Here is a 111,997-nt window from a genome sequence, read left to right on the forward strand (position 1 = left end):
GGGCTTCACAGCCTCGCGGGTCCAGACGCCAGTGAAGGTCAGGCCGCCCTGGACCATCTCGATCTGGGTGTTGGGGGCAACATCGACGCCGTTTAGCTGCCAGGTCTGGAACTTCCAGATGTAATCGCCAACCGTGACGTCCTCAGGCTTTGCCGCCGTCGTGACCTTCTGGCCGACGGAGTAGGTGTAGCTGTTGGTGGGCAGGGTGGCCATGACCTCGGCGGGAACGCTGTTGTCATAGCTGTAGGTGACGCCGTACTCGCACTCCACGTCGATGGCGGGCAAGGAGGTTGCCAACGGGGCATCCCAACGGGTGCCGTTCCAAGTCATATTAAAGGAGATCGAATCATCAACGGCGGAGTGCTTCTCGCCGACTTTCTCAGAATATGCATCCGCATATTTCGAGGTGGACACAGTGATGGGGCAGACATAGCTGTCGCCGCTCTGGGACACCGTGCCGATGGAAGCGGTATCCGCGATCTGATAGACGGACACCGCAGTATGTCCGGCGCCCTCGGTGACGCACTGAACGGTATAGGCGGTGGGGAGATCGGTTGCGGCAGGCGCGTCGGGAGCCGTTTCACCGGGCTGGTCACCACCTCTGATAGCGCCCGCAAATGCTGCGGTGGGGAAAAGTCCCAGCAACATCACGCAGCACAGCAGCGTACTCATCAGTTTAGTTATTCTCTTCTTCATTTTTTTCCTCCTCATCGTTAAAATAGCGGGTATTTCATATGCGCTCTCTGGCGACGCCGCAGTTTTGGGAGAGCCCTCTATAATTTGCGAGAAAGCCTCCTGGCGGGCGGTTTTTGTTTCGACGCTCCTTAAGCGGCGTTGCCGCATTCACATTCATATATGCCCATCACCACCTTTCCCGCGAGGCTGCCGTTTTCCAGCAGATGTTTCCATGGGTTCAAGTGGCAAAATGTGTACCTTTTGACACTTGCTCTTTTGGGGCGTAATTAGGAAAAGGTTGCAGACTCTGTCAAGAAAAATGACGGAAATGCTTGCTCTTGAGCTGGGGTTGTGCTATGATTTCTTATGTATAAGTGGCTATCAAAAGGTACACCTTGCGGTAGCTACTGTTATTTCCCCGGCATGTTTGCCAGCCGGTACTCCCGCAGCCTGCGGTAAAAGGTCGCTTGCGCCAGCCCGCTTTGGCTGAGCGCTTCGGAAAAGGGAATGCGCCCGCGCTCCCACGACGCGACGATTTTCCCAAAATCCTCCGGCGCGGCCACGGGCGGCCTGCCGAAGCGGACGCCCTTCGCTTTTGCCGCCGCGATGCCCTCCGCCTGCCGTTTGCGGATGTTCTCGCGCTCCGACTGCGCCACAAAGGACAGGATCTGCAGCACAAGGTCGGCAATAAAGGTCCCCATGAGGTCCTTGCCCTGCCGGGTGTCCAGCAGCGGCATATCCAGCACCGCGATGTCGATGCCTTTTTCCTTGGTGAGGATGCGCCATTGGTTTTGAATCTCCTCATAGTTGCGTCCCAGCCGGTCGATGCTCAAAATGTAGAGCAGGTCGCCCGGCCTCATTTTTTTGACGAGCCTTTTGTACTGCGGGCGGTCAAAATCTTTGCCAGACTGCTTGTCCATATAGACATTCTTTTCCGGCACCTGCGCCGCCCGCATGGCCACTAGCTGCCGCTCCTCGTTCTGGTCGGTGCTGGAAACGCGGATATAGCCGTAGGTTTTATTCTCGGTCATGATTGTCCCCTCTTTTGCCATGCAAGATCGCAGTCCAGTGCGTCGGCCAGTTCTGCGGCCTCGCCAGAGCGGAGCGAACCGCGCTTGAGCCTGCCGGAGAGGTTGGGGACGCTGCGGCTCCAGCCGTATTCGTCGGAGAGGGAGTCCACCACCTCCGTCATGGTCCTTCCGGCGCGGACGATATCGGACTTGATTTCGTTTCGGTAGGTTTCTGACTTTTTCAGCTTCATATTTACAATTTCCTCCTGTTTTCCTGTGCGCTCTGTGGTAAAATGGTTTCGCCGGACGGCGATATTAGTTTGCCGCAGAGCGTTGATTTTTCATGTACGGCTTCCCGCTGGAAAGGAGCCATTCGTCACCCTGATTGACATTCTCAAGCGGGTCCAAACACATGAAAAGTCCCATCAGCCAGCAAGGGTAAGAAAAAGAGGAAATAGATAAAAAGGCACCATATCCAGCAAAAGCTGAATATGGTGCCTTTTTCATTAGCCAATCCCCGTCTGACAGATGCTCATTTCGTAATTTCGGCCTAAACCTGTTTTACAAACACCTGCTTAAAGCCCGGGGGCGGTTATTAATAGGAGCAATCAGAGGGTGTAGCAGACCTTTCCGGGGTTGAGGATCATCTTGGGATCGAAGACCTTCTTGATCTCCTCCATGAGGCGCATATTGACGGGCCCCACGGACTCGGCCAGGTACTCCACCTTGCCCATGCCGATGCCGTGCTCGCCGGAGATCTGGCCGCCCAGCTCGGTGGTCTTGGCGTAGAGCTTGCGCATGAACTGGTCCACCTGCTTGACGAAGGCGTCCATCTCCATGTCCACGGAGCAGGTGTAAACGTGCAGGTTGCCGTCGCCGGCGTGGCCGAACATCTTGACCTCAAAGTCGAACTCCTTGTCGATCTCCTTGATGTAGAGCACGAAGTCGGCGATCTTGGAGACGGGGACGACCACGTCGCACTCGTCCAGCAGCTTGGTCTGCTCCTCGATGCCCTCCAGGAAGGAGGAGCGGGCGGCCCAGGCGTCCTTCATCTTGGCGGGGGTGTCGGCCACCAGGACGTCCATGGCGCCGGCCTCGACCACCAGCTCGGCGGCCTGCTCCACCAGGGCGTCGATGGCGTCCTGGGTGTTGGCGTCGAAGGTCACCAGCAGATAGGCGCCCACGTCCTGCCCGCCGATGTTGCGGGGGAACACGGCCTTGCCCAGATACTCCTCGGAGGAGATGAGGATCTCTCGCTCAAAGAACTCCAGAGCCTGGGGGTCCATGTGGGCCTTCTTGAACAGGGGCACGGTGGAGATGCAGGTGGCCAGGTCCTCGAAGGGGCAGATGAGGCTGACGGTCTGCTTGGGGGCGGGGATGAGCTTGAGGGTCAGCTCGGTGATGATGCCGAGGGTGCCCTCGGAGCCGATGATGAGGTTGAGCAGGGAGTAGCCGGAGGAGGTCTTGGAGACGGTGGCGCCCATCTTGACGATCTCGCCGGTGGGCAGGACCACGGTCATGGCCCGGACATAGTCGCGGGTGGCGCCGTACTTGACGGCCCGCATGCCGCCGGCGTTGGTGGAGACGTTGCCGCCCAGCGTGGCAAACTTCTCGCCGGGATCGGGGGGATACAGCAGGCCCTGCTTCAGGGCGTCCTCAGCCAGGTCGTTGAGCAGCACGCCGGGCTGGACCCGGACGACAAAGTTGTCGGTATCATATTCCAGGATCTGCTTCATGCGCATGGTGCACAGCACCACACCGCCGGCGATGGGGGTACAGGCACCCACCAGGCCGGTGCCGGCGCCGCGGCAGGTCACGGGGATGTTGTTGTCATAGCAGACCTTCATGATGGCGGAGACCTCTTCGGTGCTCAGCACATCAATGGAGACGTCGGGCATCTTGGTGCCGTAGATGGGCATCTCGTCGCGGGAGTAGTCGGGGTTGACGTCCGCGCCCACGACGACGCGGTCGCCGGAGATCTTCTTCAGCTCTTCGATGATTTCAGGGGTGACTGGATTGTAGGTTGCCATATGGATTCCTCCTAACGTATTTTTCAACGGTCGGCGTCTTTACTCCTCCACGATGACGGAGATGCCGTTGGGGATGACCACGGTGTGGGCGTCCTTGCCCTTGAGGGCGTAGGCCCGGTCCAGAGCAGTCTCCAGGTCGGGGGCGTACTCCAGCTTCATGTCCTCCACAAACTGCCTGGCGGAGGGGTCGGAGACGAAGATGATATGGTGCTTGCACATCATGCGCACCAGGATCTGGTACTCCCACTGGTCGGGGTTGGTCTGCTCCATGGGGATCTTGAGGGTCTCCTCCTGGAGCTTCTCCGGGGATTCACAGTCCTTCAGAGCCCGGTAGAAGCCCTCGCCGCCGGTGCCGTCGTTGCAGCGGGAGCAGATGATGAGCACGGCGCCGGGAGCGGCGGCGGACTCGGCGGCGGTCAGGCCCTTGACGCTCTGGTACATGTTCTGATCCAGGGGCGCGCCGCCGTTGGAGGTGATGACCACGTCGCCCCGCTTCTGGGGCTTCACCCGGCAGTAGCCCTTCAGGAACGCACAGCCAGTCTCATGGGCCTTGACGTAGTTGCCGGCAAAGGCGGCGACTACCTTCTTGTCCTCGTCGATGATGACGTTGACGATGTAGGCCAGCTTGGCCTGCCGGGCGGCGTCCACCATGTCGATGTGCAGGGGGTTGCCCTTCAGCACGCCGGTGCGGGCGCAGTCGGAGGCGATGAACTTGGCGCAGTGGTTGCCCAGCACCGTCACCTGATCGCACACGCCGGGCAGCACGCTCTTGCGGCCGCCGGAGAAGCCGGCGAAGAAGTGGGGCTCGATAAAGCCCTCGCTGACCAGCAGCTCGGTCTCGGCCGCCACCTTGTCGATGACCAGCCGGGCCCCGGAGGGCAGCACGCCGATCTCCACGTTGCTGGCCGGGTCCTGGCTGTCATGGATGACGATCTTCTCCTCCGCCACGATCTTTTCGCCCAGCTTTTGGATGAGCTCGTCCTTGCTGGTGGGGCGGTGGAAGCCGGTGGCCACCAGCAGGGTGATGTCGATATCGGGGCTGCCCTGCCGCAGCTCGGCGAGCATGAAGGGGATGATGTGCTTGCTGGGCACCGGACGGGTATGGTCGCTGATGATGATGGTGCAGGTCTTTTTGCCCTTGGCCAGCTCGGACAGCTTGGGAGAGTCGATGGGCTTGGCCATGGCCTCCAGCACCAGCTCGTCCTCGCTCTTCGTCGCCTTCAGCTCGCCGATCCCGGACTCCAGAACCTCCACGCCCTCCAGGCTCCGCACCCAGGGTATCCCGCTGGTTCCGTACGCGATTTGCATGGTATTCCTCCTTTAATAAGCAGTTGCATGGCTCCGTCTGCTGGCCAGGCTGGATGGCGTGGCCGAACAGAGTGAGATCGGGTCAGCCGATGCTGAACCAATAGACGCCGGCGTAAGAGAAGACGCACAGGAAGACCAGGAAGATGGCGCAGTAGACGATGGCCTTCCGAATGATGATGCCGTCGGAGCCCACGCAGCCGGTGGCCGCAGCGGCCATGGCGATGGACTGGGGCGAGATGACCTTGCCTACTGTAGCACCGGCGGCGTTGGCGGCCACCAGCCACTCCTGGCTCAGCCCCAGTGTGGAGGCGGTCTGTGCCTGCAGGGCGCTGAACAGGGTGCAGGAGGAGGTGACGCTGCCGGTGATAAAGGTACCGATGCCGCCGATGATGGGGGCGAACAGGGGATACAGAGAGCCGGTGAGGGCCACCATGCCGGTGGCGATATCGGCCACCATGCCGGCATAGCCCATGACCTTGGCGATGGCGATAATGGAGACGATGGTGATGATGGACTTAAACATCTGCTTCAGGGAGGCGCCCAACACGCCTGCCATATCGGAAATCGAGGCGCCCTGGATGAGGCCGCCGATGACGCCGGACAGGAAAATCAGCACGCCGGGGGTGTTGATCCAGGAGAAAGTATACATGGCCGTCCGCTCACCGGCGGCGTTAATGTAGATGGGCACGGCGCTCTTGATGGCGGACAGGGGGGCGTTGATGGCGGGGAACAGCTTGGAGGTGAGCAGCATGGAGACGAACATGAGGAGGAAGGGGCTCCACGCCTTGACCATATCGGCGGTGGAGAGCTGCTTCATTTTTTCACGGGCGGCGTCGGCGCCGTCCATGTAGTATTCCTTATCCGTGGTCTTGTTGACGGTTTTAGCCATGGCGAAGGTGGCCACCAGAGAGCCGATGGCGCCCACCAGGGTGCTCAGCTCGGGGCCGACAAAGGCGCCGATAAGATAGGCCGGAACGGCAAAGGCCAGGCCGGAAACCAGGGTGGTGGCCCACACGCCCTTGAGCTTGCCCGCCAAGCGCACCATAAAGATGGGGCAGACCACGATCAGCACGAAGAGCTGCAGAACAGCAAAGCCGCTGACGGTGGTGGCGTTGAGATTGGTCAGGCTGGCGCCGGTGATGACGGGGATGCCGATGGCGCCCAGCTCCGCTACGGGGACGTTGGACAGCAGACAGATGATGCAGGACTGGATGGGATTAAAGCCCAGGCCCACCAGGATGGCGGCGGGGATGGCCACGGAGGTGCCAAAGCCGGAGGCGCCCTCCAAGAAACCGCCAAAGCCCCATGCGATGATGAGGACCTGGATACGGCGGTCGGCGGAGATGGCGGTCAGGGTAGTCTTGATGGTATCCATGCCGCCAGTTTTGACTGACAGGTTATAGACGAAAATAGCGGCGATGACGATGATGCCGATGGGCCAGACGGCCATGGCCACGCCCTCCAGGGCGGCGGTCAGAGCGCTGACCACGGGCATATGCCAGTTGAACAGGGCCAGCACGATGGTGATGGCCAAACCGATGGGACAGCAGATGTGGCCCGGCAGCTTCAAAACGACAAAGCCTATGATCAGCCAGGCGATGGTAATCAGTGCGATCAAATAATCAAAGCTCATGTTCCATCCTTCTTTCCAATGATTGTGGCAGGCCCGCACTGTGTTCAGCGCCACCCTTCACAGATACAGCCGGGGGATGCGGGGCGGGATAGCGGGGTGGCGGACAGACGGCTCCCCAAGCCCCCTGGACCCCGCTGTCCTTTGTCTAAAACGATCATACCTCCTTGCCTTTTCCTCAACGCGAGTATATACTATGAACATAAATAATGAAAGCCAATTTTCCTAATGTAAAAATAAGCGTAACTTATGAAATGGGGGACCGGATTGGAACGGTATTTTGCCCTGCTGAAAATTTTGGAGATCGGCAGCTTTACCAAGGCGGCCGAAGCCATGGGGTATTCCCAGTCGGCGGTGAGCCAGATGGTGCAGTCGCTGGAGTCAGAGCTGTCGCTGAAGCTGCTCTACCGCTCCCGCAACGGCATCAAGCTGACCCCGGAGGGAGAGGCCCTCCTTCCATACATCCAGAGGACGGTCAACCACTACAACGCCATGCTGGAAAAGACCCGGGAGCTGAAGGGCCTGAACGGCGGCCTGATCCGGATCGGCACCCTGTCCAGCGTCTCCAGCCAGTGGCTGCCCGGGCTCATCAAGGACTTTCAGACCCTGTACCCCAAGGTCCACTTTCTGCTGCACCAGGGGGACTACACCACCATCCCGGCCTGGGTCCGGGCGGGGGAGATCGACTTCGGCTTCGTCAACCCGGACGCGGAGAGTGTCCGCGGCCTGCACACCATTTTTGTCACCAGCGGAGGGCACAAGGCTATTCTCCACCCCGACCACCCTCTGGCCGCCCAGCCGTGGGTCACCCTGGAGCAGTTGGCCAAGGAGACCTTCCTGCTGCTGGAGGAGGGGTGCCTCAGCGAGCCTCTGGAGGCCTTCCGCACCCTGGGACTGGAGCCACGGGTGGAGCTGCGGATGCACGACAACTTTTCCATCTGCTCCATGGTGGAGGCCAATGTGGGAGTCAGCATCCTGCCCGAGCTGGCCCTCAGAAAGATGAACTTCCGCATCGTGCAGCTCCCCACCGTGCCGCCCGTCATCCGCCGGGTGTCGCTGGTGATGAAGGACCCCGATATCCTGCCCATCGCCAGCCGGTACTTCATCGAGTTCTTCCTCAAGCGGGCGGACACCCTGCCGTAGGCCGGTGGGAGATGCGGCTTGTGCCCGGCGGTATTCCGTGGTACAATAACGCACAGACCCCATGGCAGAAAGGAGCGGGTGACACTTGACCATCAACGAGTCGGTCGAGGACTATCTGGAGGCCATTCTGGTGCTGAAGGAGAAGAACGGCATGGTCCGGTCCATCGACGTGGTACACCACATGAACTACAGCAAGCCCAGCATCAGCCGGGCCATGAGCCGCCTGCGGGAAAACGGCTACATCACCATGGACCCGGAGGGCTGGCTGGGGCTGACCGACGCCGGGCGGGAGATCGCCGAGCGCATCTACGAGCGCCACCGCCTGCTCACCGAGTGGCTGACCGCTCTGGGCGTGGACCCCGAGGTGGCCCGGGAGGACGCCTGCCGCATGGAGCACGACATCAGCGCCGAGACCTTCGACTGCATCCGGGCCCATATTCTCCGGAACGGCCAGAAGCGGAACTGAAAAAAGGCCGGGCGGGAGAAAAAAGATTTGACAACCGAGGGCAGATGTGGTATCTTATCCATACCGGTTAGCAAAAGCTAACCAGGAAAAGGGCGGGCGCCTTTTTCTTTTGCATCAGAGTTAGCAGAAACTAACCAAGGGAGGGTGAGCATGGGATCTGCGCGCTTTGAGGAGACGGTGGTCTATCACTGCTCCCCGGCGCTGGTGGGACTGAAGTCCGCCTGCCTCATTTCTCTGGCGGCGGAGCAGTATCCGGGGCTGGCGTCCATGGTGGAGGGCTATCGCGCCGCTCTGGAGGGGCGGGGCATCCGGTTCGAGCTGCTGTGCCGCTGCGACCGCCGGTTCCTGCTGTTGGTCTACCGACCCGCCCTGCTGGAGCGGCATCTGGCCCGGCCGGAGGTGGACCGCCTGCTGGTCCAGGCGGGCTACCCGGCGGAGGGGCCCCTGTCCGGGCGGCTGGCGTACCTGCGGCGGCGGCTGACGGCGGCGGGCGGCTTTCCCCATGAGATCGGCCTGTTTCTGGGCTACCCCGCCGAGGATGTGCGGGCGTTTCAGGCACGGGGCGGCGCGGGGTGCAAGCTGTGCGGGTACTGGAAGGTCTACCACGACGTGGAGGAGGCCCGGCGGCAGTTTCGGCGCTTCGACCGCTGCCGGGACAGTCTCCTGGCCCGGCTGAGAGCCGGCATGACGCTTTCACAACTGTTCGGCGTCTCCGGGACGCTGGCGGCGTGAGATCAGAGCAACCCTTACATTCTATCAACAGGAGGTTTCCATTATGAGTAAGCTGGCAGTGATTTATTGGACCGGAACGGGCAATACCGGCGCCATGGCCCAGGCCGTGGCGGACGGGGCCAAGGGCGCCGGGGCGGAGGCGGAGCTGCTGACCGTCTCTGAGATCAGCGCCGACGCGGCGGCGGCCTATGACAAGCTGGCCTTGGGCTGCCCCGCTATGGGGGCCGAGGTGCTGGAGGAGGGGGAGTTCGAGCCCTTCTTCACCGCTCTGGAGGGCAAGCTGTCCGGGAAGAAGGTGGCCCTGTTCGGCTCTTACGGCTGGGGCGACGGACAGTGGATGCGGGAGTGGCAGGAGCGGACCGAGAAGGCCGGCGCCGTCCTCTGCGGCGAGGGGCTGATCGTCAACGAGGCCCCCGACGAGGCGGGGCTGGAGTCCTGCCGGGCGCTGGGCGCACGCCTGGCCTCCGCCTGAGCGGGCCCGAGGCCGGGGAGGAACGGGCACATGGGAATTTCGCAGGCCGCGATCCGCTATCTGCTGACCATCTATGAGCTCAGCGACGATGGCACCGCGGTGCGCTCGGTGGACATTTCCCGCCGCCTGGAGGTGACGCCGGCCAGCGTGGTCCACATGCTGGGCGTGCTGTCTGCCGAGGGGCTGGCAGAGAAGCGATACTACGGCAAGGTCCGGCTGACGGAGCGGGGCATCCGGGAGGCCAACCGCCTCTATACCGCCTGCGCCCTGCTGAAGGCCTATTTTACCGAATACCTGGAGGTGGACAGCGAGACGGCCCGGGCCGACGCCGTCAACTGCCTGTGCTGCCTGTCGGAGCGCAGTCTGGCCCAAATCGAGGGGAAGGTCCTGGAGGAGCGGGGCTGCACCGCCTGAATACCCACAGCGAGCGCCCGCCGGAGCGAGACCGGCGGGCGCTCGTTCTATGCGCCTGGCGTTGGACGCATTTTGTTTATGAATTAAAAATTTGAATAGTGTCTACGGAAGGAACCGCCAAGCGGTTTATTCGTGCGGCCACTGCGTATTTCTGCTGGAGCGCCGTATTGTTCCGGCGGAAGGTGCAAGGTTTTCTGGCTCATTTACCAAGAAACCCTGCACCGGAACAAAGCCAATGGGCCTTGAAAGCCTTGGGGTTTAAGACTTTTGGCTTTATTCAGTACGCATTACTTTGGTGGATGGCTTAAGCAATCCATTGGCTTTCATGCTCAGTTCCGGCAACGACCATGATTCCGTTCATGCCGTTTCTTTGCTCAGCCAGTTCAACATTGAGAGAAACAATATCCTTGGAGATAAGGCGTGCGGAGCAAAGGCGATCCGAGAGTTCCACGCCTACTACAGCAGAGCCGAAAATATAAATGCATTCAATTGAGACTTTCGACTTGCGAAGGTAGAAGAAGCTGTCTATAATAATCTATAATAATAAAAAAAGGAGGAGGGCCGAATATGGGAGATAAAAGAGAGGAACTGCTGCGGCAGCTATGGACGGCCCAGGACGAAGCGTATGATCTGATGTGCGAGTATGATTCTCTGCCCCACCACTATGGAGAGAACATCCTCTATCAGGCGGAGGGGCATATCATCGACCTCATTGCCGCCTATCCCGGCATCACCATTACCGACCTGGGCAACATTTTGAAAAAGACCCCCAGCGCCTGTTCCCAGATCGTGCGCAAGCTGAAGGAGAAGGGCTGGGTGGAGCAGACCCGGAACCGGGACAACAATCGACAGTTCAACCTGAAGCTCACGGAGAGCGGGCAAAAGGTTTATGAGGACCACCTGGAGTTCAACCGCTACTGCCAGGCCGAGACCTTCGGGCTGCTTGCGGGATTTTCCAGCGAGGAGCTGGAGCATCACGTGATGGTCCAGCGGAAGATCAACGAGGCCTATCAGGGCGACGTGCGCCGCAGCCGGGAGCGGTTTTTAAAGTCGGAGGCCAGCCGGAACGAGTGATTCGATCAAAGGGAGCAGGGCCGGACAGCAGAAGCTGTCCGGCCCTGTTTTTCTGTAAATGGATGATGTGCAAATCCGACAAAAAGAAAAAACCTATTTTGTGCGATGCGCATGAATTGTAGAAAAAGCACAAAAAACTCCTTGACGTATCCCAATAAAATGTTATGATGAATATACTTCATAATTAAGTATATTAAAGATTGAGGTGATTAATTGGACGATGGAAAGGCTAGCCTTTCCATCGTGTTCCGCATGCGGAACACGATACTCCTTCCAAACCGTCGGGAAGTAGAAGCGGGCCCGCTTTTATGAATAAGAGTAAAAATCGGGAAACCTTTGAGGAGGAAACAAAATGCAAGCTGAGAAAAAGAAACTAGGGCTGTTCAATATCTTCAGCCTGGGTGTGGGCGGCGCCATCGGATCGGGCATTTTCGTGATGATGGGCTTCGGCATCGCCTATACCGGCCGCTCCATCGTTTTGGCGGTCTCCGTGGGCTGTCTGTACATGCTGCTGGCTTACCTGTTCCACCCCATCATGAGCTCCATGTTCGTCCTCCCCGGCGGCGATTATGATATGAAGGCCATGCTGATGGGGCCCACCATGACGGGCTTTTCCGCTCTGGCCACCATTGTCAACGGCCTTGGAATGGCTTCCTACGGCCTGGCCTTTGCCAGTTACTTCGTCTCAGTCTTCACAGGCTTGGCGGAATATCAGCTTTGGATCGCGGCCCTGCTGATAGTGATTTTCTTTGCCATATCCATTAAGGGCACTAAGGCAATGGCTACCATTACCACGATTATCACCGCCTCACTGCTGATTTCCATTGTCGTATTCTTGGCCGCGGGCCTTCCCCAAGTGCAGCCCGGGTATTTCTCTAACGCTGACGGCCAGTTTTTTTCCGGCGGCTTTGGCGGCCTGATCGGCGCCATCGCCATGATGTCCTTTGCCTGCCAGGGCACCACCATGGCCCCTGTCTCGGTCATGCCTGCCACCAAAAAGCCCCGCAAGACGATTCCCATCGGAATTCTGCTCATCTGCCTGACCGTCGCCGTGGTGTATGCGCTGATGTCCATTGTTGCCGCCGGCGTGCTCCCCGTGGAGCAGGTCGCGGGGGAAAACTTGTCCCTGGTGGCCCAGACCATCTTTAGCCCCACGATGTTTAACATCTTTATTCTGGGCGCCGCCTGCTGCGCCATCATGTCCTCCCTGGCCTCCGGCATGACCATGCTGCGCTACCCCCTGCTGGCCGTGGCCGAGGATGGCTGGCTGCCCAAGATCTTCGCGAAGACCACGAGTAGCGGCTACCCCTACATGATGATGGGCTTTTTCCTGGTGTTCTCTATTGTGCCGCTGTTCACCGGCCTGTCCGTGGACGCGCTGATCTCCCTGCTCATGATCATCTCCATGGTTATGAACGCCTATATGAATATCTCCATGATCAAGCTGGTCAAGCGGTATCCCGAGCAGTGGAAAAAGGCCACCCTGCATATGCCTACCCCCATCTTCAACTGCCTGTGCATCATCGGCACGGTGTGTGCGTTGGCTGTATCCTACTACCTGTTTAAGGATCTGAGCGTGGGCTCCATGGTCTTCTGTGTGGTGCTGCTGGTGGTCATGATGGGCCTGGCGCAGTTGCGGCTCAGAACCGGCGCTGTGAAGAAGGAAGATCTGCTAGCCAAACGCGAGCGGATCGCGGCCGCCGCCCTGGCCGCCACCGCGGCCGAGGAGGCCGAGGAGTTGCGGGAGGCCAAGGCCGCCAAGGCTGTCTGAGTCTCTTCGTTTTCCCTCGGATAAGGGAAGTCGGTTCCTTTGGACCGGCTTCCCTTATCCGTGGAAATATAGTATAGTAAATAAAGGATGTAAAATCAGAAAGGACCGATTACAATTACAATGAAGTACGATTTCACCTCTATCATGGACCGCCATGGCAAGGACGCCATCGCCGTCGACGTGGTCCCCCAGCCGGATGCCGCGGGCAACTTCGTTATGAAGCCCTTGGCGGACGTACAGATCAAGGATGGCCTGGACACCATCCCTATGTGGGTGGCCGACATGAACTTCCCTACCTGCCCTACCATCCCCCAGGCCATCATCGAGCGGGCCCAGCATCCGGCCTTCGGCTACTTCCAGCCCACCGAGGAGTACTTCGACTCCATTATCCAGTGGCACGAGACCCGCAACGGGGTCACCGGCCTGAAGCGGGAGCACATCGGCTATGAAAACGGCGTCCTGGGCGGCGTGATCAGCGCCCTGAACGTGTTCTGCTCCAAGGGTGACAACGTGCTGCTGCACACCCCCACCTACATCGGCTTCACCAGTGCCCTCACCAACAACGGCTATAACATGGTCCTCTCTCCCCTGGTCAAGGACGCCGAGGGCGTCTGGCGCATGGACTTTGAGGACATGGAGAAGCGCATCGTGGAGAACAAGATCCACGCCACCGTCTTCTGTTCCCCCCACAACCCCTGTGGCCGCGTGTGGGAGAAGTGGGAAGTGGAGAAGGCCATGGAGCTGTTCAAGAAGCACGACGTGTTCGTGGTCTCCGACGAGATCTGGTCCGATATTATCCTCACCGGCCACAAGCACGTGCCCACCCAGTCCGTCAGCGAGGACGCCCGGATGCGCACCGCTGCCATCTACGCTCCCTCCAAGACCTTCAATCTGGCTGGCCTGGTTGGCTCCTACCATATCGTCTACAACCAGTGGATCCGGGAGCGGATGGACAAGGAGTCCTCTCTGCCCCACTACAACGACATGAACGTCTTGTCCCTCCACGCACTCATCGGGGCCTACAAGCCCGAGGGCTACGAGTGGTGCGACGAGCTGTGCGAGACCGTCACCGGCAACATCGACTACGCCTGTGACTACATCGCCAAGCACTTCGAGGGCGTGGAGGTCTCCAAGCCCCAGGGCACTTACATGCTGTTCCTGGACTGCTCCAAGTGGTGTGAGGTTCACGGCAAGACCATCGACGACGTGGAGAAGGCCGGCCTGGAGTGCGGCGTCATCTGGCAGGACGGCCGGATGTTCCACGGCCCCTGCCATATCCGTCTGAACCTGGCTCTGCCCCTCTCCCGTGTGAAGGAGGCCTTCGAGCGACTGGACAAGTACGTCTTCAACGCCTGAGTTCCCAGCTTCAAACCGCCTGTCCCCAACAAGGCTCTTTTTTACCGGGGATTGGGCCCATCCGCCTGAATCACGAAAGGAGTTTTTGCCATGCCCAAGCTCACTGTGGGTACCCAGATGCCCGACTTCACCTTCGACACCCCCTTTGAAAGCGGCCGCACCCTGGCCGAGACCGCCGGGAAGACGGCAGGGAAGACCGCCCTGGTGTTCCTGCGCTACTATGGCTGCACCCTGTGCCAGTACGACATCCATCAGTTTACCGCCCAATATGACAAAATCGCCGCCACCGGCGGGCAGATGCTGGTGGTGCTTCAGTCCGACCCCGCCAAGCTGGCAGGCCAGATGAAGCCCGGCGACCTGCCCTTCGACATCGTCTGCGACCCGGAGCAGAAGCTGTACAAGAAATTTGAGATCGCCCCCGCCGAGTCCAAGGCCAAGATGGCCGATCTGAAGACCATGGGAAAGATCGCCAAAGCCACCGCCGGCGGCTTCAAGCACGGCGATTACGAGGGGGACGAGCTCCAACTCCCCGCTTGTTTCGTCATGGGGCCGGATCGGGTCCTGAGCTACGCCCACTACGGCGTCTCCGCCGGGGACGTGCCCACGCCGCAGGAACTGGTGGAATTGCTGAAATAAACTTGCGCGTTTGGAAAGGGCGGCCTTCGGGCCGCCCTTTTTCTGCGGTTTTATGCCCTAAATGCTCCTCCGTGTGAGGCAGTGCTCTTTGGCAACTACTGATTTTACATGGAGGATTTTATTATGTACAAACAATATTAAATATTTACTAACATGAGATAGGCGAGCAGGCGCAAAAGGGCGCGCTGAATCTTGCGGAGATTCAGCACCAGCACGGACATGGCAATCACATGGGCAGCGGTTTCCCGCAGCTTTGCGGTGACCAGCCCCAGGCCGCATTTGCGTTTCGCCAGGCTGAACCTGCGCTCCACTTCTACTCGTTCGCATTCGTCCCGGTAGTCCTGAGCCTTGTCTCTGGTCTCCCCCTTCTTGGGCTGTCCCAAAGCCGGGATATCCAGTTTTGCGCCAAACTCCGCTGGCCTGCCTGCCTTTCCCCGCACAATGGGACGGACAAAGGGCTGGCTCACACTGACGATTCGGTCAGCCGCACAGTGGGTGTGGTGATCATGAGGGTTTTTACATAAGCTGTCAATTTTTGCCTCTAAAATAACATAATCTGTCGAGACAAGCAGCGGCATGAGTGAGCGTTTCAAGAAGCTCAAAAGCAAACAGCTCCGGGCTTTTTGAAAAAGTTCTTAATTTTTTGTCCTTTTCTTGGCATAATGGGATGAGCTGGACCGCATCGTGCTGGAAAACGCGGACCGGTGCTGCCGGCTGTGCCACAGTACCGGCCCCAACCTGATCCGGAATGGCGAGGATTGGTTCTGCTCCGCCTGCGCGGCCCGCATCAAGGCCCTTTGAGCCCTTCTTTTCGTTGACTTTCTCCGCCGCCGCGGTTAGACTGGAGGCAGGACCGGGACAAGGGGGGAGAGGCCATGCAGTTATCCCGGCTGTTCGAGCTGGTTTACCTACTGCTGGACCGCAAGGGCATGACGGCGGACGAGCTGGCCGAGCACTTCGAAGTCTCGCGCCGCACCATCTACCGGGACGTGGACACCCTGGCCCAGGCGGGTATCCCCATCTACGCCGAGCGGGGCAAGGGAGGCGGCATCCGGCTCACCGAGCAGTTCGTCCTCAACAAGTCGGTGCTCTCCGCCGAGGAGCGCCGCAGCCTTCTGGCCGCCCTGCGGGGCATGGAGGCCGTGGGGCCCGGCGGCGCGGGGCCGGTGCTGGACAAGCTCTCCGCCCTCTTCGGCGGGGAGGAGGAGGACTGGCTCCAGGTGGACTTCTCCGCCTGGAGCCCCGACAGCCCGCTGACCGACCGCTTCCGGCGGCTCAGGGAGGCCATTTTCCGCCGGGAGGTCCTCACCTTCCGCTACAGCGGCGCGGCGGGCGGCACCGAGGTCCGTACCGCGGAGCCCATGAAGCTGGTCTTTCGGGGCAATGACTGGTACTTGCTGGCCTGGTGCCGCCGGCGGGAGGATTTCCGCTATTTCAAGCTCACCCGCATGGACGGTGTGGAGGCCCCCGGGGAGCGGTTCCGGCGCCGGGCCCTGCCGCCCCCGGCCACAGAGGACCGGGCGGACGGCTACGGCGGCAGCGCCGTGGACCTGGAGGCCCGCATCGCTCCGACCATGGCCTTCCGGGTGCGGGACGAGTTTCCCCCGGAGCGGCGGGAGGAGCTGCCGGACGGCGGCTTTCGGGTACGGCTGCGGCTGCCGGACAACGAGTGGATGTACGAATACCTGATGACCTACGGCGGGGCCCTGCGGGTCCTGTCTCCGGAGCGGGTCCGGCAGGAGCTGGCCCGCCGGCACTGGGCGGCCTGGGAAACCAACAAGGAGGAAGATGGATGATGGAACTCAAACCAATTGCCAGCTTTCAGGTGGACCACACCAAGCTCACCGAGGGGATGTATATCTCCCGGGTGGACGGGGACGTGGTGACCTATGATATCCGCATGGTGCGGCCCAACTGCGGGACCTATCTGGGCTATGGCGCGATCCACAGCTTTGAACACCTGTTCGCCACCTATGTACGCAGCGGCCCCCTGTCCGGGCAGGTCATCTACGCCGGCCCCATGGGCTGCCGGACCGGATTCTACTTTCTGGTGCGGGACATGGCTCCAGAGACGGCCATCCGCCTGGTGCGGGAGACCATGGCCTTTATCGCGGACTACCAGGGCCCCATCCCCGGGGCCACCGAGGCGGAGTGCGGCAACTACCGGGAGCAGGACCTGGAGGGAGCCCGGGCCGCCGCCCGGAAGATGCTCCCCATCCTGAAGGACTGGACGGTGGAAAAGCTGGCCTATTAAAAGAAATATGACATACAGATGTCCACTGCCGTCCTGTAAACTGTCCATCAAAGAGGAGGGACTTAAAATGGAGACCTGGAGTCAATTGGACCCGTCGGCCGCGCCCGACCTAGAGACCTGTGAGGCCTATGTGGATAATCCCTTTTGGGGAGAACTGCGGACCTATCTGGAGCGCGCCTATGATACCGCACCTGTATGGGAGTACAGCCGGTGTGTGCCCACGGGATGGAATATAAAATACCGCAAGGGCGGGCGGGGTTTGTGTACCCTGTATCCCATGCGGGGGTATTTTACTGCCCTGGTGGTGATCGGACGGCGGGAGCGGCCTGGGGCGGACCTGCTGCTGCCCATGCTGAGCGAGGGCACCCGGCGGCTTTGGCAGGACACCAGGGAGGGAATGGGCCAAAAGTGGCTGATGATCGACGTGGCAGACCGGGAGAGTCTGGAGGATGTAAAGCGCCTGATCGCCCTCCGGCGAGCCCCGGTGAGATATTGGAACAAAATATGACATACAGGTGTCCACTTTTACCCTGTAAGATGGTGTCATCAACCACAGGAGGGACAGACGGTATGGATATGAGCTATCAGATCGTGGAGCTGGAGGAAAAGACGGTGGTGGGCCTAACCGCCCGGATGCGCAACGACGACCCGGAGTGCGGCGCGGCCATCGGGGCGCTGTGGCGGCGGCTGTTTGAGGAGGGCATTTTCTTTGCCGTCCCGCACCCCGCCGACGACCACTCCATCGGGCTCTACGACGCCTACGAGACCGATATGACCGGCCCCTACGACGTGACCATCGGACGGGCGGTGACCGAGGCAGCGGAACGCCCGGCGGGCACGGCGGTCAAGACCATCCCCGCAGGACGGTACGCTGAGTTTGTGGTCCGGGGGGACGTCCAGAGGGCCGCGGGGGAGTTCTGGACGGAGGTCTGGAAGCTGCCGCTGGACCGGGCCTACACGGCGGATTTTGAGGAGTATTGGCCGGAGGCGGAGGGCGAGGAGCAGGAGATCCACGTCTTTCTGGCACTGAAGCAGGAGGGAGAACATGGCGGACAAGCGGGATTATAAAAAGGAGTACCGGGATCTCTACCAGCCGGGAAAGCGGCCCAGCCTGGTGGACGTGCCGCCCATCCCCATGTTTCTGGTGGATGGGGCGGGGGACCCCAGCGGGGCGGCGTACCAGGCGGCTATGAGCGCCCTCTACACCGTCACCTTCACCCTGAAAATGAGCAGGCTGGGCCCCTGGCAGCCGGAGGGATATTTCGACTACGTGCTGCCCCCGCTGGAGGGCTTTTGGTGGACGGAGGAGGGGGGGCACGATCTCCTCTCCGTGCCCAGATCCACCTGGCGGTGGACCTCGGCCCTGCGGGCCCCGGAATACGCCACGCCCCAGGTGCTTCACTGGGCGCTGGAGGAGTGCGCACGAAAAAAGCCCGGTGTGGACCTGTCCGGAGTACGGCTGGAGACGGTGACGGAGGGGCTGTGCGTCCAGTGCCTGCACGTGGGGCCCTATGACGCAGAGACCGCCGCCATGGAGCGGATGATGGCCTTTGCCGGGGAGCAGGGCCTGCGGCCCTCGGACGACCCGGCCCGCAGGCACCACGAGATCTACCTGGGGGACCCCAGAAGGGTCCCGCCGGAGAAGTGGCGGACCATACTGCGCCTGCCGGTAGAGAGGGGGTAACGCCATGCTGGAGCTGCCGGAGGCCCTGGTCCTTGCGGGGCAGATCAACGAAAGGGCCCGGGGCAGGCGGGTGGTCCGGGCGGAGGCGGGCGGCACACCCCACCGCTTCGCCTTCTTCCAGGGGGAGCCGGCCTGGTATCCCCGGCTTCTGGAGGGCCGCAGGCTGGAGGAGGCCCAGGCCTATGGCGGGCGGGTGGAGCTGAGGCTGGAGGACAGCCGTCTGGACCTCAGCGACGGGGTGAACCTGCGATGGCTGGCGCCGGGGGCCAGGCACCCGGACCGGCGCCAGCTCCTGCTGGAGCTGGACGATGGCGCCGCCCTGGTGGCCAGCGTCCAGATGTATGGGGCCCTGCTGGCCTTCCCGGCAGGGGCCATCGACGATAACTTCTATTACCGGGTGGCTCGGGAGAAGCCCTCTCCGCTGTCGGGGGACTTTGACGAGAGCTACTTCGGCGGGCTGTGGGCACAGGCCAGGCCCGGTCTGTCCGCCAAGGCGTTTTTGGCCGCCGAGCAGCGTATCCCCGGCCTGGGGAACGGCTGCCTCCAGGATATTTTGTTCCGGGCGGGCGTCCACCCTAAGCGCAGACTGGAGACCCTGAGGGAGACCGAGCGGACCAGGCTGTTCCACTCAGTGAAGGACACCCTCCGGGAGATGGCGGACCAGGGGGGAAGGGACACCGAAAAGGACCTGATGGGCCAGAGCGGTGGCTATCAGACCTACCTGTCCGCCAAGACCTGGAGGGGGGCTTGCCCCTTCTGTGGAGGAGCGATTATCCGCCAGGCCTATCTGGGGGGCAACGTCTACTTCTGTATCCGCTGCCAGCCGCTCGAGGGGTAAGGATGGTCAAAGAGGCCCACCGCAATGCGGCGGGCCTCAGCGTGTCGAAAAAGCCTCGGCTAAAAGCAAAGACAGCTTTTGCAGCACGTTCATCTCATCCTTTCCAGGTCATAATGTCATTATACCGCCCGTTCCTGAAACCAGTCTGAAAGACTGAGCGGGCAAATCGGAATAGTCTGTGCTTCTGTGGCCAGACGAATCCTATCTCCCGGCAAATAATCCAAAAGGAAACGGAAGGTGTTCCGCTTCAGACGGTTTCCGCTACATGATAGAAGACGAAAGGAGAATGACAGATGCTGTTGGTATGGTATCCCAAATGCTCCACCTGCCAGAAGGCGAAGGCCTGGCTGGACGGGCGGGGCGTCGGCTGTGGCACCCGTGACATCAAGCTGGAGCATCCCGGCGAGGACGAGCTGCGGAAGTGGCACGCGAAAAGCGGCCTGCCCCTCAAGCGGTTTTTCAACACCAGCGGACTGAAATACAAGGAGCTCTCCCTGAAGGACCGGCTCCCCGACCTGACGGAGGATGAGCAGTATGCCCTGCTGGCCGCCGACGGGATGCTGGTCAAGCGGCCCATCCTGGTGGGGGAGGACTTTGTGCTGGTGGGCTTCCGGGAGAAAGAGTGGGCACAGCAGCTGGGCTTCAGCGACTAGGATGCACGCCAGGAGTGCGCCGACGGCCTGGAGGCGGAGGTGGCCGCCGGGTCCGATGAGGCGTACTTCCCGTTGGGCCGCTGCTGCGCCGGGCCGGTCCTGGACCGGGTGCGGGCCAATCTGCGCATGTGGGCTATGAGCCCGCCGTCACCGTGACCATGACCCCGCCAAAAGACGACGGGGGCTGTTAGGATTTCAGCCAGAACGACTTCGACCGCCCGGACGCCAAGATGATGCCCTGCGTCTCCAACGGACCGGAGTTGAGCAAAAAGCCCCGCAGGCCGTATGGCCTGCGGGGCTGCTGCGTTCAGGGCAGATGCTCCTCCAGCCAGGCCAGCACGTCGGCGTACACCTCGTCCCGGTTGATCTCATTGAGCATCTCATGCCGTCCGCCGGGGTAGAGCTTCATGCGCAGATCCCTGGTCCCGGCCTTTTGGAAAAAGCCGTACACCTTTTGGACACCCCTGCCGTTGGAGCCCACCGGGTCCCGGTCTCCTGAGAAGAGATAGACCGGAGTGGAGGGGTCCATCTTCCGCAGGTTTTCCGGGCGGGCAATGTATTGCAGGGCCTCCATCATGTCGTGAAACATGCCCACCGTGGGGACGAAGCGGCACATGGGGTCGGCGGCATAGGCGTCCACCACCGCAGTGTCCCGGCTGATCCAGTCCACCGTGGTGCGGTTGGGCCGGAAGTGGAGGTTGTAGCCCCCCAGGGAGAGGGCGGTGAGGAGCCTGCTGACGTACCGGGGGCCCTTGTGCCGGGCGTAGAAGGTGGACAGCAGCCGGCCCACCTCCACCAGGAGCGCCGGTTCCTGTCCGGTGCCGGAAAGGAGGCAGCCGTCCACGGTGCCGGGAAAGTCGATGAGGTAGAGCCGGACGGCAAAGGAGCCCATGGAGTGACCCAACAGGAAATAGGGCAGGCCGGGAAAACGCTCTCCGGCCGCCGTGCGGAGGGAGCGGATGTCGTTGCGGATGTGCCGCCAGCCGTCCTGGTCGGCGAAATAGCCGTATTCCTCCCGGCCCGAGGCGGTCTTGCCGTGTCCCAGGTGGTCGTGCCCCACCACGGCGAAGCCGTGGTCCGTCAGAAACCGAGCAAAGGAGGAATAGCGCCCGATGTATTCCGAGATGCCGTGGACCAGTTGGACCACTCCGCGGGGCGAGCCGCTTTCGGGAAGCCACTCCATGGCGTGGACCCGGTGGACCCCGTCGCTGGAGGGAAAGGTAAATTCTCGGCAAGAGGCCATAGCATTGCAGCTCCTTTTGTGATAAAATAACCATATTGCAGTTGGCTTGCCCGGCTTCCGGCGGCGGCGCGAGGATCACGCAAGACGCTGCATGCACGGCAAATGAAGGTATGTTCCCAGTTTATCTTTCCCGCCGAAGGCCGTCAATAGACATTTGCGGCACGTTGGGAAAAAACGGTGACTCCACAGAAAGGAACGGAACGTATGACAGTTGTGGAACGTTTTTTGAAGTATGTGAGCTTTGACACCCAGTCGGACGAGGACTCCATGACCGTGCCCAGCAGCGCCAAGCAGAAGGTGCTGGGGGCGGAATTGGCCGCCGAGCTGTCCCAGATGGGCCTCCACGGGGCCAGGATGGACGAGTACGGCTATGTTTACGGATGGCTTCCCGCCACCGCCGGGTGCGAGGGAGTGCCCTGCCTGGGCCTGATCGCCCACATGGATACCTCGCCCGACGCGCCGGGCGCCCACGTGCAGGCCCGCATTGTCCGCTATGAGGGGGGTGTGCTGGTTCAGAACGCCGAGCAGGGCATCTCCATGAGCCCCGAGGAGTACGAGAGCCTGCGCAGCTATGCGGGGCAGGATCTGATCGTCACCGACGGCACCACCCTGCTGGGGGCGGACGACAAGGCCGGGGTGGCCGAGATTTTCACCGCCCTGGAGTACCTGACCGCCCACCCGGAGCTGCCCCATGGCCGCATCGCCGTATGCATCACCCCTGATGAGGAGGTGGGCCGGGGGTCCGACCACTTCGACGTGGAGGGCTTTGGGGCCGCCGCGGCCTACACCGTGGACGGCGGTGAGCTGGGCGAGCTGGAGTACGAGAACTTCAACGCCGCCTCCGCCACGGTTACGGTCCACGGTCTCAACATCCACCCCGGCTCGGCCAAGAACAAGATGAAGAACGCCGCCCTGATGGCCGTGGAGCTGGTGAACATGCTGCCGCCGGCGGAGACTCCCGCCCACACCGAGGGGTACGAGGGCTTCTATCACCTCAACCACATGGAGGGCAACGAGACCCAGGCCCGGCTCTCCTTCATCATCCGGGACCACGACCGGGCTGGCTTTGAGCGGCGGAAGGAGCGCATGGGGCTTATCTGCTCCTACCTCAACGGCAAGTATGGCCCCAACACCTTCCAGTTGGAGGTGAAGGACTCTTATTATAATATGCGGCAGGCCGTGGAGCCCCATATGTACCTGATCCACCGGGCCCGGGCCGCCTTTGAGAAGGCGGGAGTGGCGGCCCGGGAGGTGCCCATCCGGGGCGGCACCGACGGAGCCCGTCTGAGCTACATGGGCCTGCCCTGTCCCAACCTGTCCACCGGCGGGGTCAACTTCCACGGGGTCCACGAGTACATCCCGGTTCGGTCCCTGGAAAAGATGGTGGAGGTGCTGGTCAACCTGGTGACCCAGTCGTAGCGAAGGAACACGCAGGCGCAGGGGGCGCTCCGAAAGGAGCGCCCCCTGCCGTTTTCCGCCGGAAGGAGCGCCTGAATTCCAAAACGGTATGAGGCCATGCAAAAATCGTATCTCAAAGCGCCGTATTTTATGCTATGCTATAAGAGCAGAGAAAACAGCAGGAGGAGATGGCCATGAGCTTTACGCTGCCCGCCTATCGTGCCCCGGATTTTACCGCGCTGGGGCTGGAGGACGCCCCTGAGGTCCAACTGGTCCCCGTGGAGCGGGACGGCGTGGCCCCGGCGGGGTACCACGCCACCACCCTGTTTCCCGAGTATTTCCGCCTGAACGGCCGCTGGGTGCTGGCCGAGGAGAGCCGCATGGACTGCGTGGCCGTGTGCCGGGCGGGTGCGGTGTCCATCGTGGAGTTTCGCGGCCTGAAGCGGGGCGACATGGTGGCGGTGGGCCGTACCGAGGACGGCGGGGAGGGCATCTACGTCCACACCGCTGGCTTTGAAGAGAAGGGTGACGGGGACGGCGAGTCCTTCTCCTTCCGGCAGGGCCGGTCCCGGGAGACCGCCTATTCCATGGACTACGACTCCATCTACGAGCTTCTGCGGCACGAGCGGGACCATGGGAATATCGTCTGGGTGCTGGGCCCGGCCTGCTCCTTCGACGCCGACGCCCGCTCCGCCTTTGCCGCCCTGGTGCGGGAGGGCTTTGTGGACGGGCTTCTGGCGGGCAACGCCCTGGCCACCCACGATCTGGAGGCGGGCTATCTGGGCACTGCCCTGGGGCAGGACATCTACACCCAGCGCAGCGTGCCCAACGGTCACTACCACCACATCGACACCATCAACGCCGTCCGGTCCCTGGGATCCATCCCTGCCTTCGTGGAGTCCGGCGCGGTGAAGGATGGTATCCTCTGTGAGTGCGTCCGGCGCCGGGTCCCCTTTGTGCTGGTGGGCTCGGTACGGGACGACGGGCCTCTGCCCGAGGTCTACGGCAACGTCTACGAGGGACAGGACGCCATGCGCGCCCTGGTGCGGAAGGCCACCACCATCATCTGCATGGCTTCCACCCTCCACACCGTGGCCACCGGCAACATGACCCCCTGCTACCGGGTGGTGGACGGAGCGGTGCGCCCCCTATACTTCTATTCGGTGGATATCTCCGAGTTCGCCGTCAATAAGCTCAGGGACCGGGGCAGTCTCAGCGTGCGGACCATCGTCACCAACGTGCAGGACTTTATCGTCAACGTCCGCAAAGGGGTCTGCGGACCGGCGTGACACACAGGCAGGGCGCGGAGCGGTGAAGCTCCGCGCCCTGCTCGTTTGCTATTTTTTGCGAAATCGCCGTTTCAGCCGATTCCAGAAGGTGTCCAGCTCGTAGCCCTTGGAGGCCCGGAAAGCCCGCTCGGCCTCCTCGGCCTGCTTGAGGGCGGCCTTCTCGTCCCGGCCAAGTCCACCGCCGGCAGACTCTGATAGACTGGCAGTGTTTCGGCTCCCGGGGCCGAAGGTACGGGAACTGCTCCACCAATTGCTTGCCATAACGCACCGTCCTATCTCCAGAATTTTTTCTCGAGCCGGTACTACAAGGTGTCTGGCTCGTAGCCCCTGGAGGCCCGGAAAGCCCCCTCGGCCCGCTTGAGGGCGGCCTTCTCGTCCCGGCCCAGGGGCACAGCTTCCGCCTCTTTTGCCGCCAACGTAACATTGAGGTCCAAGCGACTGCCAGACATGAGAATCCCTCCTTCTGCCATACAAACGATCCAGCGGCGGAAAAGCTTACAGGACCATCTGAAAAAAGCGCAGGATCAGCCGGGCCCCATAGACCAGGATGACCAGGCCGCAGACCACGTTGATGCCCCGGAGGACCTTGTCGCTGAACCGGGCGGAGAAGCAGGAGATAAGGATGGTCACGCCGAAGAACCACAGGAAGGAGGCGGAGGAGGAGCCCAGAATGAGCTGGGCGCTCACCCCGCCGGAATTGCCCGCCCGGAAGCCGCCGAAGAGCATGGTGCCGTCGATGAGGGCCTGGGGATTGCACCAGGTGACCACACAGGCTCTGGCCGCCACCTTGGGCAGGGTCAGGGCGGCCTCTCCTCCGGCGTGGAGGACGGGCTTTTCCCGCAGCAGCCCCACGCCAATCCACATCACCACGGCTCCGCCGGCCAGCAGCACGATGCGCTGGAGCCAGGCGAAGTGCTCCATCAGGGCCCCCACGCCGAAGAAACAGGCCAGAGCCAGCGTGACGTCAAAAAAGACGACGATCAGGGCGGTCAGCAGGGCCCGCCGCCGGGGCTGGGTCAGGGCGGCGTTGATGACAAACAGATTCTGCATTCCAATGGGGGCCACGTAGGCCAGACCGATGGTCAGGCCCTGCAAAAAGGGGGGCATGGCGATTCCTCCTGAAAAAGACTTTCCTTTTGAATTGCTACCTGGTATGATAATAGCACTACTGGGGGAAAAAACAAGAACGCAGAATTTCCGTACCAGGTAAGGAGGAACTGACCATGGAGCGGCCCGGACATGAGAATTGTCCCTGCATGGAGACCTGTCCCCTGAACCGGGCCCTAGGCCTCATCGGCGGAAAGTGGAAAATGCAGATCCTGTGCGCGCTGTCCAACAACGGCCCAACCCGCTACAATCGGCTGAAAAAGACGTTGGACAGGGTGTCCAACACGGTGCTGGCCAACGCACTGCGGGAGCTGGAGGAGGACGGCCTGGTGCTCCGGCGGGAGTATCTGGAGGTGCCGGTGCGGGTGGAGTACGAGATCACCGCGCCCGGCCGCGCCCTTGTCCCCATCCTGGACCGGCTGGGGGACTGGAGCATGGGCCTGTGATTTACAGGGCCTTCAGATCGGCGGCGGTCGCTTTGCGTATCGTGGCTTACTCGTCCTTTCCCGTTCCGTATAGAGGAACCACCCAAAGATAGCAAGGAGTATCGATATGGCAAAAACGCTGGTATTGGCGGAAAAACCCTCGGTGGGCAAGGAGATCGCCCGGGTACTGGGCTGCCGGCGCGCCCTGGACGGCGGCCTGGAGGGGGAGCGGTATGTGGTCACCTGGGCCCTGGGTCACCTGGTGGAGCTGGCGCCTCCGGAGGACTACGACAAGACCTGGACCAAGTGGGACCTGCTGACCCTGCCCATGCTGCCGGAGCAGATGAAAACTGTGGTCATCAGGGAGTCCAGCCGCCAGTTTCGGGCGGTCCAGGCCCTGATGCGCCGGGGAGACGTGTCCGAGCTGGTCATCGCCACCGACTCCGGCCGGGAGGGGGAGCTGGTGGCCCGATGGATCATGGAGAAGGCGGGCTGGAAAAAGCCCGCCAAACGGCTGTGGATCTCCTCCCAGACCGACAAGGCCATCCGCGAGGGCTTCCAGAACCTGCGCCCCGCTCAGGCATACGACGACCTGTACCACTCTGCCCGGGCCCGCAGCGAGGCCGACTGGCTGGTGGGCCTCAACGTCACCCGGGCCCTCACCTGCAAGTACGGGGCTCAGCTCTCCGCCGGACGGGTCCAGACCCCGACCCTGGCCCTCATTGTGGACCGGGAGGAGGAAATCCGCCGGTTCGTGCCTAAGGAGTTTTACACCCTCCAGGTCAAGTGCCAGGGCTTTTCCGCAATCTGGCGGGACAAAAACGGCCAGGCCCGTACCTTCGACCGGGCCCAGGCGGAGCGGCTGGCCGCCGCCCTTGGAGGCAAGACCGGGGTGCTCACCGAGGTCAGACGCACCTACCGACAGACCCCGCCGCCCGCAGCCTACGACCTCACCGAGCTCCAGCGGGATGCCAACAAGAAATACGCTTACTCCGCCAAGGAGACCCTCTCCCTGATGCAGTCCCTCTACGAGCGGCACAAGCTGCTGACCTATCCCCGCACCGACTCCCGGTATATTTCCGACGACGTGACAGCCACCCTGCCCGAGCGGCTCAAGAGCGTCATGGTGGACGAGTACCGGGACCTGGCCCGGGCCATCCTCATGAAGCGGCCCCTCCAGACCCGGTTTTTGGTCAACAACGCCAAGGTCACCGACCACCACGCCATCATTCCCACCGAGGAGCAGCCCGACCTGTACCGGCTTACCGGGCCGGAGCGGAACATCTATGATCTGGTGGTGCGGCGGTTTCTGGCGGTGCTGCTGCCCCCCTGCGAGTACGAGGAGACCAAGCTCACCCTTACCGTGGACGGCCAGACCTTCACCGCCCGGGGCAAGATCAGGAAGGAGCCGGGCTGGCGGCAGGCGTACAGCCGCTTTACGCTGGAGGAGGACGAGGAGACCGACGAGGACGAGCGGGAGCAGAGCCTGCCCGCCATCCGGCAGGGAGACCGGGTGCAGATTCTCAGCGCCCGGGTCAATACCGGCAGGACCTCGCCCCCCAAACGGTATACCGAGGCCACCCTTCTCACCGCCATGGAGCATCCCCAGGTCCAGGTACAGGACCGGGAGCAGTCTAAAATCTTGGAGGAGACCGGCGGTCTGGGTACCCCCGCCACCCGGGCGGATATCATCGAGAAGCTCTTCTCCGCCTTCTACGTGGAGCGGCGGGGCAAGGAGCTGGTCCCCACCTCCAAAGGGCGGCAGGTGGTGGAGTTGGCCCCGTCCGACCTGCGCTCGGCGGCGCTGACCGCCCAATGGGAGGCGCGGCTGGGGGATATCGCCCGGGGCCGGGAGCAGGAGCAGCGGTTCGTGGGGGAGATGCGGCGGTACGCCGCCCGGCTGGTGAGCGAGGTGAAGGCCAGCGACGCCGTCTACCGGCACGACAACGTGACCCGGGAGAAGTGCCCGGACTGCGGCAAGTTTTTGCTGGCCGTCCAGGGCAAGCGGGGCAAGCTGCTGGTCTGCCCCGACCGGGAATGCGGCTACCGCCGGAGCGTCACCCAGACCACCAACGCCCGCTGCCCCAACTGCCACAAGAAGATGGAGCTGCGGGGCGAGGGGGAGAGCCAGTTCTTTGCCTGCGTGTGCGGCTACCGGGAGAAGCTCTCCGACTTCAAGAAGCGGCGGGAGACCGGCGCGGCGGGCAAACGGGACGTGCAGCGGTATCTGGCCGGCCAGCAGGAGGAAAAGGGCACTTCCGCCATGGCCGAGCAGCTCAAAAAGTGGCTGGAACAAAACCAGAAATAAAAGAAGGAGGCCGGTTTTCCGGTCTCCTTCCTGCTTATCTTTCCGCTCGGTCCGCGGCCAGCGCCGCCGCCAGCGCCTGCTTGGCGGAGGCGAGGTCCGGGGGCAGCGGAGCCTCTCCCAGAAGGTAGCATATGGCGTCGGCATACTGCTCCAGGGGAAACCGTCCGTCCGGGATGTCCAGGACGGCCCGCGCCTGCTGCGCGGGGAAAGAGCGGTAATGCAGGTCAGACAGGTAGGCGCAGCCCAGCAGCTCCACCAGATAGTCCAGCAGCTCCATGGACTTTGATCCCTCCATCCAGCGTTAACATGTCTCCATTGAGCAAAGGCAGTATACCATGGGCGAGGAGGAAAAACAATACTAATTGATTTAATTCAAGTTGACGGTATCTGTAATACGGTGGGTATCCCCGATAGAATAATACTTGGGTGATGGGAATGAAAGTGGACTACGCCGCAATCGGACACCGGGTCAAGGACAGACGGCGCGCCCTGCACAGGACGCAGGAATGGCTGGCGGAACAGATTCATGTGTCTGTGGGCTACATCAGTCAGATCGAACGGGGCGTGACCCGGGTGAATCTGGATACTCTGGCCGAAATCGCGGACTGCCTGGACTGTGGCCTGGAGGAACTGGTGACGGGGGTGTCGTCCGGAAGCGAAAACTATCTCAAAGGCGAGCTGTCCAGGACGCTGGAACGGATGAATGCCAAGCAGCGGAGCATGCTGCTGGAAATGGCGGAGCTGATCCTGAATTTTTAAGCGGCAGAAATCCAAAGGGGACCGGGTGCACACTGCGCCCGGTCCCCTTTCCCTGGGGCTGCGTCAGCCACGCTTTTCCAGCAGCTTCTGCTTGATGTCCCAGAGCTTCTGGCTCAGGTCCACGTAATAGTTGTGGGGGTTCTCGAACCGCTTTACCTCGTCCCACAGCAGGTCCACCTGTCCGGCGCACCAGGAGCGCATCTCCTCAATGGTGGGCTGCTGGTAAACCAGCTTGCCCTGCCGGAAGATGGGCACCAGCAGCTCACGGGCGGTGAAATCGCTGAAGGTCTTGCGTTTCCAGGTGGCCTCCGGGTCAAAGAGCTCCAGGGGCTTGGTGCAGTCGATGACCTCGTCGTGAACGCAGATCAGGTCGGCAAAGGCTTTGCCCGTCTCGTTTTCAAAAAGGCGGTAGACCTTCTTGAAGTGGGGATTGGTGATCTTGGCGGGATTTTCGCTGATCTTGATCTTGGGGATGATGGCTCCGTCCGTATCCTCAATGGCGGAGAGCTTATACACCCCTCCGAACACCGGCTCGGACTTGGAGGTGATGAGCCGCTCACCCACGCCGAAGGAGTCGATCTGGGCTCCCTGGAGCAGCAGGTCCCGGATGATATACTCGTCCAGCGAGTTGGAGGCCACGATTTTGCACTGGGGGAGCCCGGCGGCGTCCAGCATCTTGCGTGCCTTCCGGGACAGATAGGTCAGGTCGCCGGAATCCAGCCGGATGGCGCAGTTGGTGATGCCCTGGGGCAGCAGCACTTCCTGAAACGCCCGAATGGCGTTGGGCACCCCGGACTTGAGCACGTTGTAGGTGTCCACCAGCAGGGTGGCGGAGTGGGGGTAGAGCTGGCAGTAGGTCTTGAAGGCGGTGTATTCGTCGGGGAACATCTGCACCCAGGAGTGGGCCATGGTGCCGCCGGCGGGGGAGCCGTACACCCGGTCGGCCAGGGTACAGGCGGTGCCGGCGCAGCCGGCGATGTAGGAGGCGCGGGCCCCCAGCACGGCGGCGTCCGCCCCCTGCGCCCGGCGGGAGCCAAACTCGGATACGGGACGGCCCTGGGCCGCCCGGACGATGCGGTTGGATTTGGTGGCGATGAGGGACTGATGGTTCAGGATGAGCAGCACATAGGTCTCGATGAACTGGGCCTGGACGGCCGGGGCGCGGACGGTCATGAAGGGCTCGCCGGGGAAGATGGGCGTGCCCTCAGGCACCGCCCAGATGTCGCCGGTGAACCGGAAGTGGCGCAGATAGTCCAGGAACCCCTCGTCAAAGCCGCCCTTGCTGCGCAGGTAGTCCAGGTCGTCCTCGCTGAAGTGGAGCTTTTGGATGTAGTCGATGACCTGCTCCAGACCGGCGGCGATGGCAAAGCCGCCCCCATCGGGCACGTCCCGGAAAAAGACGTCAAAATAGCAGATGCGCTTGTCCAGGCCGGTCTGGAAATAGCCGTTGCCCATGGTGAGCTCGTAGAAGTCGCAGAGCATGGTGTAATTTTCGGTGTGATTCATGTCGGTTACCTCTCTCTTCCCGTGACCGTGACCTGAAGGGTTTCCAGCAGGTCCAGGGCTTTTTTATGGAGCGCCGGATCGGGCCCTCCGGTGCAGCGGGCGTCCACCGAGACCTCCGCCTCCGGCAGGGCGGCCTTCACCACCACGGCGTTGGACAGCACGCAGATGTAGGACACCAGCCCGCACAGCTCCACAGCGCCGTAGTCCCGGCCGGACAGCCACTCCCCCAGATCCAGGGAGGGAAAGGCCGGCTTTTCAAACACCGGGTCGCCGCTTTGGAGGAGCCCGGCCGTCCGGCCGTAGAGCCTCCAGCCGGGCTCGCCCTTAATGCAGTGGGGCACCGGGAGCTTTTTCCCTTCCTGGGTCCCGGCGTAGCCGGGGCCGTGGGTGTCCAGGGTAAAGGCCACGTCGTCCCCCGCCGCCCGGTAGGCGGCGATCTTTTCCGCGATGGGCTCGTCCAGCGCCTCCGCGCCGGGGAAGCCCAGCGCCCCGTCCACAAAGTCCTTTTGGTAGTCCACCACGATAAGCAGCCGCTTCATAGTGTCACCTCTCGGTCAAAATTGAATACATTATATGCGGTTTAGGAAAAAAATGCAAGGCCAAAGTGTCAAGACAGGTGTCACAGCAGTTTTTCGAAGGCGGGAAAGGGCAGGCTCCGGCCGGGGAGATGGATCTCACCCCGCTGGACAAAGCCCCGCTTGCGGAAGAGCGCCTGCATTTTGCGGTTTTTACAGTAGGTGTCGGCGTGAAAGACCGGGATACCCCGGGCCCGGGCCCAGTCCTCGGCGTATGTCAGCAGGGCGGAGGCCACGCCGCCGCGCTCGAGCGCCGGGTCCACCGCCACCCGGTGGACGACCAGGGCAGGGCCCTCCACGGCCCAGGGCACCCCGGCATAGGCGGTCTCCGGCTCGTCGGTGATGCAGGCGCAGCCCAGCACCTGCCCTTGAGCGGAGACGGCCGCTGCCAGCCGGCCCCGCCGGAGGTCCTCTTCGTAGTCGGCCCGGGTGGGGTAATCCTCCCCCCACTGCTCGCTGCCCTCTTCCCGCATTTTTTGCACCGCCCGCCGGACCAGCGCCCAGACGGCGTCCAGGTCCCCGGGCGCGGCGGGGCGCACGATGATCTCTTCCATGGATTCACCTCAAACGGAGATACTGTCAGAGAGAAGTATACGCTAAAACCGGGAAAAAGGAAAGAGCGAATACAAAAAGGGCGCTTGCAGCCGCAAGCGCCCTTTTTGTGTGGCATAGTGGGAGAAACGAATGGGGGAAGGATGGGAAAAAGAGCTGGGAAATGGCGTGTGATGCTCAGCGCACGCAGGAGGCGGCCGCCACCGCCTCTACGGCGTTGTAGCCTGCGTCAAAGGCCTTGGCGTTGGCCTCGTTGAACTTGGACTTGCCCTTTTTGGCAAACATGTGGTTCATAGCGGTCACGGCGGCGTCGTGGGTGAAGTCGCCCATCAGCTTGACGATGGCGCCGGTCATGACGATGTTGGCCCCCTTGGGGTTGCCCAGGCCGGTGGCGATCTCGGTGCAGTTGACCTTGACGTAGGTCACGTCCTGACGGGCTCCCTCGGGCAGCTCCACGGTGTCCCCGATCAGCACGGTGCCGCCGGGGGCCACGATGGGCAGAAACTTGAGCAGGGACGGCTCGTTCATGGCCAGCAGCAGATCGGGCGCCTCCTGAGAGGGGTTGTAAATGTAATTTTCCGCGCAGTATTTCACGGTGCAGTTGGCCGTGCCGCCCCGCATGGCGGAGCCGTAGGAGGGGACCCAGGTGACGTTGATGCCCTCGCTGGCGGCGATGTCGGAAATGATCAGGCCCGAGGTCAGTACGCCTTGGCCGCCGGAACCGGCAAATACGATCTCCTTCATCTTACTGGTTCTCCCCTCTCTTCTTGAATTCGCCGATGGGATAATAGGGAATGAGCTCCTTCTCGATGCGCTCCATGGCCTTCACCGGGCTGAGGCCCCAGTTGATGGGGCAGGGGGACAGGACCTCCACAATGGAGTAGCCCTCGTGGTTCATCTGGGCCTGGAGGGCATTTTTGATGTAGCCCTTGAGCTTGTTGATGTTGGCAGGGGTGGTGACGGTGCCCCGGGCGGCGTAGGCCGCGTTGGGAAACTCCCGGGCCACCATCTCGGGGAACCGGATGGGGTAGCCGGTGACCGCGCAGTCGCGGCCGTGGACCGAGGTGGCGGTCTTCTGGCCTTCCATAGTGGTCAGACTCATCTGGCCGCCCGTCATGCCGAAGTTGGTGTTGTTGACCACGATGACGGTGATGTTCTCACCGCGGTAGGCGGCGTTGAAGGTTTCGGCGATGCCGATGTTGTAGGCGTCGCCGTCGCCCTGATAGGAGACCACCAGCACGTCGGGGTTGACCCGCTTCATGCCGGTGGCTACGGCGCCGGCGCGGCCGTGGCAGCAGTGCAGACGGTCGCACTCCAGGCCGGCTCCCAGGTTGGAGGAGCAGCCCACGCCGATGGGGAAGATGATGTTATCCATCTGGTCCAGCTCCTCCAGCGCCTCCATGATGAGGCGGCTGATGATGCCGTGGCCGCAGCCGGGGCAGAAGTCCATCGGCTTGTCGACCAGGGCGGGGACCTTCTTTTCGCGGGTAGCAGCCATATCAGTAGACCTCCTTTACTTCGCCGTTCTTGACCTTGAAATAGTCCTCCTTGATCCGGCGGATGGGAGGGGTGTTGTAGACGTAGGTCAGGGCGTAGGCCGGGATGTTCCGGTCCTTGTGGGTCTTTTTAATGGCCAGGGCGGCGTCGTCGATCATCTGGCCCGTGGCGTTCTCCTCCACGGTGATGATGCCCTTCACGTTGGGATTGATGCGGGCGAAGGCCTTCTCGGGATAGGGCCAGGCGGTGATGGGACGAATGAGGCCCACCTTCTCGCCGGCGGCGCGCAGCTCCCGCACCGCGCCCAGGGTGGCCCGGCCGGGCACGCCATAGGCCACGAACACGTAGTCGGCATCCTCAATGGACTCCTCCTGCCAGCGCTGCTCATTCTCCTGGATGGCGGCGTACTTCTCCCGCAGCTCCACGGCCTCTTTCATCGAGTCGCGCTCGAAAATGCCGATCTTCTTGTAAGTATAGTGGCCGTTCAGAGCCCAGGGTGTGCGCTTGGTCTCCACGAAGTCGGGCAGGGTCACCGGCTCCATCATCTGGCCCAGGGTGCCCTCGCCCATCATCACGACCACGATGCGGTATTTCTCCGCAAGCTCATAGGCGGGCAGCATCAGGTCCACATACTCCTGGATGGAGGAGGGGCACAGCACGATGCAGCGGTAGTCGCCCTGACCGCCGCCGCGGGTCTCGCGGTTGTAGTCGCACTGGGAGGTAAACAGGGTGCCCAAGCCGTTGCCGTAGCGCACCTGGGTGATGACCACGGCGGACAGGCCCTCGTCGCACAGGGTGGAGATGCCCTCCTGCTTCAGAGAGATGCCCGGGCCGGACGAGGCGGTCAGCGCCCGCACGCCGCAGGCGGCCGCGCCGATGACCATATTGATGCCGGCCAGCTCGCTCTCCGCCTGGACAAAGGCGCCGCCCACTTCCTCCATGCGCCAGGACAGATACTCCATGATCTCGCTGGAGGGGGTGATGGGATAACCGGCGTAGAAACGTGCGCCGGCGCGTACCGCGGCTTCCGCGATGGCCTCATTGCCTTTCATCATTTCTGCCATAATGAATCGTCACGCTCCTTTCCGTTAACCTAGTACATGAAATACGCCGTCGGGGCAGGTGGTATAGCAGATCCCGCAGGCGATGCATTTCTCATCGTCGATCTGTACGGGATAATAGCCGTTGGCGTTGAGATGGTCCGACTTGCGGATGGCGTCCTTGGGGCAGTGGTGGATGCACAGTCCGCACTCCTTGCACCGCTCCCGATTGACTTCGACCTTCATTCAGTTCCCTCCGATCCATGATGTTCTGTTGAGTAGAACGTTGTTCCGATGAAAAAAGCATACACCCAGGTCGAGCGGAATGTCAAGTCCCCCCAAGAAAAAAATTTTTGTTTCATCTGGCGGAACATCTTGACAGGGGTCTTTCCCAGTGAGTAAAATGAACGAGAGAGAACGCTGTTTCTAACGAAAGAAACCAAAATTATGAACGACGGCTGGCGCCGCCCCACGCCGGAGGGCGTGGGGGAGCCGGACGCTTGGAAAGGGGGAACCATCATGGCATCGGATGTGATCCAGTCGGTGGACCGGGCACTTGAGGTCCTGATCTATCTCTACTACGAGGGCAAGGAGACCAGTATCACGAAAATTGCCAACGACATGGGCGTGTATAAGAGCACGGTATTCCGCACGCTGGCCACCCTGGAGGCCCGGGGCTTTGTCAAAAAGAACCCGGAAACCGAAAAGTACTGGCTGGGGAGCCGTCTGTTTACTTTGGGCAAGGCGGTGGAGAACAAGATGGGGCTGCAGGAGATCATTCGGCCCTATGCCCGCAAGCTCTACGAGGCCTATCATGAGGTGGTCAATGTCTCCATCCTGGAGCGCAACCCCGGCGACGTGTACCGCAGCGTCATCATTCTGAAGGAGGAGAGCCCCAGCCAGGTGCTCACGGTCAACCCGCCCGTGGGCTCCAGCAGCGAGTGCCACTGCTCCTCCGTGGGCAAGTGCCTGCTGGCCTTCGGGTCAAAGATTGACCTGAGCGTCTATGAGAATGTGAGTCTGACCGCCCATACCGCCCACACCATTACCTCTGCCGACGCGCTGCGGGCTGAGCTGGCCAAAATCCGCTCCGACGGATATGCTGTGGACCGGGAGGAGCTGGAGATGGGGCTGACGTGCATCGGTGCGCCCATCCTGGATCGGAGCGGCGTGGCTCTGGCGGCCATCTCCCTGTCCGGCCCCACCAGCCGCATGCTGGCCGGCGACCTGGACGAGCGGGTGGAGGCCGTGCGGCGGATTGCGCGGGAGATTTCCAATAACTTCTAGTTTGGCGGAAAAAACCTTTGACACCCGCTTTTTGTTCCGCCACATGGAATAGAAGGATTATTGTACGGAACAGCGGTCGGTATTTTGTACAAAAAGCGAAGTTGACATTTGGACGGCGAGTGTGCTATGCTCCAACCGTACCAAAAAGATGGGGAGGAATTATCTGCAGTTCCTCCCCGATTCGCGGGACACATAGCAGAACGAGGTTCCGAACAATAGAACAATATACCCCCAAGCAGCGAGAAAGCGAGGCGTATCGCACATGAAAATCTTGGTCATCAACCCGGGGGGGACCTCCACCAAGATTGCAGTATTTGAAGACGAAAAGGAACTGTTCAAGGAGAATATCACCCACACCGGGGAGGATCTGAAGGGATTTCCCCATGTATTTGATCAGTTTGGCTACCGGAAGGACATCATCCTGGAGACGCTGAAGAAGGCGGGCTTTGAGATCCGTACCTTTGCCGCGGTGGCGGGGCGGGGCGGCCTGATGAACCCCATCCCCGGCGGCACCTATACGGTAAACAGCCGGATGGTGGAGGACCTGCGCGGCGCGATCCATGGCGAACACCCCTCCAATCTGGGAGCGGTGCTAGCCAAGGAGATCGGCGACGAGATCGGCGCCTCTTCCTTTGTGGTGGACCCGGTATCGGTGGATGAACTGATGCCCAAGGCCCGCATCTCCGGCATCTCCGATCTGGAGCGGCCCAGTTGGTTCCACGCCCTGAACCACAAGGCGGTGGCCCGGTGGGCGGCGGAGCGCATCGGCAAGAAATATGAGGACTGTAACCTCATCATCGCCCATCTGGGGTCGGGCAACTCCATCGTGGCCCACAGAAAGGGTCGGATGGTGGACGGCAGCGGCGGCCGGACCAACGGTCCATTCTCCCCCGAGCGCAGCGGCGGACTGCCCACCTATCCGCTGGTGGAGCTTTGCTACTCCGGCAAGTACACCCATGAACAGATGGTCGCCAAGCTGAGCAGCGTGGGCGGCATGTACGATTACCTGGGCACCAAGGACGCCCAGGAGGTGGAGCGCCGGATGGAAGCCGGCGACGAAAAGGCCCGGCTGGTCTATGAGGCGTTCGTCTACTCCGTGGCCAAGGAGATCTGCTCCTACGCCGCCGCCTTTGACGGGCCGGTGGACCGTATCGTCCTTACCGGCGGCATCGCCCACGCCAAGTACGTGGTGGACGAGGTCTCCCGCATGACGGCCTTCCTGGCCCCCATGGAAGTGGTGGCCGGTGAGTTCGAGATGGAGGCCTTGGCTCTGGGCGCCCTCCGGGTCCTCCGGGGCGAGGAAGAGCCCCAAATTTACGCGTGACCGAGCTACGGCGCTTTCCCCGGCATATTCGTCGCACGCATTCGGAAAAATGTGTGTGGGTAAGGAAGGGTAACACCGAGAAAGAAGGCGACTTTTTTGTCAGAAGCCGTGAACGAGAAGCGGGAGCCCAGTACTGGCATGTCTTTTGCCGTGTTCGGCATCTCGATTGCGATCATCCTCCTAGGCGTCGTAGTCCTGGGATTTGACATCCACATCATCCTGCTCGTCGCGCTGGCCTTTGCCTGCCTGGTATCCGCCACGCTGGGCTACCAGTTTGACGATCTGGTGGAGTGCATGAAGAAGCCCCTGGGACAGGCGATGTCGGCCATGATCATCTTCATTTTCATCGGCATCATCATCGCGTCCTGGATTTTCTCCGGTACGGTGCCCGCGCTGATCTACTACGGGCTCCACTATATTACACCGAAGTTCTTCCTGCCGGTGGGCCTGCTGCTGTGCAGCCTGACGTCCATGTCCATCGGTACTTCCTGGGGGACCATGGGTACCATGGGCCTGGCCATGATGGGCATTGGCGCCGGCATGGGCATCCCGCCCGCCGTCACGGCCGGCATGGTCATCTCGGGCTCCTTCTTCGGGGACAAGATGTCTCCCATCTCCGATACCACCAACCTGGCCCCCGCCTCAGCAGGCACAACCCTCTACAAGCATATCGGGGCCATGTGGAAGACCACGCTGCCCGCCTATCTCATTACCTTTGGCTGCTTTACCGTACTGGGCTTCTTCTACCAGGGCGGCCAGGTGGACCACGCTACCATTGATCTGTTTATTGACACCATCGGCGCCAATTTCCGCATTACCCCGCTGCTTCTTCTGCCCATGGTGGTACTGCTGGTGCTGAACATGCGGAAATTCCCTGCCATCCCCGGTATGGCCATCGGCAGCCTGCTGGCGGTTATCCTGGCGGTAGCGGTCCAGGGATTTCCGGTGGGCCAGGTGGTGGCCGGCCTCAATTATGGCTATGTCACTCCCACCGGCGTGGACCTGGTGGATCAGCTCCTGCTGCGGGGCGGTATCCAGAACATGATGTATACCTTCTCCCTCTCCTGCATCGCCATCTCCTTCGGCGGCGTCATGGAGCACGTTGGGTATCTGAAAAAAATCGTAGCCGTGGTCATCAGCCGTGTGAAGTACGACTTCCTGATGGTTCCGGTGGTCATCCTCAGTACGACTCTGGGTACCCTCACGATGGGCGAGGTCTACCTCTCCATCGTGGTCAACGGGAGCCTTTACCGCCAGGCTTTCCAGGAGCGGAAGCTGCGCCCGGAGATGCTCTCCCGGCTTTTGGAGGAGGGCGGCACCCTGACCCAGGTGTTCATTCCCTGGTCCACCAGCGGCGTGTTCATCGCCGCCACTTTGGGCGTGAGCACGGCGGAATACTGGAAATTTGCGTTCCTGAACTACATCAATCCGCTGCTGTCCATCGTTTTGTGCCTGTTCGGCTACGGCGTCCTGCGGGTCGGCCAGGCCGGTTGGCGGGAGAAGAGGGGCGGCATTCACCACACTTCCACGGAGGAATCAGAAAAATGCTGAAAGATTTTGACGAGGTCATTGAAAAAGTACGCTCCATCGAGCCTTTTACCGTCAGCGTGGCCGCCGCCGCGGACAAGGAGCTGCTCCAGGCGGTGAAAGCCGCCGCAGACCTGGGCTTTGTTCGTCCGGTGCTGGTGGGCGACGCAAAGGCCGTGGGCGATATCTGCGCCGACATTGGCCTTCGGCCCCTGGACATCCTGCCCGCTCAGGGGGAGGATGAGGCCGTGGACGTGGCGGTCCGGGCCGTGAAGGACGGCGGAGCCCAGGTGTTAATGAAGGGGCTGGTGAACACCAGCATCTACATGCGGGGCATCCTCAATAAGGAACACGGCCTGCGCACCGGACGGCTGCTGTCCATGATGGCGGTTTACGAGGCGCCGGGCTACCACAAGCTGGTCTACTGCTCCGACAGCGGCATCAACGTGGCCCCCACCTTTGAGCAGAAAAAGGATATTCTGAAAAACATCCTGATCGCCACCCGCGCCATCGGACTGGAGAACCCCAAGGTGGCGGCCCTTACCGCCAACGAGATGGTAGATCCCAAGATCCAGTCCACCGTGGATGCCGCCGGACTGGTGGAATACGCCAGGAGCGGTGAGCTGGGACTGCCCTGCGTCATCGAAGGCCCCATCGCCTTCGACGTGGCGTTCGATCCCCACGCCGCCGCCCACAAGAAGATCGACAGCAAGATCACCGGAGAGACCGATATCGTCATCTTCCCCAACATGGAAGCGGGCAATATCATGGGCAAGTCCTGGATTCACCTGTGCAAGTGCCGCTGGGCGGGTATCGTCCTGGGCGCGACCAACCCGGTGATTTTGGGCTCCCGGGCCGACACTCCGGAGATCAAACTCAACTCCATCGCTCTGGCCTGCCTGGCCGCGCGGAGCTGAGCAGACGTTTGTGCTCTATGACCCGGCACCTGAGAGAGGGGCGTCGGGCCGGAATATCACCAACGCAAAGTAAAGAAAGGGAGGAATACCCGTGAGTGAACAAGCCAAACGCAAAACGACCCTGTCCATCAAGCAGCTCCTCATCATCTTTTTCCTCGGTTTGGGCTACACCGTCGTCTACGCGACCCCCTTCATCCAGTATGTCTTTTATGACTCCCTGGTAGAGGCCCTCCAGTGTACCAATCAGCAACTGGGCTACCTCATCACCATTTTTGGCATCGGCAACCTGCTGGCTCCCATCGGCGGCGCCCTCAGCGACAAGTTCAATACCAAGAGAATTTACATCATCTCCATGCTGGCCATCTGTGTGCTCAACGTGCTGTTTGCGCTGAACATGAACTACAGCTTCTCCCTGGTGATCTGGGGCGGCTTCGCCATTGCCGGACTGTTCCTCTACTTCCCCGCCCACACCAAGCTGACCCGCCTGGTGGGCAACGAGGAGCAGCAGGGCACCATCTTCGGCTTTACCGAGTCCTTCTGCGGCATCACCAACGTCATCGTCAACTTCATCGCCCTGGGCCTGTTTGCCTACTTCTCCAACAAGTACTTCGGCGTGGCCGGACTGAAGGCCGCCATCATCGGCTATGCCGTGCTGGGCGTCATCGCCGTCATCTTCCTGGCCATCTTGGTGCCCGACCCCGGCAAGAGCACTTCCACCGGCGAGGAGAACGCCATCAACGCCAAGATGGGCGTGAAGGACTGGATCAGCATCGTCACCAATCCCCGCACTTGGCTGTCCGGCATCGCCGTGTTCGCTACCTACACCATGTACTGCACCCTGTCCTATTACACCCCCTACTTCAGCAACGTGCTGGGCGTGTCCGTGGTCTTTACCGGCGGCCTGTCCATCTTCCGCCAGTATGGCACCCGTTTCATCGGCGCTCCCGTGGGCGGCTGGCTGGGCGACAAGATCAAGTCGGTCTCCACGGTGGTGGGCGTCTCTCTGGCCGTGGCCGTGATTATGGTCATCGCCTTCATGCTCATGCCTGCCGGTTCCAACGCCAACATCCTCATCGTCCTCACTCTGGCCGCCGGTATCCTGACCTATATGGCCCGCGGCTCTATGTTCGCCATCCCCTCTGAGCTGAAGATCCCCAGAAAGTATGCGGGCACCACCTCCGGCGTGGTCTGCGCCATCGGCTACTGCCCCGACCTGTTCATCTTCGTGCTCTACGGCTACTGGCTGGACAACTTTGGCAACGACGGCTACCGCAACATCTTCATTTATGCCGCCGTGGTCATGGCCATCGGCGTCGTCAACGCTATTGTTACTCAGATTTACAAGAAAAAGGTCCTCGCCAAAGAGGCGGCGGCCGAGCATGCGGAGTAAGAGTGTCCGCAGCGTGATTTGTGAAAGGGGTATTTATCATGAAACAGGAACTCATTGACGCCCTGATCGGCATCTCCGGCAAGGATTACGTATTTTTTGCCCACGAGGATATTGAGGGCTACCTCTATGACGAGACCGAGGAGTTTGTCCGGCCCGAGGCCTGCCAGGACTGTGTGGTGATCCGACCCGGCACCTACGAGGAGGTCTCCGCCATCCTGAAGCTGTGCAACGAGACCAAGACCCCCGTCATCCCCCGGGGCGGCGGCACCGGCGCCTGCGGCGCGGCCATTCCGACGGTGCCCTCCATCATCATGTCCATGGAGCGCTTCCGGGAGATCCTGGAGGTGGATGAGACCAATATGATGGTCACCTGCCAGACCGGTGTCACCCTGGCCAAGCTGAACGAGTATCTGGACGAGCACGTCCACGCCTTGTATTTCCCCTGCCATCCCGGCGACGAGGGCGCCCAGATGGGCGGCATGGCCATCGAGAACGCCGGCGGCGTCCGGGCCGTCAAGCACGGCATCATGCGCAACTATATCAAGGGCATGAAGGTGGCACTGCCCTCCGGCCAGGTTGTCCAGTTGGGGGGCAAGCTGGTAAAGAACAACATGGGCTATGACCTCATGCATCTGCTCATCGGCTCCGAAGGCACTCTGGCGGTGGTCCTGGAGGTCACCCTGAAGCTCTACCCCCGCCTGGATTACACCGGCGCGTTGGTGTGCTCCTTCAAGAACACCGAGGACGCCATCGAGTCCGTGGCCGCCGTTCAGCACCAGGGCATCATTCCCCTGGCGGTGGAGTACATGGACCGCATGATCGCCGTGGAGACCGCCGAGAAAATCAGCAAGACCTGGCCCATGAGCGACGAGGGCAAGGTGGATCTCATCTACATGGTGGAAGAGGCCACGGAGGACGCCCTCTATGAGACCGCCGGCACCATCGCTGAGACCTGCGAGGCCCATGGGGCTCTGAACTCCGTCATCGCGGAGAACGACAAGGACCAGCGCAACATCCTGGAGGTCCGCTCCAACATCTACGAGATTTTCAAGCCCTATTTTGTGGACTCTCTGGATACCGCAGTGCCCATGGCCCATATCGGAGACCTGATGCGGGACATCGACGCCATTGCCGAGAAGCACCACACCACCTCCCCCCGTGTGGGCCACGTGGCCGACGGCAACTTCCATAACTTCATCATGCTGGAGGACGGCAAGGTGCCCGCCTGGGCTGACGACATGCGCAAGGATATCTATGAAGCGGCCCTGAAGTACGGCGGGACCGTCACCGCCGAGCACGGTACCGGCAAGACCCGCAAGAAGTACATGGATCTCCAGTTCAGCCCCGAAGTCATCGAGATCATGAAGGGCATCAAGCGGACCTTCGACCCCAACGGTATCCTCAATCCCGGCGTGATCGTGGATCTGTAAGAAAACGCTTGATCCCCCATCGGACCGTGTGGAAAGGCGACCGCGCGGCCCCAAAGGAAAACCGGCTCCCGGATTTATTCCGGGAGCCGGTTTTTTGATGGTATCACGTCGGCTGATAGGCCTTGAGCAGTCGGACGGCAAACCTGCGGGTGGCGGCGGTCAGGTTGTATGCCCCGCCCTTGGTGCACCAGTTGTAAACCAGGCCGCGGACGGAGATCATCAGGTATTCGGCGATCTCGTCGGCGCTGTCACCACCGGCCAGTTCGCCCTGTTCCAGCCCCTCCCGAAGCAGCTCGATCAGCACGCCCACCATGCCCTGATGGGGGTCCCGGTTAAAAAAGGGGTTGTCGGTGTTGTAGAGCAGCCGAGTCATCTTCATGTCCGTCAGGTCGCTGTTGTAGTGGGCGTAGTAGTCGAAGAAGGCGAGGATGCGTTCGTATACCGTGCCCTGCGTCAGGGCCGGGGCCACCACCTCGCTAAAGTAGTGGTCCGCCACCCGGTAAGTCTCGTAAAAGACCTCCATTTTGGTGGAGTAGTAGTTGTAGAAGGTCCCGATGGACACGTGGGCCTTGGCCACGATGTCCCGGATCGTGATCTGTTCAAAGTCCTTCTCCGCCAGCAGAGAGACTGCCGCCTCGAAAAGCTTGTCTTTGGTCTGCTCCGCCTGAAGCTGGCGCCGGGTTTTGACCTGGGACGGGAAATCTTCCATGTGCGTTCACCGCTTCCGTTTCTTTTTCCGATTAGTAGGATTATACAGGAAAAACGTCGGACCTGCAAGGCCTGACCTGTGGCATCCCCGCACAATACTGAGTAAGGAAATGCGCCATGTTGCACAAAAATGAACAAGTTCATCTATTTTGGTTGACGGATCACACAAGGTGTGCTACAGTTTTTTCGAACAAGTTCAGTGAACAAAATCATTGGGTGCTTGGAGGAAAAAACATGGCAAAATTCATTACCGCGCAAGAGGCGGCCAAACAGATCCCCGACGGGGCGACGGTGGGCATTGCGGGTATGGGACTGTCGGGCTGGCCGGAGGAGGTCGCCTGCGCCATACGGGACCGCTTTCGGGAGACGGGCCATCCCTGCTCGCTGGAGCTGCACCAGGGCAGCGCCATGGGAGACTGGGGCTACGGCAACCAGTTCCTGGGCTGGGACCGGACCCGGCGCCCGGACGGCCCGGATACGGCCCACGGCAACCGGGGTGTGACTCGCCTGGGGGAGGCCGGAGAGGGGCTGGTTACCAAGTGGAGCGGGGCTCATGTGGGCAGCGCCTTCACGCTGCGGGACCTGGCGGCACAGGACAAGCTGGAGTGCCACTGCCTGCCTCAGGGGGTGGCTGTGAACCTGTGGCGTGAGATTGCCGCCGGCCGGCCCGGTCTGTTCACTAAGGTAGGCTTGGGCACCTTCGTGGACCCCCGGGTGGAGGGCGGCCGGATGAACCGGTGCACCAGGGACAACGTGGCCGAGCTGGTGGAGGTCAACGGCGAGGAGTATCTGTTCTTCAAGAGCTTTCCGCTGCATGTGGCCCTGCTGCGGGGCACGGTGGCGGACGAGAAGGGCAACATCTCCTTCATGCACGAGAGTGTCATCAACGAGGGCCTGGCGGTGGCGCAGGCGGCGCACAACTCCGGCGGTATCGTCATTGTCCAGGTGGAGTACGTTACCAAGGCCGAGACCCTGAACCCCAAGGATGTGAAGATTCCGGGCATTCTGGTGGACTACGTGGTCCAGGCCACCGACCCCATGGCCTGCTGGCAGGCGGAGGGCGTATACTGGGAGCCCTCCTTCTCCGGGCAGATCCGCCGGCCCACCAAGGCCATCCCCCCGCTGCCGCTGACCGAGCGGAAGGTCATCGCCCGCCGGTGTGCCATGGAGGTGCCCGCAGGGGCGGTGCTGAACCTGGGGGTGGGTATGTCCGCCGACGTAGGCAGCATTGTGGCCGAGGAGGGATGCCTGGACCGGGTGACCATGGCCGCCGAGAGCGGTATGATCGGCGGCGTGATGTGTGCCCTGCCCAACTTTGGCAGCAGCTACAACCCCGAGTGCACGCTGGAGCACAACGCCACCTTCGATCTGATCGACGGCGGTGGTCTGGATATGACCTGTCTGGGTCTGGGGGAGTGCGATGCGGAAGGTAATGTCAATGTGAGCAAATTTGGCCCCCGCCTCACTGGCCCCGGCGGCTTCATCGACATCACCAACGCCACGCCCAAGGTCGTGTTCTGCGGCACCTTTATGGGGAAGGCCAAGTACGCCGTGGGAGACGGAAAGCTGACCATCCTCCAGGAGGGGACCATTCAGAAATTTGTCAAGAACGTGGAGCAGATTACCTTTGCCGGGCAGTACGCAAAGCCCAGCCAGGAGGTCCTGTACGTCACCGAGCGGTGTGTGTTCCAGCTCATGGATGGGAAGATGACCCTCATTGAGATCGCCCCTGGCATCGACCTGGAGAAGGACGTGCTGGCCCATATGGGCTTTACCCCCGCAGTCTCCCCGAACCTTAAAACGATGGACCTGGCCCTCTTCCAGGAGACCTGGGGTGGGCTGGCGCAGACCCTTTAAACTCTGCCGAAGATTTTTTCATCAATCAAACATGTCGTCTAGGAGGAACACACATGAGCAGTCTGTATTTCAACGAGGATCACGAAGGCATCCGTGAGATGGCGAAGGATTTCGCCGAAAAGACCCTGGCCCCCATCGCGGGGGAGATCGACAAAACCGAGGCATTCCCCATGGACGTGGTGAAGACCATGGCGGACATGGGCTTTCTGGGACTGAAGATCCCCGAGGAGTACGGCGGTCTGGGCCTGGATATGCGCAGCTATGTCTGCGTCATGGAGGAGATCGCCAAGAAGTGCGCTACTGCTACGATCTTCATCTCTTCGGCCAACTCCCTGTCCACTGCCCCCATCGTCATCTCCGGCACCCCGGAGCAGAAGGAGAAGTACCTGCCCGGCGTGGCCGCCGGCGAGAGCTTGATCGCCTTTGGCCTCACCGAGCCCAACGCCGGCTCGGATGCCGCGTCCATGACCACCCGCGCGGTGGAGGACGGAGACAGCTACATCCTCAACGGCCGCAAGTGCTTCATCACCATGGCTCCCATCGCCGATCAGTGCATCGTCTACGCCAAGACCGACCCGGAGAAGGGGGCCAAGGGCATCACCTGCTTTATGGTGGATATGAACCTGCCCGGCGTGTCCTGCGGCCGCCACGAGGAGAAGATGGGCCAGCGGGGCGTGCCGGTGAGCGATGTGGTGCTGGAGGACGTGCGGGTACCCAAGGACTGCGTCATCGGCGAGGTGGGCATGGGCTTCATCAACGCCATGAAGACGCTGTCCGTGGGCCGCGTGGGGGTGTCGTCCATGTGCCTGGGCATGGCCCAGGAGGCCATCGACCTTGCGGTGAACCACACCAAGAACCGGGTGCAGTTCGGCAAGCCCCTGGCCAAAATGCAGGCCCTGCAGTTTATGATGGCGGATATGGAGACCAAGCTCAACGCCGCCCGGCTGCTGACCTACAACGCCGCTTACCTGCTGGACACCAGGCAGCCGGCGGACAAGGCCGCCTCCATGGCCAAGTATTACTCCGCGGAGGCCGCCATTGAGATCGTCAACAAGTCCCTCCAGCTCCACGGCGGCTACGGCTATTCCCGCGAGTACGAGATCGAGCGCATCTACCGCGACGTCCGGGTCTGCTCCATCTACGAGGGCTCCTCCCAGGTCCAGCAGATGGTCATCTCCGGCCAGCTTTTGAAGTAAGGCCCGGAGGAAGACGAAAAGGCGGGAGCGCTTACAGGGCGCTCCCGCCTTTGGTACCATGCACGGCGGTCGAGAGAAAGATTAACTATTAGAAGTCAACCCCCAAAATGAATGGCGGTGGTACAAAAACAGATGGTTCAAAAAAAGTATATCAAAGTAGAGGTCCGTTAGGACCCCGGATGCCAGCAAGAGTAAGTTAGGCTACCAGACGGTACGGTTGTCTGGACTTCTCCAGAGCGAAGATGAGCCGTACCAGTTTCTTGGCCGCGTGGGAGATTGCAACATTGTAATGCTTGCCTTCCGCTCGTTTCTTGGCAAGGTAAGACGCAAAGGCCGGGTCCCATAAGCAGACATACTTGGTGGCGTTGTAAATGGCGTAGCGAAGGTATCTGGAGCCGCGTTTTTCCATGTGCGGATAGCAGTTCTTGAGCTGTCCGGATTGGTAGGTCGATGGTGAAAGCCCTGCATAGGCAAGCAGCTTGTCGGGAGATTCAAAGCGGGAGAAGTCCCCAACCTCGGCAAGGATCATAGCCCCCATGCGACAGCCAATGCCCGGAATGGTCGTGATCGGAGAGTGCAGTTCATCCATCATAGCTTGGATTTCTGTTTCGATTTCCTCAATTTCAGCGTCCAGTTCCCGGATAAGCCGGATGGTATGCTGCAATTCGAGGGACTTGGCAGGCATTCTGGAGCCTATGGAATTCCTGGCAGCATCCCGGATGTCCAGGGCCATGTCCCGCCCGTAACGGCCTCTGGAGGCGTCAGTCAAAAGGGATTTCAGTCGTGTCAGGTGCGCCCCGGCGATCTGAACGGCGCCAGGGAACTCTTCCAGCAAGGCATAGACAGAAGCCCCATGGAGGGACGGTACCAGATTTTCCAACTCTGGGAACAGGATGCAGACCAGCCTGGAAACAGAGCATTTCAGTTTGGCTCGTTCTTTCACCTTGTCGAAACGGTATCTTGTGAGTGACTTTAGCTCCTCATTGTGGTATGCTGTGTCTGTGTAGGGCTTGAGGCCTACATCGGACAGAAGCATAGCTGCAATCGTTCGTGCATCCACACGGTCAGTCTTTGTCTTTCTTAAGCTGAGACTTTTCCTGTAGAGATTGGTGCGCAAAGGGTTCAAGACATAGGTGGCCAGACCGTTGTCAAGAAGAAACCCAAGGATGTTGTAGCTGTAATGTCCGGTCGCCTCAAGCCCTACTCTTATTTTGTCCTGGGATGTGGTGCAGTCCCGGATTTTCTGAAGCAGGCAGGTAAAACCATCCATGTTGTTGGGAATGGTGAACACATCTGCCAGGACTTCACCTTCCGAGTTGAGAATGAAGCAGTCGTGCTTGTCCTTTGAGACATCAATGCCAACAGAAACTACCATGATAAAACCTCCAACGGTAAGATTGTGATGCTGCTCCACAGAACACTTTGCTCTTGTAGCCTTGTTCCACATAAACCGTCTGGCGGTATTTAACTGATTAACAAAACTGCAAAGGGCTGTGGTTGGAACCTTTCTTAAACCATCTTCTGGTAGGAGGACAACACCAATCCACAGCATCCCTTACAGTGTAGCACATAGCCCTTGGAGAGGGGCTCTAATAACTACTACTTTATAATACAAGGAAGAGAAGGAATGAGAAAGAGCACACCGGCACAATGGGGCCTGCGGGTCCTGGTCTATATTTTGGGACTGTTCTGCCTGGCGGTTGGCGTGGCCCTCTCCGTCAACGCCAACCTGGGCATATCCCCGGTGAATTCCCTGCCCTATGTGGTCAGTAAGATTCTGGGGACGGCCATGAGCACCTGCGTCATCGGAATCTTCAGCTTTTATATTCTGCTCCAGATCGTGATTCTGCGGAAGGAGTTCAAGCCCATCCACCTGACCCAGCTCATCTTCTCCACCATTTTCGGCTATTTTGTGGACTTTGCCAAGTGGCTACTGGGGGATTTTTGCCTGCCGGGCTACGGCGGACGGCTGGGGATGCTGTGTATGAGCATCGTGGTGGTAGCCGTCGGCGTGGTGCTGTATATTGACACCGAGCTGGTCCCCATGCCTATGGAAGGTCTGGCTCTGGCTCTGGCAAAAAAGAGCGGAAAGCCTTTTCACAACGTAAAGATCGTGGTAGACTGCACGGTAGTGGTCACCGGCCTGGCGCTGTCTCTGGTATGCCTGCGCCGTCTGGACGGTATCCGGGAGGGCACCGTGATCGCCGCCATCGTCACGGGAAAGGTGATTGCGTGGGTGAAAAAGCCCCTGTCCCCCGTGCTCCAGCGGGTCTGCTTCGGCGCCGCCGGCGAGGAGGGCCAGACGGTCCGGGAACTGGAGGAGCTGGAGGGTGCGGGACAGGAATAAGAAGATCTGAGGTGGCTGGGATGGATTATTTCGAACAGGTGGACCTGGCTTATCAGACGCTGAAGGGCCCGGCGCTGGAGCGCCGGCTGCGGGAACTGACGGACCGCTGCCGGGCAGAGTACGGCGAGCGGGGCGCCCTCTACGGCTCCATGCTCAATGAGCTGGGGAGCTACTACCGGGGGCAGGGCCGGTACGAGGCATCGGAGCGGGCCTTCCGGGAAGCGCTGGAGCTGCTGGCGCAAAGCCGCGGTACCGACAGCCCGGACTATGCCACTGCCCTGAACAACCTGGCCGGGACTCACCGGCTGATGGGCCGGCTGAAGGAGGCAGAGCGGGAGTTTGCCGCCTGCCTGACGCTCTACCGCGAGACACTGGGCGAGGGGCACATCCTGTATGCCGCCGGGCTGAACAATCTGAGTCTGGTCTGTCTGGACCGGGGGGAGCTGGAGCGGGCGGCGGAGCTCCAGGGCCGGGCCGCCCGGGTGCTGGAGACGATGCCCGACCGCAGAGACGAGCTGGCCGCCGCCCTGTGCAACCTGGGGGAGCTGCGCCGCAGACAGGGGCGGCCGGAGGAGGCGGAGCGGTGCCTGCTCCGGGCGCTGGAGCTCTTTCAGCGGGAACTGGGTGTGGACACGCCCCACTACCATGCTGCGCTCAATGGCCTGGGCGGCCTCTGCTGCGAGGTAGGCCGCTATGAGGAGGCCTGCCGCTGGTTCCTGGCCGCGGCGGCCGCGGCGGAGAAGCTCTACGGCAGTGAGCACCGGGAGCACCGGGCCGCCCTGGAGCACCTGCGCATGGCCCGCCGGGCGGCGGAGGCTGGGGTATGAAGGGGCTGGAACTGTCCCGACGCTACTGGCGGGAGGTGGGGCGGCCCGCTCTGGAGCGGGACTGCCCCCAGGTGTTGGAGTCGGCCGCGGCGGGTCTGGCGGGCGAGGGCTCGGAGTGCTTCGGCTATGACGACGTCATCTCCCGTGACCACGACTGGGGCCCCGGCTTTTGTCTCTGGCTGGACCGGGAGACGATGGCCCGGTGGGGGCGGGAGGCTGCGGCGGTATACGCCAGGCTTCCCCCGGCGTTTCTGGGCTTTCGCCGCCTGCGGCCTGACCCGATGAGCGCCGGGCGGGTGGGAGTGCTGGAGACCGGCGCCTTCTACCGGCGGTTTTTCGGCTTGGACCGGCCGCCTGAAACGCTGGCGGAGTGGCGGAGCTTGCCGGAGACGGGGCTGGCCGCAGCCACCAACGGCGCGGTATTCGAGGACCAGAGCGGGACGTTCACCGCCTTTCGCCGGGCCCTGCTGGCCTACTACCCGGAGGATCTGCGCCGCAAGAAGCTGGCTGCCCGCTGTGCCCTGGCGGCCCAGTCGGGGCAGTACAATTATGCCCGCTGTCGGAGGCGGGGAGACCGGGTGGCGGCCCTGCTGGCCCTGGCCCAGTTCATTGACCATGCCCAAGCTGCGGTGTTCCTGCTGAACCGCCGTTACCGACCCTATTACAAGTGGGCCCAGCGCGCCCTGGAGGATCTGCCCCTCCTGGGCCGGACGGTGGGCCCGCTCCTGCGCGGGCTGGCAGGGGAACAGGAGGACAAGACCGGGGACATCGAGGCGGTCAGCGCCCTGCTGATCGGGGAACTGGCGCGGCAGGGTCTCTCGGGTGGGAGAGCGGACTTCCTGCTGCCCCATGCCCGGGAGATCCAGGCCGGTATCCGCGACCCGGACCTGCGGGACCTGCACCTGATGGCGGAATAGGAGGGAACGGATATGGACCGGGAGCTGATCCAGCGCCTGGTGGCGCTGGAGTGGGAGTTCTTTCAGGCCACCCGAAACGAGGGCGGCCGCGCCCCGTGCCAGGACGACCGCGAGACCTTTTGGGTCGTGCGCACGGGCCAGGCCATGGGCTGGTCGGAGGAGATGGCGGCCGCCTGGCTGTCCGACCTGGAGGCGGCCCGGACGGCGGGGCGCAATCCGGTGATGGAGAAGTACGCCCGGATGATGGCCTTTACAGCGCCGGAGGCCTATGCCAAGCTGGCCCATTTTCTGCCGCCGGTGGAGCCGGAGATGGAAAAGCTGGCCCGGGCTCTGGCCGACCAGACGGTGGCCTGGGCGGAAGCGGCGGCGCAGCGGTACCCCTATCTCTGCGCCAGCGGACGGCCCATTCGGTCGTCGGCGGACAGCGCTGCGGTCACCTCGCTGGAGACCTACTGCTACGGCGAACTGTTGACCTGCCGTCCGGAGACCCTGCGCCTGTTCCAGCGCTATTACGCGGAAAAGGCACGGCGGGGAGAGAACCTGTACGTGGAGATCCAGGCGCATACCGCCCGCCTGCTGGGGTATGGCTCCCTGGAGGAGGCGGAGCGGACGCTGTTCGCCTCCGCCCGCTCCTGCTGCCACAGCGATCCGATGCAGAGCGGCTGAGACAAACGCAAAGCGAGGACCGGGCCATGCCCGGTCCTCGCTTTGCGTTTGTCATTTCCATGCCATGGAAAAAACAGGCTTGACAAACAGCCCCTTGTAGCGTAAAATACAACTCAAATAATTTACTTAAAAAAATTTAGATAAATTATTTGATTAATCAAGAGGGAGTGCGTGACAATGACTTTTGAAAAAGTACGGGATAGGATCGTGGAGACCCTGAGCTGCGATGCCGACAAGGTGACCATGGAGGCCCGCCTGGCCGAGGATCTGGAGGCCGACTCTCTGGCCGCGGTGGAGTTGTCCATGGCGCTAGAGGAGGCCTTCGGCGTGACCATCGAGGACGGAGTGCTGCCCACCCTCAAGACGGTGGGCGACCTGGTGAACTACGTGGACGCCCACCGGAACTGAGAGGCCGCCCATGACGAACCAGGAGCTCTTTGAGCTGATGGACCGCTTTTCGGCCAGCGGACTGACGGGGCTGCGACTGACGCAAAAGGACGTATCCCTGGAGCTGACCCGGAACGGGGGGGCTGCGCCGGCCGCCCCAGCCGCGGCCTGCGCTCCGGCGGGGCCGGAACCGGCGGGGAAGGTCCTGTCCGCACCGCTGGTGGGGACCTATTACGCCGCCTCTGCGCCGGACGCCGCCCCCTTCGTAACGGCGGGTGCGCAGGTGTCCGAGGGACAGACGGTCTGTCTCATCGAGGCCATGAAGATGATGAACGAGGTCAAGGCCCCCTGCGACTGCATGGTGGAGGAGCTGTACGGCCGGGACGGCGAGCTGGTAGAATTCGGCGCCCCACTTCTCCGCTACCGCCCCCTGTAAGCCATGTTTAAGCGCGTGTTGATTGCCAACCGGGGGGAGATCGCCCTCCGGGTGCTCCGAGCCTGCCGGGAGCTGGACATCGAGACGGTGGCGGTGTACTCCACCGCCGACCGGGAGGCCCTGCCCGTGCAGCTCGCTACCCGGTCGGTGTGCATCGGCCCGCCCCGGGCCGCGGACAGCTATCTGAACCAGGACGCCATCCTCACCGCCGCCCGGGCCGCCGGGTGCGACGCCGTCCACCCCGGCTACGGCCTGCTGTCGGAGAACGCCGGGTTTGCCGATGCCTGTGCAGAGAACGGAATCACCTTTATCGGCCCCTCCGGGGATGTGATCCGGGCCATGGGCAACAAGGCCGCTGCCCGGGCGCTGATGCGGAAGGCGGGGGTGCCGGTGGTGCCCGGCTCCGACGGTCCGGTACCCGACGGAAAAGCCGCCGGGGCGGTGGCGGAGGCCATCGGCTACCCCGTGCTGGTAAAGGCCAGTGCCGGCGGCGGCGGCCGGGGGATGCGCCGGGTGGATCACCCGGCGGATCTGGAGCGGCTGTTCCACGAAGCCCGGGCCGAGTCGGTGGCCTGCTTTGGCAGCGGGGAGCTGTATTTGGAAAAGCTGATCCTGGACCCGCGGCACATTGAATTTCAAATCATGGCCGACCGGCAGGGTCATGTGGTCCACCTGGGGGAGCGGGACTGCTCCCTCCAGCGGCGGAACCAGAAGCTGGTGGAGGAGTCCCCCTCCCGGGCCCTGACGCCGGAGCTGCGAAAGGCGATGGGGGAGGCCGCCGTGGCGGCGGCCCGGGCTGCGGGCTACGAAAACGCGGGCACCATCGAGTTTGTGCTGGACCCGGCGGGCCGGTTCTATTTCATTGAAATGAACACCCGTATTCAGGTGGAGCATCCGGTCACCGAGCTGGTGACCGGCACCGACCTGGTGCGGGAGCAGCTCCGGGTGGCGGCGGGTCTGCCCCTGTCCTGGGGGCAGGAGGACATCGCCCTGCGGGGCCACGCCATCGAGTGCCGCATCAACGCCGAGGACCCGGCCCAGGGCTTCCGGCCCTGTCCCGGACGGGTGGAGTTCCTCCATTTCCCCGGCGGCTGCGGGGTGCGGGTGGATTCCGCCCTGTACACCGGCTACGAGCTGCCCCCCTATTATGATTCCCTGTGTGCCAAGCTGGTGGTCCACGCCCCCACCCGGCTGGAGGCCATCCGCCGGATGCGCCGGGTCCTGGAGGAGTTCGTGCTGGAGGGCTTTCCCACCAACGCCATGCTGGCCCACCAGATTCTGTACCACCCGGATTTTGTCCGGGGCAGCGTCACTACCGCATTTTTGGAGGAGCACCTGGAGGAGCTTCTGGCCTGGACCAAGGAGGCTGAGACATGACCGATTTGTTTGCCAAGCGCCGGGCCCGCCTGCTGGCCCTGAAGGCCCTGCGGGACGGCCAGAGCCACCCGGCCCTGGACAACACCCTGGCCGCCCCCTGCCCGGCCTGCGGCGCCGTGGCGTCCAAGCGGGAGCTGGCCAAAAGCCTCTATGTCTGTCCCCGATGCGGCCATCACAACCCGGTGGGCGCCTATTACCGGCTGCGGCTGGTGCTGGACCCCGGTACCTTCCGGGAGCTGGGGGAGAGGATCGGGGCCCGGGATCCTCTGAATTTCCCGGGTTATGGGGAGAAGCTGGACGACGCCCAGCGCCGCACCGGCCTTACCGAGGCGGCGGTCACCGCCACGGGACGGCTGGACGGCCGCAAGGTGGCGGTGGGGGTGCTGGACGGCCGCTTCCTCATGGGCAGCATATCCGCCGCCGTGGGGGAGAAGGTGGCCCAGCTTGTGGAGTACGCGGCCCAATATAAGCTTCCCCTCATCCTGTTCTCCGCCAGCGGCGGGGCCCGGATGCAGGAGGGCATTTTATCCCTGATGCAGATGGCCAAGACCGCCGCCGCCCTGGAGCGGTTCTCTCAAAAGGGGGGAGTGTACCTCTCCGTGCTCACCGACCCCACCACCGGGGGAGTGACGGCCAGCTTTGCCAGCCTGGGGGACGTGATCCTGGCGGAGCCTGGCGCTCTCATCGGATTTGCCGGGCCCCGGGTCATCCGGCAGACCATCCACCAGACCCTGCCCCAGGGCTTCCAGCGGGCGGAATTTTTACAGGAGCACGGCTTTGTGGACGAAGTGGTCCCCCGGGCCGAGCTGCGGGAGACCCTGGCCCGTCTGCTGAGGCTCCACGGAAAGGGGGGAGGGCGATGAACGGGAACCGCACCGCCTGGGAGCGGGTGACCCTTGCCCGGCACCCGGACCGACCGGGAACGGCGGACTACATCGCCGCCCTGTTCACCGATTTTTTTGAGCAGCGGGGGGACCGCCTGTGCGGAGAGGACGGCAGCATCCTGGGGGGCGTGGCCCTGTACCACGGCCGCCCGGTTACCGTTCTGGGCCATCGGAAGGGAAAGACCCTGGAGGAGCACCTTCGGTTCCGCTTCGGGATGCCCAACCCGGAGGGCTACCGCAAGGCCCGGCGGCTGATGGACCAGGCGGAAAAATTCCACCGCCCGATCCTTACCTTTATCGACACTCCCGGCGCTTATCCCGGCCTGGAGGCCGAGGAACGGGGCCAGGGGGAGGCCATCGCCCGCACCCTGGCCCGGATGAGCGCCCTCACCGTGCCGGTGGTGTCGGTGATCACCGGGGAGGGAGGCAGCGGCGGGGCCCTGGCCCTAGGGGTGGGCAACGTGGTGCTCATGCAGGAGAACGCCGTCTACTCCGTCCTGTCGCCGGAGGGCTTTGCCGCCATTCTGTGGAAAGACGCGGGACGGGCGGAGGAGGCCAGCGGGGTGATGAAGCTCACCGCGCCGGACCTGCGGCGGCTGGGGGTCATCGACGGCATCATCGCCGAGCCCCCCGGCGGGGCCCATACCGACCCGGCCGCCGCCTTCGCCGCCATGGATCGGGCCCTGACCCGGGCCCTGGGCTCCCTGCGGAAGCAGAGCGGCGAGGCCCTGGCAGCCCAGCGGTATCAAAAATTCCGGGCCATGGGAGACCCGGCAGGAAAGAAGGAACGCGCGTGAGCGGAATCAGGCTCAAGGGCACGGGCAGCGCCCTGCCCCGGCAGGTGGTCACCAACCGGGATCTGCAGCGGATCGTGGAGACCGACGACGCCTGGATCGTCAGCCGCACCGGCATCCGGGAGCGGCGGAAATGCAGGGACGAGACCCAGAGCAGCCTGGCCGAGGCCGCCGCCCGGGCGGCCATGGAGATGGCCGGAATCGGTCCGGAGACCGTAGGGGTCTGCCTGGTCCCCACCATCACCGCCGACTACATCACCCCCTCCACTGCCTGCGTGCTGCAAAACCGGCTGGGTCTGCCGGAGGACACGGTGTGCTTCGATCTGAATGCCGCCTGCTCCGGCTTCGTCTACGGCCTGCACACCGCCCAGGCCCTGCTGGCGGCCAGCCCCCGGAAATACGGCCTGGTGGTCTGCTCCGAGGTGCTCACCCGCATCACCAACTACACCGACCGGGGCACCTGCATCCTCTTCGGGGACGGGGCGGCCGCCGCGGTGGTGGAGTATGGGGAGACCTATCCCCCTATGCCCACGGTGCTGGGGGCCCGGGGGACCTGGGACATTCTCAACGGGCCGGGGATCAACCGGGGGGCCGAGCCGGTGCTGTATATGGAGGGAACGGCGGTGTTCCGGTTTGCCGTGGAGACCGTACCCCGGTGCATGGATCAGGTGCTGGACCGGGCTGGGCTGGCGTTGGAGGACGTGGATGAATTTGTCTTCCACCAGGCCAACCGCCGCATCCTGGAGCACATCCGGAAAAAATGCGGCATCCCGCCGGAGAAGGTATGGATGAACATGGACCGATACGGCAACGTCTCTTCGGCCAGCACCGCCCTGGCGCTGGACGAGGTGGTCCGGGCCGGGCGGCTGGGGCCGGGGAAACGGGCCCTCTGCGTGGCCTTCGGCGGCGGGCTGACCTGGGGCGGCGCCCTTGTGGAAATGGGGGAGAGAACATGAAGCTCAATGAACTTCTGGGGACGGAGTTCCCCTTTATCCAGGGCGGCATGGCCAACATCGCCACCGGCGCGTTTGCCGCCGCCGTCTCTAACGCCGGGGCCCTGGGCCTGATCGGAGGGGGCGGCATGGACGCCGAGACCCTGCGGATGCATATCCGCCAGTGCAGGGCGCTCACCGACAAGCCCTTCGGGGTGAATATCATGCTGATGAACCCCGCCGCCCCGGAGATGGCCAAGGTGGTGGCCGAGGAGGGGGTCAAGGTGGTGACCACCGGGGCGGGCCTGCCCACCGCCTACCTTCCCCTGTGGAAGGAGGCGGGGATTACCGTATACCCGGTGGTAGCGGCCTCCCTGGTGGCCAAGCGGCTGGCCCGCAGCGGCATCGACGGCGTGATCGCCGAGGGCTGCGAGTCCGGCGGCCACGTGGGGGAGATGACCACTATGGCCCTGGTGCCCCAGGTGGCGGACGCGGTGGATCTGCCCGTGGTGGCCGCCGGCGGCGTTGCCGACGGCCGGCAGCTCACCGCCGCCTTTGCCCTGGGGGCCTGCGGCGTCCAGCTTGGCACCTGCCTGCTGACCAGCCTGGAGTGCCCCATCCACGACAACTACAAGCAGGCCCTTTTGAAGGCCAAGGACAGCGACACCATGGTCACCGGCCGCACCACCGGCGCGCCGGTGCGGGTGCTGAAAAACAAGATGGCTCGGGAATACGTCCGCATGGAAAAGCGGGACGTGCCCTTGATGGAGCTGGAAAAGCTCACCCTGGGCTCCCTGCGCCGGGCGGTGTTCGACGGCGACGTGGACACCGGCAGCCTGATGGCGGGCCAGGTGGCGGGGATGCTCCACGAGATCCGCCCCCTGCGGGCCATCTTCGAGGACCTGTGGACGGGGTATCAAAGCTGTGTGAAAGGACTGACGGAGCGATGAAGCTGGCCTTTTTATACGCCGGGCAGGGCAGTCAGCACCCCGGCATGGGGCGGGCGTTTTACGAGTCCAGCCCTCTGTTCCGACAGGCCTACGACGGGGCCCCGGTGGACTTCGATCTGGCCGAAACCTGTCTGGATGACCCCCAGGGGGTGCTGAACCAGACCGCCTACACCCAGCCCTGCCTGGTAGCCTTCGCCGTGGGCGTGACCAAGCTGCTGAAGGCGGCAGGACTGCGTCCGGACTACTGCGCCGGCCTCAGCCTGGGGGAGTATTCCGCCCTTCACTGTGCCGGGGTGCTGGACGACGAGACCGCCATTTCCCTGGCCGCCTTCCGGGGCAGGGCCATGGCTCAGGCGGCCCAGGGCGTGGAATCCGCCATGATGGCGGTGCTGAATTTGGACCGGGCGGCGCTGTCGGAGTGCTGCCGGGAGGCGTCGGACCTGGGCGTGGTGGAGATCGCCAACTACAACTGCCCCGGCCAGCTTGTCATCGGCGGTGAAAAGGCCGCGGTGGAGCGGGTCGCTGCCCTGGCCCGGGAAAAGGGAGCCCGGCGCTGCCTGCCCCTGAAGGTCAGCGGGCCCTTCCACACCTCGCTGCTGGCCCCCGCTGGCGACGCCCTGCGGGAGCGGTTCCAGACCGTGGCCTTCCGCCCCATGGAGGTCCCTGTGCTCTTCAACTGCCTGGGGGACCTGATGGGCCCGGCGGATACCATCCCCGCCCTACTGGAGCGGCAGGTCCAGTCCAGCGTCTACATGGAGGACACCATTCGCCGTCTGGCGGCGCTGGGGGTGGACGCTGTGGTGGAGATCGGTCCGGGTAAAACCCTGTCCGGCTTCGTCCGCAAGACCGCCCCGGAGATGCAAACCTATGCCGTGGAGACTCCCGCCGAGCTGGACGGGGCGGTCTCTGCCCTGAAAGGATAACATGCCATGAGTTTAGAAGGAAAAATCGCCGTGGTCACCGGCGGCAGCCGGGGGATCGGCCGGGCGGTCTGCCTGGAGCTGGCCCGACAGGGCGCCGCAGTGGTGTTCAGCTACGCGGGCAACACCGCCGCTGCCCGGGAGACGGAGGCCGCCTGCGCCGCCCAGGGCAGGCCCGCCCGGGGCGTCCGGGCCGACGTGACGGACGCCGCCGCCGTGAAAGCCCTGCTGGACGGGGTGGTGAAAGAGTTCGGCCGCATCGACATCCTGGTCAACAACGCTGGCATCACCCGGGACGATCTGGTGATGCGGATGAAGGAGGAGGACTTCGACGCCGTCCTCGCCACCAATTTGAAGGGGGCCTTTCTGTGCTGTAAGACGGCGGCCCGGACCATGATAAAGCAGCGCTTCGGCCGTGTCGTCAACGTCAGCTCAGTGGTGGGCCTGCGGGGCAACGCGGGGCAGTCCAACTACGCCGCCAGCAAGGCGGGACTCATCGGCCTGACCAAGTCCCTGGCCAAGGAGCTGGCCACCCGGGGCGTCACCGTCAACGCGGTGGCTCCCGGCTTCATCGACACCGATATGACCGCCGTCCTGCCCGAGACCGCCCGCACCGCCCTGCTGGACACCATCCCCATGAAGCGGCTGGGCACAGGGGCGGATGTGGCCGCCGCCGTGGCCTTTTTTGCCTCGGAGGAGGCGGGCTATCTCACCGGCCAGGTTCTCTGCGTGGATGGGGGCATGGCCGTATGAAGGAGGTTGGTTCGATGGAAAAACGACGGGTCGTCATCACCGGACTGGGGTGTGTCACCCCGCTGGGCCACACCGTGGCCGAGACCTGGCAGGCGGTGAAGGACGGGGTGTGCGGCATCGGCCCCATCACCCAGTATGACGCGGAAAACCAGAAGGTCAAGCTGTGCGCCGAGGTAAAGGATTTCGACCCCACGGCCTGGATGGACCGGCGGGAGGCCAAGCATATGGCCCGATTTGCCCAGCTTGCGGTGGCGTCGGCCCAGCAGGCCGTAGCGGACGGCGGGCTGGACATGGAGCGGGAGGACCCCCTGCGCTGCGGCGTCATCGTCTCCAGCGGCATCGGCGGGCTGTCCATCACGGTGGAGGAGCTGGTGAAGGGCCAGACCAAGGGCTTCGACCGAATCTCTCCCTTTTATATCCCCATGACCATCTGCAACATGGCCGCCGGGCTCATCGCCATCCGGCACGGCTTTCAGGGCATGTGTACCTGCCCGGTCACCGCCTGCGCCGGGGGCACCAACGCGGTGGGCGACGCCTTCCGGCAAATCCGGGACGGCTACGCCGACGTGATGCTCTGTGGCGGGGCCGAGAGCGTGGTCACCCCCCTGGCCGTCGGCGGCTTTACCTCCATGAAGGCCCTGCACACTGGGGACGACCCGGCCCGGGCCTCCATCCCCTTTGACAGGGAGCGCAGCGGCTTTGTTTTGGGAGAGGGGGCCGGCATTCTGCTTCTGGAGGAGTATGACCACGCCAAGGCCCGGGGGGCCCGGATCCATGCCGAGGTGGCGGGCTACGGCGCTACCTGCGACGCCTACCACATGACCGCCCCGGCCCCCGACGGCTCCGGCGGGGCGTCGGCCATGGCCCTGGCGTTGGCCGACGGAGGAATCCGGCCGGAGGAAGTGGATTACATCAACGCCCACGGCACCTCTACCCCCCTGAACGACAAGGGGGAGACCGCGGCGGTGAAGGCGGTGTTCGGGGACTGGGCCTATCGGCTGGCTATGAGCTCGACCAAGTCCATGACCGGCCATATGCTGGGGGCCGCCGGGGCGGTGGAGGCCATTTTCTCCGCGCTGGCCCTGGTGGACGGCTATCTCCCGGCCACCATCCACTACCGGGAGCCCGACCCGGAGTGCGACCTGGACGTGGTGCCCAACACGGGCCGGAACGCCGACCTGCGCTGCGTCCTGTCCAACTCCCTGGGCTTCGGCGGCCACAACGCCAGCCTGCTGTTTCAGAGATGGGAGGGACGGTAGATGGAGCTGGATTCCAATCAGATCGCCGCGCTGCTGCCCCACCGCTACCCCTTCGCCCTGGTGGACCGGATCACGGACTACGAGCCCGGAGCGTGGGCCAGGGGAATCAAGTGCGTGTCGGTGAACGAACCGTTCTTCTGCGGCCATTTTCCCCAGAAGCACGTGATGCCGGGAGTGCTCATCCTGGAGGCCCTGGCCCAGGTGGGGGCGGTGGCGGCCCTGTCCCTGCCGGAGAACAGGGGCAAGCTGGCCATTTTCGGCGGCATTAAAAACGCCCGGTTCAAGCGCCGGGTGGCGCCCGGCGACGTGCTGGAGCTGGAGTGCGCGATGGTGAAGCGGAAGGGCCCAGTGGGCATCGGCGCGGCCAGGGCCACGGTGGACGGCCAGGTGGCCGCGGTGGCGGAGCTGACCTTTGTACTGACCGACCAGTGAGACTTGCCGTTCTCCCCGCCGTCTGATACAATAAGAAAAACGCACAGGATCATCGACGTGGAGGCGGGACGCATGCTGGAGCAGAAATTCGCGGAGGTCTATACCAAATTCAAGCTGCACTTCTATCTGGAGACGTTTGAGCGCTTCCAGAGGCGGGAGGCCAGCCTGACCACGGTGGAGACCTTTGCCATGGAGACCATCCAGGCGCTGGGGGAACCTACGGTAAACGAGTTTGCCTCCTTTATGAAGATCTCCTCGCCCAACGCAGCCTATAAGGTAAACAGCCTAATCAAAAAGGGCTATGTGGTGAAGGTGCGCTCGGAGAGCGACAAGCGGGAGTACCATCTGCGGCCCACCCAGAAGTATTTGGACTACTATAACATCAGCAACGACTACATCCAGACGGTGATGGGCCGGGTGGTCCGGCGGTTTTCCCCGGCCGAGTGCGCCCAGCTCGAGGAGATATTGACCGTCCTGAGTCGGGAGCTGATGCCAGAGGTGCAGCTTCCCGGCGCTCCGGCGGACCGGGAATGAGCCTGTATACGGCGCCCGCCCCAGTGGAAAGCGGAACGCGGCCCCCGCGTGGGCCGCGTTTTTGCATACCTGCCCGGCGGGAATAGGGTGGACAAAGCCCCTGCCGGCGGTGTATAGTAATAGAATCGAAAGGAAGCGGGAACGATGTGGGTTCTTTATGCGTTTGGTTCTGCCCTCTTCGCCGGCATCACGGCGGTACTGGCCAAGATCGGCATCAAGGGAGTCAACTCCCACCTGGCCACCGCCCTGCGCACCGTGGTGGTGGCGGTGTTTGCCTGGCTGATGGTGCTCATCGTGGGCTCCGGCGGCACCATAGGAGACATCCGGGCCGGGAGCTGGCTCTTCCTGGTCCTCTCCGGCCTGGCCACCGGGGCAAGCTGGATCTGTTATTTCCGGGCCCTCCAGCTCGGCAGCGTGAACCAGGTGGCGCCCATCGACAAGTCCAGCACCGTGCTCACCATGCTTCTGGCCTTTCTGCTGCTGCGGGAGCGTATCTCCCTCAACATGCTGCTGGGAATGGGCCTCATCCTGGGCGGCACCCTGCTGATGCTCCAGCGGCAGGAGAGCGCCAAGGCAGAGCCGGAGGGGAAGGGCTGGCTCGTCTGGGCGGTGCTCTCCGCCGTGTTTGCCAGCCTCACCGCCATTTTGGGAAAGGTGGGCATCCAGGGAGTGGAGTCCAACCTGGGTACCGCCATCCGGACCCTGGTGGTGCTGGCTATGGCCTGGGGGATCGTCTTTGCACAGGGCCTCCAGCGGCAGATCCCCGCCATTGACGCCAGAAGCTGGATCTTTTTGGCCCTGTCCGGCCTGGCCACGGGACTGTCCTGGATGCTCTATTACCGGGCCCTCCAGGATGGACTGGCCAGCGTGGTGGTCCCCATCGACAAGCTGAGCATCCTGGTCACGGTGGCCTTTTCCGCTCTGCTGCTGAAGGAGCGCCTCAGCCGCCGGGCAGGCGTGGGGCTGGCTCTGCTCACCGCCGGGACCCTACTTCTGCTGGTGAAATTTTAGGAGGAATCCCATGAGACGATTGCTGGCGGCCCTGTGCGCCGCGCTGCTGCTGGCGCTGACCGCCTGCACACCCCGGAGCCAGACGCCGGAGCGCCACGAGCTCACCTATCTGGACGTCTTTGACACGGTCACCACCCTGGTGGCCTACGGCGGGACCGGGGAGGACTTCAGCGCGGAGGCCGGACGCATTCACGCCGAGCTGTTGGACTATCACCGGCTCTACGACATCTACAACGACTACCCCGGCCTCAACAACCTCAAGACGGTGAACGACCGGGCGGGAGAGGCCCCGGTGGAGGTGGACCGGCGGATCATCGACCTGCTGCTGGAGGCCCGGGAGATGTACGGCGTCACCGGCGGCAAGGTCAACGTGGCCTTCGGCAGCGTGCTGTCCATCTGGCACGACTACCGGGAGGCGGGCATTCTGGACCCGGAGCGGGCCGCGCTGCCCCCCATGGAGGCGCTGCGGGCGGCGGCGGAGCACACGGACCCGGAAGCTGTGGTCATTGACGAGGAGCGCTCCACCGTCTATCTGGCCGACCCGGCCATGAGCCTGGACGTGGGGGCCATCGCCAAGGGCTATGCCGCCCAGCGGGTCTGCGACAGCGCCCGGGCGCGGGGGGTAGAATCCCTGCTCCTCAGCGTGGGGGGCAACGTGTGCGCCATCGGCAGCCGCCTGGGGGCGGACGATCCCTGGCCGGTGGGGGTGGAGAACCCCTTCCCGGGGGAGGGCGGCTACCTCCACACTCTGCGCATCGCCGGCCAGAACCTGGTGACCAGCGGCAGCTACCAGCGCTATTACACCGTGAACGGCAGAGACTACCACCATATTATTGACCCGGACACCCTGATGCCGGCGGACTATTTTGCCTCCGTCACAGTACTGGCGGACGACTCGGGGAAGGCGGATGCGCTGTCCACCGCCCTGTTCAACCTGCCCTATGAGGCGGGAAAGGAGCTGGCGGAATCCCTGGAGGGGGTGGAGGCTTTCTGGGTGGAGCCGGACGGAACCGAACACTGTACCGACGGCTTCCAGGCCGTGATGGACGACCAGACCTGAGTGGAGGGAACGAGAGATGCGCATTTTAGTCATCGACGGGCAGGGCGGCGGCATCGGAAGCCGTCTGGTGGCCCTGCTCAAGCCCCGGCTCCTGCCGGGGTGGGAGCTGCTGGCGGCGGGCACCAACGTGCTGGCCACCAACGCCATGCTCAAAGCGGGGGCTGGCCGTGGCGCCACCGGAGAGAACGCCATCGCCGTCAATGCGGTCCGGGCGGACATCATTCTGGGCCCCATCGGCGTGATCCTGGCCAACGGTCTCATGGGCGAGGTGCCGCCGGCGGTGGCCTCCGCCGTGTCCGGGGCGGAGGGGGTCAAGATTCTGATCCCCTCCAACGCCTGCGGAACCCGGATTGCCGGGACCGAGGAGATGAAGCTGGAGGAATACCTGCGGCGGGCCGTGGAGCTGGCCGCGGCGGAGATGGAGAAAAAGAGCTCATAAAGGATACGGGGCCGTCCCATTGGGACGGCCCCGTATGTTTATAAGGTGACCCAATACCGCCTTAACCCGTCCTTTCGCGTCATCTGGCCCAGCCGCGGCTGCGGTCCACGGCCCTGTGCCAGTCGGACAGCAGTGTTTCCCGCCGCTGAGGGGCCATATCCGGATCGAAGGTCACATCGCACTTCCAGAGTCCCTCGATCTCGTCCTGGTCCTTCCACACCCCCACGGCCAGCCCGGCCAGATAGGCCGCGCCCAGAGCGGTGGTCTCCCGGATCACCGGACGCCGGACCTGCCGGTCCAGGATATCGGCCTGGAACTGCAGCAGAAAGCCGTCCCGGCTGGCCCCGCCGTCGGCCCGGAGCTGGTCCAGCGGAATGCCGGTGTCCTTCTCCATGGCGGTGGCCAGGTCACAGACCTGATAGGCGATGGACTCCTGAGCCGCCCGGATGATGTGCTCCCGCCGGGTGCCCCGGGTCAGGCCCACGATGCAGCCTCGGGCGTACATGTCCCAGTAGGGGGCTCCCAGGCCGGTGAAGGCGGGCACCAGATACACGCCCCCGGTATCGGGGACCTTTTGCGCGTAATATTCCGCGTCCCGGCTCTCGGTGAGAAAGCGCATCTCATCCCGGACCCACTGGATGACCGCGCCTCCCACAAAGACCGAGCCCTCCAGGGCATACTGCACCTTCCCGCCCAGGCCCACGGCGATGGTGGTGATGAGGCCGTTCTGACTGACACAGGGGATGGCGCCGGTGTTCATCAGCAGGAAGCAGCCGGTGCCGTAGGTATTCTTGGCCTGGCCGGGGCGGAAGCAGGTCTGCCCGAAGAGGGCGGCCTGCTGGTCGCCGGCGATGCCGGCGATGGGCACCTGCGCCCCGGCAAATTCAGCGTAGCCATACACCGCGCTGGAATCCCGCACCTCCGGCAAGATGGCCCGGGGGATGTCCAGGGCGGCGAGCAGGGTGTCGTCCCAGCACAGCTTATGGATGTCGTAGAGCATGGTGCGGGAGGCATTGGTGTAGTCGGTGACGTGGACGGCCCCGCCGGTCAGCTTCCACAGCAGCCAGGTGTCCACCGTGCCGAAGAGGATCTCTCCGCGGCGGGCCCGCTCCTGCGCGCCCTCCACATGATCCAGCATCCATCGGATCTTGGTGGCGGAGAAATAGGCATCGGGCACCAGGCCGGTGGTCTGCCTGATGTGATCCCCGAGACCGTCGGCGAGCAGTCTGTCCACGATGGGGGCGGTGCGGCGGCACTGCCACACGATGGCGTTGCAGATGGGCCGCCCGGTGTCCTTTTCCCACAGGATGGTGGTCTCCCGCTGATTGGTGATGCCGATGGCGGCGATTTGGGCGGGGGTGACCCCTGTCTGGGCGATGACCTCCATCATCACGCCGTACTGGGAGGACCAGATCTCCATGGGGTCGTGCTCCACCCAGCCTTCCTGAGGATAGAACTGGGTAAATTCCTTTTGGGCCACGCCCACGATGTTCTGCTCCCGGTCAAAGAGAATGGCCCGGGAGCTGGTGGTGCCTTGGTCCAGGGCCAGCAGATAGGCGCCCATACCGGCCGCCTCCTTTCCTTGTCTGGTGGATTACAGCTCTGTGCTCTCCCCGTGCTCCAGCAGCAGCCGGCCCGGGCCATCGAAGCCCTCGGCCAGAGCGCGGTTGTAGTGATAGCTGGGGTCGGTGTGGATGGGCACGGAGTGCCGGGCGGCCACGGTCCAGGCGCAGCGGCTGGCCTCGGCGGCGTCCATGTTGTAAATACCGTCGATGGGCAGCAGGGCCCAGTCCAGGCGTCGGCCGGCCAGGCCGGCCATGGCGTCCACCCAGGAGGTGTCCCCGGCGTGGTAGAGGGTCCTGCCGTCGGCGGTGAGGAGATAGCCCACGCAGGCGTCCATGGGGTGGTTCCGGTTCCCGGCGGGGACAGCCTCTACCCGCACGTCCCCCACCTGAAAGGTGCGGTAGACGCCGCCGGTGAGGGCCTGGCCGGCCCGGATGACCCGGCAGCCGGCCTTCTGGGTGACCCGGGAGAGGTCGTTGTGGTCGCCGTGCTCGTGGGTGATGAGCACCAGATCGGCGGGCAGGTCGTAGCCTTCCCCAACGGCAGGGTCAAGGTAGATTACCATGCCGGACCGGGTGACGACGCGGCAACTGGCGTGCCCCTGAAAGAGCAGAACAGCCATAGAGGATACCTCCTTTTTCTCCTTATAGGCGTTTTTTGCGCAGGGCGAAGGTGCAGGCGAAAAACAGGGCCAGGTACAGCGTGATGGAAGCGCCGGCGGAGGAACCGATGTAGTAGGAGGTCATCAGTCCGGCCACGCCTGCGATCACAGCGGAGAGGATGGAGAACAGATGGTACTCCTTCATGTTCCGGGCCACGTTGCGGGCGGCGGCGCCGGGGAGTACCAGCAGGGAGTTGATGACCAGCAGTCCCACCCAGGTCATGGATACGGTGACCACCACGGCAATGGCGGCGGAGAAGAGGGCCTCCTGCCAGAATACCCGGATGCCGCGGCTGTCGGCTAGAGCGGGGTGGACCGAGGCGAGCAGGAGCTGGTTGAAGGACAGAGCCCACAGCAGAACCAGGACCAGCAGGATGAGGGCCAGCAGGCCAATTTTGGCGGGCTCCACGCTGAGGATATCGCCGATGAGCAGGGCGTTGTACTTGGTGAAGCTGCCGCCGCCCAGGGTGGCGATGAAGATGCCCAGGGCCACGGCGGTAGAGGAGAAGACGCCGATGACGGTGTCGCTGGCCAGGGCGGTCCGCCGCCGGACAAAGGTGAACAGCAGGGCAAAGACCACCGCGAACAGCACGGCGAACCACATGGGATCGGCGCCGGCAAAGAGCTTCACCGACGCGCCCAGCAGAGTGCCGATGGCGATGCCGGTAAAGGCGGAGTGGCCCAGCGCGTCGGAGAAGAAGGACATGCGGCTTTCCACCACCATGGTGGACAGTAGGCCGAACAGGGGGGAGATGACCAGCACCGCCAGCAGGGCGTTCTTCATAAAGAACATGCTTCCGGGCTGGGCCCAGTCGAAGGGCAGCAGGTCCACCAGGGAGTACCACAGCGCCATATCAGCCCCGCCCCCTTCCCAGCGAGAGGTGGAAGACCTCCTGGAATTCCGGGGAGGAGAGGACCTCCGCCGGCGTGCCCGCCTTCAGCACTCCGCTCTGGAGCAGGATGACCTTGTCGGCATATTCCTCCAGGGTGGCAAAGTCGTGGGTGGACAGGAGGATGGACAGGTCGTAAGACCGCCGCACCTCGTCCAGCATGTCCAGAAGCTGCTTTTCCCCCTCGATGTCCACACCGGACAGTGGCTCGTCCAAAATCAGAATGTGGGGCACCGGCTCCAGGGCCATCGCCAGCAGCACCCGCTGGAGCTCGCCACCGGACAGGGAGCCGATGCGCTTGTCGATGAGGCTTTCGGCGTGAACCCGCTCCAGGCAGGCCGCCACCCGGGCACGGACCTTTTTCGGCGCCGGCAGGAACACCGGCCAGGCGTCGATGGCGGAGACGAACAGGTCCAGCACGCTCACCGGGTCCCCCCGGTCAAAGGAGGGGGATTGGGGCACATAGCCGATGAGGGGCCGGGTCCGCCGCCCGCCCGCCTGCTGGAAGTCGATGGTCCCCGCGTGGGGGAGCTGGCCCAGAATGGTACGGAAGAGGGTGGACTTGCCCGCTCCGTTGGGGCCGATGAGGGCGGTGATCTCCCCGCAGTGGAGGTGGAAGCTGACATGCTCCAGAATGGTCTGCTCCCCCAGCGAGACGGACAGGTCCGCCACCTTCAGGCAGCAGGCCCCCGAGCAGCCGGAGCCGGCGTTTTCGTGCTTTTTGACGCTCATTGCAGAGCCTCCAGAATGGTGCCGAGATTGGCGTTCATAGCGTCGATATAGGGCTGGATGCCGTCGCCGTCGCCGCTCATGATCATGTCGAGCGTATCGACGGCGCAGCCAGTCTCCCGGGCGATGGCCCGGGCGGTGGCGTCGGAGCCGTTTTTCTCAGTGAAGATGGCGGGGATATGGTGCTCCTCCACCAGAGAGACGATTTCCCGGATCTCGGCGGCGGACGCCTCGGAGCCCTCCTCCTCTTCGATGGCCTTGAGCAGCTCCAGACCAAACGCCTGGGCGAAGTACTGGAACCCGTCGTGGAAGGTGATGAGACCCGGAAGGGCGGCCAGCGCATCCCCGTCCGGCTGGATGCCGCTCTGAATCTCCTTTACGGCGGTACCGCTGTTGGAGCGATATGGATCCAGATGGCTTGGATCGACAACGGCCAGCGCCTCTGCGATCGTTTGAAGCATCCGTTCCGCATTCCCGGGGGCCATCCAGATGTGGGGGTCATAGTGCTCCCCTTCCTCCTCGCCGGCTCCGTGGTCATGTTCTTCGTGACCCTCGTAGGGAAGCAGTTCAAGACCCTGGGCGCAGTCGATGACTGAGGCGGCGGATTGGGACAGGGCGTCGGACATGAAGTCCTCCAGCCCTACGCCATTCATGACGATGACGTCGGCGGCCTCGATGGCCTTCATATCGTTGACGGTGAGGGTGTAGTCGTGGAGGCAGGAAATCTGCCCCTGAACCAGCAGGTCCACCTGTACCCCATCCACCCCCTTGGTGACGGCGGTGGTAAACAGATAGACGGGATAGGTGGTGCACAGGACCCGCAAAGTGCCGCCCTCCGTGGGGGCGGGGGAGGCCGGTTGCCCCCCGCCGCAGGCGGTGAGCAGGAGCAGCGCGGCCAGGAGAATGGAAGACAGAGATTTTTTCAAGCGAACACCTCATAACCGGAAAATCGTTGGTATGGATCGTCAATATTTTATTATACCCTGTCTGTACCGATTTGTAAATAAAACCGGAGCGGCATTGGCCGCTCCGGTTTCCAAAGGTCAGAGCTGTTTCAGTAGGGAGAGGACGGGCTGGAGGGAGAAGAAACCCGCCGCAAAGCTGGCAGCGTTGGCAGCCAGGGCATAGAGTATCCGCCGGCCCCGGGTATGCCCTCCCTTGAGCAGGAAGGCGTAGGCTACGGCCTCCACCGCGAAGATGACGGCCTCCGCCGGGAGCAGGACCAGCAGATAGAAGGGGAAGGAGCTGGCAAGCGTGACGAATCCGCTGCCGATCACCAGGTGGAGCCCGAGCTGCGTGGCCAGGTTGACCAGCAGGAACACCAGGGCATTCTCCCGCAGCCGGAAGCCGAAGAGGAGGAGGACGATCCCCTCCACAATCAGGGTGGGGATCAGGGTGGCCAGGAGCTGGATTAATCTGGCCAGCCAGCCGGAGGTGGCCCGGGTGACAGAGTTGGTCTGGCAGTCATAGACCAGATTGGTATAAAAAGCGGTGCGGGTGAAGGACTCCTCTGTGGCCTGGGAGCCCTCCGCCGTGGAGACGGCGATGCGGAAGGTCTTTGGCAGGCCGTGGTAGGTGAAGCGGTGGGCGCCGTTTGCATCGGGAGTCAGGTCTCCGAAAAGCGGGGCCCGGGTGCCGCCGGCGAAGGCCGGATACCAGCCCTCCCCCTCCCAGACATGAAGCCCGGCCAGCAGGGCCTGGTCGTAGGGCTTGCCATGCAGGTTGTCATAGCTGCCCCGCGTCTCCTCCGGGATGAGCAGATCCAGGTAGTAGAGCCCGTCCGGAGCGTTTTTCACCAAAATGGTGAGCTCCGGCTTGGGCCCCATATCGGCGGAGGCGCGGACCGGGAGCAGAGCCAGACAGAGCAGCAGCGCGCAGGCAAGAGAACAGATGCGTTTCATGGTGGAACCCCCTTTCTATCCAGATAGACGATGGAAGGACCCTTTTTATGACAGAGCCTCCCGGAAAAAATCATCCGGGAGGCTCCGCGTTCCATCATTTTGCGTAGAAGTTGATGAGGCAGCCGGCCAGGATGATGTCCCGCTCTTCGCGGGTCAGGCCGGGCAGGCACAGGGTGACAGGGGATTCCACGCCGTTCTGGAGCAGGGTGGCCGTCACCTCCTCGCCGTCGCCCTCCAGCAGGGCCCGGATACCCGGAATATAGACCCGGTCGCCGGGTTGGAGGTTTTTCTCCTTCAGGCCAGCGCAGATGAAGGGCAGCATCCCCCAGTTCACCACGTTGGAGCGGTAGCGCTTGGTGGCATACTCCTCGGCAATGTTGGCGCAGCCGCCCAGCACCCGCTGGCAGGAGGCGGCCTGCTCCCGGGCGGAGCCGTCGCCGGGCTTCAGGGCCATGACCAGAGAGCCCAGGCCAGTGGTCCTGGGGTCGTGACCCAGCAGAGCGTCGGGGACCTCGCCCGCCCGGCGTCTGCGCTCCTCGGCCAGGACCGCCTTGGCCCGGGGCACATACTGGGGGTCCTTCCGGCTCAGGGCAAACTCACTGAGACGGATGGGGTTGGAACGGTAAGAGGAGGTCTCGCCGGAGGGGATGAGCTCGTCCGTGGTGGTCACCGGGTCATAGATGGCACACGCCACGGTGAGGAGCAGGTCCTCCGGCAGGGGCACCTGCTCCGGCCAGTCGGCGATGTTGGGACCGAACACCAGCTCGGCGTCCTTCTGGGGCTTGCCCACGCCGTAGTAGACGCGGGAGCGGTAGGAGCTGTCGTCGTACTGATAGGGTTCGCGGGCGGGGTCCGCCGGGGGCTCCGGCAGCTCGTCCGCCCCGGTGAGCACGCCGCCGTTCAGGGCGGTGGCGGCGATGGAGCGGGCGTCCATCAGGGCCACATAGGACACCTGGCCGTCGCCGGGCTTGGAGCCCTCCCGGTTGGGGAAGTTGCGGGTGGAATGCCGGATGGAGAAAGCCCCGTTGGCGGGCACGTCTCCGGCGCCGAAGCAGGGGCCGCAGAAGCAGGAACGAATGGAGGCGCCGGCGGCCATCAGCGTGCTGATATAACCCTTGCGGGTCAGCTCCTGCATGACGGGCATGGAGCCGGGGTAACAGGACAGCCAGAATGCGCCGGAGCCGATGGGGTGGCGGCCCAGGATCTCCGCTGCCCGGACCAGATTCTGATACACGCCGCCGGAGCAGCCGGCGATGACGCCCTGGTCCACCTGGAACTGGCCGTTCACAATCTTCTTGGTCAGAGAGGCGGGGGGATTCTTCAGCTCCAACTGCCGGACCGCGTCCTCGTCCACCTGGTGCAGCAGGTCGGCCATGTTGGCCTTGAACTCCCGGATGGTGAAGGCGTTTGAGGGGTGAAAGGGCAGGGCGATCATGGGTTCCACCGTGCCCAGGTCAATCTCGATGAGGGCGTCGTAGCGGGCGCCGGCGGCGGGGGCCTGAGCCTTGAACTGCTCACCGCGGCCCAGAAGGTCCAGATGCTCCCGCACCGTGTCGTCGGTGGACCACACGGAGGACAGGCAGGCGGTCTCGGTGGTCATGACATCAATGCCGGAGCGGTAATCCATGGCTAGGCTGGCTACGCCGGGGCCGAAGAATTCCAGCACCGCGTTTTTCACGATGCCCTGCCGGAAGGTGGCGCCGATCAGGGCCAGAGCCACGTCCTGAGGGCCGGTGCCCGGGCGGGGGGCGCCGGTGAGGTAGACGGCGATGACCTTGGGATAGGCCACGTCGTAGGTCTTGCACAGGAGCTGGCGGGCCAGCTCGGGGCCGCCCTCGCCGATGGCCATGGCGCCGTAAGCGCCGTAGCGGGTGTGGGAGTCGGAACCCAAGATCATCCGGCCGGGGGCGGCATACCGCTCCCGCATGTAGGAGTGGATGACGGCCTGGTGGGCGGGAACAAACTCACCACCGTACTTTTTGGCGGCGGACAGGCCAAAAACGTGGTCATCCTCGTTGATGGTACCGCCCACGGCGCACAGGGAGTTGTGGCAGTTGGTAAGCACATAGGGCACCGGGAATTCCGTCATGCCAGAGGCGCGGGCGGTCTGGATGATGCCCACATAGGTGATGTCGTGGGAGGCCATGGCGTCAAACCGGATCTTCAGACGATCCATATCGGGGGCGGTGTTGTGGGCCTTCAGGATGGAGTAGGCCATGGTTCTGTCCCGGCCCTCGCTCCCGGCGGCGGGCGCAAAGCCCGCCCCTGTATAGGTTACGGGAGAGTTGGTGATTCGTATCATAGGAATCCCTCCGTTTTGATTTAGCAGAATAAAGTTATTATATCAAAAGGCTTGGACCGTGACAAGAGGCGGAAGAAAGACCCTTATAGAAATCCTGCATAAGAGCGGATAGAGCAGAAGGGCCCGGCCGTCCAGTGGACGGCCGGGCCGAAGCGGTTTGGCTTACAGCATGCCCATCAGGTTGAAGCTGACCACCAGGCCGGAGAATACGATAGAGACGGTGGAGCACAGCTTGATGAGAATGTTCAGGGAGGGGCCGGAGGTATCCTTGAAGGGGTCGCCCACAGTGTCGCCCACGACGGCGGCCTTGTGGCAGTCGGAGCCCTTGCCGCCATGGTGGCCGGACTCGATATACTTCTTGGCGTTGTCCCAGGCGCCGCCGGCGTTGGACATAAACACAGCCATGGCAAAGCCGGTGACGGACACGCCGCCCAGCAGGCCCACCACGCCGGTGGGGCCCAGGATCAGACCGGTGGCGATGGGGACGATGATGGCCAGCAGGGCGGGAGCCACCATCTCATGCAGGGCGCCCTTGGTGCACAGGGAGACGCAGGCGGCATAGTCGGGATCAGCCTTGCCCTCCATGATGCCGGCGATCTCGCGGAACTGCCGGCGGACCTCCACCACGATGGATTCGGCGGCGGTCTGCACCGCGGACATGGTGAAGGCGGAGAACACGAAGGTCAGCATGGCGCCGATGAACATGCCCACCAGCACGGTGGGGCTGGTCAGGGTGAAGTTCAGAACCTCGCTGGTCTTGGTTTGGACGATGTCCACATAAGACACCAGCAGGGCCAGAGCGGTCAGGGAGGCGGAGCCGATGGCGAAGCCCTTGCCGGTGGCGGCGGTGGTGTTGCCCAGAGAGTCCAGGGCGTCGGTACGCTCACGGACCTGCTCAGGCAGGCCGGACATCTCAGCGATGCCGCCGGCGTTGTCGGCCACGGGGCCGTAGGCGTCGGTGGCCAGGGTGATGCCCAGGGTGGACAGCATACCCACGCCGGCGATGCCGATACCGTAGAGGCCCTGGTTGAAGGCGGCGGTGAACAGGCCGCTTTCGTCCACTACATTCAGGGAGCCGCCGGCGGCAAAGTAGCTGATGAGCACGGCGGCCGCCACGATGAGGATGGAAGCCACGGTGGACTTCAGGCCCAGGGAGATGCCGCCGATGATGACGGTGGCGGAGCCGGTCTCGGAGGAGGCGGCCAGCTTCTGCGTGGGCTTATAGGTGTCGGAGGTGTAGTACTCGGTGAAGTAGCCGATGGCGCAGCCGCCCACCAGGCCGGCCAGAATGGCCACATATACGCCCCAGTTGCCCACGGTAAAGTAGGTGAGGGGGGCGGCGGCGATGGCGGAAAGAATGGCGGCCAGATAGGTACCGGTGCGCAGGCTCTTCAATAGGGACTTCTGGTCGGCGTCCTCCTTGGTCTTGACGAAGAAGGAGCCGATGATGGAGCACACGATACCGGCCACGGCGATGACCATGGGCAGGATCATACCGGCGTAGCCGTAGCCGGCCACGGCGGACAGTGCGAAGGTGGCCAGAATGGAACCCACATAGGACTCATACAGGTCGGCGCCCATGCCGGCCACGTCGCCTACGTTGTCGCCCACGTTGTCGGCAATGGTGGCGGGGTTGCGGGGGTCATCCTCAGGGATGCCGGCCTCCACCTTGCCCACCAGATCGGCGCCCACGTCGGCGGCCTTGGTATAGATGCCGCCGCCCACCCGGGCGAACAGCGCCATGAAGGAGGCGCCCATGCCGTTCATGACCATGATGTTGGCCAGGGTGTTGGGATCGGTGATGCCAAAGGCATAGTGAAGAAGGAAGAACCAGATAGAGATGTCCAGCAGGCCTAGGCCCACCACGGTGAAGCCCATGACCGAGCCGGAGGAGAAGGCCACCCGCAGCCCGCGGTTCAGGCTCTCAGAGGCGGCCTGGGCGGTCCGGGCGTTGGACTGGGTGGCAATCTTCATGCCGATGAAGCCGGCCAGCATGGACCAGATACCGCCGGTGACGAAGGCGAAGGGGGTAAATTTGGAGAGCATCTCTCCGTTAGAGGCGAAGGCAATGACCAGCAGGAGCACAAAGACCACCAGAAATACCTTGGCTACGGTGCTGTACTGCCGCTTGAGGTAGGCGTTGGCGCCCTCACGGATCGAGGCCGCGATCTTTTGCATCAGGTCGGTGCCCTCAGAAAATTTGAGGACGTTCTTCCGCTGGACCCAGGCAAAGATCAGAGCAACGACCGCTCCGACCAGCCCCACCCAAAAGAAATGTTCAAAGTTCAAAATCTCCACTCCTTTGCTTGTTCTCCCCCTCTGCCAGGGGGAGAACTCCTTGTTAAATATTCTATCATAACCAATTCTTTTTGCAAGGCGGCACGGTCCCGTTTCCGGCCAATATGACCGATTTTACAATTCAAACGAAAATAAAAAGTACAAAATGCAGCTTTCCGTGCATTGTTACCAGGCGGCCTCAAAAACATAGAAAGTTCGAAAGCGAAAGAGATTCAAATAAAAAGTTTGCCCCCTTACGAGCGGCAGAAGACCGTAAATGCAAAAAAGAGGAATGCCAAAAAATTTTGTGAAAAATTTTTGTGTTCGCCAGGGAAAACAACAAAAAAGGACGGGGCGGGCAAAGCCCGCTCCCGTCCGGGGCGAGAAAGGAAGCGATTACACCCGCCGCCAGGCGGCCGTGCTGCACAGGATAAGGATGGGGAAGACCTCCAGCCGGCCGATGACCATACAGGCGGTGAGAGCCAGTTTGCTCAGAGGCGAGAACAGGGCAAAGTTACCCATGGGGCCAACCGCCTCCAGGCCGGGGCCGATGTTGCTGATGCAGGCCACCACGGCGGTAAAGGTGGTACCGAAAGAGAAGTTGTCCAGGGCCACCACCAGGCAGGCGGCGAAAATGATGAGCATATAGGCGCCCAGGAAGATGGTGACGGTGTGCAGGACCTTTTCCTCCACCACACGTCCGTCCAGCTTGACCACGTTGACCGAGCGGGGGTGGATGATCTGGCGGATCTCCCGGCGGACGTTTTTGAGCAGCAGCAGCACCCGGGAGCATTTGACCCCGCCGCCGGTGGACCCGGCGCAGGCGCCGCAGAACATGAGGATGACCAGCAGCACCCGGGAGAACTCCGGCCACAGGTTGAAGTCCACGCTGGAAAAGCCGGTGGTGGAGATGATGGAGGCCACCTGGAAGAAGGCGTGACGCAGAGCGGTAAGGGGCGAGCCGTACTGGCCGGCGATGTTAAAGGTGATGAGGACAACCGAAAGGCTCACAACCGCGCCGAAAAACCGCAGCTCGTCGCTGTCCAGGGCCTGTTTCCATTTGCCCTGTAGGATCAGGAAATACAGGGCAAAGTTCACCGAAAACAGCAGCATGAACACACCGATGATGATCTCGACGGCCGGGCTGTGGTAGCCGCCGATGGAGAGATTCAGAATGGCAAAACCGCCGGTGCCGGCGGTAGCGAAGGAGTTGACCACGCAGTCGTACAGGGGCATCCCCGTCAGCTTGAGTGCGATCACCTCCAGAACGGTGAGGGCAAAATAGATGCCGTAGAGGATCTTGGAAGACTCGGAAGATTTGGGCACCAGCTTGGAGACAATGGGGCCGGGGGACTCGGCCTTCATCAGGTGCAGGGTGCGGGCTCCCAGGGAGGGGAGCAGGGCAATGGTGAGAATCAGTACGCCCATGCCGCCCAGCCAGTGGGTAAAGGAGCGCCAGAACAGCAGTCCGTAGGGCAGACCTTCAATGGCGGTGAGGATGGAGGCGCCGGTGGTGGTGAAGCCGGACAGCGATTCAAACAGGGCGTCGATGTAGGTGGGAAAGGCCCCCGTTTCGGGATACAGCAGCCCGAAGATGCGGAAGGGCAGGGCGCCGAATACGCCGATCAGAACCCAGATGAGCCCGGCGGTGAAAAAGCCCTCCCGGGCAAAGAAGTCGGTCTTGGCCCGCAGCAGGGACAAAAGCCCGCCCACGGCCGCGGTGACCACAGCGGAGAGGAGCAGGGGGCGGGGATCGTCACCGTAGAGCAGGGCTACCGCCAACGGAAGAAGCATACAGGCGGCCTCCACCAGCAGCACCTTACCAGACACCCGAAAAACCAGCTTGAAATTCATGGTCAGCCGTCCGCCTCCATGCCGCTTTCATCGTAGATGTCGTTGACATCCAAAATGCCCATGCCCCGGGAGATGATGATGACCGTGTCGCCGGAGCTGATGACCGAGGAGCCCACGGGGATGATGACCTGGCCCTGGTGGATGATGACGGCGATGAGGACTCCGCGCTTCAGCCGCAGGTCCTTCAGGGGGGTGTGCAGGTGCCGGGTGGTGCCGTTGACGGCAAACTCGGCGGCCTCCGCCCCGCCCTCGGCGATGCGGTACAGGGCGTTCATCACGCTGCCCTTGGAGTTCTGCATCCCCCGGACCACCTGAAGGATGTGCCCGGCGGTGATGAGCTTGGGGGAGATGACGCTGTCCAGCCCCAGGTGCTGGACGATGCCGGTGTAGTTCTGGCGGTTGCACTTGGCCACCACCTTTTTCAGCCCCTTCTGCAGGGCGTAAAGAGAGATGATCAGGTTGTCCTCGTCCCGGTCGGTGAGGGCCACGAAGGCGTCGTTGGCCGCCATGTTCTCCGACTCCAGCAGCTCCTGGTCGGTGCCGTCGCCGTTGATGACGAGGGTGTGGGGGAGCAGCTCGGAGAGCTGGCGGCAGCGCTCTTCCTTCCGCTCCACGATGGTCACCTTCATGTTCATCCGCTCCATCAGGGCGGCCAAATAGAAGGTGATGCGTCCGCCGCCCACCACAAAGACATTGCGGATCTTGGGGGCGTACCGGCCCATCAGCTCAAAAAAGCCGTGCAGGCCCAGCGGCGCCCCGATCAGATAGAGCTTGTCCCCCACCTGGGGCACGAAAGAGCCGTCGGGGATCAGGACCTCCTCGTTCCGCTCGGCGGCGCAGAATAGAATAGGCAGGTCCCGCACCTTTCGAGACAGGGCTGAAAGGGGCTGGCCAATGAAAAAGTCCTCCTCCCGGGCCCGGAAGCTCATCAGCTCCACCCGCCCGCGGTAGAAGGTCTCGATGTTGGCCGCCGAGGGGAAGCGCAGGATACGGGAGATTTCCACGGCGGTGTCGTTCTCCGGATTGATGAGCAGGTCGATGCCCATGCCCATTTTCAGCATTCCCTGGGCGGCCGTGTACTCAAAATTGCGGACCCGGGCGATGGTGTATTTGGCCCCCAGACGCTTGCCAGTGAGGCAGCAGACCATATTCACCTCGTCCAGGTTGGTGACGGCGATGAGCAGGTCGGCGGTATCCGCGCCGGCCTCCTTCAGGGCGGTCAGGGAGGCGCCGTTGCCTTTGATGCACATGACGTCCAGCGTGTCGGAGGCCTTTTGCAGCGCATTGTCGCTGGTATCAATGATGGTGACGTCATGCTCTTCCCGGGAGAGATGCTCGGCCAAGGTGAAGCCCACCTTACCGTCGCCGACGATGATGATCTTCAAGACTCCACATCCTTTGTGCGTAATCTGAACGGAATCGGAATGGCGTAGACCATCATAGCGTATCGTGACGATATTTGCAAGGGCTAATCCCGCCAGAGACGGAGAAATCCCGCGTCGTGGAGCTCTTTAAGGAGCAGAAGGACCAGGGGGGCGAGGACCATGCCCGCCACGCCGAAGGCCCGGAACCCCACATACATGGCCATGAGAGCGGGCAGAGGGGGCAGTCCCGCCCGGGCTCCCAGCAGCCTGGGCTCCAGCAGGCTGCGCACCAGCCACACCACCAGATAGAGAGCCAGCAGCCCCAGGGCCAGGCGGAGATTTCCGGCCAGCAGCTCCAGCACCGCCCAGGGGATCAGGACGGTACCCGTGCCGAATATGGGCAGAGCGTCCACCAGGGCGATGGCGGCGGCCAGCAGCAGGGCCAGGTCCACCCGGAGCAGGAGCAGGCCGGCGGCCAGTTGACCGAAGGTGATGAGCATCAGAAGGCCCTGGGCCCGGAGCCAGCCGCCCAAGGTCGATTTCAGCCGGCGGCCCGCGCCCCGGAACCGGGCCAGCCAGGGGCGGGGCACCTGCCGCCGGAGAAAGACCAGCAGGGCGGGGCGGCGGGCACTGGTGAAGTAGGTGGCCAGGACGGCAGTGAAGAGGAAAAGAGCCAGATTGGGCAGGGCGGAGGCCGCCCCGGTCACGGCGGCCAGCAGCCAGTCGTAAAACTGGCTGGGGAGGCCCACGCCTTGTGAGACCAGCCCCTCCAGCGCCTGTCGCAGCCAATCCTGAAGGGAGACCGGGGCGGCCACCACCAGCCGATAGACCGCCTTCTCCAGCCAGTCCGACAGGGCGGGCAGACCGGACAGAAGCACGGGAAGCCGCCGCAGGAGGACGGCCACCTCATAGCCCACCCGCCAGGCTCCCAGAAAGAGCAGCCCCAGGATGAGGGCGGTCAGCAGCAGGGTGCACAGGGCGGCGGCGGCCCAGCGGGGCAGATGGAGCACATCCATGCACAGGCGTACCGGCGGCTCCAGCAGGGCGGCCAGGGCCCAGGCGATCAGGAAGGGGAGCAGCCAGGGTACGAGAAACCGGGCCGTCAGCCACAGCCCCAGGGTCCCCAGGGCGATGTAAAGCAGGACCAGCAGCAGGCGCAGGTGCTTGTTTTCGGGCATGGTGTGGCCTCCTTTTGGTCCAAATGACGATTTTTTTCCCTGCAGACGAGAAAAAATCGTGGGATCTCCTGTCGCTTTTTCGTTGCGTGCGGCGGCGGGCTGTGCTACAATGGGTTCCAATACGCGGACAAATGGCTCTGTAACAAAGACAGTGCGCGCCGCTTAGAATGGGGGTAGGAACCATGCATATGCCGCCCAAGCACTTTATTGTGGAGGCGGAGGCCCTGCCGGAGATTTTCCGCAAGGTAGCCGAGGCCAAACGCCTGCTGGATACCGGCGAGGCCAAGACCGTCCACCAGGCTACGGTGATGACCGGCATCAGCCGCAGTGCCTTCTACAAATACAAGGATGCGGTGCGGCCCTTCAACGACATGCTCCACGGCCGGATCGTCACCTTCCAGTTCATGCTGCGGGACGAGCCGGGCGTGCTGTCGGCAGTCCTGAATAGCTTTGCCGTCTCCGGCGGGAATATTCTCACCATCAACCAGGGCATCCCCATCAGCGGCTGCGCCCTGGTGACCATCGGCGCGGAGACCTCCGGGCTGGAGATCCCGGTGGAGGAGCTGGTCAGCCGGACTTCCCGGCTGACGGGAGTCCTGCGGTGCGAGATCCTGGCGGGACAATAATACACACGACGAGGTGAAACAAATGGTGAGCATAGCGATCCTGGGGTTTGGAACCGTGGGCTCCGGTGTGGCGGAGGTGCTGGCCAAAAACAGCGCCCACATCGACCAGAAGGTGGAGACCCCGGTGCGGCTGAAATATATCCTGGATGTGCGGGATTTCCCTGACAGCCCTTTCGGCGATAAGATCATCCACGACTTCGCTACCATCGAGAACGACCCCGAGGTGGATATCGTGGTGGAGACCATCGGCGGCGCGGGCGTGGCGCTGGACTTTACCCGGCGGGCCCTGAGCGCGGGCAAGAGCGTGGTATCCTCCAACAAGGAGCTGGTGGCCGAGCACGGCTGCGAGCTGCTCCAGCTCGCAGCCCGGAAGGGGGCCAGCTACCTGTTCGAGGCCAGCGTGGGCGGCGGCATCCCCATTCTCCGGCCCCTGAGTCAGTGCCTGGCCGCCAACGAGCTCACCGAGGTCTGCGGTATCCTCAACGGCACCACCAACTATATTCTCACCCGGATGATCCGGGCGGGCCTGTCCTTTGACGCCGCGCTTCGTGAGGCCCAGGCCAACGGCTATGCCGAGGCCGACCCCACCGCCGACGTGGAGGGCCACGACGCCTGCCGGAAGATCTGCATTCTGGCCGCCATCGCCTTCGGCCGCCACATTTACCCCCGCCAGGTGCCCACCGAGGGGATCACCGGGGTGACCCTGGCTGACGTGGCCTACGCCGAGTCCTGCAACAAAAAGATCAAGCTGCTGGGCCGGGCCATCCGTCAGGACGACGGCAGGATCTGCGCCTATGTGGCCCCCCACCTGCTGGACGGGGAGAATCCGCTGTCCGGCGTGGAGGACGTGTTCAACGCCATCACCGTCAAGGGCGACGCCATCGGCGACGTGATGTTCTATGGCCGGGGGGCTGGCAAGCTGCCCACCGCCTCCGCCGTGGTGGCCGACGTGATGGACGCCGCCCGCCACATCAAATCCCGGAAGCGGGTGGAGTGGGGCCCCGGCGGAGAGGACGTGACCGTCTCTCCCGAGCGCCTGGAGACCGCCTGGTATGTCCGGGCCAAGGGACGCGTGGATGCGGTCCGGGCCGGGTTCCCCGGAGTGGCCCTGCTGTCCCGTTCCGGCGCTCCGGCGGAAGAGGTTGCCTTCCTGACGCCCGTCATGACCGGAGCTGAGGTGCTGGAACGGCTGGGCGCTCTGGAACCGCAGTCGCTGTTCCGCGTGCTGGACTGAGGACATAGAATGGCGTAGGTCCCGGCCTGTGCCGGGGCCGGACGCCGATTCGGAAACACTCTTAGGGGGTACATATACATGGGACTCATTGTACAGAAGTTCGGCGGGACCTCGGTGGCGGACTCCGACCGCATCCGCAACGTGGCCCGCATCATCACCGAGACCTACCGCCGCGGACATAACGTGGTGGTGGTCCTTTCCGCCCAGGGCGACACCACCGACGATCTCATCGCCAAGGCCGCGGAGATCAATCCAAGGGCCTCCCAACGTGAGATGGACATGCTGCTGTCCACCGGCGAGCAGATCTCCTGCTCCCTGTGTGCCATGGCCATCGAGGCCATGGGCTATCCGGTGGTCTCCCTCACCGGCTGGCAGGCGGGCTTCCGCACCAACTCCTCCTACTCCAACGCCCGCATCAAGACCCTGCGGACCGAGCGGGTGCTGGCCGAGCTGGACAAGAAAAAGATCGTCATTGTCACCGGCTTCCAGGGCATCAACAAGTACGACGACATCACCACCCTGGGCCGGGGCGGCTCGGACACCTCCGCCGTGGCTCTGGCCGCCGTGCTCCATGCGGATCTGTGCCAGATCTACACCGACGTGGACGGCGTATTCACCGCCGATCCCCGCTGTGTGAAGGGGGCCAGAAAGCTGGACGAGATCACTTATGACGAGATGCTGGAGCTGGCCACCCTGGGCGCCCAGGTGCTCCACAACCGCTCGGTGGAAATGGCCAAGAGGTATAATGTCAATCTGGAGGTCCTCTCCAGCTTTTCCGGCCAGCCCGGAACCAAAGTCAAGGAGGTTGCAAAAACCATGGAAAAGCCCTATGTGAGCGGCGTAGCCAAGGATAAAAATATTGCCCGTCTGGCCCTGGTGGGCCTGCCGGATAAGCCCGGCACCGCCTTCCGCATCTTCTCCACTCTGGCCCGGCACAAGATCAACGTGGACATCATCCTCCAGTCCATTGGCCGCAACGACACCAAGGACATCAGCTTCACCGTTACCCACTCCGACATGGACAAGGCGCGGGAGGCCATGGAGAAGATGAAGGATGCCCTGGGCTTCGACCACATCGACGTCACCGACGACATCGCTAAGGTCTCCATCGTGGGCGCCGGCATGATCAACAACCCCGGCGTGGCCTCCCTGATGTTTGAGGCCCTCTTCAACGCCGGCATCAACATCCACATGATTTCCACCAGCGAGATCAAGGTCTCTGTCCTGGTGGACAAAAGCGACGCCGACAACGCCGTCCAGGTCATTCACGACCGCTTCTTCGAGGAGTACGGCAACCTGTAATGCGGCGGTTCGTACGCATACCAAGAAAAGGCCGGGGCAAATGCCCCGGCCTCCTTGTAGGGTCCACCCCTAATTGGCCCCACCAATGAGGGGGTCATGTCAGCACGCACAACTGTATTTGGACGGCCAACTTTTGGGCTGACCCTTTTCTTTTTTCCCTGGACGGTATATAATAATGTCTACAGAATAAACTGCCAGGCAGTTTATTCGTGCGGCCACTGCCGCATAAGCCAATTGGCCTTGAAAGCCTTGGGAGGCAAGGCTTTCAGCTTTGTGCAGTACACATTATAATAGGGCCAGTAAGGGAGTGATACCATGAAAACCGGACTGGTGCTGGAGGGCGGCGCCCTGCGGACCATCTTTTCCAGCGGCGCCTGCGACGCTCTGCTGGACGGGGACCTGATGCCTGACTACGTCGTGGGCGTGTCGGCGGGCATCGCCTACGGCGTGAGTTATATCTCCAGACAGAAGCGGCGCAACCTCCACATTCTCACAAATTATGCCAATGACAAGCGGTATATGGGGCCCAAGAACCTGCTTGAGCCGGACAACCGTTGCTATTTTGGCCTGAAATTCACCTATGAGACCATCCCCAACGAGCTGATCCCCTTTGATTACGAAACCTTCGCGGCCTATCCCGGACAGGTGGAGGCGGTGGTCACCAATCTGGACACCGGCTGCCCGGAATATCTGCCGGTGCCCCGTCGGGATGAAAAGTTCCTGGTGCTTCAGGCCACCTGCGCCATGCCGCTGCTCTTCCCCATTTTTTATCTGGACAACAGGCCCTATCTGGACGGCGGCGCCTCGGACGCCATCCCCTATGACCGGGCCTTCCGGATGGGGTGCGAGCGGGTGGTGGTCATCCTCACCCGGGAGCGGAGCTACCGCCGCAAGCCGGAGCTTCTGCCCGCCATCAACGCCCGCTACCGGGCGGAGTTCCCCAACTTCTGCGACACCATGGAGGCCCGGGCGGAGCGCTATAACGACAGCCGGGAGCGGCTGTTCCGCCTGGAGGAGGAGGGAAAGGTGCTCCTCATCGCCCCGGAGGACACCCAGGGCTTCTCCCGCACGGAAAAGGACGTGGGAAAGATCATGAAGCTGTGGAAGGACGGATACGACCACACCCTGTCCCGCTTGGATGAGATCCGGGCCTTCTGGCAGGGCTGAGACAGTCCCAAAACCGCCGCCGGCATGTGCCGGCGGCGGTTTTCAATGTGTTCAGCAGCGGCGCCGGTGGCCGAACAGGCGGTCCAGAAGCCCGCGTCTGGCGGCGGGGACGGGGGAAGCCGCCAGCGCCGGCGGCTCCTGCCGGACGGCCTCCTCCATCAGGGCGGCCTGGGCGTCCAGCGGGGGCTGGCCCTCATCGGGGACGGGGTGATAGTGGCCCTGCTCGTCCAGGAAGCGGGCCTTTTCGGTGTCCCGGCACAGGATGTCCACATAGTGTGCGATCTGACGGCGGATGCCTTCGTCCAGGATGGGACAGGCGATCTCCACCCGCCGCTCGGTGTTGCGGGTCATCAGGTCGGCCGAGCCGATGTAGACCCGCTGGTCCTGTCCCGCGCCGAAGGCAAAGATGCGGGCGTGCTCCAGATAGCGGCCCACGATGGAAAAGACCCGGATGCGGTCGGTGAGCCCGGGCACCCCCGGCCGCAGGCAGCAGATGCCGCGCACGTTCATTCGGATGTCCACCCCGGCCTGGCTGGCCTCGGCCAGCTTGTCGATCAGCTCCCGGTCGGTGACCGAGTTGCACTTGAGGAAAATGCGGGCGGCCCGGCCGCTCCTGGCCTTGGCGGTTTCTCCGTCGATCAGGGAGATGAGCCGATCCTTCAGGCCGTTGGGGGCCACCAGCAGGTGGCGGTATTCCCCCTCCAGGTTGGCGGTGGACATATTTTGAAAGAAGGCGGCGGCGTCCGCCCCGATGGCCGGATTGGCCGTCATCAGGCTCAGGTCGGTATAGAGCTTGGCGGTCTTTTCGTTGTAGTTGCCGGTGCCTACCTGGGTGATGTGCTGGATGTGGCCCCGCTCCCTGCGCGTGATGAGACAGATTTTGGAGTGGACCTTGACCCCCTCGAAGCCGTATTGAACGGTGCAGCCCGCCTCCTCCAGCCGCTCGGCCCAGGCGATGTTGTTCTGCTCGTCGAACCGAGCCCGCAGCTCCATCAGCACCGTCACGTCCTTGCCGTTCTCGGCGGCCGCCGCCAGGTATTCGATGAGCTTGGCCTTGGAGGCCAGGCGGTAGATGGTGATCTTGACAGACAGCACCGCCGGGTCGTGGGCGGCCTCCTTCACCAGCTGAAGGAAGGGGTCCATGGAGTGGTAGGGGTAGTAGAGCAGGGCGTCCCGCCGCAGGATCTGGGGGATGAGCTTTTCGCCCCGGTTGAGGCCCATGGGGAAGCGAGGGGCGAAGGGGGCGAAGCGCAGGGCGGCGGCGCTCTCCGGGGGCAGCTTATCCTCCAAGGCGTAGACATAGCCCATGTCGATGGGGGCCTTGGTGCGGAACACCTGCTCCCGGGCCAGGTTCAGCCGCTGGCACAGGAAGGAGAGCAGCGCCTCGTCGGCAGCTCCCTGGATCTCCAGCCGGACCGGGGCCAGCCGGGCGCGCTTTTTGAGCACCTTACGCATGTGCTGGCGGAAGTCGCCGCTGACGTCGTAGTCCTCATCCTCCGGGGAGATATCGGCGTTGCGGGTGACCGAGATCACCGCCTTGCTCACCACCTGGTACTGATCAAAAATCTCTCCGGCGTACTCCTGGACAATCTGCTCGATGAGCAGGTAGCGCAGCCCCCGCTCGCTGAGCTGGAGGAAGGGGGGCAGGCTCTTGGGGATGGGCACGATGCCGAAATACTGCCCCTCCCCCCGGCGCAGGGTCATGGCCACGTTGAGGGACTTGCTGGGCAGGTGGGGGAAGGGGTGGTGGGCGTCCACCACCTGGGGGGAGAGGACGGGGGCGATGTAATCCCGAAAGTACCGCTCCACCTGCTTTTTCTCCTTGGCGTCCAGCTCAGAGATGGTCAGGCCGCAGATATTGCAGGCCCGCAGGCGGGTCTCCAACTGGCTGACCACCTTGTCCCGCTGCTTGTAGAGCGGGCCAACGGCGGCGAGGATGGCGGCGAGCTGTTGGGCGGGGGTCAGGCCGCTCTTGGTGTCCACATGGGCCTTTTTCACCAGGGTCATGTCGTAGATGGAGCCCACCCGGATCATAAAGAACTCGTCCAGGTTGCTGGTGAAGATGGCGGCGAACTTGAGCCGCTCGAACAGGGGGACGGACTCGTCCCGGGCCTCGTCCAGCACCCGCTCGTTGAAGCGCAGCCAGGACAGCTCCCGCTCCTGGGTGTAGCGGGTGTCGATGATCGGAAGCTCAGACATGGCCCTCACCTCCCGAGGACCCGGTCCATGAGATAGCCTTCCCGCACGCCGGTGGAGGAGGCGGAGACCGTCTCCACGCCGTAGGCCTTGACCACCGCATTGAGAAGCAGCAGGCCGGGCAGGAGGGTGTGGACCCGGTCGGGCGCGGCGTGAAGGATCTGCCGCAGGGTGTCCTTGCCGCCTTTCTTGAGCAGCTTATAGAGGGCGCGGATCTCGTCGGCGGTGAGGATACGGCTCTCCGGGTCCTTGCCGAACACGTCCACCGCCAGCTTGGACACCGCCCGGATGGTGCCGCCCACGCCGCACAGGTGCCGGCACGTCAGCCCTCCTGTCCGGACCCGGTCGAGCTCGGCGCTCACGCAGGCACGGATGGCCCGTCGCTCCTCCGGGGTGGGGAAGAGGCCGTCCACGAACCGGGTATAGAGGGACAGGGAGCCCATGGGCAGGGAGCAGGCCGAGGTGATAGACATGTCCCGGTAGGACACCAGCTCCACCGAGCCGCCGCCGATGTCGGCCAGCAGGCCGGTGGGCACGCCGCCGGGGAGCACTGCGCCCTTAAAGGAGAGGGCGGCCTCGGTCTCGCCGTCCAGCACCTCCACGGTGACGCCGGTCACGTCCCGGATGGCCTCCACCGCCTCGCCGGTGTTGGAGATGTTCCGCAGCGAGGCGGTGGCGAACACGTGCATCTCCGAGACGGAGAAGTTGCTCAGCAGGGCCCGGTAGCTGGACAGCACCCGGCAGGCCACCAGAATGCCGCCGTCGGACAGCGCCCCGTCTTGGACGTAGCCCGCCAGGCCGGCCATGGTCTTTTTGTTCAGGAGCAGCCGGAAGTGCTCCCCCTCGTACTGATAGATGGACAGGCGGATGGTGTTGGAGCCCAGGTCCACAATGCCGCACATCATGATGAATTCCCGCTTTCTGTGGTGATATTGTTGTCCCATTCTACACGCTTTTCCTCCTCCGTGCAACGTGAATCGGACGAATTTACAGAATCTTGACGCTGGCATTGCTGGCTGGAGAGGTTGGCCCGCTGGGTGGCCACCATGGCCAGGTTGTCGCCCAGGATGGTGAAGAAGGCGGCCAGGGTCAGCAGCTCGGCCTCGGTGCTGGTCTGGGCGATCTGGATGGCGATGGCCGCTCCGGCCAGCACCATGGCCTCTCCGTTCACGCACTCCAACGGCGTCATAAAATCACCCCCTGCCCCTCCAGTCTATGTAGACGGACGGAAAACGGTGTGATAAACTAGGGAAGAAACCACACATTTTAACGGATATGGAGCGGATCAGAGATGGAATACCGGAACATTGAAACGTTGGGGGCGGCGCCCTCCCTGCTGGGCTACGGCTGCATGCGCTTCCCCACTCTGGACGATGAGTCCATCGATGAGCCCCAGGCCCGGCCCCTGTTGGACCGGGCCATCGAGGGCGGGGTCAACTACTTCGACACCGCTTACTTCTACCACAAGGGGGCCAGCGAGAACTTTATGAGCCGGGCGCTGGCCCAATACCCCCGGGGGAGCTACTACCTGACCTCCAAGCTGCCCACGGTGCTGGTCCACGATCTGGACGAGGCCAGGCGGATCTTCGACGAGCAGTGGGAGCGGCTGGACCGGACGTATCTGGACTTCTATCTGCTCCACAACCTGAACGGGGAGCGGTGGCGGCTGCTGCGGGACCAGGGGGTGGTGGACTGGTGCCTGGACCTCCAGCGGCAGGGGCTGTTCCGCCGGTTCGGCTTTTCCTTCCACGGCAGCTACGACGAGTTCGAAGAGATCCTGACCGCCCGGGAGTGGGATCTGTGCCAGCTCCAGCTTAACTACATGGACACCAACGAGCAGGCGGGGCTGCGGGGCTATGCCCTCACGGAGAAGCGGGGCGTGCCGCTGGTCATCATGGAGCCGGTGAAGGGCGGGGCTCTGGCCAACCCGCCGGCGGAGGCCATGGAGCTGTTCCAGCGGGCCCGGCCGGGGGCCTCGGCGGCCTCCTGGGCCCTGCGCTGGGCGGCCAGCCTGCCCAATGTGATGACGGTGCTCTCCGGCATGTCCACCCTGGAGCAGGTGGAGGACAACCTGGCTACCTTCAACGCCTTCCGGCCCCTGGACGAGGGGGAGCGGGCGGTGGTGGAGCAGGCGGCGGCCGTCTACCGCCGGAGGGTCCGCAACGGCTGCACCGGCTGCCGGTACTGCATGCCCTGCCCGGCGGGGGTGGATATCCCGCGGAATTTTACGCTGTGGAACGAGTACGGCATCTATGGCAGCGAAAAGCAAACCGCGTCCCGCTGGAGGGATCTGGAGGAGGAGCGCAAGGGGAAAAACTGCCTCTCCTGCGGCCGGTGCGAGGCGGCCTGCCCCCAGCATCTGTCCATCCGGGAGGACCTGAAACGGCTCCAGACCGAGCTGGACGGCCTGCTTTGAGTGCGTGAGACAGACAGCGCCCCCGGCCATTCCCGGCCGGGGGCGCTGCGGGTCAGGGGGCCAGGTCCTGGGGCGAGGCGCCCTGTCCCAGCCGGCTGACAAAGGCCTGCATCTCCGACTTGGAGGTGATGCGGTGCGTCTGGTCGATGACGTCCCGCTGCTGATCGGGAGAGAGATGGGCAAAGCGCTCCATGGCGGGGACGTCCTGGGCCAGGGCCATGCCCAGGCCCATCGGCAGGTCAGCGAGGGGATTCAGGGAGTTCATGAGCAAGCTCTCCTTTCCAAATCGGATGAGATCAGTTTGCCCCAACCGGCCTAAAAGCGCAGTGGAAATTCATTCCACTGCGCTTTTCCGGATGCAATCAATCGTAAGGTACGGCCTGGAGGTTGGCTAGGCCGAAGGCGGCGCCGGTGTAGACCACATCGGCCTGGATCTGGGCGATGTATTGGCTGTTTCCGGGGCTGGCGTTGGGGATATAGGCCGCGCCGAAGACCGCGCCCAGGGCGTCGCCCTCTGTCAGGAAGGAGACGACAGCGCCAAAGCCGCAGGGGCCGGTATAGGTCTGCTCCTCGGGGACGGCATAGGACACGGAGCCGCCCTCCGCCTGAACGGTGAGGGTGCGGGAGGGCTCATCATACAGGTATTCCACCGACTGGTCCAAAATGGCCCGGTAGTCGTCGGGGGCAAAGTAGTTGTCGGTCCACACGCCGCTGTCGCCGAACTCGATGATGTGCAGCTCCTCCACGGACACTCCGGTACCCGAGCCCACCGATAGGATGAGGGCCAGCTCCAGGTCCATGTCGGCGTCAAAGTCGCCGTAGGCCATACGGGGAAGGATGACCCCGGGCGTGAGCCAGTTGAGATCGAAGTGCTCCCACTTTTCCCCCACCCGCAGGATGAGGGTATTGGCTTTGGCGGGGTTCAGGCCGTAGAGCCAGGTGTCGGCCTCGGGGAGCTGGGCCACCAGGTAGAGGGGCTCGGTCCCCTGGGCCACGGCGGCGCCGTCGGACAGCGCGGTAGGGAAGTCGGCCAGGGTCAGGGTGCCCAGGTCCCCATCCCAGCCCCCGGAGGTATCGGTGGGCGCAAGGGTGGGCGTCGGCTCTGCAGGCACCGAGGGTGTGGGTATGGGCGTAACCTCGGGCGCAGGGCTGTCGGGGACGGCGGGGGTGGTGCTGACCAGCGGCTGGCTGGAGACGGGGCCGGGCGAACCGCCCTCCGGGCTGGGGGACCCGGTCTCCGTATTTCCGGTGCAGCCGGACAGGACAAAAAGCGCAGCACACAGCAGCGCAAACTTTTTCATGGGAGGGTCCTCCCTTCAAATCGGAGACGGATGTTTGTTTGGGTGATACCCGATTATACCCGTTTTAGAGGCAGAAGACAACTACAAACAGGTGAAAAAGGATGAAGAAAAAACGGATTTACATCCTGTTCACAGTTACGAGAGACGGGATAGCTTCTGCCGGCAGATCTGCCGGTAGAGCAGCAGGGCCAGCCCGCAGGAGAGCAGCTCGGACAGGAGGAAGCACAGCCACATGCGCTCCGGGGCCAGCAGCCCCAGGGCCAGAGCGGCGGGGAGGACCAGGAGGATCTGCCGGGCGAGGGAGACTGCCAGGCTGCGCAGGGACTCTCCCACCGCCTGAAGCACGGCGCACAGCACGATGGAGACGCCTGCGAAGGGGAAGGACAGGGCGATCATCCGCAGGGCGGGTACGCCGGCGGCCAGCACCTCCGGCTCGGCGTTGAAAAGCGCCAGAAAGAACCCGGGCAGGCACAGCAGGAGCAGGGTCCCCGCAGCCATAATGACCACGGCGATGCACAGGGCGAAGCGGGTCAGGCCGGTGATGCGCGCCCGGTGCCTGGCCCCGTAGTTGTAGCCCACCACTGGGATCATGCCGTTGTTCAGGCCGTGGACCGGCATGAAGATGAAGGACTGGATCTTGAAGTAGGCCCCCAGGATAAAGACGGCGGAGGAGGAGAACAGGGCCATGATCTTGTTGAGCCCCAGGGTCATGAAGGTGGCCAGGGACTGCATGACGATGGCGGGCAGGCCGATGCGGTAGAGCTCGGCGATCACCTCTTTCTGGGGCCGGAAGCCCTTGGGGGAGAGGGCGACCGTCCGGCACCGGGCCACCAGGACGAAGCCCACGGTCATGCCGGTGAGTTGGCCCATGACGGTGGCGGCGGCGGCACCCGCCACGCCCAGGGCGGGGAAGGGGCCCGGGCCAAAGATGAGCAGGGGGTCGAAGATCAGGTTGACTACCGCCCCCACCCCCTGGATGACCATGGGGCCTACCGGGTCGCCGCTGGCCAGGAGGATACGCTCGGTGACAAACTGCATGGTCATGCCGATGGAGCAGCCGGTGACGAGGGAGAGATAGCGTGCCCCGTAGCCGGCCACAGCGGCGCTGTCGGTAAAAAAGCCAAAAAAGGGGCGGGTCAGGAACAGCCCGAAAAACAGGAAGAACAGCCAGGACAGCAGATAGACAAACACGCCGTTCATGGCCACGGCGTTGGCGCCCTCCGGGTCCTGCTGCCCCAGGCGGCGGGAGAGCAGGGCGTTGACCCCCACGCCGGTGCCCACACAGACGGCCACCATGAACATCTGCACGGGATAGGACAGGGAGAGGGCCTCGAAGGCCTCCCGGTTGAGCCGGGAGACGAACATGGAGTCCACCATGTTATACAGGGCCTGGATGAGCATGGAGAGCATCATGGGCCAGGCCATGTGGAGGAGCAGAGGCCGCACCGGCATCACGCCCATTTTATTTTCTTCCATGGCGCACCTCCTCCGTTGGATAAAAGGCAAGGGCGGCCGCGCCGCCCTTGCCGGGGTTGGAGTGGGAGAAAGGGACGGGCTCAGACTCCCATAGTGGGCTCCACCCGGAGATTGCGCAGAGTGAAGGAGCCGCCCGCGTAGTCGATGTCGGCCAGGACGTTGGCAAAGTGGGAGAGCTGGTCCACCCGGGCCCCCAGGACCACGGTAAATACGCCGTCCTGGCAGCGAAAGAAGCCGCTGTCCAAAACCAGCCGCCCGGCGCCGGAGCCCTGAGGCAGTTGGTATACGGCGCTGGTCCGGCCGTAGGACAGGGTGACGGAGCCGTTTTCCCTCCGGACTTCCACCTGACTCAGCACCCGGTCGGCGCAGGCGTCTTTGGTGACGGCGCAGTCGGACCAGCGCTGACCGTCCCAGGCATAGATGTGCAGGTCATAGACCAGGTGGTCCTCGTCGGCGTCGCGGAGGTAGCGGACGGCCAGCTCCTCCGCCCCGTCGCCGTCCAGGTCCATCCACCACAACTCGGGCAGGACGGCCTGGGGCTGGGCCCGGTAGACCTGCTCAAAGGCGGCCAGGGTCTCCCCGCGGCGCAGCAGGACCACGTCCTCCCCGGCCACGCCGTAAAGGGAGATGTCCGGGTCTTTGAGATGACCCAGCATGAAACACTGCTCCCCGGTCCCCGACAGGTCCTCCGCCGCGGCCAGGGCGGTGGGCAGGTCACCCGCGGTCAGACGCTCCCACCAGGGGGCGTCCGGATCGGAGGTGGGCTCCGGTGTGAATGAGGCCGTGGGGGCCGGCGGGGAGGAGGGGGAGGCGGCGGTTTCGCCCCCGCTCTTGCAGGCGGTCAGCAGGAGCAGCAGGGTCAGGACCCAAACCAGCCGTTTCATACCATCACAGCTCCTTTACATAGCGCAGATCCACGCAAACGGCGTCCGGAGGAAAGGGAATGTCGGTGTGGGTGCCGTCCCAGGCGAAGCCATGGGCGGCATAGAACCGGCGGGCCTTGGCGTTTTCCCGCAGCACGAGGACGAAGGCGTTTTGATGCCCGGCTGTCCGCAGCCGAGCCAGGGCCTCTTCAAAGAGCCTTCCGCCGTAGCCCTTGCCCCGCTCCGCCGGGTGGGTGTAAAAGGAGATGATCTCTCCCCAGCCCTCATAGCCCCGGGAATCAAAGGTGCACGCCGAACCGGCGTTGTAGTTTTCCACCCGGGCGGGACCATAGTTGACGCAGGACACCGGCTCCCCGTCCCGATAGAGCAGCAGGCCGCGGCACCGGCCGGTCTGGTAATCCTCCCGGAAGTATGGGACCCAGCGGTCGTCGGTGATCTCCCGGTCCATGTAGTCGTCGGGCACATAGCCCCGATACGTATCCCGCCAGCCGAGGGCGTGAATGAGGCTCATGGCCCGGAAGTGCTCGTCGGAGCAGGCGTCCACAAAAGCAAGCGCGCTCATACGGCGGCGGGCGCCTGCTCCGCCGGAGCGGGCGCAGCGGAGCCTTCCCCCTTGGCCAGGGCCCGGGCGTTGGCCAGCATCAGCTTGATGCGGTTTTCCTGGTTGATCTTGGTGGCGCCGGGGTCGTAGTCGATGGCCACGATGTTGGAGTTGGGGTAGTCGTCTTTCAGCTTGCGGATCATCCCCTTACCCACGATGTGGTTGGGCAGGCAGCCGAAGGGCTGGGTGCAGACGATGTTGGGCACCCCGGTGTGGATGAGCTCCAACATTTCAGCGGTGAGGAGCCAGCCCTCGCCCATCTTGTTGCCGTCCCCCAGATAGCCCTTGATGTAGTGGTGCAGCTCGTCGAAGTCGCCGGGCGCTCGGAAGCGGCCGGAACGGTTGAGGGCGTCGATCATGGCCCGCTGGTACTTCTTAATGTAGCCGGCGAAGATCTGGCAGAACTTCTGCTTGATCCACCTGCCGCCGTAGATGTCCACATCCACGTCCCGGTTATAGATCTTGAAGATGACGAAGTCGGTGAGGCCGGGCACCACCGGCTCGGCTCCCTCTGAGAGGAGGAACTGCTCCAGATTGTTGTTGCCCAGGGGGGAATACTTGACGTAGATCTCACCCACCACGCCCACCCGGACCTTGGGCTCGCCGGCCACCGGGATGGCCTGGAAGCGGTCGATGATGCGGTCGAAGTTGGCGATCATGGACTTGTAGCTCATGCCCTTGCCCCGGCCCATATCGTCCAGCAGGAAGTCCATGCACACGCGGATGGCCCGGTCGGTGTCGCCGGGGTTTACCTCGTAGGGACGGACCTGGTTGGAGACGTTCATCAGAAGATCGCCGTAGAATACGGCGTAAAGGGCCTTGCGGATGAAGGGCAGGGTGAGGGAGAAGCCGGGGTTTTTCTCCAGGCCGGACAGATTCACCGAGATGACGGGGACGAAGGCCAGATCGGCCTTCTCCAGCGCCTTGCGGAGCATGTGGATGTAGTTGGAGGCCCGGCAGCCGCCGCCGGTCTGGGTGATGACCAGGGCGACCTTGTGGGGGTCGTACTTGCCGCTTTTCACCGCGTCGATGAGCTGGCCGATGACCAGGATGGCGGGGAAGCAGGCGTCGTTGTGGACGTATTTCTGTCCATAGTCCAGGATGCTCTTGCCGGAGGTGTTGAGCATCTCCACCTTGTAGCCCATGGTCTGGATGACCCGCACCAGCATGGCGAAGTGCATGGGGAGCATCTGGGGCACCAGCAGGGTGTACTCCTCCTTCATCTCCTTGGTGAACAGGAGGCGGCCGGTATTGTCGTAGACTAATTCTGCCATAACACGTTGATCCTTTCGTCTGCGCGTATCGAGATCCAAAGACCGGGCGGGGCCTCAGCCGGCGGCCTCCCGGCCCGGAGCGCCGTCCCTGGCCCTGCGGGCGTCCATGGCGGCCATCAGGGACCGGATGCGGATCTTCACCGCGCCCAGGTTGTTGATGTCGTCAATTTTGAGCTGGGTGTACAGCTTGCCGCCGCTCTCCAGGATGGAGCGCAGCTCGTCGGTGGTGATGGCGTCGGTGCCGCAGCCGAAGGAGACTAGCTGCACCACCTGCATATCGCTCTGGGTGCAGACGTACCGAGCGGCGTTGTACATCCGGCTCTGGAAGGTCCACTGGTTGAGAACCTTCCGGGGGGCATAGCCCTCCAGGTAGCTCAGGGCATCCTCCGTGACCAGTACGAAGCCGAAGGAGGTGATGAGGTCGTTGATGCCGTGGTTGATCTCCGGGTCGATGTGGTAGGGCCGGCCGCAGACCACGATAATGGGCATGCCGTGCGCCCGGGCGTAGTCGATGTACGCCTTGCCGGTCTGCCGCACGTCCTGGACATAGGCGTCGTAGGCGGCATAGGCGGCGTCCACGGCCCCCTCCGTCTCCCGCTTGGGAATGCCGAAATCGGCCTCCATCATCTTGACCGCCCGCTTTTTGAAGTCCTTGCGCCGCCACAGGCCCACATAGGGGTCCAGGAAGCGGGTCTGCTTCAAAACGGGCATGTTGGCGGCCAGAAGCTCGGGATAGTAGGCCACCACCGGACAGTTGAAGTGGTTGTCCCCAATGCCCTCGTCGTTGTTATAAGACATGCAGGGGTACCAGATGGCGTCCACGCCGGCCTCCACCAGAGCCTCCACATGGCCGTGGAGCAGCTTGGCCGGATAGCACACCGTATCCGAGGGGATGGTGTGCTGGCCCTTGAGGTAGAGCTTTCGGGAGGACTCCGGAGAGAGGACCACCTCAAAGTTGAGCCTGGTGAAGAAGGCGAACCAGAAGGGGAGATTTTCGTACATGTTCAGGCCGAAGGGGATGCCGATGCGACCTCGGGAGCCGTCGCCCTCCCCCTTGCCCTTCAGGGCGCGGAGCTTCTGGTATTTATAGGTCATCAGGTCGGGGTTCTCCACCTTCTCCTTGCCCAGGGGGCGGGAGCAGCGGTTGCCCGAGATGAAGCGTCGCCCGCCGTCAAACTGGTTGACGGTGAGGGAGCAGTGGTTGGTGCACAGGTTGCACGTGACGGGCTTTGCCGCATGGGTAAAGGCCTCCAGAGCCCTGGCGTCCAGCAGGGCGGAGCGCTCCAGCCCCAGGTCCCGGGCGGCCAGGGCGGCCCCGAAGGCTCCCATCAGCCCGGCGATGGTGGGCCGGGTCACGTTGCGGCCCAGCTCCTGCTCGAAGGCCCGCAATACCGCGTTGTTGAGGAAGGTGCCGCCCTGGACCACGATGTGCCGGCCCAGGTCGTCGGCGTTGGCGGCCCGAATGACCTTGTAGACGGCGTTCTTTACGATGGAGATGGACAGGCCGGCGGAGATGTCCTCCACGCTGGCTCCGTCCTTCTGGGCCTGCTTGACGCTGGAGTTCATGAACACAGTGCACCGGGAGCCCAGGTTCACCGGATGCTTGGCGAACAGGCCCAGCCGGGAGAACTCCGCGATCTCGTAGCCCAGAGCCCGGGCGAAGGTCTCGATGAAGGAGCCGCAGCCGGAGGAGCAGGCCTCGTTGAGCATGATGGAGTCCACCGCGCCGTTGCGGATCTTGAAGCACTTCATGTCCTGGCCGCCGATGTCGATGATGAAGTCCACGTCGGGCTGAAAGTGGGCGGCGGCGTTGTAGTGGGCCATGGTCTCCACCAAACCCAGGTCACAGCCGAAGGCGTTTTTGATCAGGTCCTCGCCGTAGCCGGTGACGGCCGAGCCACGGATGACGATGCGGCTGCCGCACAGGGCGTAGATCTTCTTGAGCTGGTCCAGCACCACCGCCACGGGGTCGCCCCGGTTGGACTGGTAGTAGGTGTATAGCAGACCGCCGTCGGGGGCGATGAGCGTCAGCTTGGTGGTGGTGCTCCCGGCGTCGATGCCCAGATAGGCGTCGCCGGAATAGGTGTTCACATCCACCTCGGGGGGGTGGTTGGCGTCGTGCCGGGCCAGGAAGGCGTCAAAGTCGGCCTGATCGGTGAACAGGGGGGGCATGGTGTCCACCGTATTGGTGGCGTCCACGCTCTCCTCCAGCTTTCTCAGCAGTTCGTCGAAGGGGTGCTCGGCGTAATCCGAGGCGCACAGGGCCGCGCCGATGCCGGCAAAGCAGTCCCCATCGGCCGGGAAGACGGCGTGCTCCCCGTCCAGATGCAGGGTCTCCACGAACCGCTCCCGCAGGCCGTAGAGGAAGTGCAGCGGGCCGCCCAGAAAGACGATCTTGCCCTTGAGCGCACGGCCCTGGGTGAGGCCGGCCACGGTCTGGTCCACCACGGCCTGGAAGATGGAGGCCGCCACGTCCTCCTTCCGCCCGCCCTGGTTGAGGATGGGCTGAATGTCACTTTTGGCGAACACGCCGCAGCGGGAGGCGATGGGGTAGATCTTCTCGTGCTTCAGGGACAGCCGGTCCAGCTCGTCGATGGACACGTTCATCAGCGTGGCCATCTGGTCGATGAAGGCCCCGGTGCCGCCGGCGCAGGAGCCGTTCATGCGCTCTTCCAGAGCGCCGCCGAAGAAGATGATCTTGGCATCCTCGCCGCCCAACTCAATGACGGCGTCGGTGCCCGGTATGTAGGTGTTGACGGCGGCGGCGGTGGCGTAGACCTCCTGCACGAAGTCGATGCCGGCAGCCTTGGCCACGCCCAGGCCGGCCGAGCCGGTGATGACCAGGCGCACGTCCTTGCCCGCCAGCTTGTCCTGGATGCTGTGCAGAGTCTCGCAGGCCCGCTCCCGGGCCTTGGAGTAGTGCCGCTCATAGGAGCGGAACAGCAGCTTGTTCTGTTCGTCCAGCACCACCACCTTGACGGTAGTGGAGCCGATGTCGATGCCGATACGAAGGCTCATAGGTTCACCTCAAGACGCCGGAGAACCCCGGCGAAACATGTTTTCGTGGCCTCTATCATATAACAAATCGACAGCGTTTACAATAAAAAAGTGTAAACAAAAAGCAGAAAAACCTAGGGAAATAGAGGAATATATAAGGCAGGTCACCGAAGCCTCTTTCATCGGTTCAACACACAGGTGAATGCGTGTACGCAATCCCACCTAACTGGAGAGAGACAGTCGCTCCGTCGCCTCCGTCCATTCCGATGAGGGGGCGGGGGCCATGCCGCCGAAATACAGGGACACGTCCCCTACGCCGGAGTTCAGCTCCAGCCGGTCCGGGCCGTCGCCCTCCGGGAACGCCTGGACAGCCGCCCCATTCAAGATGCACTTTCCAACGCCTGCGTTTATCCATTACTATACCCCTCTGCTGTCAAAGGACCGTAAAAAACCTTAAGACTTTCTAAAAATGGAGACTGAGCCCGTTGAAAATAGGGACCATTCGATAACATAAGCATAGGTATCTATTCCACCTTAAAATGCAGCTTTAAACTTTTATATTATATTGATAATTGACAAAACATATTTTTATATTATAATCAAAATATGTTAAATACACCAAAAATATAGGAGGGAGATGATATCAATGCAGTAGAAACCTGATCAAATTTAATTTTTTACTCTCCTACTGTAGTAGCAACTAGAAGCCTAAACTGGAATGGTTTGGGAGACCCATTTACAAGTCAATATAATGCAACTGCCGAGCGAGTGAGCAAGCAATCCAAGGTATGTTAAAATCTATTTTGGGTGCGTTTATTGGCAAGAGTTTTCCCTATCAGGGGTCGCTCTCTACGATTCTGGCAGCCATTCTGCCTCATCTGTATGAGGCCATTCAAAACAACTATGGTGCCACACAAAAAACGATTTGGCTTGAGCGCACATACTGGCTCAAAGACGATTATTCCGCATACAGATATCAAGATTCGTTGTGTTGGGAGGAGGTATCCGCATGACTGTCTTCACATTCTCCATCGCTCTCATTCTGGTCATCAGCATCGTCCATGTGGTGATCGCCCTTCAAAAAGATCATATCAAGCGAACCGGAGGAGATTCCATTGTGGACGTCATCGGCGCAGTCGCTTTGGCGGGTACTACTCCTATCGCTCCTCCTCGGCAAACCATTTTGACATCTCTTCTTTTTCTCAACTGCGTCCTGCTGTCGTGCTATCTCCCAAGATTTTTCAAATACAAGGAAAACAGCGCACTGTTGCAGGAGAGCACCGTATTTTCATTGGGTGTCACAGTTGTATCCGCCCTTTGCCTCCCATTCCTTTTTTAAGGTCTCAAAAAGCATTCCTCCACCGCTCTACAGGGCAGTGGCGGAATTATTTTTGAGCAAATATCCCTGTATTTCTCTCTGCTTTTAGCCTATTCCCGGTCGTGTCAAGAATTTCTGTGCAACTAAAATTGGAAAGCGGCAATTGGTCTGAATTATGAAAGGAGACTACAGATGAAAAATACAAAGTGGTTATGTCTTTTACTAATCGTGACGGCCGGGTTGACTTCATGCCGCACGGCACAAGAAAAAATGGATTTTACCATTTCAGCGCACCATTATAACGGTACTCCCAGCGAGATCGTCAGCTTTTTGAACGACGCCAATGAGGATGAGAGCGCTGTCATTCCGGATTTTGTAGCATCCAAGGAACAGATTGCAATTACCGGCGAGGACGGCACTCTGGGCGCCTATCTCACGTTTACAACCGATGAGAGCGGGTACACGACGGAAATCAAATTTTATTTTCCGTCTCCCGAGGCAGTGGAAAAAGGGAGCCGCTATCTGAGCTTACTATTCACAGAGATACTGGGCGATGAGGAGGCCTCGGCCGAGTGTGTGGAGCTGATATTGGAATCTCGCCGGAACGAGGGGATGGGCATGACCAAGCAGGAAAACGGAAGCAGCATAACGTCCATGATGACGAAGGGCTCCACGACGGTACGCATGGTTCCCGACTAAAAATGGGGCGTCCAGGGCACCGCGCGGTTTTGCGTTCGTAAAATGAAAAGGAGAGACGGGCTGCCGTCTCTCCTTTTACGATCAGAGGGGATATTTTGCCGCGCCGGAGGAAAAGATGTCAGCTCAGGGCGTCCTTGATGGAGTCGTAGACCGCGTCCTGGTTTTCGCACATGACCAGCAGCACGGTGCCGTCCTCCAGGGTGCCTACCTTGGCCTCCTTGGCGATCTCGTACTGATCGGCCAGGTACTGTTCAAAGCTGCGCTTCTGGTTTTCCACAAAGCTGTTGAGCCCCTCCAGCACCAGGTCCTCCTTGCCGGCGGCGGGCAGGATGGCGGCTACGCCGTAGGCCCGGACGTTCATGGCAGAGACCGAGATGGCATAGGCCGTCATGTCCTCCTCGGATACGTTCAGCAGGCCGAAAATCAGCTCGGCCATGTCGTCGTCGGACGAGGTGAGGATGGTGTTGTACTCGTTGTCCTCCTCGCTCCGGGCTCCCTCGATGGCGGCCTTGTAGGCGGCGGTCATCTCCTCGGGGGTCTTGGGGCTCTCGGCGGGCTTGCCGTCGGCGCAGCCGGCGAGGGCCAGCGCCAGCAGCAGAGCGGACAGGGTCAGGGAAAGCGTGCGTCTCATGCGCGGGGTTCCTCCTTTTTCATTGGTGTGGACGGCGCGGGCGGGATGGCGGGGGGATCGGACTCCGGAGGCAGGACGGTGAGGGCCACCTTTCCCTCCCGGGCATCCGCCAGCAGGGCGGCCCCCTGCTTCAGCGTCCCGGAGAGCAGCAGCTCGGCGGCGGGGTCCTCCACCTGGGCCCGGATGGTGCGCCGGAGGGGCCGGGCTCCGTAAGCCGGGTCGAAGCCGTCCCGGGCCAGCAGGTCCAGGGCCTCCTCGCCGGTGCGCAGGGCCACCCCCAGCTTCTCCAGACGCTGCCCGACCGTGTCCAGCATCCGGCGGGCAATGTCTCGGATCTCCGGGCGGGTAAGCTGACGGAAGACAATGACGTCGTCCAGCCGGTTCAGGAACTCCGGCCGGAAGACCTTTTTCAGGTCCCCCAGAATGGCCTCCCGCAGTTCCTCCACCGGCCGAGTCTCCCCAGAGCCGGCGGCGGAGAAGCCCAGCCGGCTGCCCTTGGCGGTGATGCGGGTGGCCCCCACGTTGGAGGTCATCACCACCACCGTGTTGCGGAAATCCACCTTGTGGCCCTGGGCGTCGGTGAGGACGCCGTCCTCCATGATCTGGAGAAGGATGCCCCACACGTCGGGATGGGCCTTCTCGATCTCATCGAAAAGGACCACAGAATAGGGCTTGCGCCGCACCTTTTCAGTGAGCTGTCCCCCTTCGTCGTGGCCCACATAGCCCGGCGGGGCGCCCAGAAGCCGGGAGACGGTGTGCTTTTCCATATACTCCGACATGTCGAAGCGGAGCAGGGCCTCCCCAGTGCCGAACAGGGCGGCGGCCAGGGCTTTGCACAGCTCGGTCTTGCCCACGCCGGTGGGGCCCAGAAAGAGAAACGCGCCGGTGGGCCGGTCCGGGTCCTTCAGCCCCACCCGGCCCAGACGGACCGCGCGGGCCACTGCCCGCACCGCCTCGTTCTGACCCACCACCCGCCGGTGGAGCTCCTCCTCCAGATGGAGAAGCCGCTCCGACTCGGCCTGGGTCAGCGTGGTGACCGGGATGCCGGTCCAGCCTGCCACCACGGCGGCCACGTCCTCGGCCGTCACCTGGTTGACGGTATGGTCCAAATGCCACAGGGAGCGCTGCCGGGACAGCTCCCGTCGGAAGTCCCGCTCGGCGTCCCGGAGCATGGCGGCCTTCTCAAAGTCCTGGCCCCGGATGGCCTCCTCCTTCTCCCGGGCGGCCCGGTCAGCCCGCTCCTCCAGCTCCCGCAGGTCGGGGGGCGTGGACAACTTCTCCATCCGAACCCGGGAGGCGGCCTCGTCGATCAGGTCCACCGCCTTGTCGGGGAGAAAACGGTCGGTGAGGTAGCGGCAGGACAGGGAGACGGCGTGCTCCAGCGCCTCGTCGGTGATGGTCAGCTTGTGGTGGGCCTCGTAGCGGTCCCGCAGGCCCCGGAGAATGGCCAGGGCGGTGTCCGGATCGGGCTCATGGACGGTGACGGGCTGAAAGCGCCGCTCCAGCGCGGCGTCTTTTTCGATATACCGGCGGTATTCGTCCAGCGTGGTGGCCCCCACCACCTGGATCTCCCCCCGGCCCAAGGCGGGCTTGATGATGTTGGCCGCGTCGATGGCACCCTCAGCGCTGCCCGCCCCCACGATGGTGTGCAGCTCATCGAGAAAGAGGATTACGTCCCCAGCCCGGCGGACCTCGGCCAGCACGTTTTTCACCCGCTCCTCAAACTCGCCCCGGTACTTGGTGCCCGCCACCATGCTGGACAGGTCCAGGGCCATGACCCGCTTGCCCCGCAGGTCCTCGGGCACCTCGCCGGAGATGATGCGCCGGGCCAGGCCCTCGGCAATGGCGGTCTTGCCCACGCCGGGTTCCCCGATGAGGGCGGGGTTGTTCTTCTGCCTCCGGGCCAGGATCTGGATGACCCGGCGGATTTCTTCCTCCCGGCCGATGACCGGGTCCAGGGCGCCATTGGCCGCCATGCGGGTCAGATCCCGGGAGAACTGGTCCAGCAGCTTGGTGTCCCCCCGCTCGGCGTAGTCCCGCTCCGGCTTGGGCCGGCCGGGGCTGCGGAAGGGGGGCGTGGGCTCCCCGCCCAGAGCGCTCATCAGGTCGTCGTAAAGCCGTTTGAGCTCCACGCCGCTGCCCGCCAGGATCCGGGCGGCCACGCCGTCCCCCTCCCGCAGCAGGCCCAGCAGCAGGTGCTCGGTGCCCACGTAGCGGTGGCCCAGTCCGGCGGCCTCCGACATGGCCAGCTCAATGATCTTTTTGCACCGGGGGGTCAGCCCCTGGGAGGGCATGGGGACCGGGGCTCCCACTCCCACCAGCCGGGCAATGGAGCTGCGGATGGTCTCGGGCTCCAGACCGGCGTTGCGCAGCACCTTGGCGGCCACGCCCTGCCCCTCCCGGGACAGGCCCAGCAGCAGGTGCTCGGAGCCCACGTAGCCGTGACCCAACTGGGCGGAGGCCTCCTGTGCCAGACGCAGGGCGGCCTGGGCCCGCTGGGTGAATCTGTTTTCGCTGATGGAACTCACTCCTTGGAGGCGCGCCCGGACTGGGAGGCGCGCGGTGTGTTGGCCGAAGCCGGCCCCGGAAGCGCCCGGATGCGGGGCAGCCGGGCGGCATGGGCCGCGCTGTGGGAGGCCCCCTCCAGCTCGGGGGTGAGGGAGCCGGACAGCTCGGCGGAAAAGCGGTTTTTGGATTCGCTCATAAAAACACCTCTTAAAACAGGGCGGAGAGGGAACAGAAGGTATTGTGCCCGGTTCGGGTCGGTCTAAAAAGCTCCGGATCAAGAAAATTTTGCCATAAAACAACAGGCTGGCCGTTTAACGCCCCTCTAAGAAGAATATACCCGGGCAAAAGAGGATTTAGGACGGGAATTTTGAAGAAAATAAAGATTGCAATTTCAAAAAACTGTGGTAGAATGAAGTCACATTGATATTTGGAGGTGTTTCCAATGGCCTATGTCATCAGCGATGCTTGCGTCAGCTGCGGCGCCTGCTCGGATACTTGCCCCATGGGCGCTATCTCTCAGGGCGATTCCCAGTATGTGATCGACGCCAATACCTGCATCGACTGCGGTTCCTGCGCCGATGCCTGCCCCACCGGAGCCATCTCCCAGGGCTGAGACGCAGAGCTACATACGCACATGAAACAGCGGCGCGCCATTGGCGCGCCGCTGTTTTTCTCTTGCTCCGGGGAACGGAAGGACTTTACAAAACCCTCCTGCACCGGATATACTGGAAGCAGACGGGCCCGTGCCCGTCGGAATATGCATATTTGGGGGACGCTATGAAAAAACAGGATGGAAAACAGCTTCTGCTGGTGGGCTTCACTCTGTTCTCCATGTTCTTCGGAGCAGGCAACCTGATCTTTCCGCCCGGACTGGGGGCCCAGGCGGGGATTCACACCTGGCCGGCCATGGCCGGCATGGCCATCAGCGCCGTGGGCCTGCCGGTGCTGGGGGTGGTGGCGGTGGCCCGCTCGGGCGGGCTGGACGCCCTGGGCGGCCGGGTCCACCCGATGTTCGCCCGGGTGTTCACCGTGGCGGCCTACCTGGCCATCGGGCCCTGCCTGGCCATTCCGCGCACGGCCAGCACCTCCTTTGAGATGGCGGTGCCCCCCTTTGCGGGGCCGGATGCCCCGCTGGAGCTGCTTCGACTCCTCTTTTCCCTGGCGTTTTTCACCGGGGCGCTGCTGGTGGCGCTCCGGCCGGAAAAGCTGACGGACCGGCTGGGCAAGGTGCTCTGCCCCATTCTGATCGCCCTGATCGTCGTCACCTTTGTGGGGTGTCTGCTCAACCCGCTGGAGGGGTACGGCCCGCCCCAGACCGCCAGCTATGAGACCCACCCCGTGATTGCCGGGTTCCTAGCCGGCTATCAGACCATGGACACCATCGCCGCGCTGGTGTTCGGCATCGTCATTGCCCTGAATCTGCGGGCCAGGGGCGTCCAGGATGAGCGGGACGTGGTCCGGGGCACCATCCGGGCCGGCTGGGTGGCCGGAGCTATGCTGCTGGCGGTCTACTCCATGCTGGCCCATGTGGGGGCCCTGTCCGGCGGGGCTTTTCCGGGGGCATCCACCAACGGGGCGGTGGTACTGACCAATCTGGTCTCCGCCCTGTTCGGCGTGCCGGGCAGCCTTCTGCTGGCGGCGATCTTCCTCATCGCCTGCTTCAACGTGTGCGTGGGGCTCATCAGCTCCTGCGCGGAGTATTTCTCCGGTCTGTGGCCCCGGCTGCCCTACCGCGCCTGGGCGGCGCTCTTCGCGGCGGTGAGCCTGCTCATTGCCAACGCCGGGCTGGACCAGATCCTCCGCGTCTCGGTGCCGGTGCTGAGCATCCTCTACCCCGTGGCCATCGTGCTCATCGCCCTGTCCTTCTTCCAGCGCCGGCTGTGCGGGCTCCGGCTGGTCTACCCCGCGGCCGTGCTGCTCACCGGTGCGGCCAGCATCCTGTATACGCTGCGGGACCTGAAGCTGCTGCCCGCCGGCCTGGGGGATGCGCTGGGACTGCTGCCCCTGGCGGCCCAGGGGCTGGGCTGGCTACTGCCCGCCCTGGCCGGCACGCTTTTGGGGGCGGCGCTGTCGCGGCTGCGCCCCGCCCCTTGACTGCGGCGGCCCGGCCCGCCTTCTGGTGGAGAGCGCGGCGGAGGAAGCGTAAACAAGACGCGCCCCCGGATCACAGATCCGGGGGCGCGTTCGCATGGTTCCGGTTACGGGTTGAGAGGCGTGACGGTGAGGGTGGCCTTGCCGGTGGCCAGGTCCAGCGAGACGCGGTAGACGCCCGGCTCGTGATAGATAAATCCATCCATCTCGGACCGGTCGGTGTAGGTGACCGAGTAGGTCAGAGTGGTCTCGTCTGGGCTGAGGGTCAGATTTTCCAGGTTGGGAGCGGTGCCCCGGGGATTGACCGCCGGAATTCCGTCATCCACCCGCAGAATCCTGCCGTCGGGATAGACCAGGATCAGATCGGGGCCCGCCTTGGCGGGCATGCCGCCGTATTCGCCGTAAAGCACGACGCACAGCTTGGTATCCCAGCGCTTTTCGACGTTGAAGGGAAAGCCGGACGGCCCATCTTTCAGATAGGCGATGGTCTCCTCTTGGCTGGGCCCCTCCAGCTTGGCAACGTTGTCCTTGGCCCGGCTCACCGGCCCGCTCTGCCACAGGCGCAGGAAGGTGACGATGCACTGCTCCCGGGTGTAGAGGCCCAGCGGGGAGAACAGACCATCGCCGGTACCCCCCATGACCCCCAGCGCCCACATGGCCTCGGCGCTGTCCAGGGCCCAATCGGCCACCTGCCCCGCGTCGGTGAAGGTGTCGGCAAAGCTCGGACCGGCGGCGTCCTCCAGAGAACCGCCATAGACGGCGTAGGCCCGGCACAGCATGGCCGCCGCCTCCTGCCGGGTGATGGGGGCCTCTGGGTCGAAGGTCCCCCGCTTTAAGCCGGCCTCATTCTCGGTCATCCTGCGGCCATTGACCACGCCCAGGGAGTAGGCCCAGTCCACATGCCTGCTCACGCCGTCCACAAAGGGGGATTCCAACTGGGGAGCGTCCGGGTCCTGAGCGGCCCGCCAGGTCAGCGCAAAATAGAAATTTTCCACGTCATAGCCGTACTGGGCGGCCAAGAACTGCATGGCGATGGCGGCGAATTCACCCCGGGTGATGTCCTGCTGATAGGCGCTTTGCAGGTCCTCGGGGACGAAGCCCAGGGCGATGGCCTGGTCCAGGCTGTCCTGGGCCCAGTCGGAGGCGGAGGGGTCGGCGGCGAAGGCGGTGCAGAGGCAGGTGAGCAGGGCGGCGGTCAACAGGGCGGCCAGTGTCTTTTTCATGTGCGTTACTCCTTTCCGGCGGGGTGGCCCCGCCCATCGGTCAGACGATTTCCAACAGAAAGCGTCCCACGCTCTCCATGGCCTCGGCGGCCTTTTTCATGGGGAACATCTGGAACACATGCCACATGTCGGGCCACAGCTCCATCCGGCAGGGGACGCCGGACTGGACCAGCCGGTCCCGCAGGCGCAGGGAATCGGAGAACAGGATCTCGTTCTCACCCACCTGGATGAGGGTGGGGGGGAAGCGGTCAAAGTCCCCGAACAGGGGAGAAAGCAGGGGGGAGGAGAGCTCCTGGCAGGGCGCGTAGGCGGAGCGGACGGCCCGGATATAGTCCATGGTGAGCATGGGGTCGGCGTCCCGGCGGGTCTCGTAGGACCTGCCGCTGGCGGTCATGTCGGTCCAGGGGGAGAAGAGAACCAGCCGCCGGGGCAGCAGCCGCCCGGCGTCCCGGAGCTGCATGGCCAGCACCAGGGCCAGGTTGCCGCCGGCGGAGTCCCCGGCCACCGTCACCTCCCGGGCCCCGTAGCCCAGGTGCATCAGATAGTCCCAGGCCCGCATGGCGTCCTCCAGGGGGGCGGGAAAGTGGTACTCGGGGGCCAGGCGGTACTCGAAGGAGAGCACCTCGTAGCCGGTGGCATTGGCCAGCTTGGCGGCCAGAATGCGGGAATAGCCCAGGTTGCCGCTGGTATAGCCGCCGCCGTGGCAGTATAAAATGATATGGCGCTTGTCGTGGCCCCGCTCGGGCCGGGTCCAGGCGGCGGGCATCCCGCCCAGATCGAAGGGCTCCCAGCTCATGCCCAGCATGGGCGCCACCAGCCGTCCCAGCAGCTCCTGACCCTTGCGCTGGCGCTCCAGGTCGTCCGGGGCCATGGAGTCGGGGGAGGCGGCGGAGTGGATGGCCCTGAGTGCGCCCATCATGGCGCTGGTGCGCCTCTGCTCAGCGGCCTGGCGCTCCGCGGGGCTGCGGAGCGTTAGTTTTCTCAGCTTGGTCTTTTCCTTGTCCATAATTCCTCCAGACAGGGGGCGGCAGGTGTTCATTCCATATTCTAACACAAGCCGGGGCGGATGAAAAGCCTTCTTGTGCATAAGACGCGGACGTGGTATGATTTATTCCATGAAAAGGAAAGGAGGGGACGGCCCTGGCCCGGGAGAAAAAGCAGAAAAAGGACTGGTATCCGCTGGACAACGCCGCCCTGATGTACTCGGCCATCCAGCGGGAGGACTACTCGGCCATCTACCGCTTTTCCGCCGTGATGACCGAGCTGGTGGACCCGGCCGCCCTCCAGCGGGCCATCGACCGGACCATGCCCCGGTTCCCCAGCTTCCGCGTCCGCATCCACCGGGGCGCGTTTTGGTACTACTTTGAGCCCAACGACGCCCCGGGCCCCTTTGTCAAGGAGGATATGCAGAACCCCTGCCAACCAGTGCGCTATCGGGAGGACGACGGCTGGCTGGTCCGCTTTTTCTATTACCATTACCGGATTTCCCTGGAGGTATTCCACGCCGTGTCCGACGGGGCGGGGTCGCTGACCTTTTTCAGGACCCTGCTGGCGGTCTACCTGCGGGAACTGGGCCACGCCGTCCCCGACGTGCAGGGCATCTTGGATGTGGACGAGCCGCCCCGGCGGGAGGAGCGGGAGGACGCCTACCTCCGCTACGCCACCGCCCGGGTGAAGCTGGGCATGGGGGACCGGAAGGCCTATCAGGGCAACGGCACGCCGGAGCCCTTCTACACGCTCAACGTCACCATGGGACTGGTGCCGCTGGACAAGCTGCGCGCGGTGGCCAGGAGCTACGACGCCTCGGTGACGGAATACCTGGCGGCGGTGCTCATCCAGTCCCTGCTGGCCAAGCAGCGCCGGGAGGGGCGGCGGCGGGAGCTGCCGGTGGCCCTGGCCGTGCCCATCAATCTGCGGCCCCACTTCCCGTCCGAGACCCTGCGCAACTTCATTCTGACGGTGCGGCCCTCCATCGACCCGGAGCTGGGGGACTACACCTTTCCGGAGATCGTCCGCCAGGTCCACTACTACATGCGCCTGCACATCAACCGCCAGGAGATGCAGGCGCAGCTCACCCGAAATGTGGGCCTGCGGCGGAACAAGCTGCTCCAGATCGTCCCCATCCCCATCAAGGACCTGGCCATGGCCCTCAGCTACAAGCTGGTGGGCAGCCGGCCGTACTCTACGACCTACACCAACCCCGGAGCCTTCCAGGTCCCAGCCGAGATGGAGCCCCACATCCGGCGCATGGAGGTGGTTCTGGGTCAGTCCTATACCCCACGAACCAACTGCGCCTCCATCAGCTACGGCAACACCATGGAGATCACCTTCGCCGGTACGGTGAAGGAGACGGACGTGGAGCGGGATTTCTTCCGCCATCTGGTGCGGGAGGGACTCCATGTCCGGATACTTTCCAACCGGGAGGAGTGAAACAAGATGTCCTACTGTGTCAACTGCGGCGTGGAGCTGGACCCCAGCGCCGGAATCTGTCCCCTGTGCCACACCCCGGTAGTGAATCCAGGCCGGCCGGTAGATGAGGAGGCTCCGCCCCCCTTTCCCACCCGGCGGGCCGAGGTCCAGCCGGTGAACAAATGGGAGGTGGCCCTGCTGCTGTCCGCCATGCTGGCGTCGGTGGCCGTGTGCTGTGGGCTGCTGAACCTGTTTTTTCTGCGCTCCGACCGGCCCTGGTCCCTCTACGTCATCGGGGCGGCGGTGATGCTGTGGATCTGGTTGGTGCCGCCGCTGCTCCACCGGACCATGCCCTTGTGGCTGCGGCTGCTGCTGGATGTGGCGGCGGTGGGGGTCTATGTTTACCTCATCTCCATCGACCTGCGGGGCCATGACTGGTATATGGGCCTGGCCCTGCCCATTATCCTCACGGGCGGAGCCATCATGGCCGCCCTGGGCCTGCTGCTGGGCAAGGGACGCCGTTCCATCCTGTCCAGCGTCACCCTTATCATCGGCTCCGTCGGGCTGTTCCTGGTGGGCGTGGAGGTCTTCATCGACCGCTGGCTGTTCGGGCGCTGGACTCCGGGCTGGTCGCTGGTGGTGCTGGCAGTGTGCGCGGCACTGGTCATCCCCCTGCTGGTGGTGCGCCACCGCCCTGCCCTCCGGGAGGAGGCCCGGCGGCGGTTCCATATGTGACACCAGCATGAATATTCATAGATTTGTGAATATTCATGCCAATTAGAGGAAAAATATACGGGAAAGAAGGGGGCGTAGTACGCATAGTTATGCAAAATTGCCCTTGCATTTTATACAGGGCCGTGGTATCATAACTCCAACATCGAACGACACGGAGGTTTTTCACCATGGCGGACCAGAAAGAGATCAAAAAAGTCGTACTCGCTTATTCCGGCGGTTTGGATACTTCCATCATCATCCCCTGGCTGAAGGAGAACTACAACGATCCCGAGATCATCGCCGTCTCCGGCGACGTGGGCCAGGGCACCGAGCTGGATGGTCTGGAGGAAAAGGCCATCAAGACCGGCGCCTCCAAGCTGTATGTGGAAGACCTGACGGATGAGATGGTGGACGACGTCATCATCCCCTCCATGATGATGGGCGCCAAGTATGAGGACTATCTGCTGGGCACCGCCTTTGCCCGGCCCATCATCGCCAAGCGCCTGGTGGAGATCGCCAAGGCCGAGGGGGCCGACGCCATCTGCCACGGCTGTACCGGCAAGGGCAACGACCAGGTCCGGTTCGAGCTGGCCATCAAGCGTTTTGCTCCCGAGATGAAGATCATCGCCCCCTGGCGGGAGTGGGACATCAAGGGCCGGGACGAGGAGATCGACTACGCTGAGGCCCACAACGTGCCCTTGAAGATCAGCCGTGAGACCAACTACTCCAAGGACAAGAACCTGTGGCACCTGAGCCATGAGGGCCTGGACCTGGAGGACCCGGCCAGCGAGCCCCAGTATGACAAGCCCGGCTTCCTGGAGATGGGCGTTTCCCCGGCCATGGCCCCCGATGCCGCTACCTATGTCACCCTGGACTTTGAGAAGGGCTGGCCGGTGGCCATCGACGGCGAGAAGAAGAAGGCCAGCGACATCATCCGCAAGCTCAACGAACTGGGCGGGGCCAACGGCATCGGCCTGCTGGACATCGTGGAGAACCGGCTGGTGGGCATGAAGGACCGCGGCGTGTACGAGACCCCCGGCGGCACCATTCTCTACCGGGCCCACGAGGTGCTGGAGATGATCACCATCGACAAGGACACCAAGCACATGAAGCAGAAGCTGGCGGTGGACTTTGCTGATCTGGTCTACAACGGCAAATGGTTCACCCCTCTGCGGGAGGCCCTGTCCGCCTTTGCGCTCAAGACGCAGGAGCATGTCACCGGTACGGTGAAGCTCAAGCTTTACAAGGGCAACATCATCACCGCCGGCGTCACCTCGCCCGACACCCTGTATTCCGAGAATCTGGTGACCTTCGAGGAGAGCGATTACAACCAGGACGACGCCACGGGGTTCATCAATCTGTGGGGTCTGCCGGACACCGTCCAGGCGCTGCGGGAACAGGGGAAGCTGAGATAGAGGCGCCGTCCTGCCCGAAGACGGCGCGGGTGCGCCGCACAAGCGTTTTCGCGGTGCGAAAACCTTGGCGCAAGGGCGAATTCATTTCGCCCGCGCAGGTGAAATAAAAAGGGCCCCCAGCGGCTTTTCCGCTGGGGAACGACGCCACGGGGTTCATCAATCTGTGGGGTCTGCCGGACACCGTTCAGGCGCTGCGGGAGCAGGGGAAGCTGAAGTAAAAAGACATGACACACCGGTAGGGCGGGGGCTTGCCCCCGCCATACCTATATATTCGCATAAGGAGCAATCAATATGAAACTTTGGGCAGGCCGGTTCCAGAAAGAGACCGATAGCTTAGTCAACGACTTCAATTCCTCCGTCTCTTTTGACGCGAGGATGTACCGGGAGGACATCGCCGGCTCCATCGCCCACGCCGCCATGCTGGGCAAGCAGGGCATCATCGAGGAGCATGAGGCGGAAAAGATCATCGACGGTCTGAAGGCCATCCTGGCCGACATCGACGCCGGCGGCGTGGAGTTCTCTGACGATAACGAGGACATCCACATGAACATTGAAGTCATGCTCACCAACCGTATCGGCGACACGGGCAAGCGCCTGCACACCGCCCGCAGCCGGAACGACCAGGTGGCCGTAGACTTCCGCCTCTATGTGAAAAAGCAGATCCCCGTCATCATCGGCATGATCCTGGACCTGGAGAAGGTGCTGCTCAAGAAGGCAGAGGCCAATCTGGAGACCGTGATGCCCGGCTATACCCACCTCCAGCGGGCCCAACCCACCACCTTTGCCCACTACATGATGGCCTACGCCAATATGCTCAAGCGGGACGTGACCCGATTTGAGGACTGCCTGGAGCGGATGGACGAGTGCCCCCTGGGGGCAGGCGCGCTGGCCACCTCCACCTATCCGGTGGACCGGTTCCAGACCGCCGGCGCCCTGGGCTTCCGGAAACCCGTGGACAACTCCATGGATGCGGTCTCCGACCGGGACTACGCCATCGAGTTCCTCTCCGCCTGCTCCCTGCTGATGATGCACCTGTCCCGGTTCTCCGAGGAGCTGATCCTCTGGTGCTCCTGGGAGTTCAAGTTCGTGGAGCTGGACGACGCCTACTCCACCGGCTCCTCCATCATGCCGCAGAAGAAAAACCCCGACGTAGCCGAGCTGGTCCGGGGCAAGACCGGGCGGGTCTACGGCTCTCTGATAACCCTGCTCACCGTGATGAAGGGTCTGCCTCTGGCCTACAACAAGGACATGCAGGAGGACAAGGAGTGCGTCTTTGACGCCATCGACACGGTGGAGATGTGCCTGCCGGTGTTCGCCGCCATGCTGGATACCCTCACCGTCCGGCCCAAGAACATGGCCCGGGCGGCGTCGGGCGGCTTCATCAACGCTACCGACTGCGCCGATTACCTGGTGCGCAAGGGCATGCCCTTCCGGGACGCCTATATGATCGTGGGCCGGCTGGTCAACATGTGCATCAAATCAGGGGATACCCTGGATACCCTGCCGCTGAAGGATTTCCAGTCGGTCTCCGGCGCCTTCGGCCCCGACGTGTACCAGGCCCTGGAGCTGAAAACCTGCGTGGGCGGCCGGAAGGTCTACGGCGGCCCGTCCCCTGAGTCGGTTAAAATGCAGATCGAGAACATTCAGAAGTTCGTGGACGCGCGGGCTTGAGCCCGCCGCCCAGCAGGACAAAGGAAGCGTGGTAGGATGAAACCGAAACTATACATTGACGGCCAGGAGGGCACCACCGGCCTGCAGATCTACGAGCGCCTGGGAGCCCGGGACGACATCGAGCTGCTGCGCATTGACCCGGACAAGCGCAAGGACACCGCCGAGCGCAAGCGTCTCCTGAACGCGGCCGATCTGGTGTTCCTGTGCCTGCCAGACGCCGCCGCCGTGGAGGCGGTGGCGCTCATCGAAAACGAGAACACCCGGGTGGTGGACGCCTCCACCGCCCACCGCACCGCCCCCGGCTGGGTCTACGGCTTCCCCGAGCTGCTGGCTGGCCAGCGGGAGCGGGTCCGGCACGCCAAACGGGTGGCCAACCCCGGCTGTCACGCCACCGGCTTTCTGTCTACCGCCGCCCCCCTGGTGGCCATGGGGGTCCTGCCCCCCGACTATCCGGTGGCCTGCTACTCTCTCACCGGCTACTCCGGCGGCGGCAGGAAGATGATTGCGGAATACGAGGCGGCGGACCGGGCTGCGTCCCTGGACGCCCCCAACATCTACGGCCTCAGCCTGAAGCACAAGCATCTGCCCGAGATGCAGAAGGTGGCGGGACTGAAGGTTCCCCCGGTCTTTTCCCCCATTCTGGGGGATATCTACCAGGGGATGGCCACCTCGGTGCTCCTGCACAACCGCCTGCTACGGGGAAACCCCACGGCGGAGGACCTCTGCGACATGCTCTCGGCCTACTACGAGGGGCAGAAACTGGTAAGCGTGGCCCCCTTCGGCGGTACGACGCCCCGGCTGTCGGCCAATGCCCTGGCCGGGTCCGACCGGCTGGAGATCACGGTGTGCGGCCACGAGGAGCAGACCATGCTGACCGCCCGCTTCGACAATCTGGGCAAGGGGGCCTCCGGCGCCGCCGTGCAGAACATGAATCTGATGCTGGGGTTTGACGAGACCGCCGGATTGGCGGTAGAATGAAAGAAACCATCCGGAAAAAGGAGTGCTGACCAATGAAAATGATTCCTGGCGGCGTGACCGCACCCAGGGGCTTTCAGGCCTCCGGCATCCACTGCGGGGTCAAGAAGGGCAAGGGCGACGGCAACCAGCCCCCCAAGAGCGGACGGCCCGAGGTGCTGGACCAGAAAAAGGACCTGGCCCTCATCGTCTCGGAAAAGGAGTGCGCCGCCGCCGCCATGTATACCCTCAACCGGGTGAAGGCGGCCCCCCTGTATGTGACCATGGACCACCTGGAAAACGGCGTGGCCCAGGGCATCATCGCCAATTCGGGCAACGCCAACGCCTGCTGCCCCATGAGCCATGAGAACGCCGAGGAGATGTGCGCTCTGGCCGCCGCCGCCACCGGGCTGAAGGCCGCCGACTTCGTGGTGGCATCCACCGGCGTGATCGGCCAAACCCTGAACATCGCCGCCATTGCCCAGGGCGTCCCCGCCGCCGCTGCCGCCCTGTCCCGCAGCGGCTCCGGCGACGCGGCCAACGCCATCATGACCACCGACACGGTGAAAAAGGAGCTGGCCGTCACCGTGGCCATCGGAGGACAGAAGGTGACCATCGGCGCCATCGCCAAGGGCTCCGGTATGATCCACCCCAACATGGGCACCATGCTGTGCTTCCTCACCACCGACTGCGCCATTACCCAGGAAATGCTCCAGGATGCCCTCCATGATATCGTGCCCCGCACCTTCAACCGGGTCACCGTGGACGGGGACACCTCCACCAACGATATGTGCGTCATCCTGGCCAATGGCATGGCGGAAAATCCCCTCATCGAGTGGAAGGACGACAACTACACCGTGTTTTCCAAGGCCCTTAGCGAGATCTGTACCGAGCTGGCCCGCAGCATCGCCGCCGACGGTGAAGGGGCCTCTCGTCTGGTGACCTGTACGGTAATGGATGCCCGCAGCGAGGAGAGCGCCGAGCGCCTGGCCAAGGCGGTGGTGGGCTCCTCCCTGGTGAAGGCCGCCATGTTCGGCGCCGACGCCAACTGGGGCCGGGTCCTGTGCGCCATGGGTTACTCCAAGGCCCCCTTCCGCCCTGAGTTCGTGGATGTCACCTTCCGCTCCGTGGTAGGCGAGGTGACCGTCTGCCGGCAAGGGGCGGGCCTGGATTTCGACGAAGATCAGGCCAAGAGCATCCTCAGTCAGGACGAGGTGGTCATCGAGGTGGACCTCCACGAGGGGGAGCACCAGGCCACCTGCTGGGGCTGCGACCTGACCTATGAATATGTGAAAATCAACGGTGATTACCGCACCTGATCCCACTGTCAGACAAAGGAGTCCTGTTACATGTCCAGTTCCCACGTGGAGCGCGCCCAGGTGCTGGCCGAGGCGCTGCCCTATATCCAGAAATACTACGGCAAGACCATCGTGGTCAAATACGGCGGCAACGCCATGATCTCGGAGGAGCTGCGCCGGGCCGTCATCAGCGACATTATCCTGCTCCACCTGGTGGGCATCCGGGTGGTGGTGGTCCACGGCGGCGGCCCCGAGATCACCGATATGCTCAAGCGCCTGGGCAAGCCGTCCGAATTCGTGGACGGCCTGCGCTACACGGACCAGGAGACCATGGATGTGGTGCAGCAGGTGCTGTGCGGCAAGGTGAACAAGGATCTGGTGGCCACCCTCAACCGCATGGGGGGCCGGGCCCTGGGCCTGTGCGGCATGGACGCTGGGCTGTTCCAGGCCAGGAAGCTGGATGAGAA

At 63.1% G+C, this 111,997-nt stretch carries 113 protein-coding genes and 1 pseudogene (1 of these 114 running past the window's edge); 64 read left to right on the top strand and 50 right to left on the bottom strand.

Going from position 1 to position 111,997, the window contains the following annotated elements:
* The 7 genes from BN2154_RS15995 to BN2154_RS04785 all read right to left on the bottom strand — a co-directional run.
* On the bottom strand, positions 1 to 696 hold a 696-nt coding region (locus tag BN2154_RS15995), incomplete at its 3' end, for an SHIRT domain-containing protein (RefSeq protein WP_195892312.1).
* A 389-nt stretch (positions 697 to 1,085) separates the two neighbouring features.
* Entirely contained in the window at positions 1,086 to 1,706 is a 621-nt protein-coding gene (locus tag BN2154_RS04765) for a recombinase family protein (protein ID WP_050617735.1), read from the bottom strand.
* Positions 1,703 to 1,936 (bottom strand): hypothetical protein, encoded by a 234-nt coding sequence (locus BN2154_RS04770; protein ID WP_050617736.1) that lies wholly within the window; start codon positions 1,934 to 1,936, stop codon positions 1,703 to 1,705. Before BN2154_RS04770 ends, BN2154_RS04765 begins: the two co-directional genes overlap by 4 nt.
* Before the next feature lie 64 nt (positions 1,937 to 2,000).
* Positions 2,001 to 2,192, bottom strand: coding sequence for a hypothetical protein (locus BN2154_RS15715; protein WP_154666642.1), 192 nt, complete (start codon positions 2,190 to 2,192; stop codon positions 2,001 to 2,003).
* 101 nt (positions 2,193 to 2,293) lie between these two features.
* A complete protein-coding gene (locus BN2154_RS04775) occupies positions 2,294 to 3,715 on the bottom strand; it encodes an FAD-binding oxidoreductase (protein ID WP_050617737.1) in 1,422 nt (473 codons plus the stop codon).
* A 39-nt stretch (positions 3,716 to 3,754) separates the two neighbouring features.
* Positions 3,755 to 5,023, bottom strand: a complete 1,269-nt coding sequence (gene larA / locus BN2154_RS04780; protein WP_050617738.1) for a nickel-dependent lactate racemase — start codon at positions 5,021 to 5,023, stop codon at positions 3,755 to 3,757.
* 82 nt (positions 5,024 to 5,105) lie between these two features.
* Positions 5,106 to 6,656, bottom strand: coding sequence for an L-lactate permease (locus tag BN2154_RS04785; protein ID WP_050617739.1), 1,551 nt, complete (start codon positions 6,654 to 6,656; stop codon positions 5,106 to 5,108).
* 264 nt (positions 6,657 to 6,920) lie between these two features.
* Here BN2154_RS04785 and BN2154_RS04790 point away from each other — a divergent pair, with 264 nt between their 5' ends.
* The 9 genes from BN2154_RS04790 to BN2154_RS04830 all read left to right on the top strand — a co-directional run bounded on the left by BN2154_RS04790 (position 6,921) and on the right by BN2154_RS04830 (position 14,717).
* Positions 6,921 to 7,796, top strand: a complete 876-nt coding sequence (locus BN2154_RS04790) for a LysR substrate-binding domain-containing protein (protein WP_050617740.1) — start codon at positions 6,921 to 6,923, stop codon at positions 7,794 to 7,796.
* Positions 7,797 to 7,881: 85 nt separating this feature from the next.
* Positions 7,882 to 8,262, top strand: coding sequence for a metal-dependent transcriptional regulator (locus BN2154_RS04795; RefSeq protein WP_050617741.1), 381 nt, complete (start codon positions 7,882 to 7,884; stop codon positions 8,260 to 8,262).
* Between the two features lie 150 nt (positions 8,263 to 8,412).
* The gene (locus tag BN2154_RS04800) at positions 8,413 to 8,994 is read left to right on the top strand and encodes a DUF3793 family protein (protein WP_050617742.1); all 582 of its coding nucleotides are present in this window, start codon (positions 8,413 to 8,415) and stop codon (positions 8,992 to 8,994) included.
* A gap of 43 nt (positions 8,995 to 9,037) precedes the next feature.
* On the top strand, positions 9,038 to 9,466 hold the full coding sequence (locus tag BN2154_RS04805) for a flavodoxin (RefSeq protein WP_050617743.1): 429 nt from the start codon (positions 9,038 to 9,040) through the stop codon (positions 9,464 to 9,466).
* Positions 9,467 to 9,496: 30 nt separating this feature from the next.
* On the top strand, positions 9,497 to 9,880 hold the full coding sequence (locus BN2154_RS04810; protein ID WP_050617744.1) for a metal-dependent transcriptional regulator: 384 nt from the start codon (positions 9,497 to 9,499) through the stop codon (positions 9,878 to 9,880).
* Positions 9,881 to 10,447: 567 nt separating this feature from the next.
* Complete coding sequence (locus BN2154_RS04815) at positions 10,448 to 10,954, top strand: MarR family winged helix-turn-helix transcriptional regulator (RefSeq protein ID WP_050617745.1); 507 nt, start codon at positions 10,448 to 10,450, stop codon at positions 10,952 to 10,954.
* Between the two features lie 352 nt (positions 10,955 to 11,306).
* Positions 11,307 to 12,725, top strand: coding sequence for an APC family permease (locus tag BN2154_RS04820; RefSeq protein ID WP_050617746.1), 1,419 nt, complete (start codon positions 11,307 to 11,309; stop codon positions 12,723 to 12,725).
* A gap of 120 nt (positions 12,726 to 12,845) precedes the next feature.
* Entirely contained in the window at positions 12,846 to 14,081 is a 1,236-nt protein-coding gene (locus BN2154_RS04825; protein ID WP_050617747.1) for a MalY/PatB family protein, read from the top strand.
* 90 nt (positions 14,082 to 14,171) lie between these two features.
* Positions 14,172 to 14,717 carry a peroxiredoxin-like family protein gene (locus BN2154_RS04830; RefSeq protein ID WP_050617748.1) on the top strand — a complete coding sequence of 182 codons (546 nt, stop codon included), beginning with the start codon at positions 14,172 to 14,174 and terminating at the stop codon, positions 14,715 to 14,717.
* Between the two features lie 137 nt (positions 14,718 to 14,854).
* On the opposite strand, the pseudogene BN2154_RS16240 reads toward BN2154_RS04830, so the two are convergent.
* Positions 14,855 to 15,199, bottom strand: a pseudogene (locus BN2154_RS16240) (transposase); the annotation flags it as partial.
* Positions 15,200 to 15,592: 393 nt separating this feature from the next.
* Here BN2154_RS16240 and BN2154_RS04840 point away from each other — a divergent pair.
* From BN2154_RS04840 to BN2154_RS04870, 7 genes are all read left to right on the top strand, one after another.
* Complete coding sequence (locus tag BN2154_RS04840) at positions 15,593 to 16,513, top strand: helix-turn-helix transcriptional regulator (RefSeq protein ID WP_050617750.1); 921 nt, start codon at positions 15,593 to 15,595, stop codon at positions 16,511 to 16,513.
* Positions 16,513 to 16,971, top strand: coding sequence for an S-ribosylhomocysteine lyase (locus tag BN2154_RS04845; RefSeq protein ID WP_050619545.1), 459 nt, complete (start codon positions 16,513 to 16,515; stop codon positions 16,969 to 16,971). The genes BN2154_RS04840 and BN2154_RS04845 overlap by 1 nt, the downstream gene beginning before the upstream one ends.
* 67 nt (positions 16,972 to 17,038) lie before the next feature.
* Positions 17,039 to 17,479, top strand: coding sequence for a DUF3788 domain-containing protein (locus tag BN2154_RS04850; protein ID WP_050617751.1), 441 nt, complete (start codon positions 17,039 to 17,041; stop codon positions 17,477 to 17,479).
* A 62-nt stretch (positions 17,480 to 17,541) separates the two neighbouring features.
* Positions 17,542 to 18,039, top strand: coding sequence for a GyrI-like domain-containing protein (locus BN2154_RS04855; RefSeq protein ID WP_050617752.1), 498 nt, complete (start codon positions 17,542 to 17,544; stop codon positions 18,037 to 18,039).
* Positions 18,017 to 18,655, top strand: a complete 639-nt coding sequence (locus BN2154_RS04860) for a GyrI-like domain-containing protein (RefSeq protein ID WP_050617753.1) — start codon at positions 18,017 to 18,019, stop codon at positions 18,653 to 18,655. The genes BN2154_RS04855 and BN2154_RS04860 overlap by 23 nt, the downstream gene beginning before the upstream one ends.
* Positions 18,656 to 18,659: 4 nt before the next feature.
* Positions 18,660 to 19,493, top strand: coding sequence for a formamidopyrimidine-DNA glycosylase (locus BN2154_RS04865; RefSeq protein ID WP_050617754.1), 834 nt, complete (start codon positions 18,660 to 18,662; stop codon positions 19,491 to 19,493).
* Between the two features lie 293 nt (positions 19,494 to 19,786).
* Entirely contained in the window at positions 19,787 to 20,146 is a 360-nt protein-coding gene (locus BN2154_RS04870; protein ID WP_050617755.1) for an arsenate reductase family protein, read from the top strand.
* Here the strand turns inward: BN2154_RS04870 and BN2154_RS16430 are convergent.
* Positions 20,143 to 20,274 (bottom strand): hypothetical protein, encoded by a 132-nt coding sequence (locus tag BN2154_RS16430; RefSeq protein ID WP_278320004.1) that lies wholly within the window; start codon positions 20,272 to 20,274, stop codon positions 20,143 to 20,145. The genes BN2154_RS04870 and BN2154_RS16430 overlap by 4 nt on opposite strands.
* Before the next feature lie 179 nt (positions 20,275 to 20,453).
* Positions 20,454 to 21,389: an alpha/beta hydrolase gene (locus BN2154_RS04875; protein ID WP_050617756.1), complete on the bottom strand. Its 936-nt coding sequence runs from the start codon at positions 21,387 to 21,389 to the stop codon at positions 20,454 to 20,456.
* Between the two features lie 204 nt (positions 21,390 to 21,593).
* On the opposite strand from BN2154_RS04875, the gene pepT reads away from it, so the two are divergent.
* Together pepT and BN2154_RS04885 are read left to right on the top strand one after the other, a co-directional pair.
* Positions 21,594 to 22,808 carry a peptidase T gene (gene pepT / locus BN2154_RS04880; RefSeq protein ID WP_050617757.1) on the top strand — a complete coding sequence of 405 codons (1,215 nt, stop codon included), beginning with the start codon at positions 21,594 to 21,596 and terminating at the stop codon, positions 22,806 to 22,808.
* A gap of 173 nt (positions 22,809 to 22,981) precedes the next feature.
* Positions 22,982 to 24,076: a putative NPN-dependent ornithine cyclodeaminase gene (locus BN2154_RS04885; protein ID WP_050617758.1), complete on the top strand. Its 1,095-nt coding sequence runs from the start codon at positions 22,982 to 22,984 to the stop codon at positions 24,074 to 24,076.
* 48 nt (positions 24,077 to 24,124) lie between these two features.
* Here BN2154_RS04885 and BN2154_RS04890 read toward each other — a convergent pair whose 3' ends face one another.
* The 3 genes from BN2154_RS04890 to BN2154_RS04895 are packed head-to-tail and all read right to left on the bottom strand — an operon-like array spanning position 24,125 to position 25,183.
* Positions 24,125 to 24,337: a hypothetical protein gene (locus tag BN2154_RS04890; RefSeq protein WP_050617759.1), complete on the bottom strand. Its 213-nt coding sequence runs from the start codon at positions 24,335 to 24,337 to the stop codon at positions 24,125 to 24,127.
* Positions 24,338 to 24,378: 41 nt separating this feature from the next.
* Entirely contained in the window at positions 24,379 to 24,525 is a 147-nt protein-coding gene (locus tag BN2154_RS15720) for a hypothetical protein (protein ID WP_154666643.1), read from the bottom strand.
* Between the two features lie 46 nt (positions 24,526 to 24,571).
* Complete coding sequence (locus BN2154_RS04895; protein WP_050617760.1) at positions 24,572 to 25,183, bottom strand: LysE/ArgO family amino acid transporter; 612 nt, start codon at positions 25,181 to 25,183, stop codon at positions 24,572 to 24,574.
* A 116-nt stretch (positions 25,184 to 25,299) separates the two neighbouring features.
* Between BN2154_RS04895 and BN2154_RS04900 the strand changes: the two genes are divergently transcribed.
* Together BN2154_RS04900 and BN2154_RS04905 are read left to right on the top strand one after the other, a co-directional pair.
* On the top strand, positions 25,300 to 25,629 hold the full coding sequence (locus BN2154_RS04900; protein ID WP_094762367.1) for a winged helix-turn-helix transcriptional regulator: 330 nt from the start codon (positions 25,300 to 25,302) through the stop codon (positions 25,627 to 25,629).
* 106 nt (positions 25,630 to 25,735) lie between these two features.
* Positions 25,736 to 27,916, top strand: coding sequence for a DNA topoisomerase III (locus tag BN2154_RS04905; protein ID WP_050617762.1), 2,181 nt, complete (start codon positions 25,736 to 25,738; stop codon positions 27,914 to 27,916).
* Between the two features lie 34 nt (positions 27,917 to 27,950).
* Here the strand turns inward: BN2154_RS04905 and BN2154_RS04910 are convergent, their stop codons facing one another.
* On the bottom strand, positions 27,951 to 28,211 hold the full coding sequence (locus tag BN2154_RS04910) for a hypothetical protein (protein ID WP_154666644.1): 261 nt from the start codon (positions 28,209 to 28,211) through the stop codon (positions 27,951 to 27,953).
* 134 nt (positions 28,212 to 28,345) lie between these two features.
* Here BN2154_RS04910 and BN2154_RS04915 point away from each other — a divergent pair, with 134 nt between their 5' ends.
* Positions 28,346 to 28,675 carry a helix-turn-helix domain-containing protein gene (locus BN2154_RS04915; protein ID WP_238073571.1) on the top strand — a complete coding sequence of 110 codons (330 nt, stop codon included), beginning with the start codon at positions 28,346 to 28,348 and terminating at the stop codon, positions 28,673 to 28,675.
* Positions 28,676 to 28,738: 63 nt separating this feature from the next.
* Here the strand turns inward: BN2154_RS04915 and BN2154_RS04920 are convergent, their stop codons facing one another.
* From BN2154_RS04920 to BN2154_RS04950, 7 genes are all read right to left on the bottom strand, one after another.
* Positions 28,739 to 30,181, bottom strand: coding sequence for a nicotinate phosphoribosyltransferase (locus BN2154_RS04920; RefSeq protein WP_050617765.1), 1,443 nt, complete (start codon positions 30,179 to 30,181; stop codon positions 28,739 to 28,741).
* 5 nt (positions 30,182 to 30,186) lie between these two features.
* Positions 30,187 to 30,720 (bottom strand): cysteine hydrolase family protein, encoded by a 534-nt coding sequence (locus BN2154_RS04925; protein WP_050617766.1) that lies wholly within the window; start codon positions 30,718 to 30,720, stop codon positions 30,187 to 30,189.
* Positions 30,721 to 30,800: 80 nt separating this feature from the next.
* Positions 30,801 to 31,310 (bottom strand): GNAT family N-acetyltransferase, encoded by a 510-nt coding sequence (locus tag BN2154_RS04930; protein WP_050617767.1) that lies wholly within the window; start codon positions 31,308 to 31,310, stop codon positions 30,801 to 30,803.
* 175 nt (positions 31,311 to 31,485) lie between these two features.
* Entirely contained in the window at positions 31,486 to 32,052 is a 567-nt protein-coding gene (locus BN2154_RS04935; RefSeq protein ID WP_050617768.1) for a 2-oxoacid:acceptor oxidoreductase family protein, read from the bottom strand.
* A gap of 1 nt (position 32,053) precedes the next feature.
* The gene (locus tag BN2154_RS04940) at positions 32,054 to 32,806 is read right to left on the bottom strand and encodes a thiamine pyrophosphate-dependent enzyme (protein ID WP_050617769.1); all 753 of its coding nucleotides are present in this window, start codon (positions 32,804 to 32,806) and stop codon (positions 32,054 to 32,056) included.
* A gap of 1 nt (position 32,807) precedes the next feature.
* Positions 32,808 to 33,860 (bottom strand): 3-methyl-2-oxobutanoate dehydrogenase subunit beta, encoded by a 1,053-nt coding sequence (locus tag BN2154_RS04945; RefSeq protein ID WP_242853697.1) that lies wholly within the window; start codon positions 33,858 to 33,860, stop codon positions 32,808 to 32,810.
* A 33-nt stretch (positions 33,861 to 33,893) separates the two neighbouring features.
* Entirely contained in the window at positions 33,894 to 34,091 is a 198-nt protein-coding gene (locus BN2154_RS04950; RefSeq protein ID WP_050617771.1) for a 4Fe-4S binding protein, read from the bottom strand.
* Positions 34,092 to 34,292: 201 nt separating this feature from the next.
* On the opposite strand from BN2154_RS04950, the gene BN2154_RS04955 reads away from it, so the two are divergent.
* The 6 genes from BN2154_RS04955 to BN2154_RS04980 all read left to right on the top strand — a co-directional run bounded on the left by BN2154_RS04955 (position 34,293) and on the right by BN2154_RS04980 (position 41,720).
* A complete protein-coding gene (locus BN2154_RS04955) occupies positions 34,293 to 35,132 on the top strand; it encodes an IclR family transcriptional regulator (protein ID WP_242853698.1) in 840 nt (279 codons plus the stop codon).
* A 262-nt stretch (positions 35,133 to 35,394) separates the two neighbouring features.
* Entirely contained in the window at positions 35,395 to 36,456 is a 1,062-nt protein-coding gene (gene buk, locus BN2154_RS04960; protein ID WP_050617772.1) for a butyrate kinase, read from the top strand.
* Between the two features lie 96 nt (positions 36,457 to 36,552).
* The gene (nhaC, locus tag BN2154_RS04965) at positions 36,553 to 38,007 is read left to right on the top strand and encodes a Na+/H+ antiporter NhaC (RefSeq protein ID WP_094762368.1); all 1,455 of its coding nucleotides are present in this window, start codon (positions 36,553 to 36,555) and stop codon (positions 38,005 to 38,007) included.
* A complete protein-coding gene (locus BN2154_RS04970) occupies positions 38,001 to 38,900 on the top strand; it encodes a phosphate acyltransferase (protein ID WP_050617773.1) in 900 nt (299 codons plus the stop codon). Before nhaC ends, BN2154_RS04970 begins: the two co-directional genes overlap by 7 nt.
* Before the next feature lie 91 nt (positions 38,901 to 38,991).
* Positions 38,992 to 40,290, top strand: coding sequence for an MFS transporter (locus BN2154_RS04975; protein WP_050617774.1), 1,299 nt, complete (start codon positions 38,992 to 38,994; stop codon positions 40,288 to 40,290).
* Positions 40,291 to 40,328: 38 nt separating this feature from the next.
* A complete protein-coding gene (locus tag BN2154_RS04980) occupies positions 40,329 to 41,720 on the top strand; it encodes an FAD-binding oxidoreductase (protein WP_050617775.1) in 1,392 nt (463 codons plus the stop codon).
* Between the two features lie 103 nt (positions 41,721 to 41,823).
* Here BN2154_RS04980 and BN2154_RS04985 read toward each other — a convergent pair whose 3' ends face one another.
* Positions 41,824 to 42,429 carry a TetR/AcrR family transcriptional regulator gene (locus tag BN2154_RS04985; RefSeq protein WP_050617776.1) on the bottom strand — a complete coding sequence of 202 codons (606 nt, stop codon included), beginning with the start codon at positions 42,427 to 42,429 and terminating at the stop codon, positions 41,824 to 41,826.
* Between the two features lie 233 nt (positions 42,430 to 42,662).
* Between BN2154_RS04985 and BN2154_RS04990 the strand changes: the two genes are divergently transcribed.
* Together BN2154_RS04990 and BN2154_RS04995 are read left to right on the top strand one after the other, a co-directional pair.
* Positions 42,663 to 44,285: an acyl CoA:acetate/3-ketoacid CoA transferase gene (locus BN2154_RS04990; RefSeq protein ID WP_050617777.1), complete on the top strand. Its 1,623-nt coding sequence runs from the start codon at positions 42,663 to 42,665 to the stop codon at positions 44,283 to 44,285.
* 53 nt (positions 44,286 to 44,338) lie between these two features.
* Entirely contained in the window at positions 44,339 to 45,481 is a 1,143-nt protein-coding gene (locus BN2154_RS04995; RefSeq protein WP_050617778.1) for an acyl-CoA dehydrogenase family protein, read from the top strand.
* Between the two features lie 196 nt (positions 45,482 to 45,677).
* Here the strand turns inward: BN2154_RS04995 and BN2154_RS05000 are convergent, their stop codons facing one another.
* A complete protein-coding gene (locus tag BN2154_RS05000) occupies positions 45,678 to 46,856 on the bottom strand; it encodes an IS110 family RNA-guided transposase (protein ID WP_050617779.1) in 1,179 nt (392 codons plus the stop codon).
* A 252-nt stretch (positions 46,857 to 47,108) separates the two neighbouring features.
* Here BN2154_RS05000 and BN2154_RS16000 point away from each other — a divergent pair, with 252 nt between their 5' ends.
* From BN2154_RS16000 to BN2154_RS05095, 19 genes are all read left to right on the top strand, one after another.
* Entirely contained in the window at positions 47,109 to 47,828 is a 720-nt protein-coding gene (locus tag BN2154_RS16000; protein ID WP_050617780.1) for a YczE/YyaS/YitT family protein, read from the top strand.
* A 20-nt stretch (positions 47,829 to 47,848) separates the two neighbouring features.
* A complete protein-coding gene (locus tag BN2154_RS05010; RefSeq protein WP_050617781.1) occupies positions 47,849 to 48,655 on the top strand; it encodes a tetratricopeptide repeat protein in 807 nt (268 codons plus the stop codon).
* Complete coding sequence (locus BN2154_RS05015; protein ID WP_050617782.1) at positions 48,652 to 49,572, top strand: DUF4037 domain-containing protein; 921 nt, start codon at positions 48,652 to 48,654, stop codon at positions 49,570 to 49,572. The genes BN2154_RS05010 and BN2154_RS05015 overlap by 4 nt, the downstream gene beginning before the upstream one ends.
* A gap of 12 nt (positions 49,573 to 49,584) precedes the next feature.
* The gene (locus BN2154_RS05020) at positions 49,585 to 50,238 is read left to right on the top strand and encodes a DUF4125 family protein (RefSeq protein WP_050617783.1); all 654 of its coding nucleotides are present in this window, start codon (positions 49,585 to 49,587) and stop codon (positions 50,236 to 50,238) included.
* 177 nt (positions 50,239 to 50,415) lie between these two features.
* Positions 50,416 to 50,646: an acyl carrier protein gene (gene acpP / locus BN2154_RS05025; RefSeq protein ID WP_050617784.1), complete on the top strand. Its 231-nt coding sequence runs from the start codon at positions 50,416 to 50,418 to the stop codon at positions 50,644 to 50,646.
* Between the two features lie 10 nt (positions 50,647 to 50,656).
* A complete protein-coding gene (locus tag BN2154_RS05030; protein ID WP_050617785.1) occupies positions 50,657 to 51,061 on the top strand; it encodes an acetyl-CoA carboxylase biotin carboxyl carrier protein in 405 nt (134 codons plus the stop codon).
* A gap of 3 nt (positions 51,062 to 51,064) precedes the next feature.
* Complete coding sequence (gene accC, locus BN2154_RS05035) at positions 51,065 to 52,438, top strand: acetyl-CoA carboxylase biotin carboxylase subunit (protein WP_050617786.1); 1,374 nt, start codon at positions 51,065 to 51,067, stop codon at positions 52,436 to 52,438.
* On the top strand, positions 52,435 to 53,301 hold the full coding sequence (gene accD / locus BN2154_RS05040; RefSeq protein WP_050617787.1) for an acetyl-CoA carboxylase, carboxyltransferase subunit beta: 867 nt from the start codon (positions 52,435 to 52,437) through the stop codon (positions 53,299 to 53,301). The genes accC and accD overlap by 4 nt, the downstream gene beginning before the upstream one ends.
* Entirely contained in the window at positions 53,298 to 54,119 is an 822-nt protein-coding gene (locus tag BN2154_RS05045; protein WP_050617788.1) for an acetyl-CoA carboxylase carboxyltransferase subunit alpha, read from the top strand. Before accD ends, BN2154_RS05045 begins: the two co-directional genes overlap by 4 nt.
* Positions 54,116 to 55,072 (top strand): beta-ketoacyl-ACP synthase III, encoded by a 957-nt coding sequence (locus BN2154_RS05050; protein ID WP_050617789.1) that lies wholly within the window; start codon positions 54,116 to 54,118, stop codon positions 55,070 to 55,072. Before BN2154_RS05045 ends, BN2154_RS05050 begins: the two co-directional genes overlap by 4 nt.
* Positions 55,069 to 55,998 (top strand): nitronate monooxygenase, encoded by a 930-nt coding sequence (locus BN2154_RS05055; RefSeq protein ID WP_050617790.1) that lies wholly within the window; start codon positions 55,069 to 55,071, stop codon positions 55,996 to 55,998. The genes BN2154_RS05050 and BN2154_RS05055 overlap by 4 nt, the downstream gene beginning before the upstream one ends.
* A complete protein-coding gene (gene fabD / locus BN2154_RS05060; RefSeq protein WP_050617791.1) occupies positions 55,995 to 56,921 on the top strand; it encodes an ACP S-malonyltransferase in 927 nt (308 codons plus the stop codon). Before BN2154_RS05055 ends, fabD begins: the two co-directional genes overlap by 4 nt.
* A gap of 6 nt (positions 56,922 to 56,927) precedes the next feature.
* Positions 56,928 to 57,671, top strand: coding sequence for a 3-oxoacyl-[acyl-carrier-protein] reductase (gene fabG, locus BN2154_RS05065; RefSeq protein WP_050617792.1), 744 nt, complete (start codon positions 56,928 to 56,930; stop codon positions 57,669 to 57,671).
* A 14-nt stretch (positions 57,672 to 57,685) separates the two neighbouring features.
* Positions 57,686 to 58,930: a beta-ketoacyl-ACP synthase II gene (fabF, locus tag BN2154_RS05070; protein WP_050617793.1), complete on the top strand. Its 1,245-nt coding sequence runs from the start codon at positions 57,686 to 57,688 to the stop codon at positions 58,928 to 58,930.
* Positions 58,931 to 59,362, top strand: coding sequence for a 3-hydroxyacyl-ACP dehydratase FabZ (fabZ, locus tag BN2154_RS05075; RefSeq protein ID WP_050617794.1), 432 nt, complete (start codon positions 58,931 to 58,933; stop codon positions 59,360 to 59,362). It abuts the gene before it with no gap.
* Positions 59,363 to 59,434: 72 nt separating this feature from the next.
* Positions 59,435 to 59,896: a MarR family winged helix-turn-helix transcriptional regulator gene (locus tag BN2154_RS05080; protein WP_050617795.1), complete on the top strand. Its 462-nt coding sequence runs from the start codon at positions 59,435 to 59,437 to the stop codon at positions 59,894 to 59,896.
* Between the two features lie 144 nt (positions 59,897 to 60,040).
* Positions 60,041 to 60,907: an EamA family transporter gene (locus tag BN2154_RS05085; protein ID WP_050617796.1), complete on the top strand. Its 867-nt coding sequence runs from the start codon at positions 60,041 to 60,043 to the stop codon at positions 60,905 to 60,907.
* Positions 60,908 to 60,917: 10 nt separating this feature from the next.
* Complete coding sequence (locus tag BN2154_RS05090; protein WP_050617797.1) at positions 60,918 to 61,967, top strand: FAD:protein FMN transferase; 1,050 nt, start codon at positions 60,918 to 60,920, stop codon at positions 61,965 to 61,967.
* Positions 61,968 to 61,983: 16 nt separating this feature from the next.
* Positions 61,984 to 62,406: a DUF3842 family protein gene (locus BN2154_RS05095; RefSeq protein WP_050617798.1), complete on the top strand. Its 423-nt coding sequence runs from the start codon at positions 61,984 to 61,986 to the stop codon at positions 62,404 to 62,406.
* A gap of 79 nt (positions 62,407 to 62,485) precedes the next feature.
* Here the strand turns inward: BN2154_RS05095 and glpK are convergent, their stop codons facing one another.
* The 11 genes from glpK to ytvI all read right to left on the bottom strand — a co-directional run bounded on the left by glpK (position 62,486) and on the right by ytvI (position 77,125).
* Complete coding sequence (gene glpK, locus BN2154_RS05100) at positions 62,486 to 63,970, bottom strand: glycerol kinase GlpK (protein ID WP_050617799.1); 1,485 nt, start codon at positions 63,968 to 63,970, stop codon at positions 62,486 to 62,488.
* 30 nt (positions 63,971 to 64,000) lie between these two features.
* On the bottom strand, positions 64,001 to 64,591 hold the full coding sequence (locus BN2154_RS05105) for an MBL fold metallo-hydrolase (RefSeq protein WP_050617800.1): 591 nt from the start codon (positions 64,589 to 64,591) through the stop codon (positions 64,001 to 64,003).
* Between the two features lie 22 nt (positions 64,592 to 64,613).
* A complete protein-coding gene (locus tag BN2154_RS05110) occupies positions 64,614 to 65,483 on the bottom strand; it encodes a metal ABC transporter permease (RefSeq protein ID WP_050617801.1) in 870 nt (289 codons plus the stop codon).
* Position 65,484: 1 nt separating this feature from the next.
* Positions 65,485 to 66,252: a metal ABC transporter ATP-binding protein gene (locus tag BN2154_RS05115; protein WP_050617802.1), complete on the bottom strand. Its 768-nt coding sequence runs from the start codon at positions 66,250 to 66,252 to the stop codon at positions 65,485 to 65,487.
* Entirely contained in the window at positions 66,249 to 67,175 is a 927-nt protein-coding gene (locus BN2154_RS05120; protein WP_050617803.1) for a metal ABC transporter substrate-binding protein, read from the bottom strand. The genes BN2154_RS05115 and BN2154_RS05120 overlap by 4 nt, the downstream gene beginning before the upstream one ends.
* Before the next feature lie 117 nt (positions 67,176 to 67,292).
* A complete protein-coding gene (locus BN2154_RS05125) occupies positions 67,293 to 68,150 on the bottom strand; it encodes a hypothetical protein (RefSeq protein ID WP_050617804.1) in 858 nt (285 codons plus the stop codon).
* Between the two features lie 94 nt (positions 68,151 to 68,244).
* On the bottom strand, positions 68,245 to 70,452 hold the full coding sequence (locus BN2154_RS05130) for a hydratase (RefSeq protein ID WP_050617805.1): 2,208 nt from the start codon (positions 70,450 to 70,452) through the stop codon (positions 68,245 to 68,247).
* A gap of 162 nt (positions 70,453 to 70,614) precedes the next feature.
* Positions 70,615 to 72,750, bottom strand: a complete 2,136-nt coding sequence (locus tag BN2154_RS05135; RefSeq protein WP_094762370.1) for a sodium-translocating pyrophosphatase — start codon at positions 72,748 to 72,750, stop codon at positions 70,615 to 70,617.
* Between the two features lie 375 nt (positions 72,751 to 73,125).
* Positions 73,126 to 74,583 carry a TrkH family potassium uptake protein gene (locus tag BN2154_RS05140; RefSeq protein ID WP_050617806.1) on the bottom strand — a complete coding sequence of 486 codons (1,458 nt, stop codon included), beginning with the start codon at positions 74,581 to 74,583 and terminating at the stop codon, positions 73,126 to 73,128.
* A gap of 2 nt (positions 74,584 to 74,585) precedes the next feature.
* A complete protein-coding gene (gene trkA, locus BN2154_RS05145) occupies positions 74,586 to 75,968 on the bottom strand; it encodes a Trk system potassium transporter TrkA (protein WP_050617807.1) in 1,383 nt (460 codons plus the stop codon).
* A gap of 83 nt (positions 75,969 to 76,051) precedes the next feature.
* Positions 76,052 to 77,125, bottom strand: a complete 1,074-nt coding sequence (gene ytvI, locus BN2154_RS05150; protein WP_050617808.1) for a sporulation integral membrane protein YtvI — start codon at positions 77,123 to 77,125, stop codon at positions 76,052 to 76,054.
* A 188-nt stretch (positions 77,126 to 77,313) separates the two neighbouring features.
* Here ytvI and BN2154_RS05155 point away from each other — a divergent pair, with 188 nt between their 5' ends.
* The 4 genes from BN2154_RS05155 (at position 77,314) to BN2154_RS05170 (ending at position 81,454) form a co-directional block, all read left to right on the top strand.
* Positions 77,314 to 77,751 (top strand): ACT domain-containing protein, encoded by a 438-nt coding sequence (locus BN2154_RS05155; RefSeq protein WP_238073525.1) that lies wholly within the window; start codon positions 77,314 to 77,316, stop codon positions 77,749 to 77,751.
* Positions 77,752 to 77,773: 22 nt separating this feature from the next.
* Complete coding sequence (locus BN2154_RS05160; protein WP_050617810.1) at positions 77,774 to 78,985, top strand: homoserine dehydrogenase; 1,212 nt, start codon at positions 77,774 to 77,776, stop codon at positions 78,983 to 78,985.
* A 78-nt stretch (positions 78,986 to 79,063) separates the two neighbouring features.
* Positions 79,064 to 80,287, top strand: coding sequence for an aspartate kinase (locus BN2154_RS05165; protein ID WP_050617811.1), 1,224 nt, complete (start codon positions 79,064 to 79,066; stop codon positions 80,285 to 80,287).
* A gap of 315 nt (positions 80,288 to 80,602) precedes the next feature.
* On the top strand, positions 80,603 to 81,454 hold the full coding sequence (locus BN2154_RS05170) for a patatin-like phospholipase family protein (RefSeq protein ID WP_050617812.1): 852 nt from the start codon (positions 80,603 to 80,605) through the stop codon (positions 81,452 to 81,454).
* A 51-nt stretch (positions 81,455 to 81,505) separates the two neighbouring features.
* Here the strand turns inward: BN2154_RS05170 and ppk1 are convergent, their stop codons facing one another.
* From ppk1 to BN2154_RS05185, 3 genes are read right to left on the bottom strand one after another with little or no spacing between them, the layout of a single operon-like run.
* On the bottom strand, positions 81,506 to 83,653 hold the full coding sequence (gene ppk1 / locus BN2154_RS05175) for a polyphosphate kinase 1 (RefSeq protein ID WP_050617813.1): 2,148 nt from the start codon (positions 83,651 to 83,653) through the stop codon (positions 81,506 to 81,508).
* Positions 83,654 to 83,658: 5 nt separating this feature from the next.
* Entirely contained in the window at positions 83,659 to 84,594 is a 936-nt protein-coding gene (locus tag BN2154_RS05180; protein ID WP_238073528.1) for a Ppx/GppA phosphatase family protein, read from the bottom strand.
* Positions 84,552 to 84,839 carry a hypothetical protein gene (locus BN2154_RS05185; protein ID WP_050617814.1) on the bottom strand — a complete coding sequence of 96 codons (288 nt, stop codon included), beginning with the start codon at positions 84,837 to 84,839 and terminating at the stop codon, positions 84,552 to 84,554. The genes BN2154_RS05180 and BN2154_RS05185 overlap by 43 nt, the downstream gene beginning before the upstream one ends.
* Positions 84,840 to 84,941: 102 nt before the next feature.
* On the opposite strand from BN2154_RS05185, the gene BN2154_RS05190 reads away from it, so the two are divergent.
* Positions 84,942 to 86,066 carry an aldo/keto reductase gene (locus BN2154_RS05190; RefSeq protein ID WP_050617815.1) on the top strand — a complete coding sequence of 375 codons (1,125 nt, stop codon included), beginning with the start codon at positions 84,942 to 84,944 and terminating at the stop codon, positions 86,064 to 86,066.
* 52 nt (positions 86,067 to 86,118) lie between these two features.
* Here the strand turns inward: BN2154_RS05190 and BN2154_RS05195 are convergent, their stop codons facing one another.
* From BN2154_RS05195 to BN2154_RS15725, 8 genes are all read right to left on the bottom strand, one after another.
* Positions 86,119 to 86,331, bottom strand: a complete 213-nt coding sequence (locus tag BN2154_RS05195) for a hypothetical protein (RefSeq protein ID WP_238073530.1) — start codon at positions 86,329 to 86,331, stop codon at positions 86,119 to 86,121.
* 97 nt (positions 86,332 to 86,428) lie between these two features.
* Positions 86,429 to 87,367, bottom strand: coding sequence for a hypothetical protein (locus BN2154_RS05200; RefSeq protein ID WP_050617816.1), 939 nt, complete (start codon positions 87,365 to 87,367; stop codon positions 86,429 to 86,431).
* A gap of 135 nt (positions 87,368 to 87,502) precedes the next feature.
* The gene (locus BN2154_RS05205) at positions 87,503 to 88,843 is read right to left on the bottom strand and encodes an MATE family efflux transporter (RefSeq protein ID WP_050617817.1); all 1,341 of its coding nucleotides are present in this window, start codon (positions 88,841 to 88,843) and stop codon (positions 87,503 to 87,505) included.
* An 80-nt stretch (positions 88,844 to 88,923) separates the two neighbouring features.
* Entirely contained in the window at positions 88,924 to 89,727 is an 804-nt protein-coding gene (locus BN2154_RS05210; RefSeq protein WP_050617818.1) for a hypothetical protein, read from the bottom strand.
* A 4-nt stretch (positions 89,728 to 89,731) separates the two neighbouring features.
* Entirely contained in the window at positions 89,732 to 90,289 is a 558-nt protein-coding gene (locus BN2154_RS05215; protein ID WP_050617819.1) for a GNAT family N-acetyltransferase, read from the bottom strand.
* Positions 90,286 to 91,602, bottom strand: coding sequence for a 2-hydroxyacyl-CoA dehydratase (locus BN2154_RS05220; protein WP_050617820.1), 1,317 nt, complete (start codon positions 91,600 to 91,602; stop codon positions 90,286 to 90,288). Before BN2154_RS05220 ends, BN2154_RS05215 begins: the two co-directional genes overlap by 4 nt.
* Positions 91,603 to 91,656: 54 nt before the next feature.
* Positions 91,657 to 94,620 (bottom strand): acyl-CoA dehydratase activase, encoded by a 2,964-nt coding sequence (locus tag BN2154_RS05225; RefSeq protein WP_050617821.1) that lies wholly within the window; start codon positions 94,618 to 94,620, stop codon positions 91,657 to 91,659.
* A gap of 201 nt (positions 94,621 to 94,821) precedes the next feature.
* The gene (locus BN2154_RS15725) at positions 94,822 to 94,983 is read right to left on the bottom strand and encodes a hypothetical protein (RefSeq protein ID WP_154666645.1); all 162 of its coding nucleotides are present in this window, start codon (positions 94,981 to 94,983) and stop codon (positions 94,822 to 94,824) included.
* Between the two features lie 625 nt (positions 94,984 to 95,608).
* On the opposite strand from BN2154_RS15725, the gene BN2154_RS05230 reads away from it, so the two are divergent.
* Positions 95,609 to 95,938: a hypothetical protein gene (locus tag BN2154_RS05230; protein WP_050617822.1), complete on the top strand. Its 330-nt coding sequence runs from the start codon at positions 95,609 to 95,611 to the stop codon at positions 95,936 to 95,938.
* A gap of 249 nt (positions 95,939 to 96,187) precedes the next feature.
* On the top strand, positions 96,188 to 96,616 hold the full coding sequence (locus BN2154_RS05235) for a hypothetical protein (protein ID WP_195892313.1): 429 nt from the start codon (positions 96,188 to 96,190) through the stop codon (positions 96,614 to 96,616).
* Positions 96,617 to 96,734: 118 nt separating this feature from the next.
* On the opposite strand, the gene BN2154_RS05240 is transcribed toward BN2154_RS05235, so the two are convergent.
* Genes BN2154_RS05240 through BN2154_RS05250 form a run of 3 tightly spaced genes read right to left on the bottom strand, consistent with a single transcriptional unit; the run spans position 96,735 to position 99,951 of the window.
* Positions 96,735 to 97,247: a DUF4358 domain-containing protein gene (locus BN2154_RS05240; RefSeq protein ID WP_050617824.1), complete on the bottom strand. Its 513-nt coding sequence runs from the start codon at positions 97,245 to 97,247 to the stop codon at positions 96,735 to 96,737.
* Entirely contained in the window at positions 97,244 to 99,766 is a 2,523-nt protein-coding gene (locus BN2154_RS05245) for an ATP-dependent Clp protease ATP-binding subunit (RefSeq protein WP_050619551.1), read from the bottom strand. The genes BN2154_RS05240 and BN2154_RS05245 overlap by 4 nt, the downstream gene beginning before the upstream one ends.
* Before the next feature lie 5 nt (positions 99,767 to 99,771).
* Positions 99,772 to 99,951: a hypothetical protein gene (locus tag BN2154_RS05250; RefSeq protein WP_050617825.1), complete on the bottom strand. Its 180-nt coding sequence runs from the start codon at positions 99,949 to 99,951 to the stop codon at positions 99,772 to 99,774.
* A 246-nt stretch (positions 99,952 to 100,197) separates the two neighbouring features.
* On the opposite strand from BN2154_RS05250, the gene BN2154_RS05255 reads away from it, so the two are divergent.
* Positions 100,198 to 100,368, top strand: coding sequence for a DUF362 domain-containing protein (locus BN2154_RS05255; RefSeq protein WP_050617826.1), 171 nt, complete (start codon positions 100,198 to 100,200; stop codon positions 100,366 to 100,368).
* Positions 100,369 to 100,532: 164 nt separating this feature from the next.
* Complete coding sequence (brnQ, locus tag BN2154_RS05260) at positions 100,533 to 101,849, top strand: branched-chain amino acid transport system II carrier protein (RefSeq protein ID WP_050617827.1); 1,317 nt, start codon at positions 100,533 to 100,535, stop codon at positions 101,847 to 101,849.
* A gap of 104 nt (positions 101,850 to 101,953) precedes the next feature.
* Here brnQ and BN2154_RS05265 read toward each other — a convergent pair whose 3' ends face one another.
* Both BN2154_RS05265 and BN2154_RS05270 read right to left on the bottom strand, forming a co-directional pair.
* Positions 101,954 to 103,069 (bottom strand): S-layer homology domain-containing protein, encoded by a 1,116-nt coding sequence (locus BN2154_RS05265; RefSeq protein WP_050617828.1) that lies wholly within the window; start codon positions 103,067 to 103,069, stop codon positions 101,954 to 101,956.
* A gap of 40 nt (positions 103,070 to 103,109) precedes the next feature.
* A complete protein-coding gene (locus BN2154_RS05270; RefSeq protein WP_050617829.1) occupies positions 103,110 to 104,075 on the bottom strand; it encodes an alpha/beta hydrolase in 966 nt (321 codons plus the stop codon).
* 191 nt (positions 104,076 to 104,266) lie between these two features.
* Between BN2154_RS05270 and BN2154_RS05275 the strand changes: the two genes are divergently transcribed.
* The 7 genes from BN2154_RS05275 to argB all read left to right on the top strand — a co-directional run.
* On the top strand, positions 104,267 to 105,499 hold the full coding sequence (locus BN2154_RS05275; RefSeq protein WP_242853699.1) for a hypothetical protein: 1,233 nt from the start codon (positions 104,267 to 104,269) through the stop codon (positions 105,497 to 105,499).
* 6 nt (positions 105,500 to 105,505) lie between these two features.
* Positions 105,506 to 106,213 (top strand): DUF6320 domain-containing protein, encoded by a 708-nt coding sequence (locus tag BN2154_RS05280; protein ID WP_050617831.1) that lies wholly within the window; start codon positions 105,506 to 105,508, stop codon positions 106,211 to 106,213.
* 167 nt (positions 106,214 to 106,380) lie between these two features.
* A complete protein-coding gene (locus BN2154_RS05285) occupies positions 106,381 to 107,607 on the top strand; it encodes an argininosuccinate synthase (RefSeq protein WP_050617832.1) in 1,227 nt (408 codons plus the stop codon).
* Between the two features lie 291 nt (positions 107,608 to 107,898).
* Positions 107,899 to 109,278 carry an argininosuccinate lyase gene (gene argH, locus BN2154_RS05290; RefSeq protein WP_050617833.1) on the top strand — a complete coding sequence of 460 codons (1,380 nt, stop codon included), beginning with the start codon at positions 107,899 to 107,901 and terminating at the stop codon, positions 109,276 to 109,278.
* 36 nt (positions 109,279 to 109,314) lie between these two features.
* Positions 109,315 to 110,256, top strand: a complete 942-nt coding sequence (argC, locus tag BN2154_RS05295) for an N-acetyl-gamma-glutamyl-phosphate reductase (protein ID WP_050617834.1) — start codon at positions 109,315 to 109,317, stop codon at positions 110,254 to 110,256.
* 32 nt (positions 110,257 to 110,288) lie between these two features.
* Positions 110,289 to 111,551, top strand: a complete 1,263-nt coding sequence (gene argJ / locus BN2154_RS05300; RefSeq protein WP_050617835.1) for a bifunctional glutamate N-acetyltransferase/amino-acid acetyltransferase ArgJ — start codon at positions 110,289 to 110,291, stop codon at positions 111,549 to 111,551.
* Positions 111,552 to 111,581: 30 nt separating this feature from the next.
* Positions 111,582 to 111,997: the 5' portion of an acetylglutamate kinase gene (gene argB / locus BN2154_RS05305; RefSeq protein WP_050617836.1), read on the top strand. Its footprint extends 439 nt past the window's final position; 416 of the gene's 855 nt are visible here — the first part of the coding sequence; its start codon is at positions 111,582 to 111,584; its stop codon lies off the right edge, out of view.

Source organism: Intestinimonas massiliensis (ex Afouda et al. 2020) (assembly GCF_001244995.1).
GTDB lineage: Bacteria > Bacillota > Clostridia > Oscillospirales > Oscillospiraceae > Intestinimonas > Intestinimonas massiliensis.

Bases quoted from the DNA above. Each gene is read 5' to 3' on its own strand.
- BN2154_RS04915 (WP_238073571.1), top strand. From the start codon at position 28,346: ATGGGAATGAAAGTGGACTACGCCGCAATCGGACACCGGGTCAAGGAC.
- BN2154_RS05255 (WP_050617826.1), top strand. From the start codon at position 100,198: ATGGCCTATGTCATCAGCGATGCTTGCGTCAGCTGCGGCGCCTGCTCG.
- BN2154_RS05195 (WP_238073530.1), bottom strand. From the start codon at position 86,331: ATGAACTCCCTGAATCCCCTCGCTGACCTGCCGATGGGCCTGGGCATG.
- BN2154_RS04905 (WP_050617762.1), top strand. From the start codon at position 25,736: ATGGCAAAAACGCTGGTATTGGCGGAAAAACCCTCGGTGGGCAAGGAG.
- BN2154_RS05285 (WP_050617832.1), top strand. From the start codon at position 106,381: ATGGCGGACCAGAAAGAGATCAAAAAAGTCGTACTCGCTTATTCCGGC.
- BN2154_RS04935 (WP_050617768.1), bottom strand. From the start codon at position 32,052: ATGAAGGAGATCGTATTTGCCGGTTCCGGCGGCCAAGGCGTACTGACC.
- BN2154_RS05080 (WP_050617795.1), top strand. From the start codon at position 59,435: ATGCTGGAGCAGAAATTCGCGGAGGTCTATACCAAATTCAAGCTGCAC.
- BN2154_RS04810 (WP_050617744.1), top strand. From the start codon at position 9,497: ATGGGAATTTCGCAGGCCGCGATCCGCTATCTGCTGACCATCTATGAG.
- BN2154_RS04970 (WP_050617773.1), top strand. From the start codon at position 38,001: ATGCTGAAAGATTTTGACGAGGTCATTGAAAAAGTACGCTCCATCGAG.
- BN2154_RS05125 (WP_050617804.1), bottom strand. From the start codon at position 68,150: ATGAAACGCATCTGTTCTCTTGCCTGCGCGCTGCTGCTCTGTCTGGCT.
- ppk1 (WP_050617813.1), bottom strand. From the start codon at position 83,653: ATGTCTGAGCTTCCGATCATCGACACCCGCTACACCCAGGAGCGGGAG.
- BN2154_RS04885 (WP_050617758.1), top strand. From the start codon at position 22,982: ATGAGCTTTACGCTGCCCGCCTATCGTGCCCCGGATTTTACCGCGCTG.
- BN2154_RS05165 (WP_050617811.1), top strand. From the start codon at position 79,064: ATGGGACTCATTGTACAGAAGTTCGGCGGGACCTCGGTGGCGGACTCC.
- BN2154_RS04945 (WP_242853697.1), bottom strand. From the start codon at position 33,860: ATGATGAAAGGCAATGAGGCCATCGCGGAAGCCGCGGTACGCGCCGGC.
- BN2154_RS05265 (WP_050617828.1), bottom strand. From the start codon at position 103,069: ATGAAAAAGACACTGGCCGCCCTGTTGACCGCCGCCCTGCTCACCTGC.
- BN2154_RS05010 (WP_050617781.1), top strand. From the start codon at position 47,849: ATGGATTATTTCGAACAGGTGGACCTGGCTTATCAGACGCTGAAGGGC.
- BN2154_RS05200 (WP_050617816.1), bottom strand. From the start codon at position 87,367: ATGAAAAAGTTTGCGCTGCTGTGTGCTGCGCTTTTTGTCCTGTCCGGC.
- BN2154_RS05230 (WP_050617822.1), top strand. From the start codon at position 95,609: ATGACTGTCTTCACATTCTCCATCGCTCTCATTCTGGTCATCAGCATC.
- argC (WP_050617834.1), top strand. From the start codon at position 109,315: ATGAAACCGAAACTATACATTGACGGCCAGGAGGGCACCACCGGCCTG.
- acpP (WP_050617784.1), top strand. From the start codon at position 50,416: ATGACTTTTGAAAAAGTACGGGATAGGATCGTGGAGACCCTGAGCTGC.
- BN2154_RS04830 (WP_050617748.1), top strand. From the start codon at position 14,172: ATGCCCAAGCTCACTGTGGGTACCCAGATGCCCGACTTCACCTTCGAC.
- BN2154_RS04800 (WP_050617742.1), top strand. From the start codon at position 8,413: ATGGGATCTGCGCGCTTTGAGGAGACGGTGGTCTATCACTGCTCCCCG.
- BN2154_RS04925 (WP_050617766.1), bottom strand. From the start codon at position 30,720: ATGAAGCGGCTGCTTATCGTGGTGGACTACCAAAAGGACTTTGTGGAC.
- BN2154_RS15715 (WP_154666642.1), bottom strand. From the start codon at position 2,192: ATGAAAAAGGCACCATATTCAGCTTTTGCTGGATATGGTGCCTTTTTA.
- BN2154_RS05045 (WP_050617788.1), top strand. From the start codon at position 53,298: ATGAACGGGAACCGCACCGCCTGGGAGCGGGTGACCCTTGCCCGGCAC.
- glpK (WP_050617799.1), bottom strand. From the start codon at position 63,970: ATGGGCGCCTATCTGCTGGCCCTGGACCAAGGCACCACCAGCTCCCGG.
- BN2154_RS05085 (WP_050617796.1), top strand. From the start codon at position 60,041: ATGTGGGTTCTTTATGCGTTTGGTTCTGCCCTCTTCGCCGGCATCACG.
- BN2154_RS05030 (WP_050617785.1), top strand. From the start codon at position 50,657: ATGACGAACCAGGAGCTCTTTGAGCTGATGGACCGCTTTTCGGCCAGC.
- BN2154_RS04950 (WP_050617771.1), bottom strand. From the start codon at position 34,091: ATGAAGGTCGAAGTCAATCGGGAGCGGTGCAAGGAGTGCGGACTGTGC.
- buk (WP_050617772.1), top strand. From the start codon at position 35,395: ATGAAAATCTTGGTCATCAACCCGGGGGGGACCTCCACCAAGATTGCA.
- argJ (WP_050617835.1), top strand. From the start codon at position 110,289: ATGAAAATGATTCCTGGCGGCGTGACCGCACCCAGGGGCTTTCAGGCC.
- BN2154_RS04820 (WP_050617746.1), top strand. From the start codon at position 11,307: ATGCAAGCTGAGAAAAAGAAACTAGGGCTGTTCAATATCTTCAGCCTG.
- fabD (WP_050617791.1), top strand. From the start codon at position 55,995: ATGAAGCTGGCCTTTTTATACGCCGGGCAGGGCAGTCAGCACCCCGGC.
- BN2154_RS05155 (WP_238073525.1), top strand. From the start codon at position 77,314: ATGCCGCCCAAGCACTTTATTGTGGAGGCGGAGGCCCTGCCGGAGATT.
- fabG (WP_050617792.1), top strand. From the start codon at position 56,928: ATGAGTTTAGAAGGAAAAATCGCCGTGGTCACCGGCGGCAGCCGGGGG.
- BN2154_RS04825 (WP_050617747.1), top strand. From the start codon at position 12,846: ATGAAGTACGATTTCACCTCTATCATGGACCGCCATGGCAAGGACGCC.
- BN2154_RS04920 (WP_050617765.1), bottom strand. From the start codon at position 30,181: ATGAATCACACCGAAAATTACACCATGCTCTGCGACTTCTACGAGCTC.
- BN2154_RS05160 (WP_050617810.1), top strand. From the start codon at position 77,774: ATGGTGAGCATAGCGATCCTGGGGTTTGGAACCGTGGGCTCCGGTGTG.
- BN2154_RS05140 (WP_050617806.1), bottom strand. From the start codon at position 74,583: ATGAATTTCAAGCTGGTTTTTCGGGTGTCTGGTAAGGTGCTGCTGGTG.
- BN2154_RS04990 (WP_050617777.1), top strand. From the start codon at position 42,663: ATGGCAAAATTCATTACCGCGCAAGAGGCGGCCAAACAGATCCCCGAC.
- accD (WP_050617787.1), top strand. From the start codon at position 52,435: ATGACCGATTTGTTTGCCAAGCGCCGGGCCCGCCTGCTGGCCCTGAAG.
- ytvI (WP_050617808.1), bottom strand. From the start codon at position 77,125: ATGCCCGAAAACAAGCACCTGCGCCTGCTGCTGGTCCTGCTTTACATC.
- BN2154_RS05000 (WP_050617779.1), bottom strand. From the start codon at position 46,856: ATGGTAGTTTCTGTTGGCATTGATGTCTCAAAGGACAAGCACGACTGC.
- BN2154_RS04895 (WP_050617760.1), bottom strand. From the start codon at position 25,183: ATGCCCCCCTTTTTGCAGGGCCTGACCATCGGTCTGGCCTACGTGGCC.
- BN2154_RS05020 (WP_050617783.1), top strand. From the start codon at position 49,585: ATGGACCGGGAGCTGATCCAGCGCCTGGTGGCGCTGGAGTGGGAGTTC.
- BN2154_RS05205 (WP_050617817.1), bottom strand. From the start codon at position 88,843: ATGGAAGAAAATAAAATGGGCGTGATGCCGGTGCGGCCTCTGCTCCTC.
- BN2154_RS04910 (WP_154666644.1), bottom strand. From the start codon at position 28,211: ATGGAGGGATCAAAGTCCATGGAGCTGCTGGACTATCTGGTGGAGCTG.
- BN2154_RS04860 (WP_050617753.1), top strand. From the start codon at position 18,017: ATGGCGGACAAGCGGGATTATAAAAAGGAGTACCGGGATCTCTACCAG.
- argH (WP_050617833.1), top strand. From the start codon at position 107,899: ATGAAACTTTGGGCAGGCCGGTTCCAGAAAGAGACCGATAGCTTAGTC.
- BN2154_RS05095 (WP_050617798.1), top strand. From the start codon at position 61,984: ATGCGCATTTTAGTCATCGACGGGCAGGGCGGCGGCATCGGAAGCCGT.
- BN2154_RS05130 (WP_050617805.1), bottom strand. From the start codon at position 70,452: ATGATACGAATCACCAACTCTCCCGTAACCTATACAGGGGCGGGCTTT.
- BN2154_RS04940 (WP_050617769.1), bottom strand. From the start codon at position 32,806: ATGGCTGCTACCCGCGAAAAGAAGGTCCCCGCCCTGGTCGACAAGCCG.
- BN2154_RS05220 (WP_050617820.1), bottom strand. From the start codon at position 91,602: ATGGCAGAATTAGTCTACGACAATACCGGCCGCCTCCTGTTCACCAAG.
- BN2154_RS04900 (WP_094762367.1), top strand. From the start codon at position 25,300: ATGGAGCGGCCCGGACATGAGAATTGTCCCTGCATGGAGACCTGTCCC.
- BN2154_RS04890 (WP_050617759.1), bottom strand. From the start codon at position 24,337: ATGGCAAGCAATTGGTGGAGCAGTTCCCGTACCTTCGGCCCCGGGAGC.
- fabZ (WP_050617794.1), top strand. From the start codon at position 58,931: ATGGAGCTGGATTCCAATCAGATCGCCGCGCTGCTGCCCCACCGCTAC.
- BN2154_RS05090 (WP_050617797.1), top strand. From the start codon at position 60,918: ATGAGACGATTGCTGGCGGCCCTGTGCGCCGCGCTGCTGCTGGCGCTG.
- BN2154_RS05240 (WP_050617824.1), bottom strand. From the start codon at position 97,247: ATGAGACGCACGCTTTCCCTGACCCTGTCCGCTCTGCTGCTGGCGCTG.
- BN2154_RS05235 (WP_195892313.1), top strand. From the start codon at position 96,188: ATGGATTTTACCATTTCAGCGCACCATTATAACGGTACTCCCAGCGAG.
- brnQ (WP_050617827.1), top strand. From the start codon at position 100,533: ATGAAAAAACAGGATGGAAAACAGCTTCTGCTGGTGGGCTTCACTCTG.
- BN2154_RS04985 (WP_050617776.1), bottom strand. From the start codon at position 42,429: ATGGAAGATTTCCCGTCCCAGGTCAAAACCCGGCGCCAGCTTCAGGCG.
- fabF (WP_050617793.1), top strand. From the start codon at position 57,686: ATGGAAAAACGACGGGTCGTCATCACCGGACTGGGGTGTGTCACCCCG.
- larA (WP_050617738.1), bottom strand. From the start codon at position 5,023: ATGCAAATCGCGTACGGAACCAGCGGGATACCCTGGGTGCGGAGCCTG.
- BN2154_RS04930 (WP_050617767.1), bottom strand. From the start codon at position 31,310: ATGGAAGAGATCATCGTGCGCCCCGCCGCGCCCGGGGACCTGGACGCC.
- BN2154_RS04840 (WP_050617750.1), top strand. From the start codon at position 15,593: ATGCAGTTATCCCGGCTGTTCGAGCTGGTTTACCTACTGCTGGACCGC.
- BN2154_RS05185 (WP_050617814.1), bottom strand. From the start codon at position 84,839: ATGACGCCGTTGGAGTGCGTGAACGGAGAGGCCATGGTGCTGGCCGGA.
- BN2154_RS04875 (WP_050617756.1), bottom strand. From the start codon at position 21,389: ATGGCCTCTTGCCGAGAATTTACCTTTCCCTCCAGCGACGGGGTCCAC.
- BN2154_RS05210 (WP_050617818.1), bottom strand. From the start codon at position 89,727: ATGAAACGGCTGGTTTGGGTCCTGACCCTGCTGCTCCTGCTGACCGCC.
- BN2154_RS05015 (WP_050617782.1), top strand. From the start codon at position 48,652: ATGAAGGGGCTGGAACTGTCCCGACGCTACTGGCGGGAGGTGGGGCGG.
- BN2154_RS05280 (WP_050617831.1), top strand. From the start codon at position 105,506: ATGTCCTACTGTGTCAACTGCGGCGTGGAGCTGGACCCCAGCGCCGGA.
- BN2154_RS05270 (WP_050617829.1), bottom strand. From the start codon at position 104,075: ATGGACAAGGAAAAGACCAAGCTGAGAAAACTAACGCTCCGCAGCCCC.
- BN2154_RS04955 (WP_242853698.1), top strand. From the start codon at position 34,293: ATGAACGACGGCTGGCGCCGCCCCACGCCGGAGGGCGTGGGGGAGCCG.
- BN2154_RS05180 (WP_238073528.1), bottom strand. From the start codon at position 84,594: ATGGGACAACAATATCACCACAGAAAGCGGGAATTCATCATGATGTGC.
- BN2154_RS04870 (WP_050617755.1), top strand. From the start codon at position 19,787: ATGCTGTTGGTATGGTATCCCAAATGCTCCACCTGCCAGAAGGCGAAG.
- BN2154_RS05215 (WP_050617819.1), bottom strand. From the start codon at position 90,289: ATGAGCGCGCTTGCTTTTGTGGACGCCTGCTCCGACGAGCACTTCCGG.
- BN2154_RS04845 (WP_050619545.1), top strand. From the start codon at position 16,513: ATGGAACTCAAACCAATTGCCAGCTTTCAGGTGGACCACACCAAGCTC.
- accC (WP_050617786.1), top strand. From the start codon at position 51,065: ATGTTTAAGCGCGTGTTGATTGCCAACCGGGGGGAGATCGCCCTCCGG.
- BN2154_RS04805 (WP_050617743.1), top strand. From the start codon at position 9,038: ATGAGTAAGCTGGCAGTGATTTATTGGACCGGAACGGGCAATACCGGC.
- BN2154_RS04765 (WP_050617735.1), bottom strand. From the start codon at position 1,706: ATGACCGAGAATAAAACCTACGGCTATATCCGCGTTTCCAGCACCGAC.
- BN2154_RS04785 (WP_050617739.1), bottom strand. From the start codon at position 6,656: ATGAGCTTTGATTATTTGATCGCACTGATTACCATCGCCTGGCTGATC.
- BN2154_RS05115 (WP_050617802.1), bottom strand. From the start codon at position 66,252: ATGAGCGTCAAAAAGCACGAAAACGCCGGCTCCGGCTGCTCGGGGGCC.
- BN2154_RS16430 (WP_278320004.1), bottom strand. From the start codon at position 20,274: ATGCGCAGATTGGCCCGCACCCGGTCCAGGACCGGCCCGGCGCAGCAG.
- BN2154_RS04815 (WP_050617745.1), top strand. From the start codon at position 10,448: ATGGGAGATAAAAGAGAGGAACTGCTGCGGCAGCTATGGACGGCCCAG.
- pepT (WP_050617757.1), top strand. From the start codon at position 21,594: ATGACAGTTGTGGAACGTTTTTTGAAGTATGTGAGCTTTGACACCCAG.
- BN2154_RS05275 (WP_242853699.1), top strand. From the start codon at position 104,267: ATGTACTCGGCCATCCAGCGGGAGGACTACTCGGCCATCTACCGCTTT.
- BN2154_RS05110 (WP_050617801.1), bottom strand. From the start codon at position 65,483: ATGGCGCTGTGGTACTCCCTGGTGGACCTGCTGCCCTTCGACTGGGCC.
- BN2154_RS05055 (WP_050617790.1), top strand. From the start codon at position 55,069: ATGAAGCTCAATGAACTTCTGGGGACGGAGTTCCCCTTTATCCAGGGC.
- BN2154_RS15720 (WP_154666643.1), bottom strand. From the start codon at position 24,525: ATGTCTGGCAGTCGCTTGGACCTCAATGTTACGTTGGCGGCAAAAGAG.
- BN2154_RS04980 (WP_050617775.1), top strand. From the start codon at position 40,329: ATGAAACAGGAACTCATTGACGCCCTGATCGGCATCTCCGGCAAGGAT.
- BN2154_RS04855 (WP_050617752.1), top strand. From the start codon at position 17,542: ATGGATATGAGCTATCAGATCGTGGAGCTGGAGGAAAAGACGGTGGTG.
- BN2154_RS04770 (WP_050617736.1), bottom strand. From the start codon at position 1,936: ATGAAGCTGAAAAAGTCAGAAACCTACCGAAACGAAATCAAGTCCGAT.
- BN2154_RS05190 (WP_050617815.1), top strand. From the start codon at position 84,942: ATGGAATACCGGAACATTGAAACGTTGGGGGCGGCGCCCTCCCTGCTG.
- BN2154_RS05170 (WP_050617812.1), top strand. From the start codon at position 80,603: ATGAAAACCGGACTGGTGCTGGAGGGCGGCGCCCTGCGGACCATCTTT.
- BN2154_RS05225 (WP_050617821.1), bottom strand. From the start codon at position 94,620: ATGAGCCTTCGTATCGGCATCGACATCGGCTCCACTACCGTCAAGGTG.
- BN2154_RS04850 (WP_050617751.1), top strand. From the start codon at position 17,039: ATGGAGACCTGGAGTCAATTGGACCCGTCGGCCGCGCCCGACCTAGAG.
- BN2154_RS04995 (WP_050617778.1), top strand. From the start codon at position 44,339: ATGAGCAGTCTGTATTTCAACGAGGATCACGAAGGCATCCGTGAGATG.
- BN2154_RS16000 (WP_050617780.1), top strand. From the start codon at position 47,109: ATGAGAAAGAGCACACCGGCACAATGGGGCCTGCGGGTCCTGGTCTAT.
- BN2154_RS05250 (WP_050617825.1), bottom strand. From the start codon at position 99,951: ATGAGCGAATCCAAAAACCGCTTTTCCGCCGAGCTGTCCGGCTCCCTC.
- BN2154_RS04865 (WP_050617754.1), top strand. From the start codon at position 18,660: ATGCTGGAGCTGCCGGAGGCCCTGGTCCTTGCGGGGCAGATCAACGAA.
- BN2154_RS04775 (WP_050617737.1), bottom strand. From the start codon at position 3,715: ATGGCAACCTACAATCCAGTCACCCCTGAAATCATCGAAGAGCTGAAG.
- BN2154_RS05105 (WP_050617800.1), bottom strand. From the start codon at position 64,591: ATGGCTGTTCTGCTCTTTCAGGGGCACGCCAGTTGCCGCGTCGTCACC.